Here is a 115,343-nt window from a genome sequence, read left to right as displayed (position 1 = left end):
CGGTCCACGGATCGGCGGGGTAGGCCTGCAGGGTGGCCCGTATGGCGTCGGACCTCGACGCGGGGACTGCTGCCGGCAACTTCCCACTGCCCGGCAGCCGCCAGCCGCTGGAGCCATGCGGCCTGCCGTCTCATCGCTTACATCAGCCGGAGGTTCGAATGGGTGCGATCGTTCTCCTGAAAGACGATCACAAGACTGTCGAGAAGTTGTTCAAGGCGTTCGAGAAGGCCGGTGACGACGCGTACGCGGAGAAGCGCCGCATCGTGGACGAGGTCGTCGAGGAGCTGACGGTCCACGCGGTGATCGAGGAGCAGGTCTTCTACCCGGCGGCCCGCGAGGCCGCCCCGGACACCGCGGACCATGTGCTGGAGAGCATCGAGGAGCACCACGTGGTGGTGTGGATGCTCTCCGAGCTGGCAAGTCTGGATCCGAAGGACGAACGGTTCGACGCGAAGATGAGCGTGCTGATGGAGAACGTGCGTCACCACGTCGAGGAGGAGGAGAAGGACTGGTTCCCCCAGGTCCGCAAGGCCATGGGCCGCAACCGCCTCGTCGAGCTGGGCCAGCAATTGGAGGAGGCAAAGAAGAGTGCCTCCCGTGACCCGCTGAAGGTCCCCAGCGCGGCGGCTGACCGTGGCCCCCGCTGACGACAGGCACCGGCCGGGCGCGTGCGTGGTGAGCACCGGCAGGGCACGCGGGCGGCCGACGGTTGCCCGGCGCTGGACGCTGGCTCTGGGAGTGGTGGCGGTTCTCATCCGCGCCCCCGCAGGCCCTACAACTGCGAGATCAAGGGAGGGTGACGGTGCGCACCCTGTTCACGCTCCTCGTCGTGGTCGTGGTCGGCGGCCTCGGCTCCTTCATGACGATTGGGGTGCTGCAGCGATGAGCCGCGCATCCCGGTTCATCCACGACAACAGCCTCACCCTGGCCTTCGCGGGCGCGTTCCTGCTCACCCTCGTCGGCCAGGCCGCCTCCGGCCTCGCCGAGGTCAACAACCAGCTGGTCGCCGCCGACCTCCAGCCAGTCTCCGTCGCCGGCTCGGACTTCGCGGTCGACGTGACCGAGAACTGGCAGTCCGAATACCTCCAGTTCTTCCTCTACACCTTCGGCACCGTCTGGCTGCTGCAACGCGGCTCCCCGGAATCCAAGAGCCTCGACCGGGCGGGCCCGGAGAGCGACCGCGAACAGAAAGTCGGCCCGCACGCCACCGCCGACTCCCCGAGATGGGCCCGAGCGAGCGGGCCGCGCCGCGCCCTGTACTCCCGCTCGCTCGGCATCGTCATGGCGCTGCTCTTCCTCGGGTCCTGGCTCACGCAGTCCGTCACCGGCGTCGCCGCGTTCAACCCCGAGCGGCATACCTCCACCGGCATCGAAGGCTGAACGAAGGGCAACGGAAGTGTCGGAGCACCTGACGCACAGCGCACTGCTGGCACGGCAACTGCACGCGGCCCTTGACGCGGCGGGCAGCACCCTGGCCGTCGCCGAGTCACTCACCGGCGGCCGCCTCGCCGTGGCGCTGGCCGAGGCGCCCGGCGCCTCCAGCGTCTTCAAAGGCTCGGTCACCGCCTACGCCACCGACGTCAAGGCGCAGGTCCTGCACGTGGCGTCCGACCTGCTGGACAGCCGCGGCCCCGTCGACGGCGAGGTCGCGCAACAGATGGCCCAGGGCGTTCGGACCCTCATGCGCGCCACCTACGCGCTCGCCACCACCGGCGTCGCCGGCCCCGCCTCCCAGGCCGGACATCCGCCCGGTACCGTCCACGTCGCCCTCGCCGGACCCCACGGCAGCACCTCGGTCGAACTCGGCGTCCACGGAGACCGCGAGGCCGTCCAGCACGCCGCCGTCATCGGCGCCCTCCAACTGCTCCACGACCACATCCGCCCCTCCGAGAGTCCTGGAAGGACATGGTGACCAGCTCCCGAGGGACGGCCCGCTGCGGGATCGGCCGGCGTGGACTCGGGCCCGACAGCCCGGCGGAGGAAGCAGAGATCGGATGAGCAGCATGACCACGCCCACGCGGACCGCTTCAGGGCGCCGCTTCCTGATGTGCCGTCCGACGTACTTCGCGGTGGAGTACGCGATCAATCCGTGGATGGATCCGGCTCGGCCGGTGGACCCGATGCTGGCGGTGGGGCAGTGGGAGGCGTTGCGCGGGGTGTTGCTTGGGCTCGGGCACGCGGTTGATCTGATCGATCCGGTGCCGGGGCTGCCGGACATGGTGTTCGCGGCCAACGGGGCCATCGTCCTGGCCGGCAAGGCCTTGGTCGCGAGGTTCCGCCATCCGCAGCGGGCGCCTGAGTCCGGTGCCTACGAGAAGTGGTTCCGTGACCGGGGCTACGAGGTGCGGTGCGCGGAGCGCTGGAACGAGGGGGAGGGGGACCACCTGGCGGTCGCGGGCATGCTCCTGGCCGGGCACGGGTTCCGCACGGCCGCCTCCTCCCACGCCGAGACCACCGGCCACCTCGGCCGGCCGGTGGTCGGCCTGACGCTGATCGACCCGCGCTTCTACCACCTCGACACCGCCCTCGCCGTCCTGGACGACGAACAGATCATGTACTGGCCCGGCGCCTTCTCCCCGGCCAGCCGGCGCCGGCTCCACAGCCTCTTCCCCCACGCCCTGCGCGTCGAGGAACACGACGCGGTCCGCTTCGGCCTCAACGCCATCAGCGACGGCCGACACGTCCTGCTGCCCACACCCGCCACCTCCCTCGCCGCACGCCTCGCCGCCGAAGGCTACGAGCCCATCGCCCTGGACGTCTCCGAACTCGCCAAAGCCGGCGGCGGCCCCAAATGCTGCGCCCTGCAGCTGTGACCTCCCGGTCGTCGCTTCGGGAGGTGGCCTTCGGTCGGCTCTGACAGCCGCCGTGGTCTGCGTCCTGCACGGGGGCGCACAGCCCGCCGGGGCCGGGTGTGCGCCGGACGGACGTGCCCTCGCGCGCAGTACCTGCTCCGGGCCGACGCTGGGAAGGAACCCGCGCCCGCGGGCGCCCCTGGTGAGGATCGCGCACCACAGCCCTCGCCTCTCCCACCGCGCGCAGCACGTCGCTGCACGGTGCGTATCCCCCGCTCCCGGTGAGGGTGTGGCGGAGGGCGGCGGGGGCAGGCGACCGGGCAGGGCCAGGCGCAGCCGAGGCCGGCCCGTTCGCCGCCGCTGGAGCGGTGCCGTATTCCGACGCAGGTCACGGACCTGATCAGCCGTCTCACCGTCGCCGACTGGCGGCGGTGTCGTAGGAGAGTTGAGGACGATGGACAAGCCCAATGCCGTGCAGAAGGTCGTCGACGCGGTCGTCGAGGCGGTGAGCGATGACGCTCGCCTCGAGGCGGAGATCCCAGGGAAACCTGCTGGGCGGACGCCGCAGCTCGCGGAGCCGACCGAGCCCACTGGGCCGCTCGACCCGAAGCCCGACCAGGAAGCCCCGGCGCAGGTCACCGCAACGGGCCGGGAGACGGGAGCCGCGGCGCACGCGCGGGCGCAGAGCGGCGCCTTCCTCACCACCGCCCAGGGCACACGGGTCGCCGACAGCGACCACTCGCTGAAGGCCGGCCCCCGAGGGCCTGTGCTCCTGCAGGACCACCACCTGCGGGAGAAGATCACCCACTTCGACCACGAGCGGATCCCGGAGCGGGTCGTGCACGCCCGCGGGGCCGCCGCCCACGGCGTCTTCCGCGGCTACGGCACCGCCGGCGAGGTCAGCAAGGCGGCATTCCTCGCGGACGGTGTCGAGACACCGGTCTTCGTGCGGTTCTCCACCGTCCTGGGCTCGCGCGGCTCGGCCGACACGGTGCGTGACACCCGCGGCTTCGCGACGAAGTTCTACACCACCGAAGGCGTGTTCGACCTGGTCGGCAACAACATCCCGGTGTTCTTCATCCAGGACGCCATCAAGTTCCCCGACGTCATCCACGCCGGCAAGCCCCACCCCGACCGCGAGATCCCGCAGGCACAGAGCGCCCACGACACCTTCTGGGACTTCGTCTCCCTGCACACCGAGGCCACCCACCACACCATCTGGAACATGTCCGACCGCGGCATCCCTCGCTCCCTGCGGATGATGGAGGGCTTCGGCATCCACACCTTCCGCCTGGTCAACGCCGAGGGCGCCTCCAGCCTGGTGAAGTTCCACTGGAAGCCCACAGCCGGCGTGCACTCCCTCGTCTGGGAGGAGGCCCAGCTGATCAACGGCACGGACCCGGACTTCCACCGCCGCGACCTCGCCGACGCCATCGAGAGCGGGAACTTCCCCCAGTGGGAACTCGGCGTCCAGGTCTTCCCCGACACCCCGGAACAGACCTTCCAGGGCATCGACCTGCTCGACCCGACGAAGATCGTCCCCGAGGAGCTCGCCCCCGTCCGGCCGATCGGCCTGCTCACCCTCAACGCCAACCCGACGAACTACTTCGCCGAGACCGAGCAGGTCGCCTTCCACCCCGGCCACCTCGTCCCCGGCATCGACGTCACCGACGACCCGCTGCTCGCCGGGCGCCTGTTCTCCTACCTCGACACGCAGATCACCCGACTCGGCGGCCCGAACTTCGCGCAGATCCCGGTCAACCGCACCCACGCCCCAGTCAACGACATGCTCCGCGACGGCTTCCACCAGGACGCGGTCCACACCGGCGCCGCCCCGTACCGGCCGAACTCGCTGAACGGCGGCTGCCCCTTTCTCGCGGGCGCCGGCGACCACGCCTACATCGAGTTCCCCACGCCCCTGCCTCCGGCGGCCAACTGTGCGCCGAGGTCGCCACCGGCCTGGGCCTGCCCGCCCCCGAGCCCTCCGGCGCTCTGCCCGACACGGTGCCGAGCCCGGCGCTGTCCCAGGTCGCAGGGACCTGGCCGACCACGGGCCGCGTGGTGGGCATCGTCGCCGACGCCACCAGTGACCTCGTCGCCGTCCGCCAGGTGCGCGACAGCGCCCGCCAGGCCGGCCTCCTCCCGCTCCTGATCGCCCCCACCGGCGCGCCGCTCGCCGAGGACCTGCCCGTTCAGCGCACCTTCGCCGCCACCCGCTCCGTCGAGTACGACGCACTCGTCATCGCCGGCCCGCTGCTGCCGGCCGCCGACGACCACGGCGCCCGTGACGCCAAGTCCGGTGTGACCGGTCCCGGCGCGCAAGTCGACTCCCGCGTCGCCCTGCTGGCCGGCGAGGCCTACCGGCACGCCAAGCCGATCGCCGTCCTGCCCGGCGCCGAGGCCGTTCTCGCCGCCGCCGGCGCCGACCCTGCCGCCCCCGGCGTGGTCGCCGGTGACGACGCCGGCGAACTCGTCGCCGGCCTCAACGCCCTCCTCGCCTCCCACCGCGTGTGGGAACGCTTCCCCCCGGCCGTGAGCTGAACCTCAACCTCTAACCCACCGTGTGCGCCTACCAGCCGGTAGGCGCACACGGTGAGACGCCGGCGCGGCGGCGGAAGCAGACGGGCCCCGACCGTGGGATTCGGTCGGGGCCCGCGTGGTGCCTGGGGGCGGTCAGTGCTTGAAAGCGTCCTTGGCGTGCTCGCCGGCCTGCTTGATGTCGGCCTTGGCCTGGTCGGCCTTGCCCTCGGCCGTCAGACGCTCGTTCCCGAGGGCCTTGCCGGCCGTCTCCTTGGCGTTGCCCTTGAGCTTCTCGCCGATGTTCCCGATCTTGTCGCCGGTGCTCATCATGCTCTCCTCGCAGTCGCCCTGCCGTCGTGCTGACACCAGGGCGCCTGCCCCCTCGACCGGGGATGATTCCTACGAATACGCGCGCCTTGCCGGGGCAGTCGGCTCGTCGACACGACACTGACGGATCCCCGCGGAGGACACGATGGTTCCCCTTCTTCTCGTTCTGCTCCTGGCCCTGCTCCTGTTCGGTGCGGGCTTCGCGCTGAAGGCCCTGTGGTGGGTGGCGATCATCGTCCTGGCGGTGTGGCTGCTGGGCTTCGTGGCGCGGGGCACGCATTCCTCGGGTCGGCGTCACCGCTGGTACCGCTGGTAGGAGTACGGGCACACGGATCCCGGCCGGGCGGGGTGCGCAGGCAGCGCACCCCGCCCGGCCGCACGTCCACGTCCCATCAGCCGCGCCGGTGTCTCTGGAGGCGGTTCTGCATCTGCCCCGGCCCCTCGGCCACCGCGGCCGCCGCCGGCGCCCGCGGGCACGCAGGGGCGCTCCAGACGATCCGTCGGACGGCAGCAGCGGTGCGCTGCAGGTGGTGGCAGACGCAGAACCGCCGGCAGCGCACCGGGACCGGATCACCTTGCCCAAGCACCCCGCCGACCACCGGCCCGTCCAGAGCGGGGTTCGGCGACCCGCCGACCTGCCGTCCCGCAGATTGGAGCCGGGCTGCGCCACAATCGCCGGGACCCGGTTCGTGTCCGGCCCGGTGTCCGGTCGTCCTCGGAGGTTGTGCACATGGCAGTGGGGTTCGCGTCGCCGGTCGCAGTGGGGCAGTTGGGCTTGGCGGAGGCGCGGCTGTGCGCCTACCTGATGTGGGCGGCCGCCGCACGGAGCCCGGTCACACCCCGCGAAATGGGCGCCGTCCCAGGCCCGGGCCGGCGCGAGATCGGCGTACGGGCGGCCCTGCAGATTGCCCGCGACCTCATGGACAGCGGCACCCTGGTCCTGCCTGGCCTGGAGAAGGCCGGACTCGACCAGGCCGTCGCCGTCCGCGTCACCTCCGCCGCCACGCAGCCGCCGCCCTGCGCGCCCCGGACCCACCTCACCCCAAACCAGAGCTCCGCCCGCCACCCGTCCACGGCACCCAACCCCACCAGCCCGCCCCCACGTCCCGTCATCGGCACCCTGGGCCGCCTCAAGATCTACCGCGACCTGCCCGACCCGCTGCGCCAGGAACTGCTCGACTTCGCCGCCGAGGTCCGGGCCGGCACCGACCGACCCGGCGATCTCGCGGCGATCGTGGACCGTCAGGAGCGCAAGGCCACGCTGCTCGCCAGATGGGCCGCGCTGCCCGTCCTCGGCACAGACATGGTCCGCACGGAAGCGGAACGTGCCGTCCTGTCCGTCACCGCCGCCCGCGCGCAGCTCGCCAACCAACGGGCCCGCACCGCCAGGAAGAGCCCCACGCGGGCGTGAGGCGCAGTGTCAACCGTCGCAGCCGCGGTTCCCGGGCCGTGCGGGCCCCTCCGGGGCTGACGGCCCGGGCTGGGCAGACGCAAGCTGAAGGAAGAACAGCACCGCCGGGAGGTCGTCATGGAAGCCCACCAGGACGAACAGCGCCTGCTCCACCAGGGCGCCGTCCTCGACGCCTTTACCTACTGCTTGGAGCCTGGCCGGCCCTGCCCGCTGTGCGGCGAGCCCACGGTGCACTTCCGCGGCGATACGCCCGGACGAGACTGGTGCACGCTCTGCGAATGGGACCCGCCACAGGAGCGTTGACCCACCGCCTCGCCCGAGGCGACGTAGCCGTCCACCTGGGCCCGCCGGGTAGGGGCGGCTGGAGGTCTGCCGTGTCGGGGTGAGGCCGCTACTCCGGGCCGGACCCACCTGCTCGGTCAGCAAGTGGGGCAGGCCCGGGAACGCAGGCGGGGCAGAAGGTCGCGCAGTGCGTAGAGGTCGTCGATGGTGGCCTGTTCGGCGAGGCGGCCCAGCAGCCGACGCAGGACGGGGTCGTCGCGATCATGGACGGCCTCGGCGATGCCGCGCAGCACCGGTTCGAGTTCGGGTCTGACGCTCATCGCACTCCTGATCCGACGAGTGGGCGCTGGATGGGACGGCAGCACTACCACGCGGCTGCTGCGCCGCTGTGCGCGGGCATGTCGCTGGTGCCGGGGCGGCGGTGTTCGGCGGTGCGCTGACATGGTGATTGCTTGTTCTCAGCCAGCGTTGCGGGGTCGGCTTCCGGTGACGAGGAGAAGGGCACGGTCGGTGGGGGCTACGAGGTATCCGGCGTCGTGGAGGACCTGGCCGATGGCCGTGGTGAGGACCTGGCGCAGGCCGTGGAGGTCGGGCAGTCCGTGGCGGCTCTCATGTCCGTCCCGGACCTGTATGGCGGGGCCGAGGGCGTCGGCGGGATGCCAAGCGATCAGCACGCCGTGCTCGTCGAGGCGTAGCTGCAGTCCCGGGGTGTCGGAGTCCTGGGGATCGAAGCCGGCTTCCGTCAGGGCCTGACGGACACCGTTGTGGAGGCCTTGGAGGGTCTGCCCAGTCGGCAGGTCGGGGGAGGGGTCCACGGCGGCTGTCGGGCGGTCGTGGGGGTCGTGCATGGTGGTGCCTCTCCTTGTTCCTGGTCTCTGGCGGGGAGGGGGCGGGTCGGTTGTGGGACGGGGTTGTCCCTAGCTGTCCTGTTGGGTTTTGAGGTGCGACGTGTCGAGGGCCTCGCGCAGGGCGGGCAGGTCGGTGAGGGCGGCTTGTTCGGCGAACCGGGCCAGCAGGCGGCGCAGGGTGCGTTCGTCGAGGTCGCGGACCGCTTCGGTGAGGGCGGCCAGCAGCGACGCGTCCGCACCCCGGGGGTGGGGAGCGCATGCTCGCCACTGCGGTGTTGATTGTCGCCCGTCCATGCCGCTCCTCCTGTCCATTCGAGGCGCCGTCACGGCGCTATCACACGCCCGGTACGGGGCCGCAGAATACCTTCCCCCTCGGCGCCGAAAAATCTGTGCTGGCGGGAGTAGACATTGCGCGGTGTCGTGGTTAGTGTTTCTCTCGTAGACGCGGTCCAACGGTGCTCGCCAGACACGAACTGGCGGGCGTGGTTGTTGAAGTTCGCAGGTCGGCACGGTTGTGGGGTTCTGAAGCCAGCAGATGCAGGACGGTGACAGGACCGGCGGCCGGGCCCGGTGGCCCGCAGTGATCAGGGGCCACCCTTGAGCATTACCAGCAGTTGCGGGACGCGGTGTCCCGGTGAAGGCGTCAGACTGCGGCGCGCGTGCCGGGAGGTCCGGGCGGGGTTCCAAGCCAGGGAAAGTGCAGGACGGGCGACGGGGCTGGCTGCCGGACGGGTGACCCCTGTGGGTCGCCGAAGCAGGAAATCGCAGTTCAGCGGTACCCGTGTTGAGAAGAACCAGCAACACCCAGCAGTTCGAAGTCCGGACAGTGCAGACAGAGGATGAACGGAGGGGACAGAGCACCATCAGGATCGCCCGGCCCGTGAGGCATGTTCGTCCGGGCGGACACCGCAGACCCCCCAAGCACGAAGGACGGTGGTTTCCGGTCACGCATACGCGATCCCCGCACGCCCCCTCCCCCGGGGCAGTGCGGACCTGAGGAAGCCGGCTCCGGCCGGCAGATGGTGATGTATCCCTTCGGGGCCCCGGAGCCGCCATGGCTTCGGGGCCCCTCGACGCGTCCCCGAACCAACACAGAAGAGGTGCAGTGACCACGGCAACCAACCGGCCCCACATCCCCGGCTCCAACCCCGATCCAAGCCCCGACCCGGGCCCCAACTCCTTCGACGACGACTACCCCGCCTGCACCATGGGCCGCGCCGCCGAGATGACCGGCACCACCGCCGGCTTCCTGCGCGCCCTGGGCGAGCACCGCCTCATCACCCCACTGCGCTCCGACGGCGGCCACCGCCGCTACTCCCGCTACCAACTACGGATCGCGATGCGCGCCCGCGACCTGGTCGACCAGGGCACTCCCATCGAGGCCGCCTGCCGCATCGTCATCCTCGAGGACCAACTCGAAGAGGCCCTGCGCCTCAACGAGCAACTGCGCCGACCGCCGGCCGACGCGCCGCCGCCCGCCGACACCTGACCCCGTTGCCCGGCGGTACCGGTCCGTGGTGCGCCGGGCCTGCGGTCGCTACGGTGGGAGTCAGCCCCCGGCCGGCGGGCCGTCAGGTCAGTTGCCCGCTTCGCGGGCGCACCCCCGACCGCCAAACCCGGGGACGCAAGGAACACCCAGTGGCCGCTTCGACAGAGCTCGACCCGCCCGTCCTCGACGTCCGCCTCCGGCCGGGAGGGGACGACCTCGTGCTCGACGTGGCCGGCGACCTCGTGCAGGGCACCGGCCCGCTGCTGCACGCCGCCGTCTCGGGCGCCCTTGACGCACACCCCTCCCCGAGGGAGCTGGTGATGGACCTGTCCGAACTCAGGTTCTGCGACTCCGGGGGCCTCAACGCCCTCGTCCGCGCCCACCACCACGCCCGCGCGGTGGGCACCGAACTGCGCCTGCTGAACCCGACCACGCCCGTCGCGTTCCTGCTGCACCTCACCGGCGTGGCCCAGGTGCTGCGCGTGAGTCCGAACCCCGCCGCCGCCCGGGCACCGGAGGACGCACCGTAAGGGGGTGGGGCCCTGTCCTGGACGGCTTCGGCCGGCCCCGCTCGGACGGTTTCGACCAAGCCCCACCCCCGAAAGGTCGCGCGACGACTGCCCGCCCGCTACGGGCCCGGTCCTGCCGGCCGTCTGTAGGAAAGCCGGGCAGGCGGCGCACTGTCGGCGTACCCGTCCATGTCAGCGGCGGGCTCAGAAAGGTACGCCTACGCCGACACACCTGCGAACGGCTGGTGGAGCCCACTCTCATCGTTCAGGCGCTGGGCTCCGCAGCAGACACAGGCCCGGTGGTGGCTGCGGGCGGCTTCCGTGGCGGGACGGCCGGGGAGTTGGTGGGTGGGGGGAGCGCCTGCGACGTCCAGGGGTGGCGTGCGAGGTCCTCGCGGAGCGTGTCGAGTCTGGTGAGGCAGGTGTCGATGGCGGCGATGGCGTCGCCGGCCTCGGCGAGGGTGCGGGTGCGGATGCGGGTGAGCTGGTCCTGGATGTGCTGCCAGGGTTGTTCGGCGGTGGTGTCAGGCGCGTCGTCGGTTGCTCTCATGGCGCAGTCGGTCGGTGTGCTGGGTGAGGGTGTCGAGGCGGGTGGCGAGGTCGTGGTGGCCGGCGCCGAGGTGGGGGCGGATTCCGGTGAGGGGGGCGACGAGGTCGGCGGGGTCCGCGGCGGCGAGGGCGGTGTGCAGGGCGGCCTGGGCGGGGCGGGCATCGGGTTCCAGGTCGGGCAGGGCGGTGATCTGGGCGGCGAGGACGCGCAGGTCGGCGGCGTTGGTGCGGGCCCAGGTGGTGACGTTGCGCTCTGCGGCGCGGCGGTCGCGGACGGCCTTGACGCGTTCCGCTCCGGTGTCGCCCGGGCCGGGGTCGGTGGTGGGGCGCAGGCGCAGGTAGCGGTTCTCGGCGGCCTGGCGGCTGGCGACGCCCATCGGACGGGCGAGGTCGGCCCAGGTGGCGCCGGCGGCGCGGGCGCTCTCCACCAGGCCGGCCTCCCAGCCGGCGAGTTCGGTACGCAGTTCGCGCAGCAGCAGCAGGGCGGCGAGGGCCTGGCCGGGGTCTGCCTGTGCCTGGGGTTCCTGCCGGGTGGTGGGGGTCCGGGCGGTGCGGACGGCCTCGTCCATGGCGGCCAGCGCCGCGGCCGCGGCCAGGAAGGACGCCGGTTCGGCGGCCGGGCCGCCACCGCCGTTCGGCGTGGTGGGCTTGTCTCGCATCTATGTCACTCTCCAGGCGACTCGGCCAGTTGTCATCGGATGGATGACATGTTAGGTTTCAGGTGAAGCGCACTGGCTCCTACAGCCCGAACCACCTGGAGGTGTTTTTCATGCTGATGCGCACCGACCCCTTCCGTGAGCTGGACCGGCTGACCCAGCAGTTCCTGAGCACGACCGGCACCTGGTCGCGTCCGACCCCGATGCCGCTGGACGCCTACCGCACCGGCGACGAGTACGTGATCTGCTTCGACCTGCCGGGGGTGGACCCTGAGGCGATCGACATCGACGTCGAGCGGAACATGCTGACCGTCAAGGCCGAGCGCCGCCCCCGCCGCGAGGGCGAGGGTGTGACATGGGAGATGTCCGAGCGTCCGCTCGGCGTGTTCTCCCGCCAGGTCATGCTCTCCGACACCCTCGACCCCGAGGGGATCAGCGCCGACTACGACGCCGGTGTCCTGACCCTGCGGATCCCGGTCGCCGAGAAGGCCAAACCGCGCAAGATCGCCATCACTCACAGTGGCGACCGCAAGCAGATCAAGGCCTGACCCGGTCCTCGCCGTCCCGCACGGTCGCCCCCCGGGGGCCGTGCTGGACACTCCAAGACCCCGCCCCGCCCCGGGGCGCCCAGGGCCGAGCGGGGGGACAGCCTTCCCACTCCGCCCGGCGTCCCCCGGGGGCGACGGACACGGCCGCCAGGACGGCGCGGGCACGGCAGGACAGCGAGTCATGCCATGGACAACAAGCGCTCCACAGTCGCCGTGGTGTGGGCCCGCGGCGACATCGACCTCGAAACCGCCCCCGCACTGCACCGCCGCCTGGAGGCCGCCCTGCGCGAGCACCGCGACGTGGTGCTCGACCTGTCGCAGGTGACGTTCATGGACTGCGCGGGCCTGGGCACCCTCCTGGACGCCCGGGGCCAGGCCGAGCGCCACGGCGGACGCCTGGTCCTTCGCGCAGTCGGACCGGACGTGCTGCGGCTGCTCAGGCTCACAGGCCTCGAAGGGCGACTCACAGTCACCCCCGATCACCACCCGGCCGATCACCACCCGCCCGATGGCGCGCGCCCGCAGGCGCAGCGCCCCGGGACGACACGCTTCGCGATGGAGGGAGAAGCGCCGTGACGATGCGATGGGAAGCCTTCCTGGACGAGGTCCGCGAACGCGGGGCCTACGACGACCCCCGCGATGCCGAAAGGGCCGGCCGGGTGGTCCTGGCCCTGCTCGGCGCGCACCTGGTCGGCGAGGTGCGCGCCCACCTCGCCGCCCGCCTGCCGGAGACCCTCGCCCTGGTCCTGCTCAACCCCCTGCAGGCCGCCGAACCGCTCAGCCCGGACCGGTTCGTACGAGCCACCGCCGCCTGGATCGAGGGCGCCACCGAACAGAGCGCCCTGTGGGACATCGGCGCCGTCCTCAGTACCACCGCCGACGCCGCCGGCGACGACCTCACCCGCCAGATCCTGCTGCAACTGCCGCCCGGCTACGACCTCCTCTTCGGCCACCCACGCGCCGGCCGCACCGCAGAACCCGCCTCCGCCGCCACCACCGACCCGGCGGCCCGCACCGAAAGTCCGCTGCGATGACCTGGCAACACCTCCTCCAGCAGGTCCGCGACGCCGGCCACTACACCACCGACCAGCAGGCCGAACGCGTCCTGGCCACCGTCCTGGCCGCCCTCGGCCGACAACTCACCGGCGACGAGCGCCGCGACCTCCAGGCGGCCCTGCCGGACCGGGCCCGCGCCCTGTTCTCCTCCCAGACCCCTCTGGCCCGGCCGGTCCCCGCACCCGCCCTCGTCGAGACCGTCGCCACCACCCTCGACACCACCCCCCTCCACGCCCGCTGGGACGTCACCTCCGTCCTGTCCGCCCTCACCCACCTCACCGGCGAAGCACTGACCAGCCGCATCCTCGCCCAACTGCCCCGCGGCTACGCACTCCTCTACGGCCGCGCCGACCTCACCACCGCCGCCTGAAGACAACCCGATCTCACCCTCACCATCCGCACGGCCGACCCGGTTCCCACACGACGGGTAGACAGCCGGAGGTCTCTCCCGCCCTGCGTCAGCCCCCTACCGCGCCGTTGGACCGGGCCCCAAGCCGTGCAGCACTTCCGACGAAACATCCGACCGGGAGAGCGCATGAACCCCACCCCGGAACCCGGCTTCACCACCACCGTGCAAGCCACCACCACCAGCCCGGCCATCGAGGCCACCGGCGAACTCGACCTCGACGCCGCCCCGATCCTGCACGCCGCACTGCGCCCGCACTCACCACCGGTCCACCACGGACCATCCTGACAATCGACCTCGCGGGCGTCACCTTCTGCGACTCCTCCAGCCTCAACGCCCTGCTGCGCGCCCACATCGCGACTGAACGGGCGGTCCGGACCCTTCACCTGGCCCGCCCCGCCCACGCGGTGGCGAGACTGTGGAAGATCACCGGCGCCGACAAGGTATTCCCCGTCGACCTTGACGAGGCCCCCGTTCCCCACCCTCGCGCCGGCTGACACCTCATCGAGGAGCGCGGCTGCTGGCAGCAACGGAGTGCGCCTCGGGCTGCCCCGCGGCGGCCAGCTCGGGTCGGCTGTTCCGCAATGCCCGGAGGATGCCGTAGTCCTACGGACGGCGGATGCTTGGCATGTGGGGGTGGTGCCCCAGGGTATGACTGTGGTCCTGCGCCGATGCTGCCCGCGTCGGCCCGTCCAGGAGGTGCTCCCTGTGGTCACGGTCTCTGCGGTCCAGGAGTTCGTTGCCGTGCGGTCGCGGGAGCAGGTCGCTACGGCAGCCGCCAGTGCGACGGCCTCGGAGACCTGCCCCGAGACCGGCGGGAGAGCAGCCGCCTACCGATGGGCCCTCGATCCGCAGGAGGCCGCTCCGATCACCGGACGCCGCCGCGCCGTCCGGACCGAACTGGACCTCGCCGTCGAGGAACGCGCAGCCATCGTGCGATCGCGGGACGGCGACCTGACCGCAACAGAGCGCGCCTTCGCCCGCGGCGTCGCGCGGGCGCTTGCCTGGATCCTGGGATTCCCCCCGATCGCGGACTAACAGTCGAGAGCTGCGCCCAGGCCGCTTTCACCGGGTCCGGGCACGAGGCGGCAGGATCGTGCAGGTGCAGGGTGCGACGCCCTAAAGGCGTTTTCAGGGCCCGCTTGAGCCCAGGGCCGATCCGCTGATGCTCCTGGTGTGAGGTGCCGGATTGGGGTCAGAAGGTCTTCGGCGCGTCCGGGGCGCAGGTGTCACGCCTGATCGCCGACAGTGTCCGCCAGTGAGTCCGGACCATCACCCGCCGAACTCGGCCGGTTGCAGCGGCTGCCGCAACCCGCCGGGATCCGCCTGCGCACACCGAGCGGCTCAGCGGCCGAGTGCGTCGGCGAGCTGCTGCTTGGTCATCGTGGAGCGGCCGTGGACGTTGAGCTGCTTCGCCTCGTTGTACAGCTGCTCCTTCGTCGGGCCCTGGGAGCCGGAGTGCGAGCGCTGCCCGCCGCGCCGGGAGGAGGAGATGTCGTGGGTGGAGGAGCGGCTGGCGGTCTTCGACTCACCGTGCCGGGCGCGTTCCTTGTTCACGCTGCGCGCGGCGATCTCCTTCGCCCGCTTCTCGCTCTTCCCGCTCTCCAGGGCACTGTCCTTGATGTGCTCGTACTGACGTTCCCGCTTCTTGTTCGAACCGGCCGGCATGACCACCAGCCTCCCTTCGTTCCTGCACTCAGGTCTGCGGTCGTGGGCCCGGCTGGTCGAGCAGGGCGTCCCAGACGATCCGTTGGACGGCGGCGGCGGAAATCCAGGTCTCGCGATCGTGGTCGCCGTCGGTGCGGACGCGCACCCAGCGTCCGGTCACACGGACGTTCCCGTGGAGGTGCGCGGCGGCGTCTCTGCGCTGCTTTTTTTGCTCATGGACCAAGCCTCCGCCCCCGCCTCCTCGGGCACCACCGGGCGGCGTCCGGCTAGGGTGCTGCCGCTGTCAGGCGTTGGCGGCGCTGGGGACCTTCAGGGGGTCACGGGTGGCGGTCTTCTTCGCCTCCGCGAGGCGTTCACCGAGTTCGACCAGGCGGTTGCGACCCATGGCCTTACGGACCTCGGGGAACCACTCCTTCTCCTCCTCCTCGACGTGGTGGCGTACGTTCTCCATCAGGACGGTCATCTTCGCGTCGAACCGCTCGTCCTTCGGATCCATGCCGGCCAGCTCGGACAGCATCCACATCACGACGTGGTGCTCCTCGACGCTCTCCAGGACGTGGTCCTTGGTGTCGGGGGCGGCCCCGCGGGCGGCCGGGTAGAAGATCTCCTCCTCGATGACGGCGTGGACGGTGAGTTCCTCGATCACCTGGTCGGCGATCTTCCGCTTCTCGGCGTAGGCCTGCTTTCCCGGCGTTCTCGAATGCCTTGAACAGCTTCTCCACCGTCTGGTGGTCGTCCTTGAGCAGCACAATCGCGTCCATTCGGGTCCTCCGTCGTCGCAATGGGGAGTTGAGCCGTCTGCGGGCCTCGCCTACCCCGCATCAGGGCGTCCAGCGGTGGCCTGACCGCCGGGTCACCCGGCTACAGCAGTCCACTGCGCGGGCCGCCCATACCCGGACGCACCATCATCAGTGGGGCGGGTGGGGCGGGCGCAGTCGGGCAGACGTCCTGGACCTCCCTGCTCCCGTTCCCGGAAAGGCCGAACACTGTGATGAGCGATCAGTCCCATCCCGCGCCGGCGCACCGCCGGCCCGGTCCGCCGCTGCCAGCGCAGTCCCAGCAGCACCCAGGCAGCAGCGAGGCGATGGAGCCGGCGCCCGACCACGGCGAGGGCACCTATCGCGGGTCCGGCCGCCTTACGGGCCGGGTCGCTCTGGTCACGGGCGGTGACTCCGGGATCGGTCGGGCGGTGGCGCTGGCCTTCGCTAGGGAGGGTGCGGACGTCGCGTTCTGCCACCTGGCCGCCGAGCAGGCCGACGCCGAGGAGACGATGCGCGTGGTCGAGGAGTCCGGGCGGCGGGCCCTGGCGGTGGCCGGAGACGTCCGCGAGGAGGGCTTCTGCGCGGACCTCGTGCAGCGGTGCCTGCGGGAGCTGGGCGCTCTGGACATCCTGGTCAACAACGCCGCCTACCAGATGTCCCAGCCGGATGGTCTGGCGGCGATCAGCACGGACCAGTTCGACCGCGTCATGAAGACCAACCTGTACGGCATGTTCTGGCTCACCCGGGCCGCTCTGCCGCACCTGCGTGAGGGTGCGTCGGTGATCAACACCGCCTCGGTCCAGGCGTACAAGCCCAGCCCGCACCTGCTCGACTATGCGATGACGAAGGCCGGGATCGTCGCGTTCACCCAGGGTTTGGCCGTGCAGCTCGCCCCCGACGGGATCCGCGTCAACGCGGTCGCGCCCGGGCCGGTATGGACCCCCCTGATCCCCGCCACCATGGACGAGGAGAAGGTCGCACACTTCGGCGAGCAGTCCCCGATGGGCCGCCCCGCCCAGCCTGCCGAGATGGCCCCCGCCTACGTCTTCCTCGCGTCCCCCGAGGCCTCCTACATCACCGGGGAGATCGTCAACGCCACCGGCGGCACACCCCTGCCCTGAATCCCGTCAAAAGCTGCGCCTCGGGGCCCTGACCGGGTGGAGCGTGAGGCGCAGGCACGGACGTGCTGCCGGGGGTGTGGGCCCGCCTCGTCGAGCCCGGCCGGACCGGTCTTGCTGGCAAATCCGTTGCGGTGTCCAGGGCAGGTTGGTAGGAATTGTCGATGGTCGACGAAAGCCTGGACCCGATGGAGCATCTCCTGGCCGAGCGAGCCTGCAAACGGCTGATTGTCGAGTTCCTCCGTCGACTCGACCTGGGGGATCCCAGCAGCGTGGCAGAGCTGTTCACACCCGACGGAGTCTGGGAGTGGCCGCACGGCGATCGCCGGGTGGAGGGACGTGAGGCGCTTCGCGCCTACTTCGGGTCCCGGCCCAAGGACCGGCTCTCACGTCGTATGACGACGAACATCCTGGTCACCTTGGAATCGGCGGCGCAGGCCAGCGCAACGTCCTACTTCGCGACATACCGGGTCGACGGATACACCGGCGGCATGCTGCCACCCCGGCTCCCGGCGAACGTGGGCCACTACGAGGACACCTTCCGCAAGATCGAGGGCGTCTGGCTCCTCGCCAGCCGATCCACGTTCCTGCCCTTCGGCGGCGACACCGCACGTGTGCAACACCCCCGACAAGCCTGAGGTCCCACAGCTCCTCGGCTTGCCGCCGGGAACCCTGCGACGAAGCAACACCCGGAGCAACCTCCGGGGCCGACCGGGACTCCCGACATACTCCTGACCTGCCCCCGACGTAGCCCTGACGCCACCACCCCCCGCCGCGCCAGCGTCCGGCATCTGCCCAGCCCAGAGCGCACGGCAGCCGGAAATTTCGACATCCCCCTCCTGGCCCTCTCTTCCGCTGTTGGTGGTGGTCGGTGGGGCGGCGGATCGGTCGCGGCTGATCGCTTCCCGCGTACTGGACGCAGGCCGGCCCGGGTGTTCGCGGGCGAGGCTTTGCCTCCCTGGGCGGGACAGTTCGACAACTTCGGGTAGGAGCCCAACGCCGGGCGCTCGTTGCCCCGAGCAGAGGCCCTCCCCTTGGCGGCCGGCGTGCCCGACGGCCTCCAGGACCGCCCGGCGAAAGCAACCATTCGAGGGGCGCGGCAGCCGGATCGCCAGACCCGGCGGCCGGCGCTCCGCTATCGGCCAGTCGTCCCTGACGCAAGCAGAGGTGGGCGAGGCGCGGGACGGCGGTGAGGATGTCCCCGTGAAGGCAGCGATTTACGACGGACCTCGGACGGTCACGGTCAAGGACGTGCCGGACGCGAGGATCGAGCACCCCTGCGACATCCTGGTGAGGATCACCACCACCAACATCTGCGGATCGGACCTGCACATGTACGAGGGCCGCTCGTCCTTCGAGACGGGTCGCACCCTTGGGCACGAGAACCTGGGGCAGGTGGTCGAAGTCGGGCCCGCGGTCAGCAAGGTCGCGGTGGGCGACTGGGTGGTCATGCCGTTCAACATCGCCTGCGGCTTCTGCAAGCAGTGCGAGCGTGGCCTGACGAGCTACTGCCTGACCATGCAGCCCAAGCCTGCCATGGCCGGCGCTGCTTACGGTTTCGCCGAGATGGGGCCCTACCAGGGCGGGCAGGCCGAGCTCCTGCGCGTCCCGTACGGCGATTTCAACGCCCTGCGCCTTGGCGAGGACGCGGCCGAACGCCAGTTGGACTACGTGATGCTCGCCGACATCTTCCCCACCGGCTACCACGCCACCGAGATGGCGAACGTCAAACCCGGCGACCAGACCCTCGTCTACGGAGCGGGCTCCGTCGGACTGATGGCCGTCTACTCCGCGATCATCAGGGGCGCCGGCCGCGTCTGGGTGGCCGACCACCGGCGTGACCGGCTGCAGGTGGCCGAGGACCTCGGCGCCATCGCGATCGACACGGCCGAGCAGGACGTCGCCGAAGTCGTGAAGGACGCCACCTTGGGGCTGGGCGCCGACAACGGCTGCGAGTGCGTCGGCTACCAGGCCCACGATCCGCAGGGCCAGGAGGACGCCAGCCTGACCTTGAACGGCTTGATCGAAGCGGTGCGTTTTTGCGGTGACATCGGTGTGGTCGGGGTTTTCCTGCCCGAGGACCCCGGAGGCGCCGAGGCCCAGGGTGAGCTGGAGGCGAAGGGGAAGATCCCGATCGACTTCGGCATAATGTGGTTCAAGGGCCAGCGGATGGGCACCGGCCAGGCTCCGGTGAAGCGCTACAACCGGGCGCTGCGGGATCTGATCGCCGCCGGGAGGGCCGAGCCGAGCTTCGTCGTCTCCCACGAGCTGGGCCTCGACCAGGCGCCGGAGGCGTACGAGCACTTCGACGCCCGTGACGAGGGCTGGATCAAGGTCGCTCTCCACCCCGACGGCCACGACTGAGACCGCCTGGAAGGCGACGGATGCGTCTGCGGCTGGACGCATCCGTCCCGCAAATCCGATGGCGGGGGCGCCCTGTCTCATCGTCGCGCGCCGGCCCGAGCGGGCCGCTTGGCGGTCGTCTCGGACCGGCGTGGGAGGTGGAACGCGCGGTGCGCCAGGCCCTGGCTGAGGAGCGGGACTACATCGCCGAGGTTCGGGGTGGGATGCGATGGCGCGGCGGGCCCGGGTTGTCGTCCGGGCCCGCTGGTGTGGCGGTCAGGCTTTTGTTGCGGCCTTGACGGCTTGGTTGATCTCACCTCCGGTGACGGTCGGGTTGGTGGCGGCCCCGGCCGGTGTGGCCTTCTTGGTGGCCTGGATGGCGAGTTCGGCCATCTTCTCCAGGTGCTGGGTGGCGGTCTTCATGGCGTCCTGGGCGCGTTCGCCGGCGGCCTTATCGCCGGCGGCGGCAGCTTCGATGCCCTTGGTGAGGACCTGGCCCATGGTGTTGAGGCCGCTCATGTCGCGGAACAGGTTCGCGGTGGTGATGGCCTGCGCGGCCTGGAGGCCGGTCGGGTCGGGCATGGCCACCAGCGGTGTGAAGGACGCCGCAGTGGTTCCCAAGCCGGCCACCGAGAGGTCGAGGTTCTGCGCGCGGGTGCCGGTGGCGACCGGTGCGATGTCGGGGGCGGTGATCTGGATGGGCGAGTCCTTCCAGTTCCAAAATCGTGTGAGGTCGATCTTCTCCGCCGAGTTTGCCCGGCCGAGGACGGCCTCAGCGAACACGCCGTCGGTGGCGATGGCGATGGTGTTGGTCACCGACGCGCCGAGCGAGGTGTCGCTCTGGTGGCGGGCCTTGGCCCATGTCTCGCGTTCCTGTTCGGTGGGGAAGTTCCACCGGAAGCCGAGGTAGTTGCCGGTGGCGGCGACGGGCTTGGGGTCCAGCAGCATGCCGAGCGGGACCGCGGCGGCGGTCGAGCCGGCCGGGGTGTAGGAGTAGTTGGCGAGGATGCGGCTGAGGGTCAGCTCGTCGGCGTTGGCCCACACGGCCTGGCTGTAGTGGCGGCGGTTGTCGTTGAGGTGGTCCAGTACCGCTTGCGGCACGCTCCCGCCGCGCACGTGGAAGCCGAGCGAGGAGAGGTAGGTGCGGGTACCGGCCTTCACCGTCGCGCCGAACAGCCCACACAGGGCCGCTCCGCCGGCGTCCTCACTCAGGTCGGGTGCCGCGGTGGTGGTCTCGGCGACGCCGAAGTTGGCCACGCCCGAGGTCATCGTCAGGCGCAGTCCGGCGAGGCTGCCGCGGGCGCCGGTGCCGGCCCAGGCGTCGTAGGAGAGCAGTTTGTCGGTAGGGCCGAAGGTGTAGGAGGCGCGCTGAAGGACGCCGGAGCCGCCACTGTCGCCGAAGCGGACGGTCTGACCGGGGAAGACCACCTGAATGCTGCGGATTCCGGCCTCGTCGTACCAGACGTCGATCTTGGAGGCGTAGGGGGAGTCGGCTTTCGGCGGGGCGTCGAAGGCCACCGGCGCTTCCCGCTGCGCCATCAGGATCCGCAGGAGGGAGCCGTCGGTCCGCAGCACCCAGTGGTCCCCGTTGGTGGACGAGACGATCTCGGCCATGCCGGTGATCGTCGCGAAGGGGGGCTTGGGGGTGGTCCAGGCTGTCGCGCCCGGTTCCACCACGAGGGCCTTGCCCTCGTTGGTGATGCCCCACAGTGTGCCGTCCGGGCCCGCGGACAGGCGTTGCACGTTCGGCACCGGGGTCCGCTCCAGCCATCCGCTGCCGCTGCGCTCGTAGGTCCGCCCCTGCCGGCAGTACCAGGCCCTGTCCCGGCCGACAGCGGTGATGTCGTCAGCCAGGACGGTCGTGTCATGCGATACGCCGTTCGGGTCACGGTAGTGGATAGCGTTGCCCATGCCGATGAGGTAGAGCGTGCCGTCCAGACCACATGCCAGTGAGCGTCCCGCCCAGCCCTGTGCGTCGCGCCGCCAGGTCGTGCCGTCGAACTGGACGAGCAGGTTGTCGGTCCTGAGCGCCCAGAGGGTGTCTTTGCCCGGCGCGATGCGGATCAGGGCACTGTCCAGTCCGGTGGTGGGCAGCGGGTTCCATTGCCGGGCCACCGGGTCGAAGCGGACCGGGCTGCCGTCGGACTTGCGCACCCCGTACACGCCCATGGGAGAGGCGGCGATGTCCGCGAGGTCCACCCCGTCGAAGTGCGCCGCCTGGGGTGCTTCCGGCGCCGTGCACGCGTCCAGCTTGCGCTCGGCGGTGTTGAAGGGGTTGGCCTCCCGGATCTTTTTCGCCCACTCGGCGGGCGCCATCGACGCGAGGACCTCCTTGTACCGCTGCAGCGTGGTGTTGGTGAAGGTGAGTTCCTGCAGCGGGACGAACAGGCAGCGTTCGAGCTTGGTCGGCTTGGTCGTCACGCTGTAGACCTGTACGACCTCGTAGTACTGCACCGACATCGCGTGCATGTGGTTGTAGTTGGTGACGACGCGGGTGAGGACCTTCTCCTTCTCCGACTGCGTCGTCTCCCGTACCACGGTCATGTTCCGGCTGCGGGCGGCGGTGGCCAGTTGCTGGGTGCGCGCGCCGATGCGCTGCGCGGCCTCGGCGGCGACCGACTTCACGCCGGTGGAGCGCGAGACCGCGGTCGTGAATCCCGAGTTGGACGAGTTACTCCAGGACGCGCCGCCGCTGATGATGCCGAGCGAGGTGCCGAAGGTGCCGCCCGAGCTGGCGGAGTTGCTTGCCTGGGATGCCTGGGAGGTGCCGTACTGCTCCTCGCGGGCGATCGCGTTGGCGACCTCGCTGATCGAGCGGTTCTGGTCGGTGATGCTGGAGAGCGAGTCGTTCTCGGCGGTGTTCTCGGTGCCGGTGGCCTTGGTGCCGCGCTGCCAGTCGACAACCGCGACCTTGGTGCTCTCCCCGGGCGCGAGCGCCAGGCTGTGCAGCAGCCGGCCGAGCGTAACGCCCTCGGCCTTCCAGCTCTGCTCCGTGGTGACGATCATGCCCTCGGCCGGACGGTCGTAGAACGGCAGGTTCTCCTCGCCGAGGTCGAGGGCGCCGGTGAGCTTGCGCGAGGGCTTGGCGCCGGGTATGTCGGTGAGCACCACCGACCGGTAGCGGACGATCTCCGTGGGGTAGTTGCCGGTCGCCGGGAGCAGGTCCTTGGGTGTCTCGCCGTCCAGCCCGGCAGGGGCGGCCGGGGGTGTCGCCGGGGTGGTGGCAGGTGTTCCGGTGCTCGGGGTGGTCATCACGGTTCCCGTCTGCGAAGGAGGTCAGGGAGAGGCAGCCGGGCGTCGGAACGCCCAGCCCATGGGCGAACGACGCCTTCCGGTTCGCTCGAAAGCTATCCATGACGGTCACAACTTCGTTGCATTTCAGCGAACTTGGCCAGATCCGGCGCGTACCGAAACAGCCCACTTGCAACGTCTGCCCCGGCGAGCCAGCCAGTCCCACCGGCGGCCACGGTGACGCCCCTGCGAACCGATGCGATTCGATCGCAACAGGTCAGGACTGTGCTTTCCCGATCAATGCCGGACATGCGATGAGCCGTCAAGTGAGCTGTTAATAGCATTGGTTGAACTGGAGCGGTGGAATTCCGGTCAGTTTCATCCGAAAGGCGGAACCCATGTCCTCGACCGCCGACAGGCACCCCGCGCACGGCGGGCGGCCTCGCCGTCCGCGGCGCGGCACGGGCGTCGATGCTGGCCGCCGCGGCGGGATCATCCGCATCGGCTGATCCCATACCAGGACGCCGCCGGGGGAGAACAGCCGTCCGAGGCCGCATGGCGGCCACTTCCCGCAGCCCCACCGTCCGGGGTTCCCCACCGGGGGAACCCGGACACCTGCCGCGTCCCCGGGGTGCGGCCCTCGCCGCACCCGGCTGGGCGCCCCGCCGCGGCGGCGCGGCACGCTGGCCGCGTGGTCATGCCTTGGGGATGTGCTCCACCGGGCAAGAGATGCCGGGCACGCCGGCACTCTTGCCGTCGGTCGTCACCAGCGGGCAGCTCAGCGTCTCCGCCAGGGAGATGTAGATCGCGTCGCCGACGTAGGTGTTGTGCCTTCTCTGAACCAACCACGTAGCTGGTCACGCTCATGCGCCGCCTGCCCTCGACCGGGCGGATCTGCCGAGCGCACCTATCGCGCGCGGGGCCCGGCGGCAGGTTGTGGGCGGCTGCCCACACCGGTGGCCGCCCTAGGTCAGCGCAAGGGGCCATCGGGCGTTAGCGGACCGCGAGGTCTTCCAGAGCAGTGTGGAGGCCGTTTTTTGAGGGGGATCACGGTGAAGGCGTCGCTGCGTTCGTCGGCGCGGTGCTGGGCCTCAACCCAGCCTTCGTGGACGAACGACAGTAGTGAGGCGAGTTGCCGGTCCACCCAGGCGAGGCGCTCAATTCACCTTCCAGCGGGAGTCGTCGATCGACTGCACCAGCAGGTCCTCGGACACACCGAGATCCCGGAGGACCAGAGCGGCGGCCAGCGTGTCGGCCAGTCGGCACAGCAGCTGCACCTGTCCTGGCTGAGGACGCACACCGCCGTGCGCGAGGTTGTTCCGCACCTTGGCCAGCACGTGCCAGATGCCGAGCGGAGTCCTCTGGATCCCTTGAAGCATTTCCGGCAGCGGCTCGGTGGCCGCTTCGATCCGGGCCCGGATACCGTCCGGCAGGCTTTCGGCCAACTGCTGAAGGCGCTCGTGCAGAGCCCGGTCCCCTGTCACAGGCAGCTGGGTGTCGACCCACTCGTAGTCCTCCAGTTCCACCCCGGCGCCTTCGAGCCGCTCCAGCACGTCCCTGCGCTGCTGCCTGAACACCGCCCGCGGCAGCTTCCCGTGCGTCCGCCCGTGGTACGCCTCCAGCGCTGGTACCACGCTCATGAAGCGGGCCGTCGTGCTCTGCACCTGCCGCGCCACGGTGACCAGGTGCTGGTGCAGTACCTCGTGCTCCTCGGCCAGGGCCCGCCACCGCTCCAACAGGACGGCCAGGTCCGCACCCTCGGGGCCGAGGCGCAGCAGTAGGGGCTGGCGGCGGTCGGTGGGCTTCTCGGCCAGGTAGGGCACCTGGCTGATGCCGGCCGCGAAGAGCTGCGCCGTGAACCTCTCCCCGGTGTGCTCGGGCCGCAGCACCACCCACTCCACGTCCTGGCGCCGGCCGGTGGCGAACGCGGCAAGCTCGGTCAAGGGGCGGACGAAGTCATCGACCCACTGCTCCGCGGTCCGCGGCGTTCCGGTGACCTCGACGACCGGTTGCGCGGTCACCGTCATGTTGAACTTCAGGTCGGTCTTCTGGGAGACCTCGAACTCCAGGCTGATCCGCTCACCCGACGAGCACTCCCAGTTCTGCGCGGCGTGCGGGTGCACCGTGGCGGTGAAGGAGCGCTCGGGCTGGCGCGGGGTGCCGACCCGGCTCAGGGCCGGCACCCCGGCGAGTTCACTCAGGCCCCCGACCTGAAACCGGACCGCTTCGAACAGCGGGTCGTCACCGGCCGGGAACCGGCCGACCAGAGCCAGGCGGGGGAAGAGCTCACCCGCCTCCATCGAGCCGGGAGCCCTCAACACGTCGATCAGCAGCACCTGCTGGCCACCCGCCAGCTCACCCGCCAGCCGGTCGTACTCGGTGGGCTCCCAGTCGAAATCTGCCCCATCCGGCCAGCGCCCGGGATCGTTGTACACCTGGCCCTGCGCAGCCTGCCCCGGTGCGAGCATCAGCTGCCCGGCGTGCGATCCGTCCTCCAGGAGCCAGGTGCAGTCGTAGGTGCTGGTTGGAACTACTACGTTGCGCATTCCCGCAGAGTAGAGGCACTACCCGTGATCCAGCACCGGATTTCGGGCACCTGGCGCTCCGGTAGGGACAGGCCTTGGGGAAGTGCTCCACCAGGCAGGTGATGCCGGGGACGCCGCCGTCGGTCGTCACCGGCGGGCAGTTCAGGGTCTCCGCCAGGGATCGGAACCGGCCGGAAGCCGATCTGGCACAGACCCGCCCACCGTGGTCGTTGCATCGTACGAGCCAATGCACGATGATCTCCTCGGCCCCATGGCGGCCGCGCCGAGCGGGAACCGGTCTCCCGCATCCCCCGGCGGAAGGATCCGCAGAGCCGCCGGTATCGCCCACCCCATCCGATCGCCAGCTGGTCGACGATCCCAACGAGCCGGACCGGCGGCTTCGAAGGGACATGCCATGGCCCCGGCCAAGCTCACCCGCCTTGCCGGTCTCCGGTCCCTCCTCACCCGTGAGCAGTACCAGTTGTCGGTTGCCCACCTCATTGCCCTGGGGCCCGGCGCGCCGACGGTCCCCCATCCGGCCGACCCGGCTCAGGAGGCCCTGGAGTGGTGGATCATGCTCCGTTGTGCCTGGCCTGTCGAGCCGATGGTCGCCCCGTTCGGCTTCGAGCGGGTCAGCCCGACTCCGTACGGTCTGCACATCTCCTTCGCCGCCGCACCGGCCTACCGGCGCTGGTTTGTCAGCACCGTCCTGCCCTCGGCCGGCCCCGACGGCGAAGTCAGCGGAATCCCCGGCCTGCGCACCGACCGCGATCCGACCGGTGCTCCCGTCCTGCGCCTGGCCGGCTCCACCGCCAGCGTGGTCCTGCGCGGCATCCCCGCCCAGCAGTGGCGCACCCTGACCGCCGACTTCGAAGCCGAGATCCGCGCCGAAGGCCACCACCCGCTCTGGAACACCGGGCCGGCGACCGCCGAGGAGATGCGGCACCTGACCTGGTTCGACCCCGCCACCGCGGGTCCCCGACCGCACTGGCTCGGCAGCGGCCTGCTGCGCCGGGTGGGGCTGTTCACCGCGGCGGGTGTCCCGGCGCTGGTCACCGGCTGGACCACGGCGGGCGCGATCGAGGACTCCTGGAAGTTCGACCTGGAGTTCATCCCCGGCCATCGGCCCGACCACGACCGGCTGGCGTCACTACTCGCGGATCCAGCAGCTGGCCTGCCGCTGCTGGTGAGCGGGCATGAGTGCCGCGAGAGCGGCGCTTCCAGGTGCCGCCTGCAGCTGGTGGCGGCCGACGGCCGGCCCGGGGAGGTGGAGCTCCTGTTCCGGCACACCGACGAGGCGGTGATCAACGCGTGGGAGACCCGCTGGCCCCACGAGTTCGCCCTGATCCGGCAGGGCGGAAGCCAGAGCGAGCCGCAGCGGAGCGGACGGCCGGCTCTGCGCGGGACTACAGCACGGTGAGGGTGATCACCCACAGGTGAGGTACGAGCGGGTCAGGCAGGATCACTTGTGGGCGATCAGGTCGGACAGGACGATCTGCCGGATGAAGTCGTCGCTGTCGCTCGCCGGCCAGGACCACGGATCGGCCATGGCCTGCTCCAGCCCGTCGTGGAGCTGCTTGCACTGTTCGTCGGTCAGGGCGGTACGCACCAGGGCGGCGGCCTCGGCGGCCAGCTGCCCCCCAATAGGGAGGGCGCTCACCGGGTGAAGGTCGTCGAAGTCGACACCGTCGTCCGCGGTGCGGCAGCCCTGGAGCCGCTGTACGCCAACCATCTGACCGCCCAGGGCTGGCTGCGGCCGCCCGGCGCCGCCGCAGCCACCCTCGCCGAGCACGCCCGTCCCTGGGGCGCCGAGGAGACCGGCCGCTTCCGCCGGGAGCTGGCCCGCACCGAGCAGCAGGTGTGCATGCGGGGCCGGTCGCGGGCGACCAGCGCCTGGCAGTGGGTCCGGGACGCCGAGCGCGCCTTCGCCCTGGCCAAGCCGCTGCGCCGCACAGCGCAGGCCCTGGCCAAGCCGCCGGGTGTCGACCACCCCCGGCTGTCCGCCGATGAGCACCGCGAGATCTTCGACTTCGACATCGTGCCCCTCCTCGGCGGCATCACCGCACAGGAGCAGCCGGTGGTGGTGTACGTGATGGGCCAGCCCGGCGCGGGCAAGAGCGAGAGCGCCCTGCTGGTGAAGCGCGCGATACGTCCCGGTGCCATCCTTCTCGTCGGCGACGAGTTCAAGGTGTTCCACCCCGACTACTTCGGGCCGTTGCGCGGCGACGCCCGTGGCGCCGGGGCTGCCATCCGCGCCGACTGCAAGGCCTGGTTCGCCCAGGCCGAGGCGTATGTGCGTGAGCGGCGCGGCGACGTCGTCATCGAACCGCCCCGGCGGCTCCGCCGAGTCCCTGACTGGCGCCCAGGCCTTCCACCAGGCCGGGGACCGCGTCCAGCTGCTGGTGCTGGCCGTACGGGCCGCCGACAGTCGCCAGGTCACCGCCCTGCGCTACGCCAAGGCGCAGCAGCTCGGCAACCCGGCGCGGTTCACCTCGGCGTCCGGCCACGACCGGTGCTACCAGGCGATGGCGGAGGTGGTGGACGGGGCCGGGTCGCCTCCGGCCGTCGACGAGGTGGTGGTCGTGGGCCGGGACGGGCGGGCGCCGTAGCGCCAGGAGCGCGGGTGCGGCGGTACTGCCCTGGCGCTGGCTGCCGAACGGCGCAGGCGCTGCAGTTCGCTTCGCTGCACGCCGCGCTGCTGCGGGCCCTGCCCCACCACCGTGACGAGCTGGAGCAGATCGCGGCGCTGGCACGCCCGCTGCTGCCACCAGGAATGCAGCCCGCCCAGCTGGACCAGCCGCAGACTGGACCCGTGCCGGCCCTGACGGCGGACTGCTGGCCCTCCATCAGTTCCCTCAGCACAGAGGCGTAGCGGTCGGCGGTCCGCCCCGTCTCGGCGGGGTCCACTCCGTCTTCGAGGCGCTTCATGTCGGCCAGCGCCTGCTGCCCGCCCTCCAGCATCCGCCGCATGTCCTCGCCCGTGTCGGGGCCGGTCTGCGGTGCGCGGCGCAGGCCGTGGATCCGGGAGTTGTAGAAGGCCACCACGGCGCAGGCAGTCTCCACGGCCTGCCGCCGGTCGCCCCCCCGTGGCCCTCCAGGCCGTGGTGGTCGGGGGAATTTGCCGGCTGGCGAGGGTCGGACACGATGGAACCGCCGTGATCTCGGAACAGTCCCGCCATTCTCCGCTGCCCTCACGACAGCCGGCAACGCGGGGCCCGACCGGCCGTATCGCAGCGTTGGCCTGCATGCTGCGGTGATGTCCCCGATGGGGTGCTCCCAATTTGCTTGGCCCGGCGTCAGGCCCCGCCCCTATCCTCTGTCCATGTCCCCGCCCAAGCGTCATCACAACCATGCGTCAGGCTTTGGCGGGCGCCTGCCCGCCGAAACGGGGGACGGCTGCCCGGCGGGGTGGTCCGCCGGACAGCCGTCCCGGGGTCGTAGCAGAAGTCACTTCACCGCTTTGCCCAGCGTGGCAGCACCCGTCTTCACGGGTAGCGTCACCGAGCTGGTCTCTGTTCCGATCGACAGCGTGGTGGCCATGTCACCATTTGGGCCGACGTACTGCGGCTGGTTCCGGCTGTCGCCAGGGAGCAGGATGAGGCCGATCTGGTGGCCCGCAGCGACGGTGATCTCCATCGGCTCGCCGTTCCAGACGTACACCCGGTAGGTGTTCTCCGGGACCACCTGCTGCGCATTTTCGTTGACGTTCCCGGGCTGACCGCCGTAGTTGCGCATATCGAGCCAACCGCGAGAAATTACCCGATAGTTGGGATGGCCGAAGAGGTTCTGGGTGAATTCCTCGCTCTTCCGCATGTTCTCACAACCCGTGTTGCTGACGGCTCGAACCCGCACGTCGGGATTCGGCTCTTTGGCTTCGGGTACCACGTCCTCGGTGCACTGGGATGGCCCATATGTGTCGCTGTATACCCTGGTGTTCGTTTGGTCCCCGAAGTCGACCAGCAGCGCGTCCAGATAGGGGGAGGCGCCCACGCTCTTCGCCACCACGGAGAACTTGGGGGTGCCTTCGAGGGTGACCGAGTTCAACAGCCCAGGCGTGAGGTATTTCAGCGTGGCGTTGCTGAGTTCCATGTAGTCGCTGTTGGTGAGGTCGTTGTGGTTGTTCAGGGGTTTGCCAGCGGCGTCGGTCCCGGTTGCCATGGTCATCGAATCGGCCCGACTGGCAGCCCAGTTGGAATCCCTGGTCAGGGTCCTGGGGGTGGGATTTCCGGTCAGATGAGCACTGAGTGTGACGTTGGCGCCGTCCGGATTGTTCGGGTCCACGGGGGTGGGCCAAGAACTCTGGGTCGTCCACGTGACCAGGTCCGAGCTCTGGACGGTGACCTTGGTGTCCGCGGCCATAATGTCGTTGCCGTTCTGCAGGTCGAGGAGCCAGTAGTCGTACCACTTATGCAACTGCGTCAGGAACTCGATCGGGCGGTCTTGGTACGCCGTTACGTGCTCGTCCTGAGTGATCCAGAGTTTGCTCGGGACACCCCAGTCCTGCAGAGCCTGCCAGTACGTCGTGCTGTTGTCCGGTCGGACCGTGGTGTCCTGCATCCCTTGGATCACCCAGACACTGGCGTTGGGCCTCTTCGTGACATCCGAAATGTAGTTGCGCGCGTTCCAGAACGCGTTGCGGTCTCCACTGTCACGCCCGAGGCCGCTCGAGATGCTCGCGCTGATGTTGCAGGCGGTTGGGCCGTTGTTGTACTCAGAGGCGAGATTGTCGACATCCCACCCGGCGTAGCCTGTCGCAGCAGCGCCGACGACGGAGCCGTTGGCGCGCATGTACGTGTACCAGTCGGCTATACCGGCCTGCTCCACGATGGTGTCCAGACCGGCGACCCGGGATGCTGCGCCCTCGATCGCCAGCGCGCCTTCGTAGGAGATGCCCTGGAGAGCAGCCCTGCCGTTGGACCAGTCCGATGCCAGGGCGGGCGTCTGGGTTCCGTCGATGACGCCCGTCGTGCGGCCGTTCAGCCAGTCGATGGCCGCGACGACGCCTGCCTGCTCGTTCGCGCTTCCTACTCCGATGCAGCCCTGCGAATGGGCGGTGCCGAGCGCGTCGAGTTCGGCGACAGCGTATCCGCGGGGGACGAAGTAGTTGTCGAGGTAACTGTCCGCGGTCGTGTTGCTGCCGTTCCAGACATCGGCCGGCGCGTAGGCATTGCCCGCTAGGGGGGCCGGGAGGTCGGCGGCGGGTGCCGCCGAAAGCTCCGCAGGTGTCCCGTCCTGAAGCAGTGTGGACGGATGCTTTGCGAGGCCAGCGAGGGAATGGCCGTAGTAGATGCTCGGCTCGATGATTGTCGGGACCTTGTGCGACGTATTGGGTCGCTTGATGCGGAGCTGGACCGTGTACGGCTTGCCGTTGCTGTCGGTGACCTTGGTCGCGATGTTCACCGTCAGATTCGTGGCGTCCGCGAGGGGGTACGTGATGACGGACTGGCCCCCTACGACATTCGGTGGGGGCGGGGGCGGGTCGGCCGCCAGAGAGGGCGTCGGGGTAACGGCGGCGGAGAGGCACGCGAGTAGAACTCCGGAGACCGTCACACCGAGGAGTCTTGTGGGGAGGCTTCTCATGAACGGAGTATTGCGGCGCCCGGGAGCCTGCATCAATGCCAGAATTGGATAGCCCGAGGGTCTGCCGAACGTGGGCCTGATACACGAGATCGAACCGCATCGGTTCGAAACGCAGCCCCGATCTTTCGCGTGGATCCGCCGGACCAAGAGGTCCAGCAGGTCGCGAAGGCGCTCGCGTCCGAGTTCGCGGTCGGACCGAGACTGGGCGATGTGGCCATGCGCCGCGGGCCGTGGACCGTCCGGGCGCAGCTCGCGTGGTCGGGTGCCTTCGTCATCGCGGTGGCAAGCGACCCGGAAGGGCCGCTCGGGTAGATGTCGATGCCACAGGCCCTGGAGACCGCAGGCCCGCTGCCCCGCCCCTCAAGCGCCGACCCCAGTACGTCGTTGCGCTCCTCGCCACGCCCGAAGCGCCTCGGCAGCGCGTAGCCGTGCTGTTCGTCGCCTGAAGGAAGGCAGAGGCGCAGCGAGCAGGTCTCGCTGGCTCGGTGTCGTCCAACCGGGTCACACGCCAGCACTCGAGGGTCGTCACGTTTCCCGGTTCAATGCTCAAACAGTGCAATTGGCCGCCGTGCGGTCACTTGGTGATCCTGGTATTGATCGTTTGGGGCTGCCGTGAGCCGACACGCAAAAGTCACACAGCAGACTAAAAGTCTTGGGGAGGAATCTTCAGTCATTATGACTGTCGCCACTGCGCCGGATTTCTGGAGGACCTCGTGGATCTTGAACTGCTTCGCCCGCTCTATGATGTCGCCGGCCCAGTGGTATCGCTCCATCTGGACACCAGCCGCGAGGACCAGCACGCGGATCACCGCCTGGCCGTGGTGTGGCGAACCCTGCGCCGCGAGCTGGAGGAACAGGGGGTCGAGGAAGCAACTCTCGCAGCGCTGGACTCCGCGGTTGGGGGATCACCGCACGTGGTCGGACCACAGGGAGAGTCGCTCTTCGCCTGCCAGGGCCGACTGCTGGCTGCGTTCACTCTCTCCAGGCCCCCGGCCCGCAACCGCGCCGTCGTGCAGCCGCTCGCCGACCCACTGGAGACCGTCCTGGACCTCGACCACCAGTTGCCCTACGTCATGGTAGCCGTCGACCGTGAGGGCGCCGACATCGACGCCTACGCCGCCGGCGCCTTCGACCCGTCCACCAGCCGCTCCTTCAGCGGTAGCACCCTGCACATCACCCGGGTCCGCGCCGGGGGACCGAACCAGGCCTCCTACCACCGCCGGTCGGTGAACGCGTGGACGGAGAACGCCGCCGCCGCTGCCGCCCAGATCGTCGAGGCCTGCGAGGCGGTCGCAGCCGACCTGGTCCTCGTCGGCGGGGACCCGAAGGCCGCCGCGATCCTGCGCGAGCAGCTCGCCGAGCGTCGCCCCGGCGCCGAGGTGGTCGAAGTGTCAGGCGGCCGCGGCGGCGAGGACGCCCTCGCCGTCCTGCGCAGCGCCGTGGACGAGGCCGTGGACGCCGCCTCATCCCGCAGCCACGCGGCCGCCGTCGCCGAGTACAAGAGCGCCCGGGCACAGAACCTGGCCGTCCACGGCATCCCGGCCGTCAGCACCGCCCTCGCGGAGGGGCGCGTCGCGACCCTGCTGCTGGCAGCCGACCGGGCCGACGACCCCCGCAAGTGGGCGACGGACGCCAACCCCCTGCTCGTCGCCAGCGCCCCGGAAGCCCTGGAGGACGCCGCGGCCGTGGAGGCGCTCGCCGCCCCGCTCCTGCTGCGCGCCGCGACCATGGGCGGCGCCCGCTTCTCCGAGATCCCGGCCGGCACCGCCGACGACGGCGTCGCCGCGGTCCTGCGCTTCGCCGCCCCCTGACCGAAGACCACCGGCAGGCCGAGGCGCCGTTCGGACCCGCCGGACCGCGCCCCGGCGCCGTCCGGCGGGTCACTGCCCATCACCCGAGAACCGAGGATCGTCATGAACGACACCACTGACATGCAGACCGGTCACGGCGTGCACTCCGAGGTCGGCCGGTTGCGCAAGGTCCTGGTGTGCGCTCCGGGCCTGGCCCACCGGCGGCTCACCCCGACCAACTCCGACGACCTGCTCTTCGACGACGTGATGTGGGTGGAGAACGCCCAACGCGACCATGCCGACTTCGTCAACAAGCTTCGCCTGCGCGGCGTCGACGTGGTCGAACTGCACGACCTCCTCGCGCAGACGATGGCCGTGCCCGGTGCCCGCGACTGGCTGCTGGACCGCAAGATCACCGCCAACGAGGTCGGGCTCGGCCTGATCGACGGCACCCGCGGCTACCTGCAGTCACTGGCGCCACGCGAACTGGCCGAGCACCTGATCGGCGGCCTGGCCACCAGCGACCTCCCCGAGGACTTCCGCAGCGACTACGTGGCACTCGCCCGGGAAGCCTCCGGCGCCCGCGAGTACCTCATGCCGCCACTGCCCAACACCCTCTACACCCGGGACACCACCTGCTGGCTCTACGGCGGACTCACCCTCAACCCGCTGTACTGGCCCGCCCGCCACGACGAAACCCTGCTCATGAAGGCGATCTACACCTTCCACCCCGACTACAAGACCTCCACCATCTGGTGGGGCGACCCCGAGCAGGACTGGGGCCAGGCCACCTTCGAGGGCGGCGACATCATGCCCGTCGGAGGTGGCGTCGTCCTCATGGGCATGAGCGAGCGCACCTCCCGCCAGGCGATCACCCAGGTCGCCGCCGCCCTCTTCGCCCAAGGCGCGGCCCAGCACGTGATCGTCGCCGGCATGCCGCGCCTGCGCGCCGCCATGCACCTCGACACCGTGTTCACCTTCGCCGACCGCGACATCGTCACCCAACACCCCGCGATCATGAACCGGGTCCACACCTTCTCCCTGCGCCCCGGCGACAAGGCCCCCGGCGTCGAAGTCACCGACGAGGGCACCACCCCCTTCACCGACGTCGTCGCCAAGGCCCTCGGCATCCCCGGCGGCCTGCGGATCATCGAAACCGCAGGCGACGTCTACGCCTCCGAGCGCCAGCAATGGGACAGCGGCAACAACGCCGTCGCCGTCGAGCCCGGCGTCGTCTTCACCTACGACCGCAACACCCAGACCAACACCCTGCTCCGCAAGGCCGGCGTCGAAGTGATCACCATCGTCGGCGCCGAACTCGGCCGCGGCCGCGGCGGCGGGCACTGCATGACCTGCCCCATCGTCCGCGACCCCGTCACCTACTGACCGGCCGGACCCGAGCCGAGGAGGTTCCCCGTGTCGGAGTTCCACTGGGGCCACGCCCTGTTGCTGTTCCTGGCGCTCTTCGCCCTCTACAGCCCGATCGCCGCCCTCTCCTCCTACCTCCCTCTCGTCGAGGGATACACCCCGAAGGAACAGCGCAAGCTCGCCCTCGGCCTGTTCCGCAACGTCACGGTCCTCATGCTGCTCGCCCTGTGGGTCGGCGAGCCGCTGCTGGAACTGCTCGGCATCAGCACCGCCGCGCTCTCCGCCACCGGCGGCATCGCCCTGATCCTGGCCGCCGTGCCCATGATGACCGGCTCCAACGCCAAACCACCGCCCGAGAACGGCAAACCTGCCACCAGCAGCCCCAAGGCCCCATGGCGCTCCATCGTCTTCACCCCCCTCACCTTCCCCCTGACCTTCGGAGGCACCACCTTCGGGTTCTTCGTCGCCTACCGCGCCGACGTCTCCGGCTGGAAGGCCGGCGTCGCCATGACCGTCGCAGGCCTCGCCTACGGCGCCGTCACCGGCATCACCCTCTACCTCGCCGGCCACGTCGTACGCCGCGTCTCCCCGAACACCGCAGCCCTCCTGGACCGGGTCGCCGGCATCCTGCTCACCGCCATCGCCGTCATGCTGCTCGCCAGCGGCGGCACCCGCATGGTCAACGACATCCTCACCTCCCTGTGACCATGCCCAGCCCGCACACACCCGCAGGCCGCCACCGGCACCTGCACCGGCTGCGCCGCCGCGCCAGCCCCGGCACCGAGAACCGGGCCAGCACGCAGCGGCGCACCGCCCACGTGCTGGGCCTTGCCCTCGACGTGGGCGAACTCCTGCTCGCCGACGGACAGGGCACCGAGGACGTCGAAGCGGCGATGCTCACCATCGCCGACACCTTCGGGCTGGCCCACTGCGAACCGCAGGCCACCTTCACCATGCTCTCCATCAGCCACCGTCCCTCCCAGGACGAAAGCGCGATGATCCTGGACCGCACGGTCTGGCGCCGGGCCTCCAACTACACCCGCCTGTCAGCGACCTACACCTTCGTTGCCGACGTCGCAGACGGCCGCCTCGACCTGGAACAGGCCCGCCGCCGCCTAGCCGCCATCCGCCGCCGCACCGCCCCCTACCCGGGCTGGCTCACCTCCCTGGTCGCCGGCAGCCTCGCCGCCAGCGCGACCGTTCTGGTCGGCGGCCGCGCCGACGCGAAAGCAGCCCTGACCTTCACCGCGGCCTTCGTCGCCTCCTTCATCGGCGACCGCCTCGCCGGCCTCTTCCACAACCGAGGCATCCCGGAGTTCTACCAGTACGTCGTCGCAGCCGCCCCCGCCTCCGTGACGGGCGTCGTCCTCGCACTGGCCGGCGCCGGACTGCGCGGCTCCCAGGTCATCACCGGCGGCCTCTTCGCCCTCCTGCCCGGCCGCGCCCTGGTCGCCGCCGTCCAGGACGGCCTCACCGGCTTCTACCTCACCGCCGCAGCCCGCCTCATCGAACTGCTCTACCTCATCACCGGCGTCATCCTCGGCGTCCTCGCCGTCCTGCCGATCGGCCAACTCCTCGGCGCCACCCTGCGCCCCGAGGACCCCCTCGAACGCAGCACCGCCCCCGGCCTCCAACTCCTCGCCGCAGCCGGGCTCACGATCTCCCTCGCCATCCTCCTGCAAACACCCCGCTACACGCTGTTGTTCGTCACCCTCAACGGCGCCGTCGCCTGGACCGTCTTCGCCGTCCTCACCCGGCAGGCCGACGTGAGCCCGATCGCCGCCACCGGCGTCGCCGCCGCCACCAGCGCCATGCTCGCCCACACCGCCTCCCGCCAACGCCGACTGCAGCCCCTGCCCCACATCAGCGCCGCCCTCGGCCCACTTCTGCCCGGCTCCCTCACCTACACCGGCGTCCTCGCCTTCATCCAGGGCCGCCCCGCCGACGGCCTCGGAGACCTCAGCAGAGCCGCCGCCATCGCCCTGGCCCTCGCCATCGGCGTCAGCACCGGCGGCGAGATCGCCCGCCAACTCCGCCGCGTCCCGGCCCTCGGCCGCCAGGCCGCCGAACGTACCCACGGATACTGACACGCCCGCGCACCCTCGCTCATGTGTCCCCCAGGGCCGGCGCGGACACGCGGCGCTCCGGCGCCGTGCCCCCGGCCGAGCCCGCGTCGATATCTGATCGTGTTCGTGCGACGGGTCAAAAGCCCTGGCCGCATGAGCTGCTCCAGCTCGTCGAACGTAATGATCTCGACGTCCTGGCTGGACGTCCGCTACATCTCGGGGGAACTGATCTCCTCCGAGTTCGCAGCACCGTTGTGAGTGAACTGGCGCAGACTCCGGATCACCACGACCTGCCGCGGCCGCGTGGTAGACAGTGAGGACGAAGTCGGTGATCATCCGGCGTGTGTGGGTGCGGTAGACGTAGTCAACCCGTCGCTGTCCCGTGAGCCCGGATTTCCAGGTCGCTGAATTCCCGTCGGACAACGTCGAACTCATTGGTAGTGAAGGCCAAGCCGACCCCGGCCATGGCAGGTGCCAGGGCCGGGGTCCGCCACTCCGACGGAATGTAGGGCAGCGGCCCGGTGTCGCCTTGGACGTCCCCTTTCCCGTTGCCTGTGCCTGCACGCCGAACACGTCGAAGGACGGACGTACCGAAAGGGCGGCTGCTGATAACCCTTGGAACGTTCGCGGGCAGGGAGACGGGGCCCGGCCTGAGTAAGACCGGGCCCCGCACGCCGCCCCGTCAGGGTGGGACGGCGTCCCCCTGGCGCGCCCGGTTGAGGTCTTCCGCCCCACCGAGTACGCCGTTGACGGACCGGGCTCGTTGACCGCGGTCCATCGCGATGATCCGGTTCGCTCCCGGAGGGTGGAACTGCCGGACCATCGCTCCTCGTCCGAGGTGGGACGAGGAGTCAGTGCTCGGTGGGCGCTCGGCGACACGCGCCCACGGAGTTCACCGCAAGTCCCGGCTGCTCGCGACAGCGCGGGCGGCATCGAAGAAATCGCTGAGCGGCTGCCGTGGTTGCCGCGTTCTCCTCCACGACTGCGCGCCGTACCTCGAATCTTCGCTTCCTGCCTGGAGCGAGTAGATGACTCGTACGATCCTCGCGAGGTCCCAGAGCGCACCGGAGGCATCGGGCTCGACCAGCCAGCTCACGGCCCTCGCTCCGCCTACCCGCTCCGGGGAGACATGCGTGGGCGCGGGCCTGGCGACACAGCGCCCGGGCGCCGGGCATCCTATGACGCCGTGCTGCAACAATTCGCCCACGCCCGGACGGATGTGAACGGCCGTGCCGGGTGCCGTCAGGAAGTCGACGGTGGCGGCTTCGGAGTCGTGGAGGACGGGTGCGAGGCCGTCGGTCCGAAGAGCGTTGAGCACACGCAACGCGCATTCCGCGCCGACCCGCAGGACGTTGAACTTGCCGAGGGGGATCGCGGCGAGGCGGTTGGCTACCCATGCGTCCAGGCATGAGGCCGGATCACTGTGGAGACCGGCGAGCCAGCGCAGGCCCGGCCCGTTGGCAGGGGTGAGAATGCGCTCGGGGCAAGGTGTGACGGCGGGAAGGGGAATGGACATGAGATTCTCCCGCGGGGGAAATCGGTGGTGAGGGCGGATCCGGGGCGGCCGCGCGGGGGCTCGACGGGATTCGGGCGGTTGTGGCCACTAGGGTGCCGGGTCGACGTCGAGGCAGCGGCCCCTCCCGCCGTTATTGCTGGACCGGCCCGCGTCAGCGTCGGTTCGCCGCTTTGACAAGTCCTTCCAGGACGCGGGTGTCGGATCCCATTTCGGGGTGCCATTGCACACCGAGGACCCACTGTGTGCCCACGGCCTCGATGGCTTCGATGGTGCCGTCGTCGGCGAGGGCGCTCGGCACCAGGCCCACGCCCAGCTGGTGGACAGCCTGGTGGTGGTAGGTCGCGACCGTGCTCCTCTCGGGGACCAACGAGTGGTACAGGGTTCCCGGTATCGGATTGACAGGGTGTGCGCCGAAGATGCCGGGCGTCAGGTGACCGTCCAGGTGCTGCACCAGGGTTCCGCCGAGGGACACGTTCAGGAGCTGCATCCCCCGGCAGATCCCCAGCAGGGGAGCCCTCGTGGCGACGGCGGCTTTGATCAGAGCGAGTTCCCAGTTGTCGCGCGCCACCGAGGGCGGTCCGGTGCGCAAGTCGCGCACTGCGCCGTAGTGTTCCGGCGCCACATCGGGTCCTCCAGCGATGACGAGGCCGTCGAGTTGGGCGACCACGTGTTCCGCCACGGTCGGCTGATCGGGGGGAAGCATCAGGACCGTGCCGCCGCTTGCCTGCAGCATGTGCACGTAGTGGGTGGGAAGGAAAGCGGCCGGAGATTCCCGGGAATCATTCCAGACGACTGAGTCCAGCCAGTAGGTACTGATGCCTATCAGTGGCTTGCGCATTATGCCTTCCTTGTCACCGACGCCTGGTGGTCCGGTGGTTGAGCGGTTTTCGGTGAGGGCCGGGAATCTCGGGGCGATCCCGGCCGTGTTTGAACGCGCCCGCAGGTGACGCCGTTGCCCCGGCATTCTGGTATCAGCAGGGTCGGTGTCAGTGGTGTCCCGGTGCCCCGATTCGCTTCTCCGCACATCCGCCCGACGTAGCACCCCAGCTGGCCGGCGCCAGTCCGGAACATGCGTGGAGGACAGGTGGAATCGTTCCCTCGTGGGTCCTTCGAACGCTGTCCAGGGTGGTGACGATGACGTTCGATCTGCTGTCGCGGAAGAGCTCAGTGGTCGGGAGTGACGCTATGCAGAACGTCAGAGCGGATCATGCGGAGCCCCGTGCGATGTCTTCAGGCTAGTCAGGGCCGCTCCAGCCGCCAACTTCCCGGTGGAGGCAAAATGTGGCATACCTGACTAAAGCCCCCATGCCAACTGGACATAGCCGCCTTGTCGGAGGCAGACCCTGCGGTTGGCGTTCGACTAGGAGGGAAGGGGCATCACTCACTCCGGTGGGGAGACGACCCGTCGAGGCCCCATTGGAGGAGGTCACTCAAACCGGTCTAGACCAATAGGTCTGGACCATTATGCGATCTCTTGACTTGCCCGGTCGACTGAGCTTGAATTTCGCAAACGCCGATGCCCAACCCCTCCGAAAAACGCCACCCACGGTCCAGGGGAAGTCGCGACGCACCTCTCCCTCATGCAATCAAAGCGCTTTGAGTGCTTCGTGGTTGCGCATGCGTCGATGCGGCCGCCGGACAGCCGAACCAGGCGGGTCGAAGGCCGCCGACGGCTTGCAGTCGAGCGGCTGGACGAGGGTTTCCACATGGGCCCGGCCCCGCGCCCACCCCCGTGCCCGCAGGCCGACGGGCCAGGTCAGGCTTGCCGAACCGTCGCACCAGCACCTTCGACACCCCGATCCCCCCGCTGCAACCTCCAGGAAAGGAACTCACCGATGCGCGTGAGATCCGCACTTCTGTCCATGTCCATCCTGACCGCCCTGCTGGCCACCGTGCCCTCCGCGTCGGCTTCTGTCGCCCCCTACGACGGACAGGCATCCCACTCCGTCGCACTGTTCAGCGTCAAGAGGCCGAACAACACGGCCGTCCAGGAGTTCATCACCAACGACTCCCACCTCGATCGGGTCAGCCTCTACATCGGCAGCGCCGCCGGCAGCGGGGCGATAACGGTCTCCGTCCGTGCTGTGCCAGCGGGCGCCACCCCCGCCCCTGCGAACGCCACCACAACGATCGCCACCAAGACCCTCACCATCGACTCGACCTTGGCGGACCAGGGCTGGCTGGAGGTCCCGCTGGACGCCGCCATCGTGCCCGGCCAGAAGTACTACCTGTTCGCCGAGGCCGCGAGCAACCAGGCGATCAGTTGGTCGGGCGTGACCACCCCGGTACTCGGCTCGCTCAGCAGTTGGAACTACGACGCGACGTACTACGGCAGGCAGGGGGGGTGGAACCAGGAGAAGACGTACCGTCTGGCTTTCTACGTCAACCCCAGTGACAGCGAGCGATGCGGATCCTGGGCCGAGAAGTGCTACCACGCCGTCGCGACAGGCCTGGTCCGCAACAGCACCACCACCGCGCAGGCGTCCGGCAGTAGATACGTTGATCACAGCAACGTCCTGGCCCGGCAGGACGGTACGTGGAGCTACCTTCCCACCGGCGCCACTGCGGCGGTCAGTGTAGCGGCCAACGATCCCGGTGCCCTCACGCAGATCGCCGAATCGAAGGCTTGGCTCGACTCCGGGAAGATTCTCGGCGCGGGGCCCCAGCGCGATGCGGCTGAGCGTGCCCTGCTCTCGATGCGCGCGCTCACCCAGCCCAACGGTGCGGTTGCCGCCGCTTGGGGGAACGGATATTACGAGTACTCCTGGCCTCGCGACTCCAGCTTCATCTCGGCCGCGTTCGCCGCCACTGGCCACGACGTCGAGGCGTACCAGATCCTGAAGTTCAACGCCACGACCCAGAGTTCGTACGGTACTTGGGAAGCACGTTACAACTTCGACACCTCCATGGTGCGCGACGGCAGGCACTGGCAGCTTGACGCCAACGGCTGGGTACCCTGGTCCGCCTATCAGTGGTACCAGGCCGCCCCGCAGGACACCCGCATGGCCAGGCTGACGGACATCTACCCGATGATCAAGAAGGCCGCCGACTACACCGCCGCCCACCTGGACGCCAACGGCCTGCCCCCTGCCTCGCCCGACTACTGGGAGTTGGCTTCGGCCCCCACCGCCAACATCAGTACCGCTGCACCGCTGCTCGCCGGACTCAACGCCGCCGCCGAACTCGCCACCCAGCTCCAGCGCTCCGACGACGCGACCCGGTACACCGCGGCCGCCCGGCAGCTGTCGGACGGCATCGCCAAATTCTTCGCCCCGAACGGCTACATGCGCTCCCCCGACCCCAAGTACGGCCACGACAGCGCTGCCACGTTCATGGCGCCCCCCTTCAACGCCGCCCCCGCCGACCTCGCCCCCGCCCTCGACAGCACGTACACGGCCCTCAGGAAGTCCAACGGTGGCCTTCTCCCCGGCGATGGCCCCGAACACTCGTGGGGTGACGCCACCTGGACCCCCAGCACCAGCTTCTTTGCGCTTGCCTGGTACGGCACCGGACAGACGGCCCGGGCCGATGGAGTCCTCGACTGGGTCCTCGCACACCGCAATGCCCTCGGTGAACTCCCCGAGCAGGTCACTAGCGGCGGCAGTCCCTCCGCCATGGCTCCGCTCGCCTGGACCGACTCCCTGGTCCTCATGTCCCTCCTCGCGAAGGACGGCACTCCGCTGCCCACCCCTCCCTCCTCGAAGTAGCCGTTCGACAGCGGCCGTCGACCCTCCCGACCCCGGTGCCGCACCGGGGTCGGGAGGGTCGCGCGCGATGGTTCAGGAACCGTGGACCTGCGGGGAGATCCTCGCTTCGACTTGCTCCAGGGCGAAAAGGGTGGCGCCTTGGGCGACGGCGCGGTCACCGAGGGTGGAGGCGACCACGTTGGCGGGCAGGAGGATGTGGCGGGCGAGGTGATGGCGTACTGGGGCGAGCAGGCTCTCGCCGGCGATGGACAGGCCGCCGCCGATGATGACGCGTCCCGGGTCCAGGAGGAGGAGCAGGACGCTCAGGCCGTGCGCGAAGTCGGCGGCGACCCGGTCGACCACGGACTGGGCGACGGGGTCACCACGTCTGGCCGCTTCGAAGAGTTGCTGAGGGCCGGTGGTGGTGTCGGCGAGGCCGCGAGGCGGGGTGGTGCCGGCCTGGCCGTAGGCGGCCAGGCCGAGGGTGCGGATCGCGTCGGCGCCGACGAGTGCTTCGAAGGCGCCCAGGCCGGCCGGGCCCGTCACTCCGTCGGTAGGGTGCTCGCGCTCCGTGGCGGGGGAGAGGTCGATGAAGCCGAGTTCCCCGGCCGCCGCCGACGAGCCGCGGTAGGGCTTGCCGTCGATGACGATGCCGGTGCCGATCCGTTCTCCCCAGTGCACCAGGACCAGGTTGTCGTCGTCCGCGATGCCCGTCGCGCGTTCCGCGAGGACGGCGAGGGTGACGTCGTTGTCGAGGTAGACGGGGCACTCGAGCCAGGCTTGAAGGGTCGGTGCGACCGACAAGCCGGCCCAGCCGGGGATGCTGGGGGCCTGGATGACCACGCCCCGCTCTCGGTCCACGATGCCAGGAGTACCCACGCAGGTGGCCCACAGGTCGGAGGTCTTCACTCCGGCGGCGCGCAGTGTTTTCAGTACGGTCTGCTGGGCGAGGGTGACGAGTTCGGTTCCGCGGGTGCCTGCGGGCACGTTCTCGCGGTGCAGGGCGGCGGGCCGGCCAGCGAGATCGCTGACGACGGCGAGGACCTTGTGCGGGCCTATGTCGATGCCGCAGACATGTCCGGCACGGGCCCGGAACCGGTACATGCGGGCGGGGCGGCCTACCTGGCGGGTGCTCTCGTCCTCGCTGTCTAGTTCTTCGACGAGTCCGCTCCCGGTTAGATCGGAGAGCGCCCGGGTTACCGCCGGGCGCGACAGACCGGTCGTCACTGCGATTTCTGACACCCGGCGCAGGTCGGTGCCGGCAGCCCGCAGCGCTGCCAGCACGGCCGCGCCGTTCATCCGGCGCAGTACGTGCGGCCCGCGGGCCGCCTCGGCCACCACCACAACACTCGTCCCCTCGTCCGGGCCATCTGCGTGGCCCCGCCCACCAGGGTATCGAAGGTCGTTTTGATGCGAGCGTCCGACCGGGATCCCGTTGCTGGATCACTGGGGTTCTGAGCACCGGTCAGGACGCTGTTGTCGTGCTTTTCGTCGTCAACCGGTGGGTGGAGGGGGCGACGGGTCCGCTATGGGCGGGGCCGGTCCGGGTGAGGCTGCCGGGTCCGGTCGCGGTGGCCGCCGAGCGCGTCCTGGACGTAAACGGCGTGCCCTGCCGCCCAGGAGCACGAGCGAGCCCGCAGGCGCCGTCCGACGGTGAAGTCCCGGAGCTCCGGGGTCGGACGACGCCTGCGGGCGCGGGGCCTCAGGACGGCTTGGTCCAGTTCTGAGCCGTGCTCTTGTTGCACTCCCAGAGCTGGAGACGCGTGCCGTTGGCGGTAGAGCCCTTTGTCGCGTCCAGGCACAGCCCCGACACGGGGTTGATGAGAGAGCCGTTCGGCCCGCTCGTCCAGATCTGGGCAGGGACCAGCGGACTCTGGCACTCGTAGAGCTGGACGACGGTTCCCTGCGTGGTGCGGCCGCCCTTCGCGTCCATGCACTTGCCGTAGGCGCGGATGCTGCCGTCCGTGTCCAGCGACCAGATCTGGGCCCCGCTGTCGTTGCAGTCCCACAACTGGACGGCGGTGCCGTTGAGCGCATTCGCCCCGGCCACGTCCACACACTTGCCGCCCTTGCCAGTGATCGGGCCCAGGGGCCCGGCCGGTGGTAGCGAGTTGTTGATCGCGGTGGCCAGGTCGATCGGGTCACCGGTGACCTTCACGGCGTACTTGGCCCTCTCGGTTGCCTTCGCCACGGGGTCCGTGAGGGTGGAGGGCTTGGTGGTCCACATGGTGTCGAAGGTGAACCAGTTGGGGTCCGGCGGTGTGCCGGTGTTGTTCTGCAGCGCGTCCTGCAGGCCCTTGAAGTACGTCGACCAGCGCTTGGCGTGTACCTCGGAGACCAGTCCCGCCAACTCGCGGTTGCCGTAGTCGTGGAGCTTTTCGTCCTGCTGGGCGGTGCTGCCCCAGGTGGTGAGGATGGAGCGCTGCTCGACCTCGAGACGGTCCTTCTCCCCTTCAGTGGTCCCTGCCGCTCGTGCTTGGGCGAGCAGGGGGCCGAGGAGGAAGTTTTCGTCACTGGCGAGGAGGGCGTCGAGTTTCTTCTCGTCGTCGTTCCACTCGGCGGTCAGTGATTTGAACGCTTCGAGGTCCTTCTTCAGGTAGGCGTCGTTGATCCGGGGGAGCAGCACTCGGCTCCGGTTCGTGAGTGCCTGCCGGGCCGTGTTGACGAGGTCGTAGCGGTAGGCCGTGCTGTTCTGCAGGGCGGGTGCGACCTGAAGGAGCTCGGCGAGCGCGCGTTGCACGGTGGCGGCGTTGTACCGCATGTCCGTTGGGCTGAAGGGAGCGGCCTTCTTCACGGTGAGGCCCGGTCGGGCCGAGAACAGGCTGTCCTGCGGCTCGTCCCAACTATTGGCCTTGTCCGTTGCGACACCGGTGGGCGTGCCGTACGGTCCGCGGCGCAGCCACTGCCAGGCCGCCGTGGCGTGGCTGTCGTAGCCGCCGTAGCGGCGGGTGGCGTAGTCACTGAACCAGTCGGTCTGCTTGATCTCCGCGGCTGTCTGGCCGGCCGGCGTGGAGGTCCAGGCCAGATTGGTGAACAGCTCGAACGCCGCCGGGTCGCCGCCCGTGGCTTCCGGCAGGTAGGCGATGCCCCGCAGCTTGTTGTTGGGCTTGGTGAGCAGGGAGTGGAAGTAGGCCGTCCACACGTTGGTGTTCGCGCCGATCGTGGTGTGGCCGCCGAAGTTGTGGATGGTGCCGAAGGCGTAGGGTGTGTTCTGCCAGCCCGACTCACGGTCGAAGTCGCGCATGCGGTCGGAGTACCCGTCCACGATCAGCGCGCTGTTGTCCTTGTCGGCGATGCCGTTCAGCACCTGGGTCGTCGGATTGTCGCCCCAGCCGAGAATCACCCATGTCGCGCCGTTGTGTGCGGCCCAGAGCCCTCTCTGTACGGACGCGGCAGCCTTCGTCACGTCTACGTTCCCGGCCTGGCCGCCCTCGTGCAGCATGTCCATCTTGTACATGGTGGAGTTGCCGAACTGCTGCGCCTGGATGCGGTAGTAGTCAGCGGCTACCGTGGGGAACAACGGGTCATTCGGGTCAAGCCAGCCGGGCCTTGGGCTGCCGTCCCACTTACCCTGGTCGATGACGTTCGCGCCCTTGTTCTGCTCCTTGCCGGCGAAGTCGGCCGGCACGGTACCGATGAAGCCCGGAAGTACCGGGGTCATGTCGAGCGAGCGCAGGAGGTTGCAGATGTCGCGGCCCTCGTCCGCCCGGTTCTGGAGCAGCTGTGCGGATTCGGGCCCGCCGGTGCCGGTCAGGTTCTGCAGGAGCCACCAGGGCTGGTGGGCAGGGCCGGGAATCCAGTCCAGCAGTTCCTGCGACGTGTAGCCGCGGTTCTGGAGCATCTCGTAGTAGGGGTACTCGGCTCCGGTCTGCACGAAGACCTCGTTGATGCCGTGCAGGGCGAGCAGGTCGATTTCGTGCTGGTAGTCGGCGAAGGTGCGGTTGGGGCCGGAGTAGCCCGCGTCGGTGTCGTTGAGCGCATAACGATGCGGAACGACGGCGGATACGGTGGTGGGGGTGCCGACGGCGGGGAGTGTCGTGGGGAGCTTCGCGAGGCTGTCCCCGGGCCAGCCGATGTCGACCTTGGCCACGTGTTCCAGGTACCAGCCGACGCCGGCGAGCAGGTTGCGTTGATTGGCGCCCTGCACGGTGATCGCCCCGGCGGTGCCCGAGACGGTGAAGGAGTTATCGTCCGACCGGGGCGCGAAGGTGAACTGCGCCACGGTCGCCGCCGGTAGCAGTCGTTTGAGCGAGGCGATGGCGGGGGCTGCGTCGAATTCCTCGGTGGCCGTCGGACCGGGTGTCGGCGCTTCGACGGCACTTGCGACAGGACTCACCATCGACGTACCCACGACGGTGAGGACGGCGGTGAGGGTGGCAGCGACACCGACTGCGAGGCGGCGTCTTGGATGGGGAGACATCTGACGTCCAATCTGTTGCTTTCGAAGCGTTCGTTAGTATTAAGCGGGCGAGATCGGCTCGTGCAGAAGTACGGCCCACGTAACGTTCCCGATCCTGTGTCATGGGTGCACCCCGGCTCCGCGATCTGCCACGGCGCTCGGGGAGGTGAACCGAGGTACGCCGGGTGGCTGGTCGGAGATCCAACCGGTGCTTGGTCGGAGGAAGCCGGCCGATATTGGCATCGCGTAGTGTGCCCCACCGGCGTTTCCCCAGGACCGGTAAGGCTCGGCGTTTTTCGTTCAGGATTGGCGGGCTTCGCACGAGCCGGGTTCCGAGGGCGTACCCGGGAAGGTAATCGGCCACGGGTGGTGGCTTGCGAGGCTGCGACGTTCGCTTGAGTAAGGAGTGAAGCGCAGGGCGAAGGTGTACGTCAAGCGTCGTGCCAGTGTGGTCTAGGCCTATTGGATTAAACCAATCTTGATTTGGCCAAGCTGTGATCAACGCGCCCGAGCCGAGTCATCCCCGGCTCTGATGGGCCACGCGTCCGAGCCGGTCCTGCTCCAGGTGGGGGAGTTGCCGGCGCCACCCGAGTAGGACACGGTCTTAAGAGCTCGTAACACGATCTTGTGAATCGGTGCAGGTCGGCCGTAACCGGTACGACGATTGAGCTGTTCGTGATGGCGTGAGCACCAAGCCGTGGGCCGTGGATGACGAGTTGTGGGCGATGATCGAGCCGGTCCTGCCGGCCTGGCCCGAGCGGTCACCGGGACCGAAGCCCGTGTCGGACCGGCTCTGCCTGCAGGGCATCCTCTTCGTTCTCCACACCGGGATCCCGTGGCAGCAGCTGCCCCTGGAGCTGGGCTTCGGCTCCGGCCAGACATGCTGGCGGCGCCTGGAGCGCTGGCAGGAGGCCGGCGTCTTCGACCTGCTGCACCGGATACTGCTCGCCGAGCTCAACGCGGCCGGCGAACTGGACTGGAGCCGCGCGTGCGTGGACGCCTCCCACGTACGCGCGAAAAAAGGGGAGCCGCGACGGGCCCGTCGCCGGTCGACCGCCGCAAGACGGGCAGCAAACACCACCTGATCTGTGACGGCGGTGGCACCCCGCTCCACGTGATCACCACCGCGGCCAACGTGAACGACGTCACCCAGACCCTCGCCCTGGTGGACGGAGTACCGCCGGTGGCCGGCCGGGTCGGCCATCCCCGCAAGCGCCCCGACGCCCTCCTCGGCGACAAGGGCTACGACAGCAACCCCAACCGGCGCGAACTGCGCAGACGCGGGATCCTGCCGGTCATCTCCCGCAAGGGGCAGCCCGACATCAAGGGACTTGGCAAGCTCCGCTACGTGGTGGAGCAGACCTTCGCCCTGCTCCACCAGTTCAAGCGACTGGCCATCCGCTGGGAACGACGCCTCGACCTTCACAACGGCCTCGTCTCCCTGGCCTGCTCACTGATCTGCTGGCGCCGCCTCAAGAAGGCTGCCCCGTGATCGTGTTACGAGCTCTAAGGAGCGGCCCGGATGTCCTTAGGTCGGCCCGCAGGTCCGGCATCCCTCAGCGGCGGCGCGAGGAGTCGCGGACGATCACGGTGCAAGGCACCACCACATTGCGCGGCGGATCCCCGCCGAGAACGTCGATCAGCATCGCGACGGACGCGGCGCCCAGGCGTTGGGCATCCAGGCTGAGTGCGGTCAGTGGCATGTGCCAGTGTCCGGAGTCCTCGGATCGGTCGCTCTCGCGCATCACGCTGATCATCAGGTCGGCGGGTATGTCCAGACCCAGTTGGCGTGCCGCGGTCAGCAGGGCCTGGCCGTAGGTCTCGTTGAGACCGTGCACCGCGTCCGGGCGCTCCGAGCGGGACAGCAGCCGTAGCGCCGCCTCCACTGGGTCCTCCGCGGCGGCCGGGATCTCGATGACCGCCGGTTGCCCCTCCGCGGCGCACCACCTTCGGTAGTGGCGCTCGGAGTCCTGGGTGTACGCGTCGAGCTCCGGCCCTGAGAGCAGGCCGATTCGGGTGGCGCCTGCGTCGCGCAGATGGCCGAGAACCTCGGTCATTCCGCGTTCCAAGTCGCTCTCCACAGTGGGTACGTCGTCATACTCCGGATCGATGGGGCGGCCGTCGGTGACCACCGGCAGCCCTCGGCGGGCGCAGTCGGCGAGCAATGGGTCCTCCCGTACCGGGTCGACGATGATCAGACCGTCCAGAGGGACCCGGGTCCATAGCCCGGAGGCCGGGTCGCCCGGTACGACGACGAGCGCGTAGTCGCGCTCGACCGCGGCCATGGTGGCGCCGGCCGAGAACGCCGCGTAGTAGGGGCGGTAGGTGCTGGTCCACGGGCGGTTCGACATGTGGCCGACGGCAAGTCCGAGGATGCCGGTGCGTCCGGTCACCAGGCCCTGGGCGACGGGGTCGGGGCGGTAGCCAAGTTCTTCGGCGGCCCGACGCACTCGCTCGCGGGTGGCCGCGGCGATCTGGCCCTTGCCTCGCAGGGCATGGGACACGGTGGTGATGGACAGCCCGGTGGCCTGCGCCACGTCGCGGATTCCGGTCCGGCGACCCGTCGCTCCGGCCCGCATCGATTTCCCGCTGGTCATGAGTCGGTCGCCCCTCCTGTCATCCGCCGTGCGGCCCAGCGCCGGAGACCGAGCCTCCCAGCTCTGGGCGCCAAAAACGTTTTTCTTCAATGGAGTCGAAGGCCTTGACGTGCCCAAAACGTTTTGGGCACTATAACGCACCACCACCCCCCAGGCACTTCTCCAAGGATCTCCATGCGCAACATCCAGACATTCGCCGTTCCCGTGGCCACCACCGTGATGCTGGCGGCCCTCACCGCGTGTGGTAGCTCCGTGGCCGGCATCGGTGACGCAACCACCCACACCACCGACTCCAAGGGATCCCGCGTCTACGGCAAGTGCGAGGTGACCGGCACCCGTGGCTCGATCCACCTCACGACCGTCCAGAAGGACACCCTCACCGTGGTCGGCGACCTCCCCAGCCCCGGCTGGTGGAACGGCGACACCGTGGCGCAGATCGCAGGCGGCTTCGAGTACTGCATGGCGGCCAACCTCGCCTACCGGGCCGGCCTGCCCAAGCTCACAGTGCGCAACGTGTCCTTCGACGCCCTCGTCGCGGGCAAGGCCCAGGACTTCGACATCGCGCTCGCCGAGATCTCCATCACCGACGCCCGCCGCAAGGTGGTCGACTTCTCAGCCCCCTACTTCTCCTCCAACATCGGCGTCCTCGTGCCGTCGGACTCCAAGGCCACCGACACGAACATCGCCGACCTGCGACTCGGAGTGAAGCAGGGCACAACCGGCGCCGACTTCGTCCGGGACCACCTTCACCCCAAGGACCAACCGAAGGTCTTCAAGGGTGATGTCGAACTCCAGGCAGCCCTCCAGGCACACCAGATCGACGCCGCGCTCACCGACGTCGCCATCGTGCTCGGCCAAGCCCAGCAGTCCAAGGGCAAGCTCCAGGTCATCGGGCAGTACGACACCGGCGAGTCCTACGGAGCGCTCTACCCCAAGGACAGCAAGAACGCCTCCGCCTTCGACGGGGCCATCGACTCGATGAAGCAGGACGGCACGCTCGACAAGCTCTCCTCCACCTACTTGGCCGAGGCCTTCGGCGGAGACCCGTCGACCGTCCCGGTGTGGAGCGCGAAGTGATAGACGCCTCCACTGCGTCGGTCACCGACGGCAACAGGCCGACGGCGGCCGCCCCACCGCGGCCGGCCCTGCCACTCGCGACCGCCGCGGTGGCGGCCGTCGCCGCCACCGTGACGCTGACCGCCGCCACCGCCTGGTCCGTGAGCGACATCCTGCCCGGCTCCGGCCTACCCGCGGCCACAGGCGCCGCAGTCGTGACCGCCGCCGTGCTCACCCTGCTACGGCCGGCCCTACGGGCGGTGCGTTCGGGCCGTACAGCCACCGCAGCCTGGTCCAGGGGCCGGCGAGCGGACGCCCGGCGAGCTGCGTCCGAGGCCCGTGAGGACGCCCGGACCGTACTGGGCTGGTGTCTGTCCGCACTCGTGCTGCTGGGGTCGGTCTGGTTCCTGTTCGCCAACGACCGGGCCGTACAGCGCACCTTCTTCGACGGCGAAGTGATGGGAGTCAGCTTCTCGGACATCACCCTAGCCTTCGGCACCAACCTCTTCATCGCCGTCATCGCCCAGATCCTGATCCTCCTGTGGGGACTCGCCCTCGCCCTCGCCCGGATGGCGCCGGGCCGAGCCGGCCGCCCGCTAAGGCTGCTGGCCACCACGTACATCGATGCCTTCCGTGCCGTACCGGCGATCATCATCATCTATCTGATCGGCTTCGGACTGCCCCTCGCCGAGGTACCGTTCCTCAGCTCGCTCAGTCCGATCTGGTTCGCGATCCTCGCGCTCACCCTCACCTACAGCGCGTACGTCGCCGAGGTGTTCCGGGCCGGCATCGAGTCCATCGCGCCCGGCCAGAGCGCGGCGGCACGCTCCCTCGGCCTCTCGCAAAGCGCGACGCTGCGCCATGTCGTGCTGCCGCAGGCCGTCCGACGCGTCGTACCGCCGCTGCTCAACGACTTCATCAGCCTGCAGAAGGACACCGCGCTGGTAAATGTCATCGGCACCATCGACGCTTTCAACCAGTCGAAGATCTTCGCGTCCAACCACTTCAACCTGTCCTCGGTGACCGTGGTCGCCGTGCTCTTCGTCCTCATCACCATCCCGCAGGCCCGATTGGTCGACCGCCTGGTCATCCGTGAGCAGCGCCGCGGCAAGGGAGCCTGACATGGCCTTCATCGAGATCGACACGGTCCACAAGAATTACGGGGACACTCCCGTACTGCGCGGCATCAACCTGAACGTCGAACGGCACCAGGTAGTGACGCTGATCGGCGCTTCCGGCAGCGGCAAGTCCACCCTCCTGCGGTGCGTCAACGGCCTCGAGGAGATCAGCGGTGGCGAGATCAGAGTCGACGGCGATGTCACCTCCGGCCGCGGCACCGACGCGGACCGGCTGCGCCGCGACGTTGGCATGGTCTTCCAGCACTTCAACCTCTTCCCGCACATGACCGTGCTGCGCAATGTCGCCCTCGCGCCGACACGGGTGTACGGAGTACCGCGCCCCGAGGCAGAGGAACAGGCCCGTGTCTTGCTCAAGCGAGTCGGCCTTGGGGACAAGACCAATTGCATGCCTGAGAGGCTCTCCGGCGGACAGCAGCAGCGGGTGGCCATCGTGCGCGCCCTGGCCACTGGCCCCCGCGCCCTGCTGCTCGACGAGATCACCTCGGCCCTCGACCCCGAACTCGTCGCCGAAGTGCTGGCCATCGTCCGTGAGCTGGCCGAAGGAGGCATGACCATGCTGCTGGCCACACACGAGATGGGTTTTGCCCGGGAGGTGTCGAACAAGGTGTGCTTCCTGCACCAGGGAGTGCTGCTAGAGGAGGGCCCACCGGAGCAGATCTTCGGCGATCCGCAGCAGGAGCGCACCCGCGCCTTCCTGCGCCGCATCGTCGAGGCGGGGCGCCTTTGACCTGAATCCGCAGTCCACACCTAGATGGGTGGCAGCGGTGTTTGCTGATGGGAACCGAGGCCCGGCTGCTGCGCCATGACGGGATCCGGGCCGTCGCCCGGGCGGCCCGCGCCAGCGAGACCACGTTCCCGGTGTGGACGGGCTGGAGTCCGGGGCGGAGCCGTGGGGTCGGGTGCGCCGGCCCGGCGGCGGGCGCAAGTACGCTCCCGAGGTGGACCCGGGACTACTGACGGCCCTGCTCGGCCTGGTCGAGCCGGCGGGTCTGCTCCGACGAGATCGTAGAGTTGGGGAGTTCGGTGGCGATCGGCCTCTCGACGACCCTGTTCCTGCCGACGAGTAGGGCGGCTCTGCCCTGCGCGTGGTGCAATTCCCAGAACGTCGCGACGGAGACGAGGTCGATGTCGTCGCGCCTGAGAAGTGCAGGTAGGACTCGGCGGTGCCGCCGTAAGTGGGCGGGCGCGGTTTACCGCTCCGTTCGAGTCTGGTCGGCCCGGGACGTTCGGAGCGGATGTCGCGGACCGCGGTGAAGACGCAACCGGGAACGGCGGCCCCGTCGGCTGTCATGGCCCGACGCGATTGCCGAGCCCGATGACGCCTGTACGGACGGCAGGGCGGGGTGCGAACGGCACGCCGATCATGGTGGTCTGGCCCGGTTTACGCCTTGGGGAGGGGTCGATGGTACCGCTGATCGGAACGGGCCCCGGCCGCCACTACCCCTGCCACGGCCCCTCTCAGCACCTTGCGACGTGACACTGATGAATGCTCAAACATGCGATATGACTCCTTGCATGAAAAGGCATCACCGATAGTCACTACTGTCAGGCACGTACGACGGCTTGTCCATATATGCGGAAATAGATCTATTTTCAAGCATATTGAAGCAAACTGGCGCGAATTTCTGCGCGCTTGCAGGGGGTCGTCGGGCGAGAAGGCGTCCGCCCGACCCTTGACTCCCCGCATCCGGAGCCCTCACTCTGTCGTGCAAGCGCTCGAAGATGCAGTATTTGCCTAGTTTCATGCAAAATTAGTCACGAGAGGGCATCCCCCGCATGATCAAGAGCAACGGTGCGCACAGAGCACTCCCCATACTGCTGAGCGCGACCCTCCTCCTGGCCGGCGCCGCGCTCAGCGCTCCGCCGGCATCGGCCAACGATGGCGTTTCCCAGGCCGCCGCCAACTACGCCGCCTCAGCCACCCCGAACGGGGCCATCGCCGCTGTTCCGCCCATGGGCTACAACAACTGGGCTCGGAGCCAGTGCTACGCCCAAGCCCCGCTGGACGGCTCGAACGCGCTCGGTTACTCCTTCCAGCAGTACATGATGGACAACGCCAAGGGCTTGTCCGACGCCGGACTCATCGCGGCCGGTTACAAGACCGTCACCGTCGACGACTGCTGGATGTACCGGGACAGCACCGGCAAACTGCGCGGCGCCCTCAACTGGGGCGGCGCCACCGACGTGCGCAACCCTGCCAAGCAGCCCGGCTTCGACGCCGACCTGACCACCTACGGCGACTACCTGCACAGCCTGGGTGCCAAGTTCGGCATCTACAACACCCGCGGCACCAAGACCTGCAGCATCGCCGCCGAGACGGCCCCCAACCAGCCCAACGGCAGCTGGGGGTACGAGCAGATCGACGCGGACTCCTATGTCGCCTGGGGCGTCGAGGCCTTCAAGTACGACAACTGCGGCACCGTCGGACTCACCTTCGATGCCAAGACGCTCACAGCGAAGATGGCCAACGCGCTCAAGACCGCCGTCGCCAAGGCCAACGCCGCCGGCAAGCCGGCCCCGAACGTCCTGTTCAACATCTCCGCCCCCGCCGGCATGGGCAACAGCTCCGTGAAGTTCGCCGAGATGAACTGGGTCCGCGACCTGGGCCAGCAGTGGCGAATCGGCCCCGACATCTACAACTACAAGGCCGCCACGGATCCCTGGGACCAGAAGATCAGCGGCTACAACTGGGGCGTCTACCAGACCGTCGACTTCTCGCTCGAACTCAGCCGCTACCAGGGCCCGGGCAACTGGAACGACCCCGACATGCTGCTCATCGGCGACAACGGCATGACCACCGCCGAGGAGCGCAGCCAAATGTCGCTGTTCTCCGCGATGGCGGCCCCCCTGGTCATCTCCACCGACGCCCGCAAGTTCTCCCCCGCCTACATCGCCGCCCACCCGGCGGAGGCCGCACACCTCAACGCCTCGGTCGAGATCCTCAAGAACCCCGAGGTGATCGCCGTCGACCAGGACCCGCTGGGCGCCGGCGGCTACCGCGTCTCGGGCGGCGGACGCAACAGCACTACCGGGGTTTCGATCTCCGACAGCGGCGTCGACGTCGTCGTCAAGCCGCTGGCCGACGGAGGTCGCGCGGTGGTCGTGCTCAACAAGGGATCCGCGTCGACGACCCAGACCCTCGACCTGAAGTCCCTGGGCTTCAACGCCGCTGGCTGCACCTACGACGTGCGCGACCTGTGGGCCCACACCAGCAGCGCTTTGACCGGGACCGTGGCGCTCACCATCGCCCCCCACGACAGCGCCATGCTCAGGGTCACTGCCCAGAACGGCTGCGGGAGCACCACAGCCCGCGGTCAGATCACGGCCTCCCGCAACACATGGGACGGCGCCTCGCTCTGCCTGGACAACTTCCACTCCCGAACGGGGGCGACCAGCGCCGTCATCCTCTACCAGTGCACCAGTGCTGCGAACCAGCAGTGGCAGATGAACACCGACGGCAGCATCAAGCTCCTTCAAGCCGACGCCGGAGACTTCTGCCTCACGGCGCAGAGCGGCACCAGCACCAGCGTCGTCAACGCCGCGTCCGGTCAGTGGGTCGGTGTCGCCCCCTGCGGCTCCGCACCCGAGCGGCAGACCTGGACCTACAACCGCGACGGCAACCTGAAGCTCGCCGGCACCACCAAGTGCCTTGACGTTTACAAGGGCACCACGACCACCCCTGGCACCCCCGTCGGCCTCTACGCCTGCGGGGCCGCACCCAACAACATCTACGTCCACCAGACCTGGGCCGCCCCCTACAGCACGCCGCCCGGGTCCTGACCCACGGTCGGCCTTCCGCGACGACCGCACCCGTCGCGGAAGGCATCCGTAGCTTGTTGAGTTAGCGGTCCGGGGTTCTCCGATCCCGGGCCGCCCTTCTGCGTGGGGGTCTGGGTGGCGGCATCCACCGTTGCGGTGGGCCCCAGCTTCCTCGGCTGCAGGTGGCAGCACGGAATCTCTGGATCCTCTTGACAAAGCGGACGACGCCAAACATATTTAGGAACCATTCGTTATAAATGACTCTGGGGTTCCTCGGGCGCCCTCAGCCTCAGTCCTGCCGTACGCAGGCAGGTCCAGCAGGACCACAACGTGAGGCCCCGAGAGCGGGGGAGGGCCAGCGCCGGCCACTGGCACCGCTTCCGATACCTGCCGTGCGACGGCCTCCGGGCTGACGAAGAATGCCATTTTCCAACAGGAGGCATGTCGATGAAGCTGATCAGGAAGTGCTGGGCTGTTGCTCTGGTAGCCGGCTTCGTGGGAACCATGGAGCCGGCGGTGGCCGCGACGGCCGTCACGGGAACGGGGACGCTGCCGAGCTACCTCCAGGTGGTCGCGCACCAGGACGACGATCTGCTGTTCATGAACCCCGATCTGCAGAACGCGATCAACGCCGGAGGCGGAAGAACGCTGACGACGGTCTACCTCACGGCAGGGGAGGGCAGCTATGCTCCCGCCCCTGCGACCGCCCCCGGCGTTACGACCGCCGTTCCCAAGGACTGCCAGGACTCCGTCCTGAAGCGGGAGGAGTACGCCTACTGTCGGGCGGAAGGGGCGCGCCAGGCATGGCTCAGGATGTTGGGCGCTCCCGCTGGAACCTCGTGGAGCCGCTCCGCGCTGAGCGTGTCGCTGGGTGGCGGCTCCCGGCAGGTCGAGGTGGACACTGTCGTCGGTGCCAACGGGGTCACGGCCAACTTGGTGTTCGTCAACCTTCCCGATGACGGAGACGGCAGCTCAACCACGAAGGCGAACCCGGCTGACACGACCTCGGCGAACCACTCGCTGCAGCGCTTGTGGAACGACGGCAGCACCCGCGCCACGGTCGTGCCGGCCGGCAGCATGGTGGCCGCCAGTCAGACCTACTCGCGGAGTGACCTGGTGGGCCTGTTGAGCGGCCTGCTACGGGAGTTCAAGCCCACGGTGGTGAGGACACAGGACCCGGCCCCCGACGCCCGCCTCCGGTACTGGGAGTATCCCTTGGGGGATCACCCGGACCATGTGGTCGCCGCTCTTGCCGCCGGCGAGGCGTTGAAGGCGGGCGGGCTCGGGTCGCGGGTTCAGATCGTGCAGTACCGCGACTACAACACGCTCTTCAGCGAGGCGGACCTTTCCCCGGCCGCCAGCGCGGCGAAGAAGGCTGCGTGGAATGCCTACACGCCGTTCGACAATTCCTCCGACATCAAGTACGACGCCGCCTATCCCGCATGGAATGCGCGGCAGTTCCCGCGGTTCTGGCGGGGGACCAACTGGGTCGGGCGCAATCAGGACGGCACGCTGCAGGCGTTCTCGGTGCAGGGCGGCGGGCTGCTGAGCTGGTCGGAATCCCCGGACGGCACCTGGTCCGGCCCGAACTGGACCACCGACCCGGGCTTCGCCCTCGCACCGGGCGTGTCGGTCACGCGAAACGCCGACGGCCGACTCCTCGTATCAGCCCTACGCATCGAGACTGGTGAAATCACCACCCTGTCGCAGGCTTCACCCAACGGTGGGTGGGAGGACCACTGGGTGTCGCTGGGGCGGCCGAGCACAGCGTCCGGTCCGACCGGGCAGCCGGTGACGGCCGCCAACAAGGACGGGCGGGTCCAGATCTTCGTGAAGAACGCCACCGGTGGCGTCAGCACCATCGGCCAGACCACGCCCGGCGGAACGTTCTCCAGCTGGTCCACCGTTGACACCGGCACCGGCGTGCAGGACGGGCTGGCGGCGGCGACGGACTCCGCGGGCCGGATCCAGCTGTTCGCCTACAGCTACACGAACCCGCAGTTCACGGGGACTCCGACGGTGACGGGCTCGATTCTGAACTGGCGGCAGGACGCTCAGAACAGCACGGCATTCACCAGGCAGGCCTTCGCCTTCAGGGAGCCGGCGGGTCCTCCCACGGTCGCCAAGAACGCGGATGGCCGACTCGACGTCTTCTACCGTACGACGGCCGTTCCCGCGACGGGGTCTGTCCCGGCAGCTGATGCAGGGAGCGTGGAACACACCTGGCAGAGGGTGGACGGTTCATGGTCCGCAACAACACAGGGGCTGGCCGGCGACGGTGGAATCGGCCCGGTCGCCGCGGTGAGTGCTCCGAACCAGGACACCGTGTCCACCGGGGACGGCCGCATTACGTTGTTTGAGCACAATGCCGGCGGCAGCGTCAGTACACAGAAGCAGTCGACCCCCAACGGGGGCTATGGGGCGTGGTCCGACAGAAACGGCTTCCTCGTCGGCGAGCCGGCAGCGGCCACCGACCGAACCGGGCGCGTTCTCGTGTTCGCGGTCGGGGACGACGGAAGGCTCCAGATCATGAAGCAGCAGACGCCGGGTGCCAGCCAGCTGTTCAGTGCCTGGGCCCCGGTGGTGGAGGGCTGATCCGTGCCTGCGGTCGGGGCGCGTCCACCCCCCAACCCCAGGCACAGGGAAGGGGATCACGCCCTTCATTAATAACGGACAGTTGGTTACTGTTAGAGTGCGCTCGGTCGGGTCAGCCGATCGGGCGCATCCGTATGTACAGCTGAAGGTATGGTGGACGAACAATGGCTGGTCCTGCTGCGGCACGTGGCCCGCATGTTCTGCGCCGGATAAACGGCGAGGCGGTTCTGTCTGCCCTGCGGGCTGCGGAGCTGGACGCCTGTCGGGTCTCGGATCTGAGTGCGGTGACCGGGCTGTCCCGGCCGGCGGTCACGCGGGCGTTGGCCGATCTTTGCGAGACGGGCCTGGTGGAGGACATCGCGGCGGATCCTGCCGATGAACAGGACGGCCGCCCCCTGGGTCGGCCCGCGCGTCTGGCTCGGTTTCGGTCGGAGGCGGGCCACGTCTGTGGTGTCGACATCGGTCCGCACAAGGTCCTGGTGATCGTTGCCGACCTCAAGGGCCGGGCGGTCGCCAGCTACCGGACGGCGGTTCCGCCCCACACCCGCGGAGCCGATCTTGTCGTCATCGCCGAGTGGGCCGTCGCCGAGGCGCTGAAGCGAGCGCGGCTGAGTGACTCCGACCTGTGGGCCGTCTGTGTAGGCACACCGGGGATCGTCGACCGTGGGAGCGGCACGGTCCTGAAGGCGCCGAGCATTCCGGGGTGGGCGGGCCTGTCGATCATTCCCGAACTAGCTGAGCGCTTCGGGTGCCCGGTTCTGCTAGAAAACGACGTCACTCTCGCCGTCCTCGCCGAGCTGGCCGCGGGTGACTCCAATGAGGGGGGCGAGAGTCTGGTGCTGGTCCAGTGGGGGCAGCGCATCGGCACCGGCATCGTTATCGACGGCAAGCCGTACCGCGGGGCGTCGGCGGCCGCCGGCGAACTTGGCTTCATCGACCTCGATCCGGCCGGACACGGCGGGGTCGAGGCGCTGTCGGATGCGCCGGACGGCATGGGTGCCTTCGAACGGCTGGTGGGTGCCTCCACCTTCCAGCAGGTGGCGCTCGCCGCCTACGCGAGTGCGGCGGTGGAGGCGCCTTCCGGGTTGGAGACGGACGAGGAGGGGCTCGCGGTGCTTTTCGCGGCGGCCAAGTGCGGTGACCCTATCGCGACGGCCGTGGTCGACAAGGTTGCCGGCCTGTTCGCCCGGGGCTTGGCGCTGCTCCTGCTACTGCTGGACCCGGGGCGTGTGGTCATCGGGGGTGGCCTGTCCATCGCCGGTGAGACCCTCCTCGGGCCCGTGCGCCGTCATCTGGAGAACCAACTTCTGGTGCCCACTGAGGTGGTGGCATCCGAGCTGGGGGAGCGGGGCGTGGCCCTGGGCGCGGTGCGCGCAGCCTTGGACGCTGTCGAGCCCCGGATCGCTTTGAGCGAGCGGGCATGAGGCCGGCCCGCACCCTCGGCTGAGAGTACGGGCCGGCACTCAGGAGGTTCGAGTCAGCTGGGCAGCGTCCAGCGCTGGGCCGCGTTGGTGGCGTTGCAGACGGCGATCTCCAGTCCGGTGCCGACGTCGGTCTTGCCTGCGACAGTAGCCAGGCACAGGCCCGACTTGGTGTTCTTCAGGGTTCCGTCGGGGTTGCTGATCCAGTCCTGGGCCGGAGTGTTGTTGCACTGGTAGATCTGAACGACGGATCCGGCTGTGACGGCTCCGCCCCGGACATCCATGCAGCTGCCCTTCGCGCGGATGGTCTTGTCGGTGCTGGTGCCATTGATCGTACCGGCACCGGGCGTCCACGTTTGGGCGTCCGTGGTGTTGCAGGAGTACAGCTGCAACGCCTTGCCGTTCGTGGCATCGGCATTGGGGATGTCGACGCATCTGTTGGGGATGTTGGTGATCGGCCCGGAGAGGGCGACTGCCGGGAGGGTGTCGCTGATCTGCTTGGCCAGCGCGTACGGGTCGCCCACGGCGGTCGTGGGGTAGACGTTGGTCTTCCTGGCCCACTGGTCGTCGCCGGCGAAGGCATCGGCCGCGGTGGGGAGGATCGCCGCGGTGTTCGCGGCCAGTGCGGTGTCCAGGGCCTTGAAGTAGGCGGCCCAGCGCGGTGCGTAGAGGTCGCCGATCAGGCCGGACAGTTCACGGTTGCCGTAGTCGTGCAGTTCGCCGGCGTTGCTCTGATTCTCCGTGTTGCCCCAGGTGGTGAGGACGGAGCGGGCGTCGTACTCCAGCTGGGCCTTCTCCGCCGCAGTGGTGCCCCAGGCCTTGGCGTCCTCCAGCCACGGCCCTAGCAGGAAGTGGGAGTCGGAGGCGGTGAGCTTGTCCAGCAGGGCCAGGTCGTCTGCCCACTCCTTGACCAGGGCGCGGAAGGTCGTGAGGTTCTTGGCGTTGTAGGCGGTGTTGATCTGCGGCAGCAGCACGCGGGAGCGGTTCGTCAGCGCCTGGCGGGCGGTGTCCACGAGGTCGAACTTGTAGGCGTCGCTCGTGCGCAGGGTGCTGTCGACCTGGAGGAGTTCGGTCAGGGCCTTCTGAACGGTACCGGCGCTATAGCGCATGGCACTGGGGCTCCACGAAGCGGCCCTGTTGACCGTGAGGCCGGGTCGAGCGGTGAAGAGGCTGTCCTGCGGCTCCGCTGACGAGCCGGTCACCAGGCTGTACGGACCCTTGCGCAGCTGGTCCCAGGCCGCGGTGGCGTGCGGGTCGGTACCGCCGTAGCGGCGTGAGGCGTAGTCGGCGAACCATGCGCTCTGGTCGATCTTGGCCGGCTGCCAGGCGAGTTCGGTGAACAGGTCGAAGGAGGCGGGGTTGCCGCCGGTGCCCTCGGGGAGGTAGGCGATGCCCTTCAGGGCGCTGTTCGGCTTGTGGAGCCAGGTGTCGAAGCGCTCGATCCAGGTGCTGGTGGCCGCGCCGATGGTGGTGTGTCCGCCGAAGTTGTCGATCGCGCCGAAGGTGTAGGGGATGCCGCCCCAGGTGGTTTCGCGGTCGAGGTTGTTGTAGCGGTCGGAGAGGCCGTCGACGATGAGCATCCTGGTCTTGTCGAGGTTCTTGATCATGTCGGGCTTGGGGTTGTCCGTCCAGCCGAGGATGGCCCACGTCGCCTCGGGGTGTGCGGTGTTCAGGGCCTTCTGGATGGCGACACCGACCGCCGGTACGTCCATGCCGGTGGTATTGGCCCCTGCCTCGTGGATGGGGTCCATCTTGTACATCGCGCTGTCGCCGAACTTGTCCTTCTGGACGGCGTAGTAGGAGGCGGCGACCTGCCTGAAGAGGGGCGACGTGGGGTCGAGCCAGGCAGGCCGCTGGTAAGCCTGCCAGGTGCCCTGCGGGACGACGGTGGCGCTGGGGTTCTTCGTCTTGAAGTCCGTCGGGACGGTGCCGAAGTAGCCGGGCAGGACCGGGGTCATCTGGAGGGAGCGTAGGTAGTCGGCGATCTGCCGGCCCTCCGCCGCGCGGGCGTTGATCAGACTGTCGCTGACCGGGTTGTTCGTCGTGTTGGACATGTTCTGCAGCAGCCACCAGCCCTGGTGGGCGGGCTGTGGGATCCACTTCTGCAGGTCCTGCGCGGAGTAGCCGAAGTTCTGGAGCGCCTTGTAGTACGGGTACTCGGCGCCCATCTGGACGAAGACCTCGTTGACGCCGTGCAGCGCCAAGAGGTCGATCTCCCGCTGGTAGTCCTCGAAGGTGCGATAGGCGCCCGAGTACCCATCGTCGGTGTCGTTGAGTGCGTAACGGTGTGCTACGACCGCGGTGTTGGTGATAGTGCCGGGCACGGCCGGCAGGGTGGCGGGAAGCTTGCCGAGGCTGTCGCCGGGCCAGCCGACGTCGACCTTGGCGACGTGCTTGAGGTACCAGCCGGCGCCGGTGAGGAGGGTTGCCGGCGAGGTGCCCTCAATCCGGATCGCGCCGCTCGCGCCGGAGATCGAGAAGGAGTCACCGGCGGCAGTCTTGGCCACCGGTACCAAGGTGATCTGCTGGGCCTTCGTTTGCAGCAGGCGGGTGAGGCTGGCGGCCGCCGGAGCCGTGTCGAACGCTGGTGTGGCCGCGTGCGTGGGCCCGGTCACGGCCAGAACCGAGGCCGCCGCGAGGCAACTGCTCAGGAGCGTGGCGACCGAGGGCCGCAAGTGTCGTTTCATGGATTCCTCCCCTTAGTAACGAAGTGTTCGATACAATGGAGCTCTAGGTTTCGTCCTGTCAAGAGGGCGGAGCCTATCGTTGCGAGGCGCTGCGGTCGCCCGGCAGGGAACCCGGGCGGGCGACCGCAGGGGTGGGCCATCCGAGCGGCCACCGATCGGGTGACGGCCGGGCGGTTGTGCTGGGAGGAACGGCAGGACCCCCAGGCGGTGGAGCGAGACATCTATTCGCGTTAAGGGTCAAGCGACGACCGCCAGGACGAGCTTTCGACAGGAGGAGAAAGCAGTGCTCTCCCTGTAGGTCGGGCGGTTGGCCACCAACCGGCGACACAGCGGCTCGGAGGAACGGAACAACCTTCGCCTCGTGCCGTCCGAGTGCCGTCGCCAGCATCACGCAGGCGATGGCAAACGGACCACATCAACCTGCTGGCCGGCGAAGCCATGTGTCTTGCTCGAGCCCGATGCCGGAATGACCGGCACATCCGGTTCCGAGGGGGTCGGGTCATGCACTGTGAACGCTCCGGAGCTCAGTTCCCGAGGGGCTGGACAGCCCCGGTATGTCGGGATCGCTCTGCCGCCCACGCGATCCGGTGGCTCTCCAGGCTGGTGACCAGGTCGGAGAGGATGGGAGAGGGGTCGCCGGTGGCAATTGCGTCGAGGAAGGCGTCCATGAGGCCTTCGTCGCCGCCGTCGTGCCCACCGCTGCCCGCGTCACTTCCGGGGGTGCCCAGGACGAGTGTCTGTTCACTGCCGGTGACGAAGTCGGTGAGGACGGCCTTTACACCATCGCCCTCCAAGCATCCGTGCGTGCCGAAGATGCGGGTTCTGCGGTGCGTGAACGGCGTGAACGCGGTCATGGTGAACGACGCCGTCGCGCCGCCCTCGTACTGGAGGCTGACCACTTGATGGTCGACCACGTCGTTGTCGCAGGCGTAGACGCAACGCCCGTATGGCCCGTCCCGCAGCGCCTCCTCTACACCTTCGACTGTGCGGGCACCCGTAACGACGTCCAGTGGCCAGATTTCCCGCTCCGGGTCGCCGAGGCAGCCGAGGTAGAGGCGTTTGGCGGAGTACGGGCAGGTGGGCTCGACCGGACAGGTCAGGCAGTTCTCGGTAGCGGAGGCGGGACGGTTCTCAGGCCGGAAGTGCATGAGCCCGCCGAAGGATGACACCCGGCGGGCGGGCTTACCGATGATGTAGCCGATCCAGTCCAGGTCGTGGCAGGACTTGGCGAGGAGCATCGGGCTGGAGAGGTCCTCACGGCGCCAGTCGCCGCGCACGTAGGAGTGGGCTTGATGCCACCAGCCGACCGGCTCCAGGTGCTCGACGCTGACGATGTCGCCGAGCCTTCCTGCGTCGATGATCTCCTTCACGCCGATGGTAAAGGGGGTGTATCGCAGGACGTGGCACACCGAGAGCATGACTCCGGCCCGGCGGACGGCGTCGATCACGGCGCGGGCGTCCCGCTCGGTGGTGGCCATCGGCTTCTCGAGCAGCAGGTGGTAGCCGAGTTCCGCGAACCGTATGGCCGGCTCGGCGTGGTCGCGGTCCGGAGTCGCGATGATGACCGCGTCGGCCCGCGGTGGTCGCGCGGCCAGGTGCTGCCATTCGCTGACGAACTCGGCGTTCGGATGTGCCTTGCGCGCCTCGGCCGCGCGACGCGGATCGGGTTCCGCCACGGCCACCACCTCGGCGCGGCCGGTCGACGCGGCGTAGCGGGCATAGGCGCTGCCCCTGGCGCCGGCGCCGATAAGCATGAGGCGCAGGAGCCTGGTTGGGCTCGTCGGGTCAGGTACGGTGCTCATGGGTGGCAGGTCCTCGGCTGTGTTCTGTGGGCTTCGGGGGCGGTCGGGGAGGCTTCGGTCAGCCGTTGACGGCACCGACGAGAATGCCGGCGATGACGTGGCGCTGAAAGAAGAGAAACACGCAGACAACGGGCGCCATGACAATGAGGGTGGCGGCAGCGAGCAGGGGCACGTCGATGGTGTGGGCACCGACGAAGAATCCGAGCCCGACGGGAGCCGTTCGTCGGGCCGGGTTCTGGATGAGGATCAGGGCGAGCAAGAACTGGTTCCAGGACCACAGGAAGAAGAGCAGTCCGAGGGTGACGAGGGCGGGCCGGACGCAGGGAAGCAGGATCCGCCAGAGTGTGGTCCAGCTGCTGGCGCCGTCGACGGCGGCGGCCTCGACGAACTCCCTCGGTAGGGCGAGGAACTGCTCGCGCATCCAGAACGTGCCGAAGGGGGTGAAGAGACCGATGAGGGCCAAGACTACCGCGAGGGGGCTGTCGGTGACCCCGACAGCGCGAAAGTTGTAGTAGAGCGGGACGACTGCGGCTTCGTAAGGCAGGGCAAGCCCGAGGAGAAGGAAGGCGAAGAGGAAATTCCGGCCCACGAACCGCATGGTGGCGAAGGCGAATCCGGCGAGAACGGAGCAGAGGAGGGCGGCTGGGACGACCCCGAGCGCGATGAGGGCACTGTTGCGCAGCAGGTCGCCGAAGCCGGCGCTCGACCATGCCTGGGTGAAGCTCTCCAGCGTGGGTTCGGCTGGCCAACGAAGTCCCGACACGATGGTGCCCGGTGGATTGAGGGCGGCGAGGGTGATTCCCAGGAAGGGGATGACGACCGTGGCAGCGAAGACCACGATGACGGCCGGGCCCGCAAGGTGGTACGTGCGCCGCACAGTGGTTCGCGCTGTCGTCGCCGGAGTTGAGCTGCTCATGTGTGGGACCGGGTGAGTCGGCCGATGGTGAGGACCGCTGCGGAGATGATGGCGCTCAGCACGACGGCCAGCGCGCAGGCCGCCCCGACCCGTCCGTCGTTGAAGGCGAGCCTGTAGATGAGCACACCGGGAACGATGGTGGAATCACCGGGGCCGCCGCCAGTGGTGACGTAGACGACGTCGAAGCTTGCGAGGGCCGCGACGACTGTGACGGTTGTGGCAACGCCGATCTCCCGGCGCAGGCCGGGAAGGGTGACGGAGAGGAAGCCGCGGACCGGTCCGGCCCCGTCGATGCGGGCGGCCTCGTAGAGGTTCGTGTCGATCCGCTGGACGCCGGCGTGGAAGAGGACCAGGCACAGTCCGAACATGGCCCAGGTGCCGACGAGCCCGACGGCCACGTAGGCCCAGGTAAAGTCACCGAGCCAGGCCCTGGTGAGGCCGCCGAGGCCCACCGCCCGCAGAATCTGGTTGATGATGCCGGTGCTTCCGTACATTCCGCGCCAGGTCACACCGACGGCGACCAGTGGCACGACCTGGGGAAGAAAGAAGAGGGTCCGGCTCAGGGAATATCCGTGTCCGCGTCGAGTGCCCATGACACCGGCCAGGAGGAGGCCGACGCTGATGGGCAGGACGGAGTAGAAGACGACGAAGCCGAACGCGTGCAGCAGCGAAGCGGCGAGCACCGGGTCGAAGATCACGTCGTGGTAGTTCCCTAGTCCGTTCCACGTACCGGTGGCGATACCGTCCCAGGTGAAGAAGGACAGCCACACGGTCTGGAGCCAGGGCAGTGCGACAAAGGCGGTGAAGAAGGCTAGCGCGGGTGCCAGGTAGAGGTAGGCACGCCAGTCGGTGGGCCTATGCGGTCCCACGCGCAGGGTGCGGATGGGCGTCCGCACCCTCTCCGGCCGATTTCGACCGGGGCGGGGGCCCGTGGGTGCGGGGTGGTGCCGTCGCCAAGGAGGTGGTCGGTGACTTCTGCGGGCGGGAGTCACTGATGTGCCTTGTCCCAGTCGCTTTGCAGGGCGTCCAGGTACTGCTGCGAGTTGATTTTGCCGCCGATGAGCTTCTGGCTCTGGGAGGTGAGCGTGTCGATCATGGTGGCGCTGGTGTTGGCGAAGAAGTTGACCAGGCCGTTGTTCTTGCTGACCTCCCCCCAGGCGGTGACGATCTCGTTCATGACACCGACGCTGCTCCTGTTGACGGTCTCAGCGTGCGCCACGGGGAGGAAGCCCGTGTCCAGCTCGATCTGGGCGGCTTCCTCGGTGTTCATGAAGTCCAGGAACGCGGCCGCGACGTCAGGGTTCTTGGCCTTGGCGGGGATCCCGTAGGCGGACGAGGTGCCGATGCCGGTGGTGCTGCCGTCGGATCCGGGGAAGGCGACGAACCCGGCGTTGCCTGGCATGCCCTTTTCGATGACCGGGGCGTCCCAGCTGCCGTCGAAGAAAAACAGCCCCTGGCCCTTGGTGAAGTTCCCGACCGAGGCGACGAGGCCCGTGCCGTTGGCACCGTCGGGGATGTATCCCTCGGTGGCCCAGTTCAGCAGAGTGTCTGCTGCTTCCCTGCCCCCAGGGGTGTTGATTGTGGACCCGTTCTTGCCGTTGACCCAGTCGCGGGATTCGGCGGCCCCGTCGACGGAGTCGACGATGGACTGGAACCCGAAAGACGAGCCGCCCTGGAGGTTTCCCATTTGGATCGGGAGGACGCCTGCCGCTTTGGCCTTGTCGAGGGCCGCGTCGAACTGGGCCCGGTTGGTCGGCGGTGTGATGCCCAGACGAGAGGCCTGGTCCTTGTTGTAGTACAGGCCCACGAGTGAGAACCCGGCCGGCGCCGCCCAGAGGTGCCCGGTGCCCAGCTGGCGCCCGTCGTCGGTCGCCCTCCACTGGTCCAGCTCCGCTGCGGGGTAGGTCTTGTCCCACCCGTAGACCTTGACGTAGGGGTCGAGGGAGCGCAGGAGGTTGTCGTCCACGGTGGTGCCGAGCTTGTTCAGCAGGGCCAGGTCCGGTCCGTCGTCCGCGGAGAGGGCGAGGTTCAGACTCTTGTTGTAGTCGTCGAACGCGGTGTAGCGAAAGTCCACCGTGATATTCGGGTACTTGGCGTGGAAGGCCTCGCCGAGAGCCTTGGTGGTACCGGTATTCTCCGAACTGATGACTTCCAGCGTCACTGGGGTGGAGGGCAGGGTAGTCGAAACGGGCCCGGTCGAGGCTTGTCCGGTGGAACTGCTGCCGGGGGTGAGGCCGCTGCAGGAGCCGACGCAAAGTGCTCCGCAGGACAGGAGCGCGACCACTGGCAGCATACGCACCGCGCGATGTGTCCGAAAACCCGTAGAGGACGGAACTGTCATTTCGTTGCTCCTCTGATGCGCGGCCGCGCCTGACTCGGTCGCGATCACCGTGCAGCCTGCCGTCCGCGCCGATCAGCGGTGGCACCAGGTGCTCGGCAGCACCGGTGACCAGCGGGGACGATCGTCGTATCTGGGATATACGTAGCAGTGTTCTGCAAGTATGCACCCAAATGTCTGGTTTCGGAAACAGGTGTATCGCCGACGGGGATTGTGGCGCCTGCAGCCGGCTGGGCGGCCCGTGGCCGGTCGGTGACTTGAGGGGACGCTCGGAGGGCGTTGTCGCCTGGGCCGATGAGGCGGCCTTACCGGCCTGCGGATCCTGCGGCCTCGGCGTGCCGGGTGTGCACTCAGGGGGCGGGACGCGGGTCCTTGTAGGCGGCGGCATTCAACTGCGGCTCGGGGCGCCGTCGGTCAGACACCGCCCCGCCCCGGTGAAGGCCGAAGAGTTCGGCGTCTACGCGTTCGAGAGCGAAGCGTACGGCGCCAAGGGCGACTCCGTCGACGCCCAATGGGGACATGGCGACCTCGGGAGGGTACAGGCACAGTTCGTCCAGGTGATGGCGGAGCGGATCCGCAAGCGTGTCCCCTGCCCGGGAGAAGCCCCCTGCCACCACTACCAGGCCAGGATTGACGGTGAGGATCATCGCGGCGGCGCCCTGAGCGAGCGTGCGGGCGAACCGGTCGACGCGCTCCAGTGCTTCAGGCTGACCCGTCCCGGCAGCGGCGATGACAGCTGCCACGTCGACATCCTCGCGCAATTCGGCCATCTCCTCGCCCAGCCAGCCGAGAATGGCGAGAGCGCCGATCTCCCCGGCCGCGCCGCCCTGACCTCGGTGCAGTCGGCCGGCAAGGATCATTCCCGCACCGCTGCGGTTCCCGGACAGAATGCAGATGACATCGTCGGACCCTTGCGCTGCGCCGATCCAGTGCTCGGCCACGGTAGCGAGGTTGGCATCGTTCTCCACGAAGGCTGGGCAGTCGAACCACGCGCTCGCCTCGGCGGCGAGATCCAGGTCGTTCCATTCGGGGATCGGCGTCGACAGTCGGACCCGGCCCGAATCGTCGATGATGGCCGGCATCCCGAGGGCGACGGCGTACATCCTGCGCCGGGGCACGCCCGCATCGTCCACGAAGGCGGATGCCGCCTCGTGCAGGTCTTGCAGCCGCTCTTCCCTGTCGCCGGCGCGCAGAGAGCTGTCGCGCCTGGCAAGGACAGTTCCGTCCAGGTCAGAGAGGAGCATCAACGCCCTGTCGACGCCGACGTCGATGCCCAGGACGTGGCCGACCTCCGCCCGGAAGCGGTAGCGGCGTGCAGGGCGGCCGAGGCCCGCCTCCGGAGGGGTCTCCTCAATCCATCCTTCCCTGGTCAGCTCGGTGATGACCGCGTCCACGGTCTGGCGGGACAGCGTCGCCGCGTGGCTGATCTGAGTCAGAGTCGCTGGTTCGGCGCCGCGAAGAACCCTCAGCACGGCTTGCACGTTCAGTCGGCGCAGCAGCGCGGGCTCGCCGCCGGTGAGCTGGTTGGATTGCATCGCGGCCTCACATCACCTCGGCACTGACGGGACGGCATTCGTCCCACCTTAACGCCGACAGTTATGTAAGAACCCAATCTAACATGTCGCGCCAGGGGATCGTCGGTTCCTCCGCGCGTCTCTACTTCGGTTGGCTGGCAGGGGTCGAGTGGAGATTCGCAGGCAGGGGGAACGCCGGCGTCTTGTTGGGAGCGCCCGTCGCGGCGGTGTGCCTGGACCGTGCTGTCAGGACCTAATTCTCGTCCTTCGGTGCCCGATCAGGAATCTGGATGTGAGCGCATGGCTGCCGTCCCATTCTCCGACGGGAGATCATGTGCATGGTTCCGCTGGTATCGACTACCCAGAGCGTGTCGCCAGCGCATTCCCGTCGCGCCATGCGGACGATCCCTGTGGAGCCGTCCGGCAAGGCCACCGTGCTTCCGACCCACTCGGACCACGCCGGATCAGAACTCCTGAGCATCGGCTACCTGTTTCGCTTCATGGCCGGCGCGCAGCGGGGAGTCGTCAGACCGCCTCTCGGGCACGGCCCGGCTTCGCCCGGGAAGGACGAAGAGCCTCGAGCAGCCCGCTGCCGACAACATGCCGGCCGTCCGGCGGGCCAGGACATCGTCGACCGAGAAGACCCACAGGCCCGGTATCAGGAGAACCCTGTGCCTGCCTGAGAGCACGCAATGGGTCAGTTCCTCCAGCATCGGGCGCCGGCCGGTGCTGAGACAGCCGTTGTCGAGGTAGATGACGGGCGAGGGGAGCCCCAGCCGGACGGCGAACCGGCGAAGTGCGTCGCGGTGGGGTGCCATCGCGTGCGGATCGCGCGGATAGCAGCGGAGGTACATGGCGGGGGAGAGATGCGCGGAGAGAGGAGTGGTCACAGTGGACCTCCAGATGGATGATGCTTCTGGGGTTCGCGCGCCCGGTAAACGGCACTGGTGCTACCGGCAAGGGTGCGTAGATTCGAAAGGACAGAGACCGAAGATGTTCTTCCTGCCGGGCTGGCAGGATTAGCGTTGTTCGGCTGGCCGTCCCTTCGGGGCTGTGTCAAAGGCGCCGGGAGGCCGGCAGCTCATTCCGGTGCTGCGCCGAGTCCGCGGTCACCGGGTGGTCGGCCAGGGCGACGGGGTGACGCTCCGGCAGTGCGATGATCTGGCAACCCAGCCGCGACAGACGGGCGCACCGTTGCTGCGCCTCTCGGTCGTGGATCGACAGCACCCACATCCCGGGGATCATTACGGTCGAGAACCGTCCATCGGCTACGTAGGCGATCAGCGCCTCCAATCGGGGCAGGTACTCGGAGGATGTGCGGCCGTTGTCGAAGAACAGGACCGGGGTGGGGAGCCCGAGCAGCCCGGCATACCGTTCGAGGGCGCTGACGTGTGATGCCATCTGCCACACGTCGACTGGGTAGCAGCGCAGATAGCTGGCCGTCGAGCGGTTCGAACAGCGATCGTGGTGGGATAGTCCATGGGTAGTGGTGATGATCATCGTTCTCAACTCCTCGACACAGAGTGAGGTTCTGCGAACAGTCGTTTGACCGCTATGAGTGGGCCGTCGACTAGTGACCGCCGCGACGGGAGAGGGGGGAGCGCCTCGAGTCCTCGGGCTGATCAGGTCTTTACGTAACACCAAGCTATATAGACCCCTGCGGCTCGTCAATGCCTTTGCGGAAGTTTGTTCCGTTAGTCCGGATCCTCCTGTATCCGCAGGTCCTGTCCGATGTCTCGGCGTCTGCTCCAAGCTGGCTGCGTAGCGCCACCGTCGCTGCGGCCCTGGCGGTTGAGGGGTGTGGTCACATACCGCTGCGTCTTCGGGCGGGCGGTGAGTACCGCTGACTACGAGGGTCAGTCCGACGTCGCCGGCGCTCGGGAGGCATGGGTGAACTGCCGCCTGTCCCGCATCCTCCTTCCGAGGCGGCTGCGCCGAGGCCCCATTGACACCGTCAAAACGTTTTGGGGATACTTCCCGCCCGTACCCCAAAACGTTTTGCGGGCCGGGAGAACCTTCTTCAAGGGGTTCCCATGATGTGCGCTCAGCAGGACGTAGTCCGCATCCGCCAGGGCATCGACACACCGGAGAAAGTGACGTGCGTTCCGGGAGCCGATCCCCCGTGGAAGGGCGCCCTCGTCCTTCCGTCCACAATCGAAGCAGGCCGTTTGTGACCGCGCCATACGAGCACACCCACCCCCGCGTCCTTGTCGTACAACACGAGGCCGAGTGTCCGCCCGGCCTGTGGGGCGGGTGGTTGGCGGAATGCCGCCTCAAGCTGGACGTCCTCCATCCCTACGCCGGCGACGAACTACCCGCCGGAGTCGGGCACTTCGACGGCCTACTCGTCCTGGGCGGTTCCCCCGGGCCCTGGGAGGACGACAAGTACCCGTGGCTTCCCGCCACCCGCGTGCTCCTGCGCCGAGGCGTCGAGGACGACGTCCCGACGTTTGGCATCTGTCTCGGCGCGGAACTCCTGATAGCGGCGTTCGGTGGCCGCGTCGAGCGACGCGCCACACCGCAGGTCGGCATCCACGCCCTCGAGGTCCTACCCGCCGCCGCCGGTGACCCGGTCTTCGCGGACACCCCCGACGACCCGCCTGCCGTGCTCTGGCACCAGGAGGAGATGACCGCCCTGCCCGAACACGCCGTTCCGCTCCTCACCGGTACCGAAGCTCCGAACCAGGCCTTTCGCCTTGGCCGCCACGCCTGGGGCACCCAGTTCCACCCCGAGGCAGACCGCCACATCATCAGCGAGTGGAGCCGCGACTCCGCCTTGCTGAAGCGATCGGGCAAGCAACCGCACGAAATCGTCTCCCAACTCGACGACACGCAGGCCGACGCCGCCCGGGCCTGGCGTCCGGCCGCCCATCGCTGGGCCGAGCTCGTCCGGCAACGATACGACCAGCGCAACACCGTCACTGCCCCCTGAGCAACCGTCCCCGGCCGATGCCGACACCAACCGCTGCCGTCCGTGCGGCCGCCGTGTGCACGCCCGAAAGCTCGTCGGCCGACAGCGGTCCGCCGACGCTCTGGAAACCGGCTTCCTCCCCCGCGCCCCGGACAGCCGCGGGGGAGGAAGCCACCCGACCGCAACCGCCGACCCGGACTCCGCCACGTTCACGGTGCGACGGACTCCACCCCACCACCAGCCCGAGGACCAGCCGTATGCTCTTCCCGCGCCCCCTCCGAGACCAGCACCGCGCACCGTACGCCGAAGCTGTCGAAGCCCACGCCCGACAGGACTGGCTCCGCCTCAACGTCCCCGGACACGCCGCCGACCCGACCGGCTCCGACCGGCTCGCCCACCTCATGGGCCAAACGCCGCTGCGGCTGGACGTTCCCCCCCTGGTGGAAGGCCTCGACCTCGGCGATCCCAACCCGATGGACGAGGCCCTGCAACTTGCGGCCGAGGCATGGGGGGCGCGCCGAACCTGGTTCCTGACCAACGGCGCCTCCCAGGGCAACCGCATCGCCACGCTCGCCGCCCGTTCCCTCGGCCGCACCCTGGTCGTCCAACGCAGCGTCCACTCGAGCGTCATCGACGGCTTGGTCCTCTCGGGTCTCAACGCCGCTTTCGTTCATCCCTCCGTCGACGCCGGCCTCGGCATCGCCCACGGCGTCACGCCCGCCGATCTCGCCCAGACCCTCGCGGCCCACCAGGACACCGCCGCCGCTCACGTTGTCACCCCGAGCTACTTCGGTGCGGTCGCCGATGTCCGGGGCCTCGCCGAAGCCGCGCACGCCGCCGGGGTCCCCCTGATCGTCGACGAGGCCTGGGGCTCACACTTCGGCTTCCACCCCGACCTCCCCTCCAACGCTCTAGACCACGGTGCCGACCTGGTGGTTTCCAGCACCCACAAGCTCACCGGCAGCCTCACCCAGTCCGCCATGCTCCACCTGGCCGACGGGGCCTTCGCCGACGTGCTGGAGCCGCTCATCCAGCGGGCCTTCCACCTCACCCAGTCCACCAGCGCGAGCGCGCTGCTGCTCGCCTCCTTGGACGTGGCCCGGCAGACCCTGGCCACGGGCCGCAAGCGCATCGCCGGCTCCATCGACGCCGCTGAGGACATTCGCCGGGCGATCCGATCCGCGGGCCGGTTCGCCGTCGTCAGCGACGACTTCGACCGCTTTCCCGACATCACCGCCTCCGATCCGCTACGCGTACCGATCGACACCCGCAGCGGCGGGATATCCGGCCACGAGGCCAGGCGCCGTCTGATGCGCGACCACCGCGTCATGGTTGAGGTCGCAACCGACTCAGCGGTGGTCGCGGTCATCGGCGCCTGCTCGGTCCCGCAGCCTGCCCGCTTCGTCGGGGCCCTCCACGCCCTCCCTGTACCCCTCGGTGAGCAGCCCATCCCCAGCCTCCTGCGTCTGCCGGCCCCGGGTCCCGTCCGCATGACCACTCGCCAGGCCTTCCTCGCCTCCAGCCGTACGGTTCGCGCACAGGAGGCGATCGGCCGCATCTCCGCCGATACCCTCGCCGCCTACCCGCCCGGAATCCCCAACATCCTTCCCGGGGAGGTGGTCACCGCCGAACTCGTCGACTTCTTCCACCGCACCGTGGCCGCCCCCAACGGTCATGTCCGGGGTGCGGCCGACCCCGGTGTGGTCACGATGCGAGTCGTCCGGGAGGGTCCGCTCCACCTCTGATACCGGCCGCCGACGCCCTCCCTCCCTGGCAGGCGCCTCCTCGGCCCTCGGAGTGGCGGGGGGAGTGCGGGAAAGATGTGTGCCGCACCCCTGTCGGGTGAATCCCGTATTGCCCTAGCCTGTGGCAATGCATCTCGAACTGCGCCATTTGCGCATTTTGCAGGCCGTGTCCGACCATGGGAGCCTTACGCGGGCCGCAGCCGCCCTGGGCGTATCACAACCGACGCTGAGCAAGCAGGTCCAAAGGATCGAGGACGAGCTCGGGGCGCCCATCTTCAGCCGGGGTCGTCAGGGGGCTCAGCCCACCTCGTTCGGTACCTTCGTCTTGGCTCGGACCAAGGCTGCGCTGACCAATGTCGACGAGATCCTCGCCTACCGCCCGAGGGCCGGCGGCTTGGCGCAGATCCGGTTCGGCGGCACGATGCCGCCGTGGGTGGGGGGCCTGCTGGACCGTTTGTCCGAACTCGCTCCCGATACCCATGTGACCGTCCACGCGGAGCGTGCGATCGGCTCGCTGGTGGAGATGGTCCTGGGTAGACGTTTGGACCTCGCGCTCGTCGCCGACTACCCGGGCCACCTCATGGAGCTGAAGCCCGAACTGGCGTGCGCGGTCGTGGCGATCGAGCCCGTGTTCGTCGCGGTGTGCGCACAACACCCGCTGGCCCGGGAACTGTACATCGACCTACGCGAGCTGGCTGGCGAGGCGTGGGTGGTACCTCACTCCGATGGAATGGGATGGCCGGAGCATCTTCACGATGAATGTGCCACGGCGGGCTTCCATCCCAACGGCCGCTACCGGCTCTCCGACACCCAGCTCCGCAGGGAACTGGTCGCCACCGGACGGGCGGTCACCGCCTGCCAAGCGTCGTTCAGAGGCGACGAGAACGTCGTGGTCAAGCCACTCAAAGACGATCCCCTGTGGATGCGCCACCTCCTGCTGTGGCGTCGGGACAGCGCGCTCGCCCCCTACGGCCAGGAGCTCGTCCAGACGGCCATGACCGCTCATCAGCAGGCGATGCGGGAGTCGCCGGCGTACAGCGGATGGGTGCGCCGTCACTCCGGGGCACTGCCCGGTGATGACCTGTTTCATAGCCTCTAGGGGCTATGGAAGTTTGACAGTTCCCCCAGCATGAACGCGGTGTGAATATCACGGGGTATGAGAACCGCTCAGCTCCGAACACCCGGTCGCCTGGCCTGGGAACGATTCCGCGACGACCGCACTGGAGTCATTTGTGCTGCCGTCGTACTGACTATCTTCGTGCTCGGGATCGGCGCGCCGATCGTCTCGGTCCTGTACGGTCACGACCCGTACACGCTGTACGGGCAGGAACACCAAGGGCTGCTGAACGATTTCGGTTATCCCGTCAAGGCCAACGGTGGGATCGACGGAGAGTTCTGGCTCGGCGTCGAGCCCGAGTTCGGTCGCGATGTTCTCATGCAGCTGCTGTACGGGATCCGCACATCTCTCCTGATCGCCACGGCAGTTGTGCTCATCGTCACCGTGATCGGCACGTTGGCCGGAGTGGGCGCTGGATATTTCGGCGGCAAGGTCGACTTCGTCATCAGTCGTGTGATAGATGTCGCACTGGCGTTCCCGGCCACACTTTTCTTCCTCGCCTTCACGCCGCTCATCCTCGCGGCATTCGTCGCGGACGACGAGAACGCCTCCACCGGTCTTCGCGTCGCCTCCCTCATCATCGCGCTTTCGTTGTTCAGCTGGACGAAAACCGCCCGGTTGCTGCGGGGGCAGGTGCTCGGACTCCGTGAACGGGAGTTCGTAAAAGCGGCCAAGGTCGCCGGCTGCAGTCCTTGGCGCATCATGACCAAGGAGCTCCTGCCTAACCTCTGGACGCCGATCCTCGTCACCGTCACCCTCGAGGTGCCGATGATGGTCACGACCGAGGCCGCGCTCTCCTATCTCGGTGTCGGCATCGTCGAGCCCACCCCCGACTGGGGCCGGATGATCAAAAACGGTGCCTCCCACTACCTGAACGACATCACCTTCATGGCCGTCCCCGGCCTGGCGATGCTCGTCTTCGTCGTCGCCTTCAACCTGCTCGGCGACTCCGTCCGCGACGCGCTCGATCCCAAGTCCGCGCACTGATCAAGCCACGCGACCGGTCCGCACCGGTCGCGTCACCCTCCACGCCCCCAAGGAAGCACCATGACCTCACGTACCCACAGACGCGCCGCTGCTCTGTTCGTCGCCACCCTCATGCTCTCAGCCTGTAGCGCGGCGGGCGGTTCCGGGGCGGACAAGGCTGGCGGGGCCTCAACCCCCGTCCCCCCGGTCATCGAGACGCTGGGCAACGCGGCTGATTCCACCGGGCCGGCGGTGCCGGTGCAGGGGGCGAAGAGCGGCGGTACCGTCACGGTCCTGCAGAGCGCGGACTTCTCCCACCTCGACCCCGCCCGGGTGTACTCCACCGACGCCGGCACGGCGTCCCTCCTGATCACCCGCAGCCTTACCAAGACCAAGTTCATCGGCAACAGGGGCGTCTTGGTCGGAGATCTGGCAACGGACACGGGAACGGCGTCGGACGGCGGAAAGACGTGGACCTTTACCCTGAAGAGCGGCCTGAAGTTCGATGACGGCACTGAAGTCACCGCGGAGCACGTGAAGTACGGCATCGAGCGGTCCTACGACAAGAGCAAGGCCGGCGGACCGAACTACGTTCAGACCGCGCTGTCGGGGGCGGACTACGCGAATGCCTACCCTGGCCCCGCCGCAGGTCAGTCGCTCCCTGACAGCGTCCTGGAGGCCAAGGGTAGGACGGTGGTTTTCCACCTCAAGGAAGCCCACGCGGACTTCCCCTTCTCCGTCTCCTGGCCCAGCACCGCGCCGGTCCAGCAGAGCAAGGACGGCAAGGACTACGACCGTTCCCCTCAGTCCACCGGTCCGTACAAGATCACCCACCACGACGACACTTCCATGGTGATGGAGCGCAACCAGTACTGGGACGCCTCCACCGACCCGCTGCGGCACAACTACCCCGACTCCTGGAAGTTCGAGTTCGGCGTGGAGGCGCAGCAGGCGTCGCAGCGCATCGTCGCGCAGTCCGGTTCGGACAAGAATGCGCTCTCTTTCACGAACCAGATCCACTCCTCCTTCGTCCCGCAGTCGCAGACGGACTCCGAACTGCAGGCACGCACCATCTCGGGCATGACGCCGTATGTCCGGTACTTCAACATCAACACCAGTCGGGTGACCGATCTTGAGGTCCGTAAGGCGCTGCTCACCGCCTTCCCGAGGCAGCAGGTGCGCCAGGTCTACGGTGGCGCCACCTACGGTGAGTTCGGCTCCACGATCCTCTCGCCCTCCACGATCGGCTTCCAGTCCTACAACCTTTTCCCCGACGTGCCGACGAACGGTGACGCGGCCGGTGCGAAGCGGATCCTGGAGAAGGCAGGCAAGACCGGCACCAAGATCGTCTATGCCTACACGCAGGACGACAACGGTGAGAAGGGTGCCCTCTTGATCGCCGACGCCTTGCAGAAGGCTGGCTTCGAGGTCGTCAAGAAGCCCATCGACCGCACCAGTTACCTGGACGCGATCATCAAGAAGGACAACGGCTTCGACCTCTACAACGCTGGCTGGGCCGCTGACTCCCCCACCGGGGCGGGTACGATTCCGGCGCTCTTCGACTCGTCCAACGCCGACGGCTCGTACAACTACTCGAAGTTGAACGACCCGGCCGTCGACGCCGAGATCAAGCGGGTCGGCCAGCTGGCCGACCTGAACGAGCAGGCAGCCGCATGGGCCGCACTCGACAAGAAGATCATGGAGCAGGTGCCCGTCATCCCCTTCGTCAACACCCGGTCCACCATTCTCACCGGATCGAACATCGGGGGTGCCTTCATCGCCCCGACCAGCAGCGCTCTGTCCCCGCTGAACATCTACATCAAGAGCGGCAGCTGAGCGACCACGAGACAGCCGGCCGGTCGTGGCAGGGTGATGCTCCCGAACCCGCGCGACCGGCTGGCCCCTTCCTCAGGCTCCCCGCCCAGCAGCGAACGCCGAAGGCGATTGATCCCATGGCCCTCTTCCTCCTGCGCCGGCTGTTCAGTGCCGCCGCGATCCTCCTCCTCATCACCGGGGTGACCTTCTTCCTCTTCTTCCAGATCCCCCGCGATCCGGCCCGCCTGGCCTGCGGTCAGCTCTGTACACCCGAAAGCCTCGCCACGATCCGCCACACCATGGGGATCGACCAACCGGTCCTCGTCCAGTTCTGGGACTACGTGAGCGGCATCTTCGTTGGACGCACCATCGGGGACATCCCGTGCCCCGCGCCCTGCCTGGGCTATTCCTATGTCGACCAGCGGCCCGTCCTGGACATCCTCGCTGCCCGTTTCCCCGCCACCCTCTCCGTCGTGGTGGGCGTCGTCGCCACCTTCCTCGTCTTCGGCATCGGCGCAGGCATGCTCGCGGCCTGGCGGCGCGGCACCTGGCTGGACAAGACGGTCTCCGGGTTCGCTCTGGTCGGCGCGGCCGTGCAGATCTACTGGCTCGGCATCGTGGCTACCTACGTCCTCGTCGACCAGAGCGCACTGCTGCCCCGCCCGCGGTACGTGCCCCTTGGGCAGGACCCCGGCGCATGGTTCGGTGGCCTGCTACTGCCGTGGGCGGTGTGCGCGATCATCTACATCGCCGGCTACTCCCGCTACACCAGGTCCTCGATGATCGACACGCTCGGGGAGGAGTACGTGCGCACAGCGCTCGCCAAAGGCCTGTCCCAGCGCACGGTGTTCTTCAAGTACGCCTTTCGCGGCGCTCTCACCCCGATCGTGACCCTGCTCGGTCTCGATCTCGGCGTGCTGTTCGGCGGGGCGCTCATCACAGAGACGACCTTCAATATCCCCGGCATCGGCCAGCTGGCCGTGAGGTCCGTGACCAACCAGGACCTCCCTTCGATGATGGCCGTCACCCTGGTCGCCGCGGCGGCCCTGGTGTTCTTCACCGTCGTTGTTGACATCGCCTACGCCGTCATCGACCCCCGGGTGCGTGCTTCATGAGTGCTCTCCTGTCCATCACGGACCTGTCCGTGAAGTTCGCGACCAAGGACGGCGAGGTCACGGCCGTGGACGGGCTCTCCTTCGACCTCGCGCGCGGCCGGACCCTCGCCATCGTCGGTGAGTCCGGCTCCGGGAAGTCCGTCACCTCGCTGTCCGTACTCGGCCTGCACGACCCGCGCAGGACGAGTGTCTCCGGTTCAATCCGCCTCGACGGTGAAGAGCTCGTCGGTGCTACGGAGAAGAAGCTGCGGAGTGTCCGCGGCCGGCGTGTGTCGATGATCTTCCAGGATCCCCTCACGGCGCTCGCCCCTCATTACACCGTCGGCGAGCAGCTTTCCGACGCATACCGCCGGCACATGGGCGCATCGAGGGCTGCGGCCCGGGACCGGACCGTTGAGATGCTCGCGCGCGTCGGCATCCCCCAGCCGAAGCTCAGGGCCCAGAGCTACCCGCACCAGTTCTCCGGGGGCATGCGTCAGCGCGCGATGATCGCTATGGCCCTCATGTGCGAACCGGATGTCCTCATCGCGGACGAACCGACCACCGCACTGGATGTCACGGTGCAGGCTCAGATCCTCGACCTTTTCAACGAGATCCAGCAGGATCTGGGCACCGCCATCCTCATTATCACCCATGACCTCGGAGTGGTCGCGGAGGTCGCGGACGACGTCATGGTGATGTACGCGGGCCGCGCGGTCGAGCGCGGCACAGTCACGAAGGTCCTGCAGAGCCCACGGCACCCGTACACCAGCGGTCTGCTCGGGTCGGTGCCCCGTCTCGACTCGGACCCGGAGGCCGACCTGCCCCCCATCGAGGGGTTTCCCCCTGATCTGCGCAACCTGCCGCCCGGCTGCCTGTTCGCCCCCCGCTGCCGGTACACCCACCTCGTCGGCCCAGCCTGCGAGGAACAACGTCCGGCCCTGGACGTCGGCGGCCACTCTGCCGCCTGCCACCTGCCCGGCAGCATTCAACTGCACCTTCACTCGGACCAGCTCACCGCCCGGAGTTCCACATGACCGAGCCCGACGCGCCTCTGCTGGAAGTCCGGGGCCTCACCAAGCACTTCCGCACCCAGCGATCGATCGTCCAGGCCGTGAACGACGTGAGCTTCACGCTCGACGAGGGAGAGTCACTCGGCCTGGTCGGTGAATCCGGGTGCGGCAAGTCGACCACCGGCCAGCTCCTGGCGCGACTCCTCGATCCCACCTCCGGTCAGGTGTTCTACCGGGGGCGGGACATTACACGGGCCTCCCGCCGCCAGCTCGTACCCGTTCGTTCCGAAATCCAGATGATCTTCCAGGACCCCTACTCCTCCTTGAATCCCCGGCAGACCATCCGTCAGATCATCTCCATGCCGATGGAGGTCAACGGTGTTCTGTCGCCCCGAGGCCGCCGAGAAAGGGTCGACGAACTTCTCGAACTCGTCGGATTGCGGGCCGAACACGCCAACCGTTTCCCGTTCGAGTTCTCGGGGGGCCAACGCCAGCGCGTCGGCATCGCACGAGCCCTGGCCGTGGACCCGAAGCTCATCATCGCCGATGAGCCGGTCTCCGCCCTGGACGTCTCCGTCCAGGCACAGGTCGTCAACCTCATGAGGCGTCTGCGTCGTGAACTCGGCATCGCCTTCGTGTTCATCGCACATGACCTGGCCGTTGTACGGAACTTCTCCCAGCGGATCGCCGTGATGTACCTCGGCAGCATCGTCGAGATCGCCGACCGGGACAGTCTCTACACCGACCCCCGCCACCCCTACACCCACGCCTTGCTCTCCGCGGTACCGGATACGGATCCCAATGCGGCCGAGCGCCGCCGGGGCGGCCGGATCCGATTGACCGGTGACGTGCCGAGCCCGGCCGACCCGCCTTCGGGCTGCCGGTTCCGCACCAGGTGCTGGAAGGCACAGGACCGGTGTGCGACGGAGGTGCCGAAGCTCACCACTTCTGCGGTCGGACACCTGACCGCCTGCCACTTCCCCCACGTTGCGCCACTCGACGCCGGCCCGACCGTGGAGTTCCGGGACGGCCGAGACTCGCCGATCGGCCGCTGAGGCCGAGCGCGCAGTCGCGCTCAGATCCGGACAGCCCGGCATCCGCACACGCGGATGCCGGGCTGTCCCTCGTTCCCGAATTCACTTCGGGTTATGGAAAATCGGCAGTGCCGTCGGAGTTCATTTACCTGCAACACTCCCGATTATGAGATGTATCACCACCGGACACCTGGGCGCTGTGGCCTCTGGAATGCCGTGCGCGTCGCCCGTTACGGCCGAGCCACCGCCATCGGCCCCGCGTCGGCGCGGTTCATCATGAACGTGAACGGTGTCAGCCGCGAAGAGCCCCGTCTGCGGCACGGCCGACGCCGTCCCCCTCTCGGTGAACGTCCGGGCCACCGTCGACAAGGGACCGGTCGGAACGGCATGCAGGGTGCCCAGGCCATGGTGGTCAGCCCCGACACCCGGGAGGTGATCCGGGCCTAGAGGCGCAAGGGACGACCGCCCAGGGGACTCCGCCCCGGGCAGCCGTGGGCGTCTTCGGGCCTTACCGCAGCGGTGCCGTCAGAAACCCTTGGCCACCCCCTTCCTGCCGGTCGGCCCGACGCCCCACGACGAACAGCATCTGGAGACCATGATGAGCCCCGCCACCGCTTCCCGCCGGTCACCGACCCAATGCCGTCCGAGCCAAAATGCTCCGCTGACAGCCGCGACCGCGATGGACCCTGCGGCCCGACCGCCCTCCACATACCCGGTCGAGCCTCTCAGCCGAGAGTGCGGGCACGACCACGAGTGCCGGATCGTCGCCTTCGAACTGCTCGCGACCCCCAGGATGGCTCACCTGGTCCGGCGGTGGGCCACCGCCCTTCTCGGGGACTGGGACGTGGCGACGGACGAAGCCGGCGTCGTCCTGGGCGAGCTGACCGCTAACGCCGTCGCTCACGGGGGACAGAGGATGACGGTGCGCGTGCACCGCCACCACGACACCACGGAGATCGAGGTCACGGACACCGGATCGGACCAGGTGCTGCCCGACCTCCTCGTCCAGGGCCGACCCGACGACGACACCGATGCGCTCCATGGACGCGGCCTTCCCATCGTCCGCTGCCTCTCCTACCACATGAGCCTCACTCGACTGCCCGACGGCTCGACACGGGCGCTCGCGATCCTGAAGGACGCCCCGTGAAGGCGCATGCTGTTGCCCGTGACCGTTCGGCAACGTCTTGAAGCACTCCGCTGCCGACCGGCGTGGTCCGGTCCAGCGAAATGCCCCGTCGTCCATCGGCCACCGGTAGCTCCCGCCATCCGGGCCGCACGCGAACGGTCAGAATTCGTGCCAGGCGGCCGTCCGATACCGCTATGGGTATGTGGCATGGGTATTTTGGCCTGCTTTGGTGTGATCGAACAGATACCACCACTTGGCGTGACGGTCGGCCTGTCGTTACCGTAACGGCATCGCGACCGGCTGGCTCCCCGAAGTCCCGGTCCTGCGTTCGATCCCCACGGCAGAAATTCACCCGCCTCGTCCACGTGCGCACGAGGGTCGTTCCAAGCTCGGTCGAGCAGGTGACCCACGCCCCTCGGAGCCACCGGAATTCCGCCTGCTTGCGAACGTTCGAGGCCCCTCACGAAGGACGGATCCGCTATGCCCGAGGAAGTTGTAGAGGATTTCGCTACTAGCCGCCCTGCGGACGGCGAAAGCGATCCGGAAACCCCAGTGGAAGAAAAATCCGGGCGGCGCAAGAACGGTCTTTTCGGCGAGGCGTCCCGAGAGCTGACGGAGAACATGCGAAAGGGCTGGGCCGTTCCTCCGGCCCGCCCCCCGGCCCTGACAGCCCAGGCGGCGCACACGGCATGCCGAAGGGCGGCGTTGTCCGCCCGGTTCCCGAACGAACGGCTGGTCGTTCCGGCCGGTCACCGCAAGCGCCGTTCGAACGACACCAATTTCCGCTTCCGGGCGGCGACCGAGTACGTCCACCTGACCGGTGACCAGACCGAAGGCGGTGTACTGGTCCTGGAGCCCCTTCCCGGGGGCGGCCATGAGCACATCCTTTACCTGACGCCGCCCTCCGACCGCGAGAGCGGCGAGTTCTGGCTCGACTCCGCGGCGGGTGAGCTGTGGACCGGGCCCCGCATGAGCCTCGCGGAGAACGAAGCCAGGCTGGGCATTACGTGCCGGGACCGGCGAACCCTACGGGAACACGTCGTGCGGGATTCGGTTCCGGTGAGGGCGGTCCATGGACACGACACCCTCATCGACGCCAGCCTGGCCGAGCGCACCGTCCCCGCGTACAACGAGGAGCTGATCGTCCATCTCAGTGAACTTCGGCTGCTGAAAGACGAGTTCGAAGTCGGTGAATTGCAAAAGGCCGTGAACTCCACCGTCCGCGGCTTCGAGGACGTCGTCAGGGCCCTCGGGCGCGCCCAGGTCACCAGCGAGCGCTACGTCGAGGGCACCTTCTCCCTGCGCGCACGTGTGGAGGGCAACGACGTCGGCTACCACCCGATCTGCGCCTCGGGACCGAACGCCTGCACCCTGCACTGGACCCGCAACGACGGGGCGGTCCGCGCCGGCGACCTGCTCCTGCTGGACGCCGGCGTGGAGACGCACAGCCTCTACACGGCCGACCTCACGCGGACGCTGCCCGTCGCCGGCGCCTTCGGAGAGATGCAGCGCCGTGTCTACGACGCGGTCTTCGACGCCCAGGAGGCCGGGATCGCGGCGATCAGGCCCGGCGCCCGCTACCGCGACGTGCACGACGCCGCCCAGCGGGTGCTGGCCCAGAGGCTCGTCGCCTGGGGAATCCTGGAGGGGCCGGTCGAGCGGGTCCTCGCCTGCGACCTGCAACGCCGATGGACCCTGCACGGCACCGGGCACATGCTTGGGATGGACGTCCACGACTGCGCCGCAGCGCGGACCGAGGCCTACGTGGACGCGACCCTCCGACCCGGCATGTGCCTGACCGTCGAGCCGGGACTCTACTTCCAGTCGGGCGACCTGACTGTTCCCAAGGCGTACCGCGGCATCGGTGTCCGCATCGAGGACGACATCCTGGTCACCGCCGACGGCCATCGGAACATGTCGTCCGCGCTGCCCCGCAGGGCGGACCACGTCGAGGCGTGGATGGCCGAGCTGCGAGGGCCCCTGGGCGCCGGCAACCCTCGCTGAGCAGGGGTGCCACGCTCCGCCGAGGGAGCCGTGCGCGCCGCCTGAGCGGCCAACCCGGCACCCGGCGTTTCGTTCCCGGTGGGGCCTGTCCTGCAGCCCCACCCCACGCCCGGACCCGCTCGTTCCGCCGTCCCGCGATGCGGGGCGCCCCGCGGCACCGAGCTGGTCGGGTCCGACGTCTGAGGGGGTGGTCCGCACCATCACCGATGGTGCGGACCACACCTGTGCTGCCCTTCGGTCCCCGTCCGGGGCGGGCGGAGCCGGCCCCGGACAACGCAGCTGTGAAGTCGTCGGCCAATCGCACGGCTCCGAGGCTGGAGACGTGAGGCCCCCGGCGGGCGGCCACTGGTGACGCCCCGCTTCCACCACAGGGGGCGGTACTCTTCGGAGCCGTCAGGCGCGGTCGCACAGCCTATGGAAATTTGGCATTACCGTCGGCGGCCCTGCCTCGACAGCATTCCATACGTGAGATACCGCACCAGTCGGGAGCCGAAGCCCCAGGAGTACGGGGCAGCAGCGGGCCGTAGACCTGGGCCGGTCGGTCCTATCGTCGAATCCGGGGCTACGAAGCGGACAGCGAGGCACACGCCGAGACTTCCGTCGCACCGTTGCAGCAGGTTGAGGACTGAACTGACACCATGAAGGAATCCCCCGCCCCCAACGGCACCCGTTCCTTCGTCGTCATCGGGGAGACCAACCTGGCACGCCGGGTGTGTGCCTCGTTGCGCGAAGGCCGGCACGCTGTCCAGCACCTCGCACACCCCGGTGACGAGGACCTCCGCGCCGCCGTATCGACAGGGCCCGCGGGAATCGCGGTGCTGCTCCACGAGGACGCCGCAGCCCTGCGGTACGCGCTGGCCGTCGCCCACATGACCACGCGCATACCCACGGTCGTCACGATCTTCGACCGGACGATGGCGGACGAGCTGCTGCGCCTGCTCCCGCACTGCGACGTCACCTCGCCTGCGGACCTGGTCGCTCCGGCCTTGGCCGGACCCTGTGTCGATGCGGAACTCGCTGCTCTGCACCGCCATGGTCCTCGGGCACGGGCGGTCTGGGCTGCCGGCACAGTCCCTGTCACCGGATGGTGGCAGCCGGAGCGCATCCGCTGGCGTCCTCGGCTGAGCAGGCTGACCGGCCAGCTGCGTCCGCACGACGCAGGCACGCGGATCATGCTCGCGGGCATGACCGGCATGCTCGCGGCGTTGCTCGGCGACTGGGCGTGGCTGCTCACCCTCGGTCACCATGGCGCCGAGGCACTCTTCGACGCCGCCCGCGTGGTCGCCACCGTCGGCCCGGCGGCAGCCCCAGCCGACTCCACCGTCTACCAGGTTGTGTCCAGCGTGGTCATGCTCAGCACGGTCGTCTTCAGCGCGATGTTCACCGCAGGGGTCGTCGACCGGATGCTGAGCCCCCGACTCGTCGACCTGATCGGGCCCCGTACCGTACCCCGGTCAGGGCACGTGATCGTCGTCGGCATGGGCCAGGTCGGGCTGCGGTTGTGCGGGGAACTGAGGCGCCTGGGTGTCCCCGTCGTCGGTGTGGAACGGGATCCGCACGCTCCGAACGTTCGGCTCGCCCGGTCACTGGGCATACCGGTGATGGCAGGACACGGCGGCGACCGGGCGGTACTCGAACGGCTGCATCTGGATCGGGCCAGGGCCCTGGCCGCAGTCGGCTCCGACGACCTCGACAACATCGCCGTCGCCATCACCGCGCACGGGGTTTCGCCCGGGACGAGGATCGTGCTGCGCGCCGGCGAGCACGAGGCGATAGCCGAAACCCGTTCGCTCCTGCCGCTGGGGACCATCCGTGACGTCACCAGCCTGGCAGCCGCGTACGTACTGGCCCGTCTGTCGGGGAAGCCTGCCACCGGTGTCGTCGCCCACCGTCACGGCACGTTCGTGGAGTCCCCGGAAGAGGGCCTCACGGCATGGCCGCTCGCGGCCCGGGAGGGATGCTCGCACATCGACGTCGTAGCCTCGGCGTGATGGGCCGGGCCTTCCTCATCGCGGACCGGAGGACCACGGCGGCCGCCGTCTGTAAGGACGAGGTCAGGCCCGGCCACGCATGGGCGTAGGGTCGGACCTCCTGGTCGACCCGCCGGGGACTAGCCTGCTGGGAAGCGTCAACGCGTCGGGGCTGGCTCCACCGAGCACGTCGATGAGCATGCCGGCACAAGCGGAGCCGGTCTGGCGCGGGTCGAGGGAGAGCATGGTGAGCGGGGGGCGGGCGCCGGGCTCGGCCTCGCCCATGGCGGCCACCATGAGGTCGCGGGGGATGGCGAGGCCCTGCTCGGCGGCGGCCTCCAGGACTGCCTGCCCGTAGGTCTCGTTCAGGGCGTAGACGGCGTCGGGGCGGCCGGTGAGCAGGCGGCGGGCGGTGTCGAGGGCGCGCTCGCCGGGGCGCACCCTCTCCGCTGGGGTGGGCACGGAGTGTCGCTCGCCCCAGTCCGCGTGTGCCGCGTCACTGCTGAGCGTGTACGAGTCGAACTCGGGGCCGGTGAGCAGGCCGATGGAGCGGGCACCGCCGGCGTGCAGATGGTCCATGACCTGCTCGATCCCGCCTGCGATGTCGCTCTCGACGTACGGGAGCGCGACATGTGGTTCGAGGGGACGGCCGTCGGTGACCACGGCTAGACCGCGGCGCAAGGCCTCGGCGACGACGGGGTCGTCGGCGACGGGGTCGACCACGATGAGCCCGTCCATGGGAACCCGGGTCCACAGGTCTCCTCGGGGACCGGCGGGGACGACGGTCAGGGCGTAGTCGCGGTCGACGGCCTCGAGCATGGCGCCGGCGGTGAAGGCCGCGTAGTAGGGGCGGTAGGTGCGCTCCCAAGGTTCCGAGCTGCGGTGGCCGGCGACGAGGCCCAGGATTCCGGTGCGACCAGAGAGCAACGCCTGCGCCACACGGTTCGGGCGGTAGCCCAGGCGCTCCGCAGCGTCCCGGACCAGCTCCTGGGCATGGGCACTGACCTGGCCCTTTCCGTTGAGAGCGTGCGAAACGGTGGTGATCGAGAGCCCCGCTGCGCGGGCGACCTCCTTGATGCCGACCGCACGGGCGGGCTTGCCACCGGCGTTCGTCCCGGCCGGGTCCGTCATCGGGTCCGGTCCCTTCTCGTCGGTGCACTACGGCTCCCATGTGGCCTTTCGGCGGCGGGCCCTTGGTGCTCAAAACCTTTTCGGTGGAGCATAGCCGACCCTCCGCCGGGTTCGAGGCTGCCCGGTGAGCTCCGCCGGTCCGAGCTGTCCCCGACTGGAGCGGATGCCCGGAGCACTTTCTGCTCCGGGCATCCGCTCATGTCACTTCGATATGCGTCGGACTCCGAACGCCTCGGTTCCGGCCTTTACGGGGAGGGTGACCGAGCTGAGTTCCGTGAGGACGGTGAGCTTGGTGGTCTCGCTTCCCGACGTGCCGACGAAACGTGGGTTGTTGTAGCCGTGGTCCGAGGCTACGAGGACCACGCCGAGCCGGTGGCCCGCGGCGACGGTGTACTCGGTGGGCTGGCCGTTCCATTTGATTGTGAACGGCACACCGTCGGTGACCACGTTGGAGTTGTAGAGGCTGGACTGGTTCCTCGCGTCGGCCCATCCGCGGGAGATCACCCGGAAGGTGGGGTGGATGGCGGAGCGGGTGAAGGTTGTGGTGTAGGGATCGGCGCAGCCGTCGTTGGTGCCGGCCGAGATACCGTCGCACAAGGTGTTCCGGCCGCTGGTGGAGCCGGTGTATGCCCAGTAGCCGCTCCAGCCCTTCGCCTCGAACCCGTAGTCGACCAGGAGGGCGGTCAGGAACGGGGTGGTCCCCTGGAGGGAGGCGTTGACGGTGAAGGAGGGGATGCCCTGAAGGGTGACGGGCTGGCTCAGCTTGGGAGTGATGTAGGCGAGTGAGTCCGCATTGCTCGCTCCGTTGGCGTCCATCACCCTTTCGGTGGCGACAGTGTCGCCCTTGTCGGTCATGGACTGGGCAGCCGAGGGTGCACTGCCCGTGGTGAGGGAGCCGCTCGCATGCAGCTTGAGCTGCACGTCGGTGGTTCCGGGGGCGGGCCAGGAACTCTGTGTGGTCCAGGTGCTGAGGTCTTGTTGCTGGACGTCGACCTTTGGCTCGGCCATGATCCCGTTCAGTTTCTGGTCGTACAGCCAGTAGTCGTACCAGCGGTGCATCTGTCGGACGTACTCGTCCCGGCGGAGCTGGTAGGGCCGCATGTGGCCACCCTGGAAGGTCCAGAGCTTGCTCGGGACCCCGGCGCCCTGGAGCGCCCGCCAGTAGGAGATCATGGCCTCTGGGCGGACGGTTTCGTCCAGCATGCCCTGAATGATGAAGACACTGGCCGTCACCTTGTTCGTGTCGGCGGCGTAGTTGCGCTCGTCCCAGAAGCCGTTCCGGTCGCCGCTGGGGCGGTCGAGCTTGGCGGTGACGTCGGACGCGATGATGGCATTGCAGGCGTTGTGGTTCGGGCCGGTGTTGTTGTCGGCGGCGAGGTTGTCTATGTCGTAGCCGGTTCCCCCGACACCGTCCTCCGCGACGGTGGCACCGTTCGAGCGGGGGTAGAGGTACCAGTCCGCGATACCCGCGACGGACACGACGGTCTTCAGCCCCGCGACGCCCGACGCCGCGCCCGCGATGGACAGTGCACCGTTGTACGACTTGCCCTTGAGGCCGACGTTCCCGCTGGACCAGCCCGATGCTGTTACGGGCAGGTCGGTGGTGGCGTCGACGGCGACCGCTCGGCCATTGAGCCAGTCCACGGCCGCCTTGACGCCGGCCTGCTCGGCACGGCTTCCCGGGAGGGGACAGCCGGTGGAGCCTCCGCTGCCCAGGGCGTCCAGGTCCGCGACGGCGTAACCGCGCGGAACGAAGTAGTTGTCGAACCACGACTCCCACGTCATGTCCGTGAGGTCCGCCTTGGAGGGGCGAGGTTCGCCGAAGTCCGCGTCCGCAGGTGGCTGGACCACCATGGGGTCCTCGATGACCTGCGTTCCGGCGGGGGTGCCGTCGACGGCGAAGACGTTCTCGTGGAGGGGGAGACTGGGAGTGTGGTACTTGTTGTAGGGGCTCGGCTCGATGATCGTGGGGATCTTGGTGCCGGCGGGCGTGTTCGGTCGCTTGAGCCGAAGCTGCACCGTGTCGGCCTTGCCGTCGCGGTCGGTGTCGACGATGTGTCCGTCGGCATCGGGGACAGTGATGTTGACGGTGAGGTAGATGGCGTCGGACATGCCGTAGATCGGCTGCGTCTCGTTGTTGACCAGGAGTCGGACGGGGGCCTGGGCGGCCACGGGTGATGCGTTGGTGACCGTCAGTAACGCCATTAGGGCGCAGGCGGCCGCGACTCGGAGGAGTCTTGTGGGGGATGCCATGCACCGTAGTGTGGCAAGTGAACAGAGGCCGTCGGAATTGCCAACTTTCCATAGTCTGCGAGCTTTTCGGATTCGAGGTGGGGCGCTCGCTTCCGCCGCCGCGGTCCCAGGCCCAGGTGGGAAGTTCGTTGAGGTGGTCGGACCAGTCCCGTCGCACTGGCACGCGGGCACCGCATTGATCAGGCGTTCTACCCGGTCAGCCGGGGCCTACGCTCTGAGCATGTCCGGTCGCGACCGGCCGCTCGGCCGCACCCGCTTCCCTGTCTCTCCATCGACCCCGGCGCGTGTTCTGCCGGTCCACGTCGGTGCTGGCCGTGTTCTTCAGACCTCCGGATCCTCCAGCATCTCGGTGACGAGGGCGGCGATGGGGGAGCGTTCGGAGCGGGTGGGGGTGATGTGGGCGATCAGCGGATGGCCCTTCAGCTTCTCGACGACGGCGCCGTCGTGGCGGCCCACTCTGAGGTTGTCGCGCTGGGCGACGTCGTGGGTGAGGACGACGCGGGAGCCCTGGCCGATCCGGGAGAGGACGGTGAGGAGCACGTTGCGCTCCAGGGACTGGGCCTCGTCGACGATCACGAAGGCGTCGTGGAGGGAGCGGCCGCGGATGTGGGTGAGGGGCAGGACCTCCAGCATGCCGCGGGAGATGACCTCTTCGATGACGTCGGGGCTGGTGACGGCGGAGAGGGTGTCGAAGACGGCCTGGGCCCAGGGGCTCATCTTCTCGGACTCGGAGCCGGGCAGGTAGCCGAGTTCCTGGCCGCCGACGGCGTAGAGGGGTCGGAAGACCATGACCTTGCGGTGCTGCTGGCGTTCCAGGACGGCTTCGAGGCCGGCGCAGAGGGCGAGGGCGGACTTGCCGGTGCCGGCGCGTCCGCCCATGGAGACGATGCCGACCTCGGGGTCGAGGAGCAGGTCGAGGGCGACGCGTTGTTCGGCGCTGCGTCCGCGCAGGCCGAAGGCTTCGCGGTCGCCGCGGACCAGGCGGACGCGGCCGTCGCCGGCGACGCGGCCCAGGGCCCCGGCCTCGTTCGGAGGTGAGGACGAGTCCGGTGTGGACGGGGAGGTCCTGGACGCCGTCGACCTCGACGGTGTGGTCGTGGCCGGCGCCGAAGAGGGCGTCGACCTGGTCGCCGGTGACGTGGAGTTCGGACATGCCGGTCCAGCCGGAGGTGGCGGCGAGTTCGGCGCGGTACTCCTCGGCGAGCAGGCCGACGGAGCTGGCCTTGATGCGCAGGGGGAGGTCCTTGGAGACGACGGTGACGTCGTAGCCCTCGGCCTGGAGGTTGCGGGCGACGGCGAGGATGCGGGTGTCCGCCTCGCCGACCAGGGCTGATTCATAGTCGTCGTGGTTACGGGTTGTTGCTGTTCAGGGCAGGTTGAGTAGGTCGAGGGGGCGACTGTGGGGCACGTACGAGACCTCGCGCAGCCGCGATGCTGCGGTGCCCGGCCCGACGGAGGGTGTCGATGGCAAGGTTGCGAAGGGTGGCCATGTTCTCCGGGCCATGCCCCGTGCGGATCTTGGAGGCATCCTCGGCGAAGGTGGTGTCGCGTACGAAGTGGAGCCGGTTTTCGATGGTCCACTGCGAGCGGGAGAGCTGCGCGACCTTCCGAGGGGATGCCTGCTGGGCCGTCAGGTCGGTGACGGCGTAGACGGTCTGGCGGGTGACCTTGCCCGTGCGGACGTCGGTTCGGTGACGCAGGATCTTCGCGGCCTGGACCACGTGGGGGAAGTCCAGGTGGAGATCGGTGACGGTAAGGACGCGGGTGGAGCGGGTCTCGCGGCGCCCGTGGCCGCGCTCGCGGTCGTAGCGCCGGGCCCGTACCTGGCACCAGGGCAGGGACCGAAGAGCGGCGTGCAGTCGGGGCTGGTTGCCCTTGACCAGCAGCAGGTAGTGCGCGTTCTTGTCCTCGACCAGGTAGCGGGCGTGCTCGCGCTGGGTGTGCAGGGCGTCGGCGGTGACGGTCACGCCTGCCAGATCGAAGGGGGCCAGCAGGCGGGCGAAGCCGGTGACCTCGTTGGTCTTGGCCGGAACCCGCAGCTGGGTGACGGTGTTCCCGGCCCCGCTGACGGCCGCGAGCAGGTGGGCGGCGGCCAGCGTCTCGGTGCGCGAGCCGCGCGCGGTCTTGCCGTCCACGGCCACCGTGTCGGCCCCGCCTGGAGCCGTGCCGAGCAGGTCAGCCAGGCCGCCAGGGCACACCAGGATCAGCACGCGGCGAAGGGTGGAGGTGGACGGCGGCGTACGGACTCCGAGCGGCCCGTGGGCGCGGGTGCCGAGACGGGCAAGGGTGTGCTGGGGAGCGTGACGGGCCCACTGGCCGATCGCAAGATGGGAGCGGGCGCCGGCCAGGACTGCGCAGGCGGCCGTCAGCAGCACCGGGGTCAGCTCGTGGCGTCGTCCGCGACGGTCGCGCGGATCGGGCAGAGCCGTCAACCGATCTGTCAACATGGACAGTTCACGCGCGGCGAGGCTGGGCGACTTGATTAGGCAGACAGTGGCAGACTGACGGCACATCGAGGCTCCGGTGGCACAGGGCGACTTTGGTCGGTCACCCCGTCAACCGGAGCCTCGATGTGTACGTGACGGTCCCTGCGGGCCCATCACCCATCCGTGACCTGCACTGACGTCCCCTGGCCGGACTATGCATCAGGCCTGCCTCGCCGACGCTGATGCGGTAGCCGCCCGGCAGTATCGACGTGTCCGAGTGGTTGAGTTCCACCCGGATTGTGCGGCCGAGTTCGCCCACCGGGATCGGCTCGTCGAGGCGGCCGTGCCGGATCCGGTAGTCGTCGAGCAGGCGCAGTGCCTGGCGGGCGAAGTAGCCCAGATCAGGGTGGTGCCGCTGGCGCCTCAGAAGCGGTCTGGGAGAGGCGGAGCTGGTCGCGGGTGGGTCCGTCTCTCCTCGGCCTCGACCGGACGACGAATCGGTCTCGCGGAATCGGGTGGAGAACTCTCGCCTGTTTCCAGGGTCCAACTTCCAGAGCACGTTGAAACGGCTGCCGGTCAGTGACGGCCATGTGCCTGATTTTCCGTCAGGGAAGTGCGGATGAAAGCCAGCAGTGGCGGGCGGCTGTCCGGCGGAGGGGGTCGCCGGACAGCCGCCCTGGGGTGCTGTTGGGGGTTCACCCGGGGAGTGCGGTCTTGCCTGACTTCACGGGCAGTGTCACGGAGCTGGTCTCGGTGCCGATGGACAGGGTCGTGGACTGCTTGCCGTTCTCGCCGACGTAGTGCGGAGTGTTCCTGCTGTCCACGGGGAGGAGGACGAGGCCGATCCGGTGGCCCTGGGGGACGGTGGCCTCTATCGGCTGGCCATCCCACTTGTACAGCCGGTAGGCGTCCTCCGGCACCACGACCTGCGCCTTCAGGTCCAGAGTGCCCGGGGCGGCGTAGTTGCGAGTGTCGAGCCAACCCCGGGAGATCACACGGGGGCGGGAGCCCTCGTCCCCGACGTCGACCACCAGTGCGTTCAGGTAGGGGGAGGCGCCCTGGGTCTTTGCCACCACCGAGAAGGAGGGAGTGCCTTCGAGTGTGACCGACTTGTTCAGGACGGGAGTGAGGTATTTCAGGGTGGCCTGGTTGAGGTCCATGTAGTCGCTGTTGGTGAGAGCGTTGTAGGCAACAGGGCCCGTCACTGCTGGTTCGGTATTCTGAGTCATCGAATCGACTTTGCTGTTCGCCCAATTGGCGCCGGCGGCCAGGGAGCGGGCTGTCTTGGTGTTGTCGATGCGCGTCGAGAGTGTGACCGCGCCCGCGCCATCGGGAGCGTCCGCGGCAAGCGCCGGCCAAACTGCCTGGGTGGTCCAGGTGAGGTCGGACTGCTGGACGTCGACCCTGGGTTCCGCCGTGATCCCGTTCGGGAGGTCGTAGAGGTAGTGGTCATACCACAAGCGCAGCTGCCTCAGGAACTCAACTTGGCGGGTGACGTACGGCGTCTCGTGCTGGGCCTGAGTGATCCAGAGCTTGCTCTCGACTCCCCACGCCTGCAGGGCATTCCAGTAGAGGGTGGCGTTCTCCGGCCGGACGGTGGTGTCCTTTATGCCCTGAACGACGAAGACGCTGGCGTTGGGCCTATTCTCGAGGCCCGTCGTGTAGTCGCGTTCGTCCCAGAAGGCGTTCCGGTCCCCGGTGTCACGCTCCAGCCTGTCCGTGATGCTGGAGGTGATCCTATCGCCGCACGGTGAGGGGCCGTTGTTGTACTCAGAGGCGAGGTTGTCCAGGTCCCACCCGGCGTAGCCCGTTCCGGCGGCGCCGACGACGGCGCCGTTGGAGCGTACGTACCTGTACCAGTCGGCGATACCGGCTTCAGTGACGATGGTCTTCAGGCCGGTAACGCCGGAGGCCGCGCCCTCGATCGACAGCGCGCCGTTGTAGGACAGGCCCTGGAGGGCGGCCTTCCCGTTGGACCAGTCCGCTGCCGTGACCACCAGGCCGGCGTCGTCGACACCGGCCGCGCGGCCGTTCAGCCAGTCGATGGCGGCGACGACGCCGGCCTGCTCGCTCTTACTGCCCACGCCGATGCAACCCTCGGAGTGGCCGGTGCCGAGCGCGTCGAGTTCGGCGACCGCGTATCCGCGGGGGACGAACTCGTCGTCGAGGTATCGTTCGCTGGTCATGTGAGTCCAGGTCTCGGCCGGCGCCGCCCTGTACACATCGTCGTCGTTGCGGGCTGGGTGATCGATGGCGGGGGGCACCAGAGGCGCCTGAAGCTGCGGCGGCGTGCCGTCCGAGTTCAGTTTGGCCGGGTGCTGTTTAATGCCGCTGCGCATGGTGCCGTTGTAGATGCTCGGCTCGATGATCGTCGGGACCCGGACGTCGGCGTCTCCCCTGCCGGCGGTGTCCGGTCGTTTGATGCGGAGCTGGACCTTGTCGTTTCTGCCGTCGCCGTCGGTGTCGACCCTGGTCGTGATGTTCACCGTCAGCGTGAGTGCGTCGGCCAGGGGGTAGCGCGCCGTGGTCTGGTTGTTCTGGACATTGGGCGGAGCGACCGCCTGGGCGGGCGTCGGGTTCACCACGGCCGGGAGGCACGCGAGCAGCGTTCCGGAGACCGTGAGCCCGAGGAGTCTTGCGGGGAGGCTTCTCATGGCCGGAGTATTGCGGCCGCGTGAAGGCCCGCGTCAATGCCAGATTTCCATAACTCAAGGGACGTGCCGAAGGGCAGCTCGACTTCAGAGGGGCCGGCCCCGGCTATCGGACACGGGTTTGTGCCATGCTGTTGCAAGCTCGCGTTACCTTGCAGTCGGGCTGCGCAGGGCAGGCCGACAAGGTCGGCCGGCCAGGACGGATCGATGGCGAGCTGCCGGAGGCAGCGGCAGTGCTGAAATGTCCAGCCCGGCGAAGTGTGCTGATTCTGCGCGGACGACCCGGTCATCCACCGCTCCCAGCTCGGCAGAGCCCGCCGGTCGTTGAGCTGACCTTCGCCCGGCTCCATCGATTCAAAGGCCCACGGACCCGCTACGAGATGCGCGCCGACTCCCACCCGATCCTGCTCCACCTCGCCTGTAGCATCATCTGCCTGCGACGACCCCGTGCCTCATTCTGAAGCGATGGGCCAGGGGTGGAGTGGCTTGGTGAGGTCGATCGCTCCGGCGAAGCTGTGTCGCATTGGGCAAGCAACGTGAGACACAGGCCTCTGGCCAGCACAAGTGCAAGATCAAGCGACTTCACAGCAGTGAGCGTCCCCCGCTGCGCGGGAGGTGCTGATTAGCTGGTCAGGACGGGTGTGGTTAGTGACTGTTGTCTTTCCGGGTTTGAGGACTGCGTTTCTGCTGGTCAGGCGTAGGGTTGGTGGTCTCGGGGAGTGGTGACGTGTCGTGTCGTCGCTCTGGTGGAGGTCGGGGATGCCGTCGGTCGTGGGGCTGCTGGAACAGCGTGAGCTGACCGCTCGTCGTCGTGTGGATGCGCTGCGGGAGGAGGCGGACCGTGTCCAGGCCGAGCTGGTCGCGGCCGAGCGGGAGTGGAACGAGTGGGTCATCGCCCGTTCACGCGTCGGCGAGGTGCTGTCCCCGGACGAAGGAGACACCGTCGGCGCGGATGCCGCCGAGGAGCCGTCGGATCGCGGTGGACCGTCCTCGCTGCCTGTGTCTTCGGCGGCGGCGAAGCCGAAGTCGGTGGTGCCGGTGTGGCGTGCGGGTCTGGCCTGGTCGGCACTGTCGGCGGACTACCAGCGCATCGTGCAGGCTCTCGCGGACCGGGGCCGGCTGGGTCAAGGCCCGCTGACGTGCCAGGAGATGACCGCCTGCTTCGGCCTGGACCCGGTCCCTGGGAAGGTGGAGGCGTTGCGGTCGAAGGCGAAGCGGCTGGTGGCGCGCGGGTGGCTGGCCGAGCCGGCGCTGGGCCGGTTCACGCTCGCGAAGGCCGTGGCCGAGCCAGGCGCCGGGTCATGAGCAGGGTCATCGACCAGTGGACCATCGCCTCGGCGCTGCCGGTGGACCGTTCGAAGTCCCGCACCAGGCGGCGGCTTCGCATCAGGTGGGCGAAGAACCGCTCCACGATCCACCGCTTGGGCAGCACGACGAAGCCGCGCATGTCGTCACTGCGCTTGACGATGGCGAGGACCAGGGCAAGGACGGTGAGGCCGTACTTGATGAGGTTGCCGGTGTAGCCGCCGTCGGCCCAGACCAGGGCCAGTCGGTGGTGCGCGGTGGCGACCTGGGGGAGGCGCTCCAGTAGGCGGCAGGCGTCGTCGCCGGCGGCGAGGATTCTGGTCTTGGGCCGGGTGGGGTTCTTGCCCAGGCGCACCGGGTGGCCGTAGCGGCGTCCCCAGTCCTCGTCGGTCAGGCCGACCAGCAGATGTCCGGCCGTGCGGGCCACTTTCTCCAGCGCGGCACGGACCGCCTCGGTGACCAGTTCCGGCCGGGTCAGGTCGCGCACCGCGGCCAGTAGGTGGGCGGAGTCGGTGCGCTGCGTGGTGCGCTCACGTACGAGTTTGGCCTCCTTCAGGCGGGCCAGTGCACAGGTCCAGGAGACGGTCGGCGCGGTCGTTCCGGGTGAGGCGTTCGCGGAAGTCGGCCAGCACGCCGTGGTGGAAGCCGGGGTCGTCCAGCTCCATGGCCAGGGCGTACGTGAAGCCGATACGGCAGCGGACCGCTTCCGCGGCCTGCCGGTCCGACAGGCCGAGCAGGAACTGCAGTACGCAGACGGTGGCCAGTTGGGCGGCCGAGAGGCCGGGGCGTTCGTCGCGCGGGTACCAGTCGGCGAAGTCCTCGTCGTGCCACAGCCCGTCCAGCCGGTCTCTCACCCACATCGCCGTCGTACCAGCCGGGTTGCTCGCCCGCGCAATCCGCGCGGTCAAAGGCGGCAGTTGCTCACCAGAACGGGGACGGACAGACAACAGGCACCTCGGCAGCTGTATCGACCTACGAAACAGCCCGAGTAGGCTCGCCGATCAGACGGGCACACCGGGAAAGCCCAAGATCCCCCGACAGAGTCAAGCTGAGCAGTTCGCGTTCGAGCCGCTGATGCTCCTTCTCGGCCCGAACCCGCTCCCGCAGCCGCTGTTAAGGATCCTTTCTCCGGCCGCCAGCAGCCGAGCGTGCTCACCAGTGGTCCTCCTTCGTCCATCCGCCGTGCGGCCAGCGCATGGACTGTGTCCCCGGCCAGGGGCGAAGGGCCATCCTGCCTATCCGCCTGTCCTCGGTGACCTGCTCGGTGACTGTGGAGACGTTCCACCCGGACCCCTCCGTGCCGTGGACGGCCAGTGACGCGGAGATCTATGGAAATCTGGCATTGATGTGGGCGTTCTGTCAGCCGCAATACTCCGTTCATGAGAAGCCTCCCCACAAGACTCCTCGGTCTCACGGTCACCGGAACGCTCCTGGCGGGCCTGTCGGCCATCGTGAATCCGGCCCACGCCCTGACGGTTCCACCCAACGTCGCGGGCAACCAAACCGTCGTACGCTATCCCCTGGCAGACGCCAAAAGGCTGACGGTCAACATCACGGTCCCCGACGTCGACGGTCACATCGTCGATACCGATGGCGACGGCAATGCGGACAAGGTCCAGCTCCGCATCAAACGACCCGACACCACCAAGGACGGCAATGTTCGGGTCCCGACGATCATCGATCCGAGCATCTACAACGGAACCACTCGCAGCGGGGATAATTTCAATCTCGCCCAGGTGCAGATGAACGGGACGGAGCCGTCGCAATTCAAGACGCCGAACCTCCGCTGGGACTATAGCGCGCCGCTGGCAGCTCCGCCCGAGGATTGGGACCTGATCGCCAAAGACGCGTTCATGGACAACTACTTCGTCCCTCGCGGATACGCGGTCGCCGAGCTCGACGCGCTCGGCACCGGCAACTCCGAGGGCTGCCTCGGCGTGGGCAGCAAGTACGAGCAGGCCGGTGTGAAGGCCGCCATCGACTGGCTGAACGGCCGGGCGAAGGGCTACAAGCCCGGAACCAACACGGAAATCACCGCGGCGGACTGGTCTAACGGCAAGGCCGCCCTCCAGGGCCGTTCCTACGACGGCGCACTGTCGATCGAGGGCGCGGCCTCCGGTGTCGACGGCCTGAAGACCATCGTCACCCATGCCGGCATCTCCGATTGGTACCGGTACCAGCGTTCCAACGGCGCCGTCGTCAACGCTGGCGCCCAATACGTCGGGTATGACGTGAACACCCTCGCCTCCGAGTACAACGACGGCCTGAGCTCCGCCATCTGCGAGGATAGGCTCGCCAGCGACATCACGGACAAGTTCGCGTACGACAGCGGAGACCGCAACGCCTTCTGGGACGAGCGCAACTACACGAACGACGCGGCGGACAAGCCCAAGGCCAGCGTCTTCGTCGTCCAGGGCATGCGGGACGACGCCGTCCGGCCGGAGAACGCCTCGGTCTACTGGAAGGCCCTGCAGGACTGGGGGGTTCCGAGCAAGCTCTGGATCACCCAGGACGAGCACAAGTCGCCGTACCGCATCCGGCCGCTGGAGTACCTGACGCAGCTGCACCGCTGGTACGACTACTGGCTCTACGACCTTCCGAACGGGATCATGGCCGAGTCCAAGGTGGACGTCCAGCAGTCCGACCTCACCTGGACCACCCAGAACAGCTGGCCCGCCGCCGCGGACACCGTCTCGCTCTCGACCCGCCTCGACGCCGCCAAGACCACCCGCTCCCTGGTCACCAGTCCCAACTGGAACAACTCCGTCTACGACGAGATGACCCAGTCGACGGGCAAAGGCCTGAGCACGACGGAATACAAGAAGCTAACCAACAGCGACTCGGCGGATCTCACCAAGGCCACCCTGCAGTACCTCTCAACCCCTCTCAGGGAGTCGGTTACCCTCGAAGGCGCTCCCACGTTCAAGGCGGTGGCCAAGATCGGTGGCGCATCCCCCTACCTGATCGCCCTGCTGGTCGACTTTGACGAGATCAAGGCGGACGGGACCCGCGCGCCGGCGGCTGGTCAGCACTACGCGGATCCGGCTACCCCCGTCACCAGGTGCATAGAGGACGTGGAACCCGGACCGCAGGACCCGAACATTCGCGACGGCGCCAACACCGGCTGCGTCAACATGCGGACCGCTGTGCCTGACACGGGCACCTACCGTGTGATCTCCCGCGGCTGGCTCGACACCCGCAACTACGACCGAACCGGAACTCCCGTCTTCAACGAGAGAGCGGAGAGCGTGGTGCCGGGCAACACGTTCCAGCTGTACAAGTGGCAGGGACAGCCGATGCAGGTCACCGTCGCCAAGGACCACCAGATCGGCCTCATCCTCCTCCCCGTGGACACCAGGAACACGCTTCACTATGTCGGCACGAACGGCGACCAGGCCACAACGCTGACCCTCGGCACCGAGACCAGCGGCGTCACCCTGCCCGTGAAGTCGGGTCGCGCCGCATTTGGGGGGTGACCCACCCCCCACCACCCGGACGGCTGTCCGGCGGATCACTCCGCCAGGCAGCCGTTCGCCAATGCCAGGCTTCTGCTCCCGGCGGGAGTATCAGGATTCCGGCTCTGTCCCGTAATCGGTGGTAACGAAGGGTGACGGTCGTCGTTGTTGTTACGTGCGAGATGCCAACGAGCTTGTGAGCATGGTGTTTTCAGGGCTGTCGGTGTTGGTCGTCCAGGACGTGGTGGACGAGGGCGAGGTCATCCGGGTGTCAGCCCGGACCCAGGACGAGCCTGTGCCGTGCCCAGCGTGCGGGCAGCCGACGCCGCACGTGCATGGCTTCCACCATCGAGTGGTCGCGGATGTGCCGGTGGACGGTCGGCGGGTCGTGGTGTCGGTGCGAGTCCGACGCCTGACCTGCCCGGTTCTGGGTTGCCCGCGCCAGACGTTCCGTGAGCAGGTCCCCGGCCTGATCGAACGCTACCAGCGGCGCACGCGCCGTCTCGCCGATCAACTCGGTGAGATCGTTAAGGAGTTAGCGGGCCGGGCGGGCGCTCGCCTCTCCCGCGTCCTGGCTGCGACGGTCTCCCGCTCGACCGCCCTGCGCGTGCTCATGCGCCAGTCGGTGCCGCGGCTGCGCGTCCCGCGCGTGCTGGGCGTCGACGACTTCGCCCTGCGCCGGCGCCAGCGTTGCGCCACCGTGCTCATCGACGCCGAGACCGGCGAGCGGATCGACGTCCTGCCCGACCGCACCACCCAGACTCTGGTCGCGTGGCTGTGCGAGCACCCCGGGGCCGAGTACGTCTGCCGCGACGGCTCCGGCTCCTACGGCGAGGCGATCCGCCAGGGCCTCCCCGAAGCGGTGCAGGTCAGCGACAGATGGCACTTGTGGAGCAACCTGTGTGGCAAGGTCCTGGCCGAGATCCGCTCTCACGCCGCCTGCTGGGCCACCGCCGTGAACCCGACCCGGCCCGGAGTCGTACGCGAGCAGACCACCCGCGAACGCTGGTCCACAAGCTGCTCGGCCAGGGCGTCGGGCTGCTCGAATGTGCCCGCCGCCTCGACGTCGCGCTGAACACCGTCAAGCGGTACGCCCGCATGAAGGAGCCCACCGGCGACCGCCGGGCACCCCGCTACAAACCCACGCTGGTCGATCCCTACCGCGACCACCTGCGCCGGCGCAGGGCCGAGGACCCCGCGGTGCCCGTCACCCACCTCCTGCGCGAGATCAGGGAGCTCGGTTGCACCGGGAGCGCGAACCTCCTGGTCCGCTACGTCACCCAGGGCCGCGCCGATGGTGACAGGCCCGTCACCACCCCGCGGCGCTTCGCCCGCCTCCTCCTCACCCGTCCCGAGAAACTGCGAGACACGGACACCGCCCTCCTGAGGGAGCTCACCCAAAGCTGTTCCGAGATGACCGAACTCGCCCGTCTCACCGGAGAGTTCGCGCAACTGCTGGTGCCGGCCGAGGGCAACGACGCCAAGCTCACCGACTGGATCACATCAGTTCGCTCCGTCGACCTGCCCCACCTGCACTCCTTCGCGAACGGCCTGGAACTCGACCGGGCCGCCGTCGACGCCGGCCTCACCCTCCCGTTCCAGAACGGCCGCACCGAGGGAGTCAACACGCGAACCAAACGGATCATGAGACAGATGCACGGCCGAGCCGGATTCTCCCTGCTACCTGTTGACTGAACTATCGGCAGTGTATGCCCAGGTCAGTGACCTGATTGCGGATTCATCGTTAGTCTTGCCGTGGATTCATCGAGAGATCTGGCGTCGCTGGTCGTGCCCCTCGCCGGCGAGTTGGTAGCCACGGATGAGCTGTGGGAGCCGTACCAGCTGCTCGATCCGTCCGGGTCGCCAGTCGGCGGCGTCGCCGCGTATCTGCGGGACCTCCAAGCGGTCGGTCGGCCGTCTGCGACGGCGCGCTCGTACGGGATGGACCTGCTGCGCTGGTTCCGGTTCCTGTGGGCGGTCGAGGTTCCGTGGGAGCGGGCGACGCGCCTTGAGGCCCGGGACTTCTCCCGGTGGCTGCTGGTTGCCGGGCAACCGAAGCGTCCGCACTGGCGCTCGTCGGCCGCCGGGGTGTGGACCACGGGCGGAAAGCCGTACGCGGCGTCGGTGCGCGCGCACAGCGAGACGGTCCTGCGGGCCTTCTACGACTTCCATCTCGATGCGGGTACGGGGCCGATCCTCAACCCCTTCCCTCTGCATGGGTCGCGCCGTGGAGGCCGTGCCCATGCGCATCACAACCCGATGGAGCCGTACTCCAAGGAGCGCACTGGGCTCTATCGGCCGACGGTGCCCAAGCGGGTACCTCGCAGCGTCCCGGATGAGGAGTTCAACGAGATCTTCGCGCGGCTGCCCTCCCACCGCGACCGGGCTCTGGTTGCGTTCTACGTGTCCACGGGCGCCCGCGCCAGCGAGCTGTTGTCGGCCACGCAGGGCGGTGCCGACCCGGGCCGTCAGTTGATTGCGGTGGTCCGCAAGGGCACCCGGGAGGTGCAGGAGCTTCCCGCTTCGACGGACGCGTTCGTCTGGCTGCGGCTCTACCAGCTGGAGATGGAGGAAGCGATTCCGCGCGGACGGCGGCTGCCTCTGTGGTGGACGCTTCGCGCCCCAAGCTGCCCTCTGACCTATCACGCGACCCACCGGATGTTCGAGCGCGTCAACGCGCTCGCCGGAACCTCGGCGACGCTGCACGCGCTGCGGCATACCGCGGCCTACCGGATGGCTGAGGACCCCAGACTTCCGCTCACTGATGTCCAATTCGTGCTTGGACATGTCCAGTTGACCACGACGCAGATCTACCTCACCCCTCGGAAGGAGGAGGTGATCCGTCGGGTCCTGGCCCACCACGCCGAGCAGACCCGGCAGGCGGCAGCGCGGCTTGTCCCGGCACCTGCCGCAGGCTACCGCGCCGAGACTCTCAGCGTCCTGTTCGGTGGCCGGCCATGACGACCGCGACGCTGAAGGCGGTGAGCACGGCGGCGGCCCTGAAGCTGCCGCGCGACAGGTTCTCCGCGAGGACCATCCCCGGTGATTGGGCTACCACCCGGATGGGGCGGGCTGCGGTCTGGCAGCACACGACCAGCACGCCGTCCGTGCTCACGAACCCAGTGGTCCAGGGCAAGCGCGTCCGCGGTCTGGCCCACCTGCTCGACTGGCTGGAGGACTTTCCCGGCGCCGACTGGCAGCAGCGGTGGCTGGCCAGTGGCGCCGAGTCGCTGGGCGCCCAGTGGCGGCGGGCGCCGCTGCACTGGCTCACCCACCGCGGTCGCCGCTCGACCTGGCTGCCGTCCGAGCTGTCCAACGGCATGAAGGTCCTGATCTGCGCCGACGTCATCCGCCCCTCGTTGGAGTGGCTGGTGTCGGTGCCCTCCCTGAAGGGAGACCTTGCACCCGACCTCGCCGTGGGCTCCGGCCGGCAGATGGTGATGTATCCCTTCGGGGCCCCGGAGCCGCCATGGCTTCGGGGCCCCTCGACGCGTCCCCGAACAAACACAGAAGAGGTGCAGTGACCACGGCAACCAACCGGCCCCACATCCCCGGCTCCGACCCCGATCCAAGCCCCGACCCGGGCCCCAACTCCTTCGACGACGACTACCCCGCCTGCACCATGGGCCGCGCCGCCGAGATGACCGGCACCACCGCCGGCTTCCTCCGGGCGCTGGGGGAGCACCGCCTCATCACCCCACTGCGCTCCGACGGCGGCCACCGCCGCTACTCCCGCTACCAACTACGGATCGCGATGCGCGCCCGCGACCTGGCCGACCAGGGCACCCCCATCGAGGCCGCCTGCCGCATCGTCATCCTCGAAGACCAACTCGAAGAGGCCCTGCGCCTCAACGAGCAACTGCGCCGTCCGCCGGCCGACGCGCCGCCGCCCGCCGACACCTGACTCCGTGTCTGGCGGAGCATGGACAGGCTGGCGGGGCGCTGGGGCAGCCGGTTCTAGCCGGAGATTCGACTGGCGGCTGCCGGATCGCAGGTGAAGGTCGACAGTGCGAAGTGTGCCGTCACGTGGAGCGCGGCGTATGTCGTTCTCGACGCGTGCCAGGGCGGCTGCCGGGCATGCGTCGGACTGCATCTGGTTCGGCCAGCAGGGCTCTTCCGGGTAGTTCGCTCTTGGTGGAAGCGGTGGGGTAGCGTCCCCACCGGTATGTTCAACTGCCCTTCCCGCCCTGGTTCGGCCATGGCGGGCCTATGGTCTGCGCTCAGGAAGGCGACCTGCGATGACCAGCTCGACTAAGCCCCCGGCTGCACGGCGGGGCGGCAATGGCAAGGCCGAGCAGGTGGGGGAACCCGATCTGCGGCGACTGCTGACCGGCCTGACCGCCGTCCGCGACGGGGACTTCGGCACCCGGCTGCCGGACGCCGACGGGCTGCTCGGCGAGATCGCCACGGTGTTCAACGGCATGGTCGACCAGCTGTCGCTGTTCACCTCCGAGGTCACCCGCGTCGCGCGCGAGGTGGGAACCGAAGGGCAGCTGGGAGGCCAGGCCGAGGTCCCCGGGGTCTCCGGGACCTGGAAGGACCTCACCGACTCCGTCAACGCGATGGCCGGCAACCTGACGACCCAGGTGCGGGACATCGCCCAGGTGGCCACCGCGGTCGCCAAGGGCGACCTCTCGCAGAAGATCGACGTCGCTGCGCGCGGCGAGATCCTTGAGCTGAAGAACACCGTCAACACCATGGTCGACCAGCTGTCCTCGTTCGCCGCGGAGGTCACCCGCGTCGCTCGCGAGGTCGGCAGCGAGGGCCGGCTCGGAGGCCAGGCCCAGGTGCCCGGCGTGGCGGGCACCTGGCGTGACCTGACCGACTCGGTCAACTTCATGGCCGGCAACCTCACCGACCAGGTCCGCAACATCGCCCAGGTCACGACCGCCGTCGCCAAGGGCGACCTGTCGCAGAAGATCACCGTGGACGCCCGCGGCGAGATCCTCGAACTCAAGAACACCGTCAACACGATGGTCGACCAGCTGTCCTCGTTCGCCGGTGAGGTGACCCGCGTTGCCCGCGAGGTCGGCACCGAGGGCCGGCTGGGCGGGCAGGCCGACGTGAAGGGTGTCTCGGGCACCTGGCGGGACCTCACCGACTCGGTGAACTCGATGGCCGGCAACCTGACCGCGCAGGTCCGCTCGATCGCCCAGGTGGCGACGGCGGTCGCGGGCGGCGACCTCTCGCAGAAGATCCGGGTGGACGCCCGCGGCGAGATCCTGGAGCTGAAGGAGACCATCAACACGATGGTCGACCAGCTCTCCGCCTTCGCCGGGGAGGTGACCCGTGTGGCCCGCGAGGTCGGCACCGAGGGCCGGCTGGGCGGGCAGGCCGACGTCCGGGACGTGTCGGGTACCTGGCGGGACCTCACCGAGTCGGTCAACGTGATGGCGGACAACCTGACCGCGCAGGTCCGCTCGATCGCCGAGGTCACGACCGCTGTCGCACAGGGTGACCTCTCGCAGAAGATCCGGGTGGACGCCCGCGGCGAGATCCTCGAACTCAAGGAGACCATCAACACGATGGTCGACCAGCTCTCCGCCTTCGCCGACGAGGTGACCCGGGTCGCCCGCGAGGTCGGCACCGAGGGCAACCTCGGCGGCCAGGCGACCGTCCGGGGCGTCTCCGGCACCTGGAAGGACCTCACGGACAACGTCAACGTGATGGCCTCCAACCTGACCGGCCAGGTCCGCTCGATCGCCCAGGTGGCGACGGCGGTGGCGCGCGGCGACCTCTCGCAGAAGATCACCGTGGAGGCCAAGGGCGAGGTGGCGGCGCTGGCCGGGGTGATCAACACCATGGTCGACACCCTGTCGGCGTTCGCCGACGAGGTGACCCGGGTGGCCCGCGAGGTCGGCACCGAGGGGACGCTGGGCGGCCAGGCCCGGGTGCCGAACGTGGCCGGCACCTGGAAGGACCTCACCGACAACGTCAACTCGATGGCCAACAACCTGACCGGCCAGGTCCGCAACATCGCCCAGGTCACCACGGCGGTGGCCCGCGGCGACCTGACCCGCAAGATCGACGTCGACGCGCGCGGCGAGATCCTGGAGCTCAAGACCACCATCAACACCATGGTCGACCAGCTATCCTCGTTCGCCGCGGAGGTCACCCGGGTGGCCCGCGAGGTCGGCAGCGAGGGCCGGCTCGGCGGCCAGGCCGAGGTGGAGGGTGTCTCCGGCACCTGGAAGCGGCTGACCGAGAACGTCAACGAGCTGGCCGGGAACCTGACCCGCCAGGTCCGCGCGATCGCCGAGGTGACCAGCGCGGTCGCCGAGGGCGACCTGACCCGATCCATCACCGTCGATGCCTCCGGCGAGGTCGCGGACCTCAAGGACAACATCAACTTCATGGTGGAGTCCCTGCGCGAGACCACCCGCGCCAACGAGGACCAGGACTGGCTCAAGTCCAACCTGGCCCGGATCTCCGCCCTGATGCAGGGCCGCCGCGACCTGGCCGTCGTCGCCGAACTGATCATGGACGAACTCACCCCGCTGGTCGGCGCCCAGTACGGCGCCTTCTACCTCGCCGAAGAGACCGCCGACACCACGTTCCTCAACCTGATCGGCTCCTACGCCTTCCAGCCCGGCGAGGCCCCGGCCCGCTTCAGGCTCGGCGAGTCCTTCGTCGGCCAGGCCGCCCGCAGCCGGCGCACCATCGCCGTCGACTCCCTGCCGGCCGGCTACGTGAGCGTCTCCTCCGGCCTCGGCCGCGCCGAGCCCAAGGCACTCGTCGTCCTGCCGATCGTGGTCGAGGACCAAGTCCTGGGCGTCATCGAACTCGCCACGGTGCACGACTTCACCCCGGTGCACCGCGCGTTCCTCGAACAGCTCATGGAAACCATCGGCGTCAACGTCAACACCATCGTGGCCAACGCCCGCACCGACGAACTCCTCGACGAGTCCCAGCGGCTGACCTCCGAACTCCAGGTGCGGTCCGCCGAACTTCAGTCCCGTCAGGAGGAGTTGCAGTCCTCCAACGCCGAACTGGAGGACAAGGCCGCACTGCTGGCCGCGCAGAACCGGGACATCGAGACCAAGAACCTGGAGATCGAGCAGGCCCGCCAGGAGCTGGAGGACCGCGCCCACCAGCTTTCCCTCGCCTCCACGTACAAGTCCGAGTTCCTGGCCAACATGAGCCACGAGCTGCGCACCCCGCTGAACAGCCTGCTCATCCTGGCCCAGCTGCTGGCCCAGAACCCGACCCGCAACCTGACCGCCAAGCAGGTCGAGTACGCCGGCATCATCCACTCGGCCGGCTCCGACCTGCTGCAGCTGATCAACGACATCCTCGACCTCTCCAAGGTCGAGGCAGGCAAGATGGACGTCACTCCTGAACACATCCCGCTGAACAAGCTGCTCGACTACGTCGAAGCGACGTTCCGCCCCCTGACGACCCAGAAGAGCCTGGCCTTCGAGATCAACACGGCCGGCGGTGTGCCCGCCGACATCGTCACCGACGACTACCGGCTCCGGCAGATCCTGCGCAACCTCCTGTCCAACGCCGTGAAGTTCACGGAGAGGGGCAGCGTCGAGCTGAGGATCGAGGTCGCAGACGCGGCGAGCGTGCCGGAGGCCGCCCGCCGCGACGACGAACCCGTCATCGCCTTCCACGTGGTGGACACCGGTATCGGGATCGAGCCTCAGCACCTGGAGAGCGTGTTCGGCGCCTTCCAGCAGGCCGACGGCACCACCAGCCGCAAGTACGGCGGCACCGGCCTCGGACTCTCCATCAGCCGCGAGATCGCCTTCCTCCTCGGCGGCGCCATCACCGCCCGGAGCACACCGGGCCACGGCAGTGTGTTCACCCTGTACCTGCCCGCGTCCCGGGCAGAATTCCTCGCGCTGAGCGTCGGGACTCCGCGAATTGCCCTGGAGGCCGGGCCGGCCGAGGCAACGCCGTCCGGGCCGGCGGAGCTGGATGGGCAGAGCGCTGTGCTGGAGATCAGTCGGCCCAAGCGGCTACTGGTCGTCGAGGAGCGTCCTCGCGGCCTGCTGTCCCTCGTCGCCGAGAGCGCCGTCGCCGACCTGGCCGGACACGCGGACCTCGGCGACCCGCGCGGCCCGGTCGAGGTCATCACCACCGTCGGCGCCCGCGAGGCGGCGGAGACACTGGCTGCCACACCCTGCCACTGCGTCGTCCTCGAACTGGACCTGCCGAACGGAGCGGCGCTGGACTTCCTGGAGGCCATGGCCCACGACTCCGCGTTGCACAACGTGCCGGTCCTGGCCCACAACAACCGGCGCCTGGGGGCCGAACAGGAACGGCTCCTGCAGGACCGCGCCACTACCCAGCCGCTGGAACTGCTCTCCAGCCTCGACGAGCTGCGCGAGCGCATCGCTTTGCACCTGAGCGCCGACCAGCCGGGCGACGTACTGCCACTGGTCCGCAACGACGACTCAGCAACCCTGTTCGCCCAGAACGTGGACGGCTCGCTCGCCGGGCGCACCGTGCTAGTCGTCGACGACGATGACCGCAACCTCTACGCCATCACGGGCATCCTGGAGCTGCACGGCATGCAGGTCCTGCAGGCCGAGAACGGCCGAGCCGCGATCGACACCCTCAACCGGCACAGCGGGATCGACCTGATCCTGATGGACGTCATGATGCCGGAGATGGACGGGTACGCCGCCACCGCCGCGATCCGCGCGATGCCGCAACACGCGGACCTGCCCATCATCGCCGTCACCGCCAAGGCCATGGTGGGTGACCGGGAGAAGAGCCTCGCCTCCGGCGCGAGCGACTACGTCACCAAGCCCGTCGACGCGAACGACCTCATCGCCTGCATCGAGCGCTGGCTGCGCCCCTAACCCCGTCCGGTCAGTCCACCCCACAACCATGCAAGCCGAGGAGGGACCGATGAGCGACCCCCAGCAGCCTCCGTGTGCCGACCAAACGGAGGATTCGGACGGGGCGCCCGTACTGCCCCCCTTCCGGGCCGTCGGCAGATCGGAGGCACCGGCCGACGCCGGCGTCGTCGGGCGTCTGACCTCGACGGTCGAGCGCCTTAGCCGCGAGCTGGCCCAGGCGCGGGCCGAGGCCGACGGTCGGGCCCTGGTCGAACTCGCCAAGGGCATCCTCGTCGAGCGCCTCGGTTACGGCCCGGCGGATGCCTCCCGTCAACTGGAGGACCTGGCCGCCCAGTCGAACGTCTCCGTCCTGGAACTGGCCGCGGACCTGGTCAACCAGGCCTCGCACGACCGGATAGCCGACGTCGCCCGCGACTTCGTCGCGACGGCGGCCGAGCCGTCGTTGGGACTGCGACTGCGCAGCGCCGAGACCGGGATGCTGATCGCCGATGACGTCCAGGCCGTTGCCCAGTCGGTCCTCGAACATGCCCTGCGGCCGCTCGGGGCACAGGCGGTGGCCATCTGGTCGGCCAATGCCGATCAGTCCCTGACACTGGCGGGCAGCGCCGGCTTCGGCGAGCAGGAGGCGCGGCTCTGGCGACACGTCCCGCCCGGCGTTCCCACTCCGGCGCGCCGGGCGCTGACCGAGCGCGCCGCCACGGCGTACGATTCGCCGGACGCGGCGCGGCTTCCTTCCATCGGGCAACGGGACATCACCGGCGGCCGCCTCGCCGTCCCGGCCGGTGTGGGTGGCCGGATCACGGGCGTGCTCGAAATCTGCTGGCCGAACGGGCTCCCGCCACAGTCGCAGTCGCTGCAGCGCCAATTCGAAACCCTGGCCGAGCTGTGCGCGACCGCCCTGGAGTCCCGCCCGGCGGGCGACACCGACCCGGCCGCCGCTCCGCAGACGGCCGAACTCCTGGAGCTGATCCACGGGCTGCCGGACCCGTGCATGGTCTTGCAGCCCGTCTTCGACACGGCCCACCTGCCGACCGACTACCTGATCAAGCACGTCAACCCCCGCTTCGTCGACTTCGCGGGCCGGCCCCGCACCGCCATCCTCGGCGCCCGGCTCATGGAGGCCTACCCGCTGGCCGCCGAGTCGGGCGGACTGTTCGAGAAGATCGAACACGTCCTCGCGACCGGTGAGCCCTTCCGCTCGCCGGCCATGCATCTTGCGGCGCTCGTCGACGGCGTCCCGCTGGCCACCGAGGCCGCAGTGAACATCAGCCGCCACGGAACCCAGGTGGTGGTCCACTGGCGGACCATGGACGGGACGGCCCGGGTCGCGAGCCTCCTCCAGCACGCCCAGCGGCTCGGACGCATCGGAGGATTCGAGCAGAACCTCCGCAGTGGCGAGATCGCCTGGAACGACACCCTGTTCGACCTCTACGGACTGGCGCACACCGCCGACCCCATCTCGATCGAGCACCTTGCGGCCCACGCCCACGCGGACGACGAGCACACCATCGGCCGGTTCCTGCGGACCCTTCTGCACCACCAGCGCCCCGCGTCGACAGCCTTCCGCCTCAAACGCGCGGACGGCATCGCCCGCCACATCCGGGTGGTCGCCGAACCGGTCCTGAACCAGGACGGCAGGCTCACCGCCATCCGCGGCGCCTACCAGGACGTCTCCTCCCAGCACTGGACCGAAGTCGCGCTGGCCGCGACCCGCGACCAGCTCGCCCAAACCGAACAGCAGTCCGCCGAACGCAGCCGGCTCGCCCTGCAGCTCCAGCACGCCATCATGCCGCCCAGCCGAGGCCCGCTGGAACTGCACGACCTGCGGGTCGCCGTCCGCTACCGCCCAGCCGAGAAGGAACACCTGGTCGGCGGTGACTGGTACGACACCGTCGATCTGCCCTCCGGTCACGTCCTGCTCTGCGTCGGCGACGTCGCCGGGCACGGCATCGACGCCGCCACCGGCATGGTCGCGCTCCGCAACGCCCTGCGCGGCCTGGCCGCCACCGGCGCCGGGCCCGCACAACTGCTCTCCTGGCTGAACAGCGTGACGCACCACCTGACCGAGAACGTCACCGCCACCGCCGTCTGCGCGCTCTACGAGCCTGGGACCCGCCTCCTTCGCTGGGCCAGGGCCGGCCACCTGCCTCCCCTCCTGCTCCGCGACGAGTCGGCCATTCACCTGACCCCGATCTCCGGCATCCTGCTGGGCGCACTGGACCAGGCCGACTACGAAGAGGGCGAGATCGAGCTGCAGTCCGGCGACACCCTCATGCTGTACACGGACGGCCTGATCGAGCGGAAGGACCGGTCCCTGCAGGCCTCGCTCGACCATCTGCGCATCACGGCCCAGGCCCATGCCCCGAGCCGCTCGGACGCAGTGGCCGAGCTGGAACACCGCCTCGACCACCTCCTGCGCCACAGCAGCGCGGACACCGACGACGACACCTGCCTGATCGGAATCACCGTCCAGTAGACCGAGCACCACCGGCATTCGCCGCCCTTGGGCCGCACCAGTGACCGAACCCCCGCCCGCACACGACGACAGGCCGCCAGGGAAAGCCGCCTGACACCGCTGCGGCGACACCGATCCGCCTCACCTGCCGAGCACCTCTCAGCTCGCAGGCGCCCTGCGCTGTCCCCGAACATCGAATCGGCCCAGTGGCCGGCCGCCCGCTCTCCCCTCAAGGCACGAAAGCAACCAATCAGCCGCCTATCATCTTGCACGCATACTTTCGGTCGGCCGGGGGAGCAGAGCGGCGGACACCACCGAATTCCCCACCCCAGCACAGCAAGGAGAGTGACCCTCATGACCGTTCAGGACGTGGCGCCGACCACCGCCCCCGCCGATCGCATCACCAGGGAAGCTCCCGTTGCCCCGGCGCCGGTCCCGCCGAGGGCCGAAAATCTTCGCGAGGTCGCGCCTGCCGACGCCCGGGCCCTGTCCAAGAACCTCTTCCTGCGGCTGCGGGACCTGGAGGAAGGAACCCGGGAGTACTCCTACGTCCGCGGCACCCTCATCGAACTCAACCTGGCCCTGGTGAAGTTCGCCGCCCGCCGCTTCAGCCACCGCAGCGAACCGATGGACGACATCATCCAGGTCGGCACCGTCGGCCTGATCAAGGCCATCGACCGCTTCGACCCCACCCTGGACTATGAGTTCTCCACCTTCGCCCTGCCTACCATCACCGGCGAGATCAAGCGCTTCTTCCGCGACACCTCGTGGATGGTCCACGTCCCGCGCCGCATGCAGGAGCTGCGCCTCACCCTGGCCAAGGCCGGCGACGACCTCCAGCAGGCCCTCGACCGGGCTCCCACACCCCGGGAGATCGCGCAGCACCTGTCGATGGACGAGCAGGACGTCATCGAGGGCCTGAAGGCCGCCGAGGCGTACAGCACGCACTCGCTGGACATGCCCGGCGACGAGGAGGACGCCGAGGGCAGCATCGCCGCCCGGTTCGCCGTGGAGGAGAAGGGCTTCGAGGCGGTCCTGGACCTGGAGAGCCTCAAGCCGCTCGTCGCGGCCCTCCCCGAGCGTGAGCGCGCGATCCTCTCCATGCGCTTCGGTGCCGAGATGACCCAGTCCCAGATCGGGGAGCGCCTCGGGGTGTCCCAGATGCACGTCTCCCGCATCCTCAACCGCACCCTGAGCCGGCTGCGGGAAGCCCTGCTCACCGAGCAGTAGGTGATGCTCCCGGGCCGTCCCACCGCGGCGGGGCGGGGCCCGGGGTGATCAGGCGAGGAGGGCGCCCGCGGCCTTCTTGAGTGCGCTCGGCTCGTGGGGTCTGCTGGGGGCGGTGGCGCGGACTTCGAGCCTGGGGGCGCCGATGTCCTGCAGTTCCTCACGCCCAAGTGCGGCGCGGGCCGTTGGGGAACCATTCGCCTTGAGGACGGTGGTCTTGGCGTCGGAGCGCTCGTCGTCGGGATCCGGGCGTCGACTTCGGCGCAGAGGATGTCGGCGACATGGTGTTCTCGCAGGACTCCCGGATGTTGCTCTCAAGAGCGGCGACGAGTTCGCGGAGCGTCGGGTAGACCTCGTTCTCGTCAATGGCGTCGGTGAACATGGCCGACTCTTTGCCTACGATGCCGGGAGCGAGAGGACCAGAATCGGGTGAGCGCGGCTACCGCGCACGCCGCGTTTGGTGAACAACCACTCAGCCTGTGGCGTCGAGCCCCGCTCGCCGCTGAGGATCACCGGGCTGCAGCCATCCGGCTGCGCCACGCCCTTGGCGCCGGTCTTACTTCAAGCGCTGACGGTGGTGGAAGCCGCCGTCACGAGCGCCGACGGAGGGGACCGGCCGCTGTCAGACGACTGGCTTCGAAGTCGCCGTTGCGTGGCGGGTCACCGTCTCAGCTCCGGTGACCGGTGGTACGCGCGGGGAGGGGCTGCGGGTCCAGGGTCGGTGTGTCAGGTCCTTGCGGAGCGTGTCGAGCGTGGTGAGGCAGGTGTCGATGGCGGCGATGGCGTCGCCGGCCTCGGCGAGGGTGCGGGTGCGGATGCGGGTGAGCTGGTCCTGGGTGTGCTGCCAGGGTTGTTCGGCGGTGGTGTCAGGCGCGTCGTCGGTTGCTCTCATGGCGCAGTCGGTCGGTGTGCTGGGTGAGGGTGTCGAGGCGGGTGGCGAGGTCGTCGTGGGCGTCGAGGTGGGGGCGGATTCCGGTGAGGGGGGCGACGAGGTCGGCTGGGTCCGCGGCGGCGAGGGCGGTGTGCAGGGCGGTCTGGGCGGGGCGGGCCTCGGGTTTCAGGTCGGGCAGGGCGGTGATCTGGGCGGCGAGGACGCGCAGGTCGGCGGCGTTGGTGCGGGCCCAGGTGGTGACGTTGCGCTCTGCGGCGCGGCGGTCGCGGACGGCCTTGACGCGCTCCGCTCCGGTGTCGCCCGGGCCGGGGTCGGTGGTGGGGCGCAGGCGCAGGTAGCGGTTCTCGGCGGCCTGGCGGCTGGCGACGCCCATCGGACGGGCGAGGTCGGCCCAGGTGGCGCCGGCGGCGCGGGCGCTCTCCACCAGGCCGGCCTCCCAGCCGGCGAGTTCGGTACGCAGTTCGCGCAGCAGGAGGAGGGCGGCGAGGGCCTGGTCGGGGTCCGGCTGCGCCGTGGGTTCCTGCTCGGTGCCGGGGGTCCTGGCGGTGCGGACGGCGTTGTCGATGGCGGCCAGCGCGGCGGCCGCGGCCAGGAAGGACGCCGGTTCGGCGGCCGGGCCGCCACCGCTGTTCGGCGGGGTGGGCTTGTCTCGCATCGATGTCACGCTCCAGGCGACTTCGGTTGTTGTCATCCGATGGATGACATGTTAGAACGGATTCAGGTGAAGCGCACTGGCTCCTGCAGCCCGATCCACCTGGAGGTGTTTTTCATGCAGATGCGCACCGACCCCTTCCGTGAGCTGGACCGGCTGACCCAGCAGTTCCTGAGCACGACCGGCACCTGGTCGCGTCCGACCCCGATGCCGCTGGACGCCTACCGTGCCGGCGACGAGTACGTGATCTGCTTCGACCTGCCGGGGGTGGACCCCGAGGCGATCGACATCGACGTCGAGCGGAACATGCTGACCGTCAAGGCCGAGCGCCGCCCCCGCCGCGAGGGCGAGGGTGTGACATGGGAGATGTCCGAGCGTCCGCTCGGCGTGTTCTCCCGCCAGGTCATGCTCTCCGACACCCTCGACCCCGAGGGGATCAGCGCCGACTACGACGCCGGTGTCCTGACCCTGCGGATCCCGGTCGCCGAGAAGGCCAAGCCCCGCAAGATCGCCATCAGCCACAGCGGCGACCGCAAGCAGATCAAGGCCTGACCCGGGATTCGATGTCCCGCACGGTCGGCTCCCCGGGGCCGTGCGGGACACGTCCCGGATCCCGACCCGCGTCCCCGGGGGCGACGGACACGGCCGCCAGGACGGCGCGGGCACGGCAGGACAGCGAGTCATGCCATGGACAACAAGCGCTCCACAGTCGCCGTGGTGTGGGCCCGCGGCGACATCGACCTCGACACCGCCCCCGCACTGCACCGCCGCCTGGAGGCCGCCCTGCGCGAGCACCGCGACGTGGTGCTCGACCTGTCGCAGGTGACGTTCATGGACTGCGCGGGCCTGGGCACCCTCCTGGACGCCCGGGGCCAGGCCGAGCGCCACGGCGGACGCCTGGTCCTTCGCGCAGTCGGACCGGACGTCCTGCGGCTGCTCAGGCTCACAAACCTCGAAGGGCGACTCACAGCCACCCCCGATCACCACCCGCCCGATGGCGCGCGCCCGCAGGCGCAGCGCCCCGGGACGACACGCTTCGCGATGGAGGGAGAAGCGCCGTGACGATGCGATGGGAAGCCTTCCTGGACGAGGTCCGCGAACGCGGGGCCTACGACGACCCCCGCGATGCCGAAAGGGCCGGCCGGGTGGTCCTGGCCCTGCTCGGCGCGCACCTGGTCGGCGAGGTACGCGCCCACCTCGCCGCCCGCCTGCCGGAGACCCTCGCCCTGGTCCTGCTCAACCCCCTGCAGGCCGCCGAACCGCTCAGCCCGGACCGGTTCGTACGAGCCACCGCCACCTGGATCGAGGGCGCCACCGAACAGAGCGCCCTGTGGGACATCGGCGCCGTCCTCAGTACCACCGCCGACGCCGCCGGCGACGACCTCACCCGCCAGATCCTGCTGCAACTGCCGCCCGGCTACGACCTCCTCTTCGGCCACCCACGCGCCGGCCGCACCGCAGAACCCGCCTCCGCCGCCACCACCGACCCGGCGGCCCGCACCGAAAGTCCGCTGCGATGACCTGGCAACACCTCCTCCAGCAGGTCCGCGACGCCGGCCACTACACCACCGACCAGCAGGCCGAACGCGTCCTGGCCACCGTCCTGGCCGCCCTCGGCCGACAACTCACCGGCGACGAGCGCCGCGACCTCCAGGCGGCCCTGCCGGACCGGGCCCGCGCCCTGTTCTCCTCCCAGACCCCTCTGGCCCGGCCGGTCCCCGCACCCGCCCTCGTCGAGACCGTCGCCACCACCCTCGACACCACCCCCCTCCACGCCCGCTGGGACGTCACCTCCGTCCTGTCCGCCCTCACCCACCTCACCGGCGAAGCACTGACCAGCCGCATCCTCGCCCAACTGCCCCGCGGCTACGCACTCCTCTACGGCCGCGCCGACCTCACCACCGCCGCCTGAAGACAACCCGATCTCACCCTCACCATCCGCACGGCCGACCCGGCTCCCACACGACGGGTAGACAGCCGGAGGTCTCTCCCGCCCTAAATCAGCCCCCTTTGAGGCCACCGGCGAAATCGACCTCGACGCCGCCCCGATCCTGCATGCCGCGCTGCGCCCGCATGCCCGCACTCACCACCGGTCCACCAGGGACCATCCTGATAACCGACCTCGCGGGCGTCACCTTCTGCGCCGGACCTGCCCGGGCCCCCGGCCGTACAGGACCGGCGGGCGCCGGCCGTTCTCGTGAACATCGGTTCCCCCGACCACGCCTCCCGCAGCCATGACGAACTGACTCCGTAACCCGTGAACAAAACCAGCCACGCTGTCCACGGGTTGCGTGGCTGTGCACAGCCGCCCGCCTTCTCAGTTGCGCTGCGCTGCGGGTGCGCGATGCGGTCGGCGGGTGTCGCTTCGGGTGGGTGGCCACCCCAGCTCGCCGCCGGCGGGCGCCGCCCTCATCTGGCTGCTGGCTGCTCCCGTACATCGCGGTGGCCGGACTGCCGGACCAGGGTCTGCCGGTGTGGCGGGGCGTGGAGGTGCGGGTGGCGGCCCGCGTGCTGGGCGCCTGGCGGCGCTTGCCGCTCGGGCTGGCCGCGCTGGGAGGCATGCCCGCCTCACATCTCCGAGCGGCCCGGGCCAAGTACGTATCGGTCCCCGGTCTTTCCGGCTCGAGGGTGGTTCACGGGCCGGACTGGTGGGTCAGCGGCCGCCGAGGGTGTCAACGGCGGTTGTGCCGGGCGATGTCGGCGTTGAGGGCGGTGGCGAAGGCGCACCAGGCGGCGTAGGGGGTGAGTGCCGCGCCGGCGACGGGGTCGATGGTGGTGGTGCGGCGGATGAGGTCGGCGTTGCTGATGTCGAGCAGGGCGGTGCCCGCCAGCGCGGCGGTTGGGCTGCGGTAGTGGAAGAACACCCAGTTCCAGGCGGTGTTGAGGGAGAGGTTGACGCCCAGGCTGGTGGCGAGGGCGCGGCGGTCGCGGGGCTGGGCGGCGAGCAGGGCGCGGGCGCCGGCCCAGGCGATGGAGGCGTAGAGCGGGGTCCACACGGCGCCGAACGCCCAGGAGGGGGGTTGCCATGCCGGTTTGGCCAGGGACCGGTACCAGGCGCTGTCGGGGTCCACGGCCCGCCCGCCGATGACCGCACTCGCGGTCACGGCCGCCGTGGTTGCCGCATACACCGGCCAGCGGCGGCGGGCCGGTGGCTGTGATCGTTCGCTGATGATCCTCATGGCCTGCGTCTTCCCCCTCACCCTGGATCCATGAAGGGCGTCCGGGACGGATGGCTCAGGGAGCAGCTGTGGTGCCCACCCTGCGCTTTTCAGGTCGGGCCCGCATCCCAGGTGCGGCCGGTGAGCGGCCAGGCGGATCCAGGGCGGTTCGTGGCCCGGGTGGTGAGCCGTCGTCCGGGCTCGCGCCGGCGCCCGTTCCTTCCAGGGGAACTGTTCGTTGAACCGGAGCGTCCCCATCGGGACGCGGCACGGCACGCCTACGAGCCGGCCCGGACGTACACCCCCACGGCCCGGGCCCCGCACAGCGGCCGAGTGGGACGGCCGGGACGTACGCCCCGGCCGTCCCCGCCCCACTGGGCTGGCCACGCGGGCATCGCCAGGCTGCGGACAGACACACCAGGACGGTCGTCGAGGCAGGCGGCGGCGAACTCGACCTTGATGGCCTCTTGGGGCTGGACGCCGCTGGGCACGGCGCTGCGCCGCACCCTCGTGGTTCGCCGGTGTTCGCCACATTGATGATCGACTTCTCGGTCGTCGCCTTCTGAGGCTGCGGCTGTTGCTGCTGTTCCTCCGGCCGGCGCAGCGAGAGGGGACGTGTGCTGATGTCGGGCCGTAGCGTCGTGGGTATGACGATGCAGGGCGCGACGATGGTGGTGGGCGTTCGTGCGGCCGATGAGGTGTTCGCCGCCTTGGAGGAACTCAGCACGCGCCGAAGGCCGTGGACGGCCTTCGAGCAGGGCTTGCTGCAGGCCTACCGGTGGGCGGTGGGTACCCGGGCGGTGGCGCCGGTGACGGGGGACGAGGCGATGGGCTTGGTGGGGCCGTGCCGGTCGCAGTTGCT

Annotated in this window: 91 protein-coding genes and 8 pseudogenes (1 of these 99 running past the window's edge); 61 read left to right on the top strand and 38 right to left on the bottom strand. The window is 69.0% G+C overall.

The window, feature by feature from the left end; all coding sequences use genetic code 11:
- The first annotated feature begins 158 nt into the window (after positions 1–158).
- The 5 genes and pseudogenes from J2S46_RS02420 to J2S46_RS02400 all read left to right on the top strand — a co-directional run bounded on the left by J2S46_RS02420 (position 159) and on the right by J2S46_RS02400 (position 5,333).
- A complete protein-coding gene (locus J2S46_RS02420) occupies positions 159–647 on the top strand; it encodes a hemerythrin domain-containing protein (protein ID WP_191294684.1) in 489 nt (162 codons plus the stop codon).
- A 235-nt stretch (positions 648–882) separates the two neighbouring features.
- On the top strand, positions 883–1,380 hold the full coding sequence (locus J2S46_RS02415; protein WP_191294674.1) for a DUF6766 family protein: 498 nt from the start codon (positions 883–885) through the stop codon (positions 1,378–1,380).
- Between the two features lie 16 nt (positions 1,381–1,396).
- Positions 1,397–1,912, top strand: coding sequence for a CinA family protein (locus J2S46_RS02410; RefSeq protein WP_229913432.1), 516 nt, complete (start codon positions 1,397–1,399; stop codon positions 1,910–1,912).
- Positions 1,913–2,003: 91 nt separating this feature from the next.
- Positions 2,004–2,813 carry a dimethylargininase gene (gene ddaH, locus J2S46_RS02405; protein ID WP_229913433.1) on the top strand — a complete coding sequence of 270 codons (810 nt, stop codon included), beginning with the start codon at positions 2,004–2,006 and terminating at the stop codon, positions 2,811–2,813.
- A 433-nt stretch (positions 2,814–3,246) separates the two neighbouring features.
- Positions 3,247–5,333: pseudogene (locus J2S46_RS02400) on the top strand (catalase).
- Between the two features lie 132 nt (positions 5,334–5,465).
- Here J2S46_RS02400 and J2S46_RS02395 read toward each other — a convergent pair.
- The gene (locus J2S46_RS02395; protein WP_191294686.1) at positions 5,466–5,639 is read right to left on the bottom strand and encodes a CsbD family protein; all 174 of its coding nucleotides are present in this window, start codon (positions 5,637–5,639) and stop codon (positions 5,466–5,468) included.
- Positions 5,640–5,784: 145 nt separating this feature from the next.
- Here J2S46_RS02395 and J2S46_RS02390 point away from each other — a divergent pair, with 145 nt between their 5' ends.
- Both J2S46_RS02390 and J2S46_RS02385 read left to right on the top strand, forming a co-directional pair.
- On the top strand, positions 5,785–5,955 hold the full coding sequence (locus J2S46_RS02390) for a hydrophobic protein (protein ID WP_191294676.1): 171 nt from the start codon (positions 5,785–5,787) through the stop codon (positions 5,953–5,955).
- A 531-nt stretch (positions 5,956–6,486) separates the two neighbouring features.
- On the top strand, positions 6,487–7,050 hold the full coding sequence (locus J2S46_RS02385) for a hypothetical protein (RefSeq protein ID WP_191294677.1): 564 nt from the start codon (positions 6,487–6,489) through the stop codon (positions 7,048–7,050).
- Positions 7,051–7,469: 419 nt separating this feature from the next.
- Here the strand turns inward: J2S46_RS02385 and J2S46_RS02380 are convergent, their stop codons facing one another.
- The 3 genes from J2S46_RS02380 to J2S46_RS02370 form a co-directional block, all read right to left on the bottom strand.
- Positions 7,470–7,652, bottom strand: coding sequence for a hypothetical protein (locus tag J2S46_RS02380; RefSeq protein WP_191294679.1), 183 nt, complete (start codon positions 7,650–7,652; stop codon positions 7,470–7,472).
- 138 nt (positions 7,653–7,790) lie between these two features.
- Entirely contained in the window at positions 7,791–8,180 is a 390-nt protein-coding gene (locus J2S46_RS02375; RefSeq protein ID WP_191294680.1) for a hypothetical protein, read from the bottom strand.
- 69 nt (positions 8,181–8,249) lie between these two features.
- Complete coding sequence (locus J2S46_RS02370; protein ID WP_191294681.1) at positions 8,250–8,474, bottom strand: hypothetical protein; 225 nt, start codon at positions 8,472–8,474, stop codon at positions 8,250–8,252.
- 913 nt (positions 8,475–9,387) lie between these two features.
- On the opposite strand from J2S46_RS02370, the gene J2S46_RS02365 reads away from it, so the two are divergent.
- Complete coding sequence (locus J2S46_RS02365; protein WP_079198414.1) at positions 9,388–9,669, top strand: MerR family transcriptional regulator; 282 nt, start codon at positions 9,388–9,390, stop codon at positions 9,667–9,669.
- A gap of 149 nt (positions 9,670–9,818) precedes the next feature.
- Positions 9,819–10,199 carry an STAS domain-containing protein gene (locus J2S46_RS02360; RefSeq protein WP_307348450.1) on the top strand — a complete coding sequence of 127 codons (381 nt, stop codon included), beginning with the start codon at positions 9,819–9,821 and terminating at the stop codon, positions 10,197–10,199.
- Between the two features lie 244 nt (positions 10,200–10,443).
- Here J2S46_RS02360 and J2S46_RS02355 read toward each other — a convergent pair whose 3' ends face one another.
- Together J2S46_RS02355 and J2S46_RS02350 are read right to left on the bottom strand one after the other, a co-directional pair.
- A complete protein-coding gene (locus tag J2S46_RS02355; RefSeq protein WP_307348448.1) occupies positions 10,444–10,728 on the bottom strand; it encodes a hypothetical protein in 285 nt (94 codons plus the stop codon).
- The gene (locus tag J2S46_RS02350; protein WP_307348445.1) at positions 10,703–11,386 is read right to left on the bottom strand and encodes a hypothetical protein; all 684 of its coding nucleotides are present in this window, start codon (positions 11,384–11,386) and stop codon (positions 10,703–10,705) included. The genes J2S46_RS02355 and J2S46_RS02350 overlap by 26 nt, the downstream gene beginning before the upstream one ends.
- 110 nt (positions 11,387–11,496) lie before the next feature.
- Here J2S46_RS02350 and J2S46_RS02345 point away from each other — a divergent pair, with 110 nt between their 5' ends.
- The 7 genes and pseudogenes from J2S46_RS02345 (at position 11,497) to J2S46_RS02320 (ending at position 14,431) form a co-directional block, all read left to right on the top strand.
- The gene (locus J2S46_RS02345; protein ID WP_190215551.1) at positions 11,497–11,931 is read left to right on the top strand and encodes an Hsp20/alpha crystallin family protein; all 435 of its coding nucleotides are present in this window, start codon (positions 11,497–11,499) and stop codon (positions 11,929–11,931) included.
- Positions 11,932–12,117: 186 nt separating this feature from the next.
- The gene (locus tag J2S46_RS02340) at positions 12,118–12,507 is read left to right on the top strand and encodes an STAS domain-containing protein (protein WP_307348441.1); all 390 of its coding nucleotides are present in this window, start codon (positions 12,118–12,120) and stop codon (positions 12,505–12,507) included.
- A pseudogene (locus J2S46_RS02335) lies at positions 12,504–12,890 on the top strand (DUF2267 domain-containing protein); the annotation flags it as partial. The gene J2S46_RS02340 and the pseudogene J2S46_RS02335, both read left to right, overlap by 4 nt.
- A gap of 71 nt (positions 12,891–12,961) precedes the next feature.
- The gene (locus J2S46_RS02330; RefSeq protein WP_191294951.1) at positions 12,962–13,357 is read left to right on the top strand and encodes a DUF2267 domain-containing protein; all 396 of its coding nucleotides are present in this window, start codon (positions 12,962–12,964) and stop codon (positions 13,355–13,357) included.
- Between the two features lie 165 nt (positions 13,358–13,522).
- The gene (locus J2S46_RS02325; protein ID WP_229913217.1) at positions 13,523–13,681 is read left to right on the top strand and encodes a hypothetical protein; all 159 of its coding nucleotides are present in this window, start codon (positions 13,523–13,525) and stop codon (positions 13,679–13,681) included.
- On the top strand, positions 13,675–13,890 hold the full coding sequence (locus J2S46_RS40765) for an STAS domain-containing protein (protein WP_370882297.1): 216 nt from the start codon (positions 13,675–13,677) through the stop codon (positions 13,888–13,890). The genes J2S46_RS02325 and J2S46_RS40765 overlap by 7 nt, the downstream gene beginning before the upstream one ends.
- 211 nt (positions 13,891–14,101) lie before the next feature.
- On the top strand, positions 14,102–14,431 hold the full coding sequence (locus J2S46_RS02320) for a hypothetical protein (protein WP_191293203.1): 330 nt from the start codon (positions 14,102–14,104) through the stop codon (positions 14,429–14,431).
- A 306-nt stretch (positions 14,432–14,737) separates the two neighbouring features.
- On the opposite strand, the gene J2S46_RS02315 is transcribed toward J2S46_RS02320, so the two are convergent.
- The 3 genes from J2S46_RS02315 to J2S46_RS02305 form a co-directional block, all read right to left on the bottom strand.
- Positions 14,738–15,061 carry a plasmid stabilization protein gene (locus tag J2S46_RS02315; RefSeq protein WP_191293204.1) on the bottom strand — a complete coding sequence of 108 codons (324 nt, stop codon included), beginning with the start codon at positions 15,059–15,061 and terminating at the stop codon, positions 14,738–14,740.
- Positions 15,062–15,089: 28 nt separating this feature from the next.
- On the bottom strand, positions 15,090–15,221 hold the full coding sequence (locus J2S46_RS02310) for a hypothetical protein (protein ID WP_268255730.1): 132 nt from the start codon (positions 15,219–15,221) through the stop codon (positions 15,090–15,092).
- A gap of 123 nt (positions 15,222–15,344) precedes the next feature.
- Complete coding sequence (locus tag J2S46_RS02305; protein WP_229913218.1) at positions 15,345–15,707, bottom strand: hemerythrin domain-containing protein; 363 nt, start codon at positions 15,705–15,707, stop codon at positions 15,345–15,347.
- 345 nt (positions 15,708–16,052) lie between these two features.
- Between J2S46_RS02305 and J2S46_RS02300 the strand changes: the two genes are divergently transcribed.
- From J2S46_RS02300 to J2S46_RS02290, 3 genes are all read left to right on the top strand, one after another.
- Complete coding sequence (locus J2S46_RS02300) at positions 16,053–16,943, top strand: SDR family oxidoreductase (protein ID WP_191293205.1); 891 nt, start codon at positions 16,053–16,055, stop codon at positions 16,941–16,943.
- 161 nt (positions 16,944–17,104) lie between these two features.
- Positions 17,105–17,578 carry a nuclear transport factor 2 family protein gene (locus J2S46_RS02295; RefSeq protein ID WP_191293206.1) on the top strand — a complete coding sequence of 158 codons (474 nt, stop codon included), beginning with the start codon at positions 17,105–17,107 and terminating at the stop codon, positions 17,576–17,578.
- Between the two features lie 565 nt (positions 17,579–18,143).
- Positions 18,144–19,304, top strand: a complete 1,161-nt coding sequence (locus J2S46_RS02290; RefSeq protein ID WP_191293207.1) for a glutathione-independent formaldehyde dehydrogenase — start codon at positions 18,144–18,146, stop codon at positions 19,302–19,304.
- A 255-nt stretch (positions 19,305–19,559) separates the two neighbouring features.
- Here the strand turns inward: J2S46_RS02290 and J2S46_RS02285 are convergent, their stop codons facing one another.
- The 3 genes from J2S46_RS02285 to J2S46_RS02275 form a co-directional block, all read right to left on the bottom strand.
- Positions 19,560–22,535, bottom strand: coding sequence for a hypothetical protein (locus tag J2S46_RS02285; protein ID WP_229913219.1), 2,976 nt, complete (start codon positions 22,533–22,535; stop codon positions 19,560–19,562).
- 674 nt (positions 22,536–23,209) lie between these two features.
- On the bottom strand, positions 23,210–23,359 hold the full coding sequence (locus J2S46_RS02280) for a PIN domain-containing protein (protein ID WP_191293208.1): 150 nt from the start codon (positions 23,357–23,359) through the stop codon (positions 23,210–23,212).
- A 312-nt stretch (positions 23,360–23,671) separates the two neighbouring features.
- Positions 23,672–25,060: an ApeA N-terminal domain 1-containing protein gene (locus J2S46_RS02275; protein ID WP_191293209.1), complete on the bottom strand. Its 1,389-nt coding sequence runs from the start codon at positions 25,058–25,060 to the stop codon at positions 23,672–23,674.
- 394 nt (positions 25,061–25,454) lie between these two features.
- On the opposite strand from J2S46_RS02275, the gene J2S46_RS02270 reads away from it, so the two are divergent.
- From J2S46_RS02270 to J2S46_RS02255, 4 genes and pseudogenes are all read left to right on the top strand, one after another.
- Positions 25,455–26,459: a hypothetical protein gene (locus tag J2S46_RS02270; protein ID WP_191293210.1), complete on the top strand. Its 1,005-nt coding sequence runs from the start codon at positions 25,455–25,457 to the stop codon at positions 26,457–26,459.
- Between the two features lie 444 nt (positions 26,460–26,903).
- Positions 26,904–27,305: pseudogene (locus tag J2S46_RS40760) on the top strand (zeta toxin family protein); the annotation flags it as partial.
- 31 nt (positions 27,306–27,336) lie between these two features.
- Positions 27,337–27,648, top strand: a complete 312-nt coding sequence (locus tag J2S46_RS02260) for a zeta toxin family protein (RefSeq protein ID WP_307348425.1) — start codon at positions 27,337–27,339, stop codon at positions 27,646–27,648.
- A 14-nt stretch (positions 27,649–27,662) separates the two neighbouring features.
- Entirely contained in the window at positions 27,663–27,911 is a 249-nt protein-coding gene (locus J2S46_RS02255) for a hypothetical protein (protein WP_307348421.1), read from the top strand.
- A gap of 575 nt (positions 27,912–28,486) precedes the next feature.
- Here J2S46_RS02255 and J2S46_RS02250 read toward each other — a convergent pair.
- On the bottom strand, positions 28,487–30,439 hold the full coding sequence (locus J2S46_RS02250) for a CocE/NonD family hydrolase (protein WP_191293213.1): 1,953 nt from the start codon (positions 30,437–30,439) through the stop codon (positions 28,487–28,489).
- A gap of 938 nt (positions 30,440–31,377) precedes the next feature.
- Between J2S46_RS02250 and J2S46_RS02245 the strand changes: the two genes are divergently transcribed.
- The 4 genes from J2S46_RS02245 to J2S46_RS02230 all read left to right on the top strand — a co-directional run bounded on the left by J2S46_RS02245 (position 31,378) and on the right by J2S46_RS02230 (position 35,864).
- Positions 31,378–32,430 carry a baeRF2 domain-containing protein gene (locus J2S46_RS02245; RefSeq protein WP_229913220.1) on the top strand — a complete coding sequence of 351 codons (1,053 nt, stop codon included), beginning with the start codon at positions 31,378–31,380 and terminating at the stop codon, positions 32,428–32,430.
- A gap of 102 nt (positions 32,431–32,532) precedes the next feature.
- Positions 32,533–33,795: an arginine deiminase gene (locus J2S46_RS02240; RefSeq protein WP_191293216.1), complete on the top strand. Its 1,263-nt coding sequence runs from the start codon at positions 32,533–32,535 to the stop codon at positions 33,793–33,795.
- Between the two features lie 30 nt (positions 33,796–33,825).
- Positions 33,826–34,482, top strand: coding sequence for a MarC family protein (locus J2S46_RS02235; RefSeq protein ID WP_191293217.1), 657 nt, complete (start codon positions 33,826–33,828; stop codon positions 34,480–34,482).
- A gap of 2 nt (positions 34,483–34,484) precedes the next feature.
- Positions 34,485–35,864, top strand: coding sequence for a threonine/serine exporter family protein (locus tag J2S46_RS02230; protein ID WP_191293218.1), 1,380 nt, complete (start codon positions 34,485–34,487; stop codon positions 35,862–35,864).
- Positions 35,865–36,735: 871 nt separating this feature from the next.
- Here the strand turns inward: J2S46_RS02230 and J2S46_RS02225 are convergent.
- Entirely contained in the window at positions 36,736–37,359 is a 624-nt protein-coding gene (locus J2S46_RS02225) for a hypothetical protein (protein WP_191293219.1), read from the bottom strand.
- Positions 37,360–37,510: 151 nt separating this feature from the next.
- The gene (locus J2S46_RS02220; protein WP_370882158.1) at positions 37,511–38,197 is read right to left on the bottom strand and encodes a gamma-glutamyl-gamma-aminobutyrate hydrolase family protein; all 687 of its coding nucleotides are present in this window, start codon (positions 38,195–38,197) and stop codon (positions 37,511–37,513) included.
- 1,003 nt (positions 38,198–39,200) lie between these two features.
- Here J2S46_RS02220 and J2S46_RS02215 point away from each other — a divergent pair.
- Entirely contained in the window at positions 39,201–41,066 is a 1,866-nt protein-coding gene (locus J2S46_RS02215) for a glycoside hydrolase family 15 protein (protein WP_191293220.1), read from the top strand.
- A gap of 72 nt (positions 41,067–41,138) precedes the next feature.
- On the opposite strand, the gene J2S46_RS02210 is transcribed toward J2S46_RS02215, so the two are convergent.
- Both J2S46_RS02210 and J2S46_RS02205 read right to left on the bottom strand, forming a co-directional pair.
- Positions 41,139–42,389 carry an ROK family transcriptional regulator gene (locus J2S46_RS02210; protein WP_191293221.1) on the bottom strand — a complete coding sequence of 417 codons (1,251 nt, stop codon included), beginning with the start codon at positions 42,387–42,389 and terminating at the stop codon, positions 41,139–41,141.
- Between the two features lie 358 nt (positions 42,390–42,747).
- Positions 42,748–45,384, bottom strand: coding sequence for an alpha-N-acetylglucosaminidase TIM-barrel domain-containing protein (locus J2S46_RS02205; RefSeq protein WP_229913221.1), 2,637 nt, complete (start codon positions 45,382–45,384; stop codon positions 42,748–42,750).
- A gap of 785 nt (positions 45,385–46,169) precedes the next feature.
- On the opposite strand from J2S46_RS02205, the gene J2S46_RS02200 reads away from it, so the two are divergent.
- A protein-coding gene (locus J2S46_RS02200; protein ID WP_229913224.1) for an IS5 family transposase occupies positions 46,170–46,936 on the top strand; the annotation gives its coding sequence in 2 pieces (ribosomal slippage) (positions 46,170–46,461 and positions 46,461–46,936; 768 coding nt in all).
- A gap of 64 nt (positions 46,937–47,000) precedes the next feature.
- Here J2S46_RS02200 and J2S46_RS02195 read toward each other — a convergent pair.
- On the bottom strand, positions 47,001–47,981 hold the full coding sequence (locus J2S46_RS02195) for a LacI family DNA-binding transcriptional regulator (RefSeq protein WP_307348410.1): 981 nt from the start codon (positions 47,979–47,981) through the stop codon (positions 47,001–47,003).
- A 234-nt stretch (positions 47,982–48,215) separates the two neighbouring features.
- On the opposite strand from J2S46_RS02195, the gene J2S46_RS02190 reads away from it, so the two are divergent.
- From J2S46_RS02190 to J2S46_RS02160, 7 genes and pseudogenes are all read left to right on the top strand, one after another.
- Complete coding sequence (locus J2S46_RS02190) at positions 48,216–49,118, top strand: ABC transporter substrate-binding protein (protein ID WP_191293224.1); 903 nt, start codon at positions 48,216–48,218, stop codon at positions 49,116–49,118.
- Positions 49,103–50,218 carry an amino acid ABC transporter permease gene (locus tag J2S46_RS02185; RefSeq protein ID WP_229913222.1) on the top strand — a complete coding sequence of 372 codons (1,116 nt, stop codon included), beginning with the start codon at positions 49,103–49,105 and terminating at the stop codon, positions 50,216–50,218. The genes J2S46_RS02190 and J2S46_RS02185 overlap by 16 nt, the downstream gene beginning before the upstream one ends.
- A gap of 1 nt (position 50,219) precedes the next feature.
- The gene (locus J2S46_RS02180) at positions 50,220–50,963 is read left to right on the top strand and encodes an amino acid ABC transporter ATP-binding protein (protein ID WP_191293225.1); all 744 of its coding nucleotides are present in this window, start codon (positions 50,220–50,222) and stop codon (positions 50,961–50,963) included.
- 5 nt (positions 50,964–50,968) lie between these two features.
- A pseudogene (locus J2S46_RS02175) lies at positions 50,969–51,219 on the top strand (ISAzo13 family transposase); the annotation flags it as partial.
- A gap of 793 nt (positions 51,220–52,012) precedes the next feature.
- Positions 52,013–54,016, top strand: coding sequence for a ricin-type beta-trefoil lectin domain protein (locus J2S46_RS02170; protein ID WP_191293226.1), 2,004 nt, complete (start codon positions 52,013–52,015; stop codon positions 54,014–54,016).
- A gap of 420 nt (positions 54,017–54,436) precedes the next feature.
- A complete protein-coding gene (locus J2S46_RS02165) occupies positions 54,437–56,590 on the top strand; it encodes a DUF8189 domain-containing protein (RefSeq protein WP_191293227.1) in 2,154 nt (717 codons plus the stop codon).
- Between the two features lie 164 nt (positions 56,591–56,754).
- Positions 56,755–58,014: an ROK family transcriptional regulator gene (locus J2S46_RS02160; protein WP_191293228.1), complete on the top strand. Its 1,260-nt coding sequence runs from the start codon at positions 56,755–56,757 to the stop codon at positions 58,012–58,014.
- A gap of 53 nt (positions 58,015–58,067) precedes the next feature.
- Here the strand turns inward: J2S46_RS02160 and J2S46_RS02155 are convergent, their stop codons facing one another.
- From J2S46_RS02155 to J2S46_RS02120, 8 genes are all read right to left on the bottom strand, one after another.
- Positions 58,068–60,698 carry an alpha-N-acetylglucosaminidase TIM-barrel domain-containing protein gene (locus tag J2S46_RS02155; protein WP_191293229.1) on the bottom strand — a complete coding sequence of 877 codons (2,631 nt, stop codon included), beginning with the start codon at positions 60,696–60,698 and terminating at the stop codon, positions 58,068–58,070.
- A gap of 524 nt (positions 60,699–61,222) precedes the next feature.
- Positions 61,223–62,500 carry a Gfo/Idh/MocA family protein gene (locus J2S46_RS02150; protein WP_191293230.1) on the bottom strand — a complete coding sequence of 426 codons (1,278 nt, stop codon included), beginning with the start codon at positions 62,498–62,500 and terminating at the stop codon, positions 61,223–61,225.
- A 58-nt stretch (positions 62,501–62,558) separates the two neighbouring features.
- Positions 62,559–63,416, bottom strand: coding sequence for a carbohydrate ABC transporter permease (locus tag J2S46_RS02145; protein WP_191293231.1), 858 nt, complete (start codon positions 63,414–63,416; stop codon positions 62,559–62,561).
- Complete coding sequence (locus tag J2S46_RS02140) at positions 63,413–64,285, bottom strand: carbohydrate ABC transporter permease (protein ID WP_229913223.1); 873 nt, start codon at positions 64,283–64,285, stop codon at positions 63,413–63,415. The genes J2S46_RS02145 and J2S46_RS02140 overlap by 4 nt, the downstream gene beginning before the upstream one ends.
- A gap of 119 nt (positions 64,286–64,404) precedes the next feature.
- Positions 64,405–65,577: an ABC transporter substrate-binding protein gene (locus tag J2S46_RS02135; RefSeq protein ID WP_191293233.1), complete on the bottom strand. Its 1,173-nt coding sequence runs from the start codon at positions 65,575–65,577 to the stop codon at positions 64,405–64,407.
- 527 nt (positions 65,578–66,104) lie between these two features.
- Complete coding sequence (locus J2S46_RS02130) at positions 66,105–67,289, bottom strand: ROK family transcriptional regulator (RefSeq protein ID WP_191293234.1); 1,185 nt, start codon at positions 67,287–67,289, stop codon at positions 66,105–66,107.
- A gap of 443 nt (positions 67,290–67,732) precedes the next feature.
- Complete coding sequence (locus tag J2S46_RS02125) at positions 67,733–68,158, bottom strand: hypothetical protein (RefSeq protein WP_191293235.1); 426 nt, start codon at positions 68,156–68,158, stop codon at positions 67,733–67,735.
- A 166-nt stretch (positions 68,159–68,324) separates the two neighbouring features.
- Entirely contained in the window at positions 68,325–68,768 is a 444-nt protein-coding gene (locus J2S46_RS02120) for a hypothetical protein (protein WP_191293236.1), read from the bottom strand.
- A gap of 757 nt (positions 68,769–69,525) precedes the next feature.
- Here J2S46_RS02120 and J2S46_RS02115 point away from each other — a divergent pair.
- From J2S46_RS02115 to J2S46_RS02065, 11 genes are all read left to right on the top strand, one after another.
- Positions 69,526–70,200: a type 1 glutamine amidotransferase gene (locus J2S46_RS02115; protein WP_191293237.1), complete on the top strand. Its 675-nt coding sequence runs from the start codon at positions 69,526–69,528 to the stop codon at positions 70,198–70,200.
- Positions 70,201–70,436: 236 nt separating this feature from the next.
- Positions 70,437–71,924, top strand: coding sequence for an aminotransferase class I/II-fold pyridoxal phosphate-dependent enzyme (locus J2S46_RS02110; RefSeq protein WP_191293238.1), 1,488 nt, complete (start codon positions 70,437–70,439; stop codon positions 71,922–71,924).
- Between the two features lie 127 nt (positions 71,925–72,051).
- Entirely contained in the window at positions 72,052–73,023 is a 972-nt protein-coding gene (locus tag J2S46_RS02105; protein ID WP_191293239.1) for a LysR family transcriptional regulator, read from the top strand.
- A 57-nt stretch (positions 73,024–73,080) separates the two neighbouring features.
- Positions 73,081–74,028, top strand: coding sequence for an ABC transporter permease (locus J2S46_RS02100; RefSeq protein WP_191293240.1), 948 nt, complete (start codon positions 73,081–73,083; stop codon positions 74,026–74,028).
- A gap of 60 nt (positions 74,029–74,088) precedes the next feature.
- Positions 74,089–75,843 carry an ABC transporter substrate-binding protein gene (locus J2S46_RS02095; RefSeq protein ID WP_191293241.1) on the top strand — a complete coding sequence of 585 codons (1,755 nt, stop codon included), beginning with the start codon at positions 74,089–74,091 and terminating at the stop codon, positions 75,841–75,843.
- Positions 75,844–75,959: 116 nt separating this feature from the next.
- Positions 75,960–76,937, top strand: a complete 978-nt coding sequence (locus J2S46_RS02090; protein WP_191293242.1) for an ABC transporter permease — start codon at positions 75,960–75,962, stop codon at positions 76,935–76,937.
- Complete coding sequence (locus J2S46_RS02085; protein WP_191293243.1) at positions 76,934–77,953, top strand: ABC transporter ATP-binding protein; 1,020 nt, start codon at positions 76,934–76,936, stop codon at positions 77,951–77,953. The genes J2S46_RS02090 and J2S46_RS02085 overlap by 4 nt, the downstream gene beginning before the upstream one ends.
- Positions 77,950–78,984 (top strand): ABC transporter ATP-binding protein, encoded by a 1,035-nt coding sequence (locus J2S46_RS02080; RefSeq protein WP_191293244.1) that lies wholly within the window; start codon positions 77,950–77,952, stop codon positions 78,982–78,984. Before J2S46_RS02085 ends, J2S46_RS02080 begins: the two co-directional genes overlap by 4 nt.
- Positions 78,985–79,558: 574 nt before the next feature.
- The gene (locus J2S46_RS02075; protein WP_307352712.1) at positions 79,559–80,110 is read left to right on the top strand and encodes an ATP-binding protein; all 552 of its coding nucleotides are present in this window, start codon (positions 79,559–79,561) and stop codon (positions 80,108–80,110) included.
- Between the two features lie 459 nt (positions 80,111–80,569).
- Positions 80,570–82,093 carry an aminopeptidase P family protein gene (locus J2S46_RS02070; protein ID WP_191293246.1) on the top strand — a complete coding sequence of 508 codons (1,524 nt, stop codon included), beginning with the start codon at positions 80,570–80,572 and terminating at the stop codon, positions 82,091–82,093.
- 815 nt (positions 82,094–82,908) lie between these two features.
- On the top strand, positions 82,909–84,084 hold the full coding sequence (locus J2S46_RS02065) for a potassium channel family protein (RefSeq protein ID WP_307348385.1): 1,176 nt from the start codon (positions 82,909–82,911) through the stop codon (positions 84,082–84,084).
- A gap of 63 nt (positions 84,085–84,147) precedes the next feature.
- Here J2S46_RS02065 and J2S46_RS02060 read toward each other — a convergent pair whose 3' ends face one another.
- From J2S46_RS02060 to J2S46_RS02035, 6 genes and pseudogenes are all read right to left on the bottom strand, one after another.
- Positions 84,148–85,194, bottom strand: coding sequence for a LacI family DNA-binding transcriptional regulator (locus tag J2S46_RS02060; RefSeq protein WP_191293248.1), 1,047 nt, complete (start codon positions 85,192–85,194; stop codon positions 84,148–84,150).
- A 201-nt stretch (positions 85,195–85,395) separates the two neighbouring features.
- Positions 85,396–87,366 (bottom strand): CocE/NonD family hydrolase, encoded by a 1,971-nt coding sequence (locus J2S46_RS02055; protein WP_191293249.1) that lies wholly within the window; start codon positions 87,364–87,366, stop codon positions 85,396–85,398.
- A 402-nt stretch (positions 87,367–87,768) separates the two neighbouring features.
- Positions 87,769–88,771 (bottom strand): annotated as a pseudogene (locus J2S46_RS02050) (PhoH family protein); the annotation flags it as partial.
- Positions 88,772–88,796: 25 nt separating this feature from the next.
- Positions 88,797–89,879 carry an ISAs1 family transposase gene (locus J2S46_RS02045; protein ID WP_307348380.1) on the bottom strand — a complete coding sequence of 361 codons (1,083 nt, stop codon included), beginning with the start codon at positions 89,877–89,879 and terminating at the stop codon, positions 88,797–88,799.
- Between the two features lie 211 nt (positions 89,880–90,090).
- A pseudogene (locus J2S46_RS02040) lies at positions 90,091–90,300 on the bottom strand (PhoH family protein); the annotation flags it as partial.
- Positions 90,301–90,568: 268 nt separating this feature from the next.
- Positions 90,569–92,527 (bottom strand): CocE/NonD family hydrolase, encoded by a 1,959-nt coding sequence (locus tag J2S46_RS02035; RefSeq protein WP_191294780.1) that lies wholly within the window; start codon positions 92,525–92,527, stop codon positions 90,569–90,571.
- Positions 92,528–93,283: 756 nt separating this feature from the next.
- Between J2S46_RS02035 and J2S46_RS02025 the strand changes: the two genes are divergently transcribed.
- Complete coding sequence (locus J2S46_RS02025; RefSeq protein ID WP_191294779.1) at positions 93,284–93,829, top strand: hypothetical protein; 546 nt, start codon at positions 93,284–93,286, stop codon at positions 93,827–93,829.
- On the opposite strand, the gene J2S46_RS02020 is transcribed toward J2S46_RS02025, so the two are convergent.
- On the bottom strand, positions 93,786–94,316 hold the full coding sequence (locus tag J2S46_RS02020) for a transposase (protein ID WP_229913445.1): 531 nt from the start codon (positions 94,314–94,316) through the stop codon (positions 93,786–93,788). The genes J2S46_RS02025 and J2S46_RS02020 overlap by 44 nt on opposite strands.
- Before the next feature lie 43 nt (positions 94,317–94,359).
- Positions 94,360–94,689: a transposase gene (locus tag J2S46_RS02015; RefSeq protein ID WP_307348377.1), complete on the bottom strand. Its 330-nt coding sequence runs from the start codon at positions 94,687–94,689 to the stop codon at positions 94,360–94,362.
- A 519-nt stretch (positions 94,690–95,208) separates the two neighbouring features.
- On the opposite strand from J2S46_RS02015, the gene J2S46_RS02010 reads away from it, so the two are divergent.
- From J2S46_RS02010 to J2S46_RS01975, 8 genes and pseudogenes are all read left to right on the top strand, one after another.
- Positions 95,209–97,305, top strand: coding sequence for a CocE/NonD family hydrolase (locus J2S46_RS02010; protein WP_191294778.1), 2,097 nt, complete (start codon positions 95,209–95,211; stop codon positions 97,303–97,305).
- A gap of 154 nt (positions 97,306–97,459) precedes the next feature.
- A pseudogene (locus tag J2S46_RS02005) lies at positions 97,460–98,979 on the top strand (ISL3 family transposase).
- A 60-nt stretch (positions 98,980–99,039) separates the two neighbouring features.
- A complete protein-coding gene (locus J2S46_RS02000) occupies positions 99,040–100,245 on the top strand; it encodes a tyrosine-type recombinase/integrase (protein ID WP_229913468.1) in 1,206 nt (401 codons plus the stop codon).
- A gap of 146 nt (positions 100,246–100,391) precedes the next feature.
- Complete coding sequence (locus J2S46_RS01995) at positions 100,392–100,808, top strand: hypothetical protein (RefSeq protein WP_307348369.1); 417 nt, start codon at positions 100,392–100,394, stop codon at positions 100,806–100,808.
- A 98-nt stretch (positions 100,809–100,906) separates the two neighbouring features.
- Entirely contained in the window at positions 100,907–101,188 is a 282-nt protein-coding gene (locus J2S46_RS01990) for a MerR family transcriptional regulator (protein ID WP_307352710.1), read from the top strand.
- A gap of 658 nt (positions 101,189–101,846) precedes the next feature.
- A complete protein-coding gene (locus tag J2S46_RS01985) occupies positions 101,847–106,097 on the top strand; it encodes a HAMP domain-containing protein (protein WP_442358324.1) in 4,251 nt (1,416 codons plus the stop codon).
- A gap of 49 nt (positions 106,098–106,146) precedes the next feature.
- Positions 106,147–108,573 (top strand): SpoIIE family protein phosphatase, encoded by a 2,427-nt coding sequence (locus J2S46_RS01980; protein WP_190215548.1) that lies wholly within the window; start codon positions 106,147–106,149, stop codon positions 108,571–108,573.
- Positions 108,574–108,906: 333 nt separating this feature from the next.
- Entirely contained in the window at positions 108,907–109,782 is an 876-nt protein-coding gene (locus J2S46_RS01975) for a SigB/SigF/SigG family RNA polymerase sigma factor (RefSeq protein WP_229928084.1), read from the top strand.
- A 157-nt stretch (positions 109,783–109,939) separates the two neighbouring features.
- Here the strand turns inward: J2S46_RS01975 and J2S46_RS01970 are convergent, their stop codons facing one another.
- The 3 genes from J2S46_RS01970 to J2S46_RS01960 form a co-directional block, all read right to left on the bottom strand.
- Positions 109,940–110,161 carry a hypothetical protein gene (locus tag J2S46_RS01970; RefSeq protein ID WP_190215546.1) on the bottom strand — a complete coding sequence of 74 codons (222 nt, stop codon included), beginning with the start codon at positions 110,159–110,161 and terminating at the stop codon, positions 109,940–109,942.
- A gap of 240 nt (positions 110,162–110,401) precedes the next feature.
- The gene (locus J2S46_RS01965; RefSeq protein WP_190215545.1) at positions 110,402–110,671 is read right to left on the bottom strand and encodes a hypothetical protein; all 270 of its coding nucleotides are present in this window, start codon (positions 110,669–110,671) and stop codon (positions 110,402–110,404) included.
- Positions 110,646–111,326 (bottom strand): hypothetical protein, encoded by a 681-nt coding sequence (locus tag J2S46_RS01960; protein ID WP_190215544.1) that lies wholly within the window; start codon positions 111,324–111,326, stop codon positions 110,646–110,648. Before J2S46_RS01960 ends, J2S46_RS01965 begins: the two co-directional genes overlap by 26 nt.
- Positions 111,327–111,440: 114 nt before the next feature.
- On the opposite strand from J2S46_RS01960, the gene J2S46_RS01955 reads away from it, so the two are divergent.
- The 4 genes and pseudogenes from J2S46_RS01955 to J2S46_RS01940 all read left to right on the top strand — a co-directional run bounded on the left by J2S46_RS01955 (position 111,441) and on the right by J2S46_RS01940 (position 113,235).
- Positions 111,441–111,875 (top strand): Hsp20/alpha crystallin family protein, encoded by a 435-nt coding sequence (locus J2S46_RS01955; RefSeq protein WP_307352708.1) that lies wholly within the window; start codon positions 111,441–111,443, stop codon positions 111,873–111,875.
- A gap of 135 nt (positions 111,876–112,010) precedes the next feature.
- Complete coding sequence (locus J2S46_RS01950; RefSeq protein WP_307348362.1) at positions 112,011–112,385, top strand: STAS domain-containing protein; 375 nt, start codon at positions 112,011–112,013, stop codon at positions 112,383–112,385.
- Positions 112,382–112,768: pseudogene (locus tag J2S46_RS01945) on the top strand (DUF2267 domain-containing protein); the annotation flags it as partial. The gene J2S46_RS01950 and the pseudogene J2S46_RS01945, both read left to right, overlap by 4 nt.
- Before the next feature lie 71 nt (positions 112,769–112,839).
- Positions 112,840–113,235 carry a DUF2267 domain-containing protein gene (locus J2S46_RS01940; protein WP_191294951.1) on the top strand — a complete coding sequence of 132 codons (396 nt, stop codon included), beginning with the start codon at positions 112,840–112,842 and terminating at the stop codon, positions 113,233–113,235.
- 760 nt (positions 113,236–113,995) lie between these two features.
- On the opposite strand, the gene J2S46_RS01935 is transcribed toward J2S46_RS01940, so the two are convergent.
- On the bottom strand, positions 113,996–114,427 hold the full coding sequence (locus J2S46_RS01935; protein ID WP_229913386.1) for a TspO/MBR family protein: 432 nt from the start codon (positions 114,425–114,427) through the stop codon (positions 113,996–113,998).
- Between the two features lie 701 nt (positions 114,428–115,128).
- Here J2S46_RS01935 and J2S46_RS01930 point away from each other — a divergent pair.
- A protein-coding gene (locus J2S46_RS01930; RefSeq protein WP_191294472.1) for a hypothetical protein crosses the window boundary here: on the top strand, positions 115,129–115,343 show its 5' portion. It continues 127 nt past the right edge of the window; the window shows 215 of its 342 coding nt (coding positions 1–215); it begins with the start codon at positions 115,129–115,131; its stop codon lies off the right edge, out of view.

Origin of the sequence: Kitasatospora herbaricolor, from assembly GCF_030813695.1 — a bacterium.
In the GTDB taxonomy this organism is placed as follows: domain Bacteria; phylum Actinomycetota; class Actinomycetes; order Streptomycetales; family Streptomycetaceae; genus Kitasatospora; species Kitasatospora herbaricolor.
This window is presented reverse-complemented; position numbering and strand designations above follow the sequence as displayed.

What these genes read in the sequence shown, in the direction of transcription:
- J2S46_RS02420 (WP_191294684.1), top strand. Translation starts at nt 159, where the DNA reads ATGGGTGCGATCGTTCTCCTGAAAGACGATCACAAGACTGTCGAGAAG.
- J2S46_RS02415 (WP_191294674.1), top strand. Translation starts at nt 883, where the DNA reads ATGAGCCGCGCATCCCGGTTCATCCACGACAACAGCCTCACCCTGGCC.
- ddaH (WP_229913433.1), top strand. Translation starts at nt 2,004, where the DNA reads ATGACCACGCCCACGCGGACCGCTTCAGGGCGCCGCTTCCTGATGTGC.
- J2S46_RS02395 (WP_191294686.1), bottom strand. Translation starts at nt 5,639, where the DNA reads ATGAGCACCGGCGACAAGATCGGGAACATCGGCGAGAAGCTCAAGGGC.
- J2S46_RS02390 (WP_191294676.1), top strand. Translation starts at nt 5,785, where the DNA reads ATGGTTCCCCTTCTTCTCGTTCTGCTCCTGGCCCTGCTCCTGTTCGGT.
- J2S46_RS02385 (WP_191294677.1), top strand. Translation starts at nt 6,487, where the DNA reads ATGGGCGCCGTCCCAGGCCCGGGCCGGCGCGAGATCGGCGTACGGGCG.
- J2S46_RS02380 (WP_191294679.1), bottom strand. Translation starts at nt 7,652, where the DNA reads ATGAGCGTCAGACCCGAACTCGAACCGGTGCTGCGCGGCATCGCCGAG.
- J2S46_RS02375 (WP_191294680.1), bottom strand. Translation starts at nt 8,180, where the DNA reads ATGCACGACCCCCACGACCGCCCGACAGCCGCCGTGGACCCCTCCCCC.
- J2S46_RS02370 (WP_191294681.1), bottom strand. Translation starts at nt 8,474, where the DNA reads ATGGACGGGCGACAATCAACACCGCAGTGGCGAGCATGCGCTCCCCAC.
- J2S46_RS02365 (WP_079198414.1), top strand. Translation starts at nt 9,388, where the DNA reads ATGGGCCGCGCCGCCGAGATGACCGGCACCACCGCCGGCTTCCTGCGC.
- J2S46_RS02355 (WP_307348448.1), bottom strand. Translation starts at nt 10,728, where the DNA reads ATGAGAGCAACCGACGACGCGCCTGACACCACCGCCGAACAACCCTGG.
- J2S46_RS02350 (WP_307348445.1), bottom strand. Translation starts at nt 11,386, where the DNA reads ATGCGAGACAAGCCCACCACGCCGAACGGCGGTGGCGGCCCGGCCGCC.
- J2S46_RS02345 (WP_190215551.1), top strand. Translation starts at nt 11,497, where the DNA reads ATGCTGATGCGCACCGACCCCTTCCGTGAGCTGGACCGGCTGACCCAG.
- J2S46_RS02340 (WP_307348441.1), top strand. Translation starts at nt 12,118, where the DNA reads ATGGACAACAAGCGCTCCACAGTCGCCGTGGTGTGGGCCCGCGGCGAC.
- J2S46_RS02330 (WP_191294951.1), top strand. Translation starts at nt 12,962, where the DNA reads ATGACCTGGCAACACCTCCTCCAGCAGGTCCGCGACGCCGGCCACTAC.
- J2S46_RS02325 (WP_229913217.1), top strand. Translation starts at nt 13,523, where the DNA reads ATGAACCCCACCCCGGAACCCGGCTTCACCACCACCGTGCAAGCCACC.
- J2S46_RS02315 (WP_191293204.1), bottom strand. Translation starts at nt 15,061, where the DNA reads ATGCCGGCCGGTTCGAACAAGAAGCGGGAACGTCAGTACGAGCACATC.
- J2S46_RS02300 (WP_191293205.1), top strand. Translation starts at nt 16,053, where the DNA reads ATGAGCGATCAGTCCCATCCCGCGCCGGCGCACCGCCGGCCCGGTCCG.
- J2S46_RS02295 (WP_191293206.1), top strand. Translation starts at nt 17,105, where the DNA reads ATGGTCGACGAAAGCCTGGACCCGATGGAGCATCTCCTGGCCGAGCGA.
- J2S46_RS02285 (WP_229913219.1), bottom strand. Translation starts at nt 22,535, where the DNA reads ATGACCACCCCGAGCACCGGAACACCTGCCACCACCCCGGCGACACCC.
- J2S46_RS02275 (WP_191293209.1), bottom strand. Translation starts at nt 25,060, where the DNA reads ATGCGCAACGTAGTAGTTCCAACCAGCACCTACGACTGCACCTGGCTC.
- J2S46_RS02270 (WP_191293210.1), top strand. Translation starts at nt 25,455, where the DNA reads ATGGCCCCGGCCAAGCTCACCCGCCTTGCCGGTCTCCGGTCCCTCCTC.
- J2S46_RS02240 (WP_191293216.1), top strand. Translation starts at nt 32,533, where the DNA reads ATGAACGACACCACTGACATGCAGACCGGTCACGGCGTGCACTCCGAG.
- J2S46_RS02230 (WP_191293218.1), top strand. Translation starts at nt 34,485, where the DNA reads ATGCCCAGCCCGCACACACCCGCAGGCCGCCACCGGCACCTGCACCGG.
- J2S46_RS02225 (WP_191293219.1), bottom strand. Translation starts at nt 37,359, where the DNA reads ATGTCCATTCCCCTTCCCGCCGTCACACCTTGCCCCGAGCGCATTCTC.
- J2S46_RS02220 (WP_370882158.1), bottom strand. Translation starts at nt 38,197, where the DNA reads ATGCGCAAGCCACTGATAGGCATCAGTACCTACTGGCTGGACTCAGTC.
- J2S46_RS02205 (WP_229913221.1), bottom strand. Translation starts at nt 45,384, where the DNA reads ATGGTGAGTCCTGTCGCAAGTGCCGTCGAAGCGCCGACACCCGGTCCG.
- J2S46_RS02190 (WP_191293224.1), top strand. Translation starts at nt 48,216, where the DNA reads ATGCGCAACATCCAGACATTCGCCGTTCCCGTGGCCACCACCGTGATG.
- J2S46_RS02180 (WP_191293225.1), top strand. Translation starts at nt 50,220, where the DNA reads ATGGCCTTCATCGAGATCGACACGGTCCACAAGAATTACGGGGACACT.
- J2S46_RS02170 (WP_191293226.1), top strand. Translation starts at nt 52,013, where the DNA reads ATGATCAAGAGCAACGGTGCGCACAGAGCACTCCCCATACTGCTGAGC.
- J2S46_RS02165 (WP_191293227.1), top strand. Translation starts at nt 54,437, where the DNA reads ATGTCGATGAAGCTGATCAGGAAGTGCTGGGCTGTTGCTCTGGTAGCC.
- J2S46_RS02160 (WP_191293228.1), top strand. Translation starts at nt 56,755, where the DNA reads ATGGCTGGTCCTGCTGCGGCACGTGGCCCGCATGTTCTGCGCCGGATA.
- J2S46_RS02155 (WP_191293229.1), bottom strand. Translation starts at nt 60,698, where the DNA reads ATGAAACGACACTTGCGGCCCTCGGTCGCCACGCTCCTGAGCAGTTGC.
- J2S46_RS02150 (WP_191293230.1), bottom strand. Translation starts at nt 62,500, where the DNA reads ATGAGCACCGTACCTGACCCGACGAGCCCAACCAGGCTCCTGCGCCTC.
- J2S46_RS02145 (WP_191293231.1), bottom strand. Translation starts at nt 63,416, where the DNA reads ATGAGCAGCTCAACTCCGGCGACGACAGCGCGAACCACTGTGCGGCGC.
- J2S46_RS02130 (WP_191293234.1), bottom strand. Translation starts at nt 67,289, where the DNA reads ATGCAATCCAACCAGCTCACCGGCGGCGAGCCCGCGCTGCTGCGCCGA.
- J2S46_RS02120 (WP_191293236.1), bottom strand. Translation starts at nt 68,768, where the DNA reads ATGATCATCACCACTACCCATGGACTATCCCACCACGATCGCTGTTCG.
- J2S46_RS02110 (WP_191293238.1), top strand. Translation starts at nt 70,437, where the DNA reads ATGCTCTTCCCGCGCCCCCTCCGAGACCAGCACCGCGCACCGTACGCC.
- J2S46_RS02105 (WP_191293239.1), top strand. Translation starts at nt 72,052, where the DNA reads ATGCATCTCGAACTGCGCCATTTGCGCATTTTGCAGGCCGTGTCCGAC.
- J2S46_RS02100 (WP_191293240.1), top strand. Translation starts at nt 73,081, where the DNA reads ATGAGAACCGCTCAGCTCCGAACACCCGGTCGCCTGGCCTGGGAACGA.
- J2S46_RS02095 (WP_191293241.1), top strand. Translation starts at nt 74,089, where the DNA reads ATGACCTCACGTACCCACAGACGCGCCGCTGCTCTGTTCGTCGCCACC.
- J2S46_RS02090 (WP_191293242.1), top strand. Translation starts at nt 75,960, where the DNA reads ATGGCCCTCTTCCTCCTGCGCCGGCTGTTCAGTGCCGCCGCGATCCTC.
- J2S46_RS02085 (WP_191293243.1), top strand. Translation starts at nt 76,934, where the DNA reads ATGAGTGCTCTCCTGTCCATCACGGACCTGTCCGTGAAGTTCGCGACC.
- J2S46_RS02080 (WP_191293244.1), top strand. Translation starts at nt 77,950, where the DNA reads ATGACCGAGCCCGACGCGCCTCTGCTGGAAGTCCGGGGCCTCACCAAG.
- J2S46_RS02075 (WP_307352712.1), top strand. Translation starts at nt 79,559, where the DNA reads ATGATGAGCCCCGCCACCGCTTCCCGCCGGTCACCGACCCAATGCCGT.
- J2S46_RS02070 (WP_191293246.1), top strand. Translation starts at nt 80,570, where the DNA reads ATGCCCGAGGAAGTTGTAGAGGATTTCGCTACTAGCCGCCCTGCGGAC.
- J2S46_RS02060 (WP_191293248.1), bottom strand. Translation starts at nt 85,194, where the DNA reads ATGACGGACCCGGCCGGGACGAACGCCGGTGGCAAGCCCGCCCGTGCG.
- J2S46_RS02035 (WP_191294780.1), bottom strand. Translation starts at nt 92,527, where the DNA reads ATGAGAAGCCTCCCCGCAAGACTCCTCGGGCTCACGGTCTCCGGAACG.
- J2S46_RS02025 (WP_191294779.1), top strand. Translation starts at nt 93,284, where the DNA reads ATGCCGTCGGTCGTGGGGCTGCTGGAACAGCGTGAGCTGACCGCTCGT.
- J2S46_RS02015 (WP_307348377.1), bottom strand. Translation starts at nt 94,689, where the DNA reads ATGTGGGTGAGAGACCGGCTGGACGGGCTGTGGCACGACGAGGACTTC.
- J2S46_RS02010 (WP_191294778.1), top strand. Translation starts at nt 95,209, where the DNA reads ATGAGAAGCCTCCCCACAAGACTCCTCGGTCTCACGGTCACCGGAACG.
- J2S46_RS01990 (WP_307352710.1), top strand. Translation starts at nt 100,907, where the DNA reads ATGGGCCGCGCCGCCGAGATGACCGGCACCACCGCCGGCTTCCTCCGG.
- J2S46_RS01985 (WP_442358324.1), top strand. Translation starts at nt 101,847, where the DNA reads ATGGCCGGCAACCTGACGACCCAGGTGCGGGACATCGCCCAGGTGGCC.
- J2S46_RS01980 (WP_190215548.1), top strand. Translation starts at nt 106,147, where the DNA reads ATGAGCGACCCCCAGCAGCCTCCGTGTGCCGACCAAACGGAGGATTCG.
- J2S46_RS01975 (WP_229928084.1), top strand. Translation starts at nt 108,907, where the DNA reads ATGACCGTTCAGGACGTGGCGCCGACCACCGCCCCCGCCGATCGCATC.
- J2S46_RS01970 (WP_190215546.1), bottom strand. Translation starts at nt 110,161, where the DNA reads ATGTTCACCGACGCCATTGACGAGAACGAGGTCTACCCGACGCTCCGC.
- J2S46_RS01965 (WP_190215545.1), bottom strand. Translation starts at nt 110,671, where the DNA reads ATGAGAGCAACCGACGACGCGCCTGACACCACCGCCGAACAACCCTGG.
- J2S46_RS01960 (WP_190215544.1), bottom strand. Translation starts at nt 111,326, where the DNA reads ATGCGAGACAAGCCCACCCCGCCGAACAGCGGTGGCGGCCCGGCCGCC.
- J2S46_RS01955 (WP_307352708.1), top strand. Translation starts at nt 111,441, where the DNA reads ATGCAGATGCGCACCGACCCCTTCCGTGAGCTGGACCGGCTGACCCAG.
- J2S46_RS01950 (WP_307348362.1), top strand. Translation starts at nt 112,011, where the DNA reads ATGGACAACAAGCGCTCCACAGTCGCCGTGGTGTGGGCCCGCGGCGAC.
- J2S46_RS01940 (WP_191294951.1), top strand. Translation starts at nt 112,840, where the DNA reads ATGACCTGGCAACACCTCCTCCAGCAGGTCCGCGACGCCGGCCACTAC.